Here is a 110,015-nt window from a genome sequence, read left to right as displayed (position 1 = left end):
TGAGAGTTGTAGAGACGTTGCGTCCCACCGGTACGTGGTCGGCCCGTCCCGACTGTTTTTTCACGCCTGCTTTGTAAACGGTTGCTAATGACAGCAGAAGCCTACGATGTGGTCGTCGTCGGCGGGGGGACCGCAGGAGCCTTCGCCGCCGCGACGGTCGCCCGCGAAGGGCTCGACGCGGTTATCCTCGAGCGCAAGTCGCCGGAGGAGGCAGGCCATATCGCTTGCGGCGACGCCATCAAGGGGAAGTCAACGTTCCCCGATGTGGTGGACCTCGACCGCCTACGCGAGGAGTCCTTCTCCAACCAGGGTATCGAGCGGGCGGTGTTCCTCAACCCCGGCGGCGACGAGGTAGAGGTCGGCTTCGACGACCCAGGCGCGGTTATCGACCGGAAGCGCTACGGCGAGGTGCTCCTCGAAGAGGCCGAGGAGGCAGGTGCGGACATCCACTACGACACCGTCGTGAAGGACATCCGCCAGAACGGCGCGGTTCACGGCGTTACCGCCGTATGCAAGGGAACCGCCAAAAAGTACGACGCCGAGGTAGTCATCGACGCAGCGGGCGCGCTATCGTTGTTGCAGGACAAAACCGACTTTGATGGGACGACCTTCGACACGAACGTCGACTACCGGCAGTTCTGCTCAGCGTACCGCGAGGTCATCGAGACGCGCGAGCCGGTCGATTACGACGACGCCATCGTGTTCAAACCTACCGAAGAACTCGGCTACCTATGGTACTTCCCGCGGACCGCCCGTGAGATCAACGTCGGGCTGGGATTCCAGATGAACAAAGAGCCGATGAAGCTGGTGCAGACGCTCCGCGAGGACGTCCAAGAGCGGCCCGAGTTCCGCGACGCGACGGTCCGTGACAAGTTGGGTGCCGCGCTCCCGACCCGCCGGCCGTACGACTCGGCGGTCGCACCCGGCTACATGGCCGTCGGCGACGCCGCCGCCCACGTCAACCCCTGCACTGGCGGGGGGATTCCGGGCGCGGCGAAAGCGGGCCACTGGGCCGCACAAGCCGCCGTTGAGGCCATCGACGAAGAGGTGACCGACGATGAGGCGGCGCTGTGGGCGTACAACCGAAAGGTGCAGACGGACTTCGGTAAGAAGTTTGCCGCGATGGATCTGTACAACATCTGGGGCGGCAGCTACGATGTCGACGAGTTGGTTGACATCGTCTCAGCTATCCCTGGCCAGCAGCTGGCGGACGCCATCGGCCGGGAGGGGACCACATCGATGGGATGGCGACTGAAGCTGAAGACCGCACTCGACACGTTCGGCCACTGGGGGACGCTGACGGAATTGGCACGGGTTAACCGTATCGCTGGCCGGCTGAAGGAGGTATACGAGTCGTACCCCGACTCGCCAGACGGGTTCGCGGAGTGGCGCAACCGCCGGGACGCGCTGATGGACGAGTTCCACGAACTGACCGGCGCCGCCCGCAAATACTGAGGACCGACGAGGCTTTGGGGCGGCCAGCACCAATGAAGGATATGGCACAGGGAGAGACAGAGGGGGTCGCAGCCAGCGATGCTTCGAAGGCGAGCCCGTGGCCGGTGTTCGTCGCGCTCGGGCTGGCAGTTGGCGAGCTGGGCGTGTTCATGGGGCTGTACCCGGTCGCCGTCGGCGGACTACTGCTATTCGTTGGGAGCGTCGCGGGCATCGTCCAAGAGGCCGGCTACAGTGAGCGGCCCTGGCGGCTGCTGGCCGGCCTCGGTGCGGTGCTCGTGCTCGTGGGCGCGTGGGTCGTCACCTCCCAGACGGGCGTCCGCGTCGATGCCGTGCTGGGGGCAGTTGCGGGCGCGGACGATATCGTGCTCCGCGGGTTTTCTATCGCGGCGGCGGGAGTCATCGCGCTGGCGGCCAGCGCGGCAGGTGCGGCCGTCGTCGACGGCGACCCGCTGGCGACCTGAGCCGGCCGTGACCCGTAACCTCTTAGACGCGGTAGCCTAAGCGTCGGGTATGGTCTCGACGTTCGACCGCGAAACGCTCCTCGATCTGATTGTCAACGCCATCCCGCTCGCGATGATGGCGTTCTTCATCGCTGTCTTTGCGCTGTTCAACCCATTTGGATCGGACCCGGCCAGCACCGCCATCCAGTTCGCAATCGTCGTGTTGACCTTCGGCGGACTGTTCGTGCTCACCTATTACTCTGGGAAAGCTATCTCCAACGCCGAGGAGGAACTGGAAGCGGAGCCGGCGGAGTTCGCTGAACCGGAGGCCGCGGCCGCAAACCCCGACGAGAACGCGGAGTACGCGGAGCTAGACGACGGGTCCGACTGAGGCTTCGCTGCCCGGGAACACAACCTTTCTTATCACCCAGACCCGAAGGCCGAGCATGGCTGGAGAACAGCTCGCGCTGACCGTTCTGATGGGGGTCTTCCTCGTGGGAATCGTCGCACTGCTCTCGCGCATGGAGAATCTCCGCACGTACTCCCCACTCGGAGGCGGTAGCGCCGGCTACGGCGACGAGACGGACCACGGGCACAAGCCTGCGGGACTGGTCCGGTGGCTCACGACGGTCGATCACAAAGACATCGGTATTCTCTACGGCGTCTACGCGACCATCGCGTTCGTCTGGGGCGGACTCGCGGTGATGCTGATGCGCGTCGAACTCGCGACGCCCGCGATGGACGCGCTCGCCGGACTTGGCGGCAACGCCTTCTATAATGGACTGTTGACGAGCCACGGGATCACGATGCTGTTCCTGTTCGGGACGCCGATCATCGCGGCGTTCTCCAACTACTTCGTGCCGCTGCTCATCGGCGCCGACGACATGGCGTTCCCCCGTATCAACGCCATCGCGTTCTGGCTGCTTCCACCGGCAGCGCTACTCATTTGGGCGGGCTTCTTCCTGAAGCCGCTGACCGGCGGCGAGGTGGCAGCCGCCCAGACGTCTTGGACGATGTACACGCCGCTGTCGGCAGAGCAAGCTAACGCAGGGGTCGACCTGATGCTGCTCGGGCTTCACCTGTCTGGCGTTTCCGCCACGATGGGGGCAATCAATTTCATCGCGACCATCTTCACCGAGCGCTCGGATAAGGTGAACTGGGCGAATCTTGATATCTTCTCGTGGACCATTCTCACCCAGTCGGCGCTCATCCTCTTTGCGTTCCCACTGCTTGGAAGCGCACTCATCATGTTGCTGCTCGATCGGAACTTTGCGACGCAGTTCTTTGCTGTCGAGGGCGGGTCGCCCATCCTCTGGCAGCACCTGTTCTGGTTCTTCGGCCACCCTGAGGTGTACATCCTCGTCCTGCCGCCGATGGGGCTGGTCTCTTGGATTCTGCCGAAATTCTCCGGCCGGAAGCTGTTCGGCTACAAATTCGTCATCTACTCGACGCTGGCCATCGGTGTCCTTTCGTTCGGCGTCTGGGCCCACCATATGTTCTCGACGGGCATCGACCCGCGCATCCGGGCGTCGTTCATGGCCGTCTCGCTAGCCATCGCCATCCCCTCCGCCGTGAAGACATTCAATTGGATCACGACGATGTGGAACGGGAAGATACGGTTGACGGCGCCGATGCTGTTCTGTATTGGCTTCGTCGCCAACTTCGTCATCGGCGGCATCACCGGTGTGTTCCTCGCGGCCATCCCAATCGACCTCGTCCTGCACGACACCTACTACGTGGTCGGCCACTTCCACTGGATTGTGATGGGGATGATTGCCTTCGCTGGCTTCGGAGCCATCTACTACTGGTTCCCACTCGTCACCGGGAAAATGTATCAGAAGACGCTCGCCAAGTGGCACTTCTGGCTCTCAGAGGTTGGCGTCGTCGTGACGTTCTTCGCGTTCCTGCTGCTGGGCTATCTTGGGATGCCGCGGCGGTACGCAACCTACGAGTTCAACGAGGCCATCGCGCCACTGACGCAGGTGACCACGCTCCACCAAGTCGCGACGGTCGGCGCGTTCATCATCCTGTTCGGCCAGATTATCTGGGTCTGGAACATGGCCCAATCGTACATCGAGGGGCCGGCCGTTGAGGACGGCGACCCGTGGAACCTCAAGGAAACCGGTCAGCACTCCCGTGAGTTCCAGTGGTTTGAGGACCAACTTACCGCAGATGAGGACTCGCTGGCACTGACGGACGGCGGCGATGAAGAGGTGCGGACCGACGGCGGGGACGTCGAGTCGGCGGTGCGGCGCGTCGACGACTGACCCCGCTTAACTCAGGCTCGTGAGCACGAGCACGATACCAGTGAGAAACATTAGGCTCGCAATGGCCGCGAGCACGCCCAACAGCGCCTCCTTCTCTTCCATGCCGGCTGTTCGCGCCTCGCGGTCAAAAGGCTAATCTTCCGACCGCTCCCGGGTCTACATGTGAGCGAGACGGAACCGGAGACCGGCGGTCGACGGCTCGTCGTGACGGTATACGTCGCCATCGTTCTACTGACGGCGTGTATCGGTTTCGTCATCGGCGCTATTGGCCCGCAGGGGCTCGACCCGGAACTGTTCGGACTCATCCAGCTGCCGCCGACGCCAGTCGGGATGGCCGTCTACGGCGGCACCACCATTGCGCTCCTGCTTGGCGTGCTGCTCGGTGGGGTGGTCTACGTGGCGGACCGCTACGACGACGCCGATGCCCGCGGCTAGTGGGTGGCTTTACGCGACGGCGGCCCATACACGGCGTATGCGAACCGCCGCCCTCGTGTGTCTGCTCGTCGTCCTCGCGGGCTGTAACGCGCCAGCCGGCGGCGGGAGCGTCGAGACGCCGGCCGAAACGGCAACACCCGCGCCTGTTCCGGCGGACGAGACGCTCGCACCTGGAGTGACTCGTGAGGGAGTTGTCTCACCTGAAAGTCTCGCGGAGGCACACACCGCGGCGCTCGAGAACGAATCATACACGCTCATCGCGAACCGGACGGAACGGTACGCGAACGGCACCGTCCGATCGGGTCTCGACCTCCGGGTGGAGCTTGCCACAGACCGGAGCTACGCCTCACAGGCGGCGACGACCGGTCCGGAGGGACCGGTGTTCCTGGGTCGGCCACCAGCAGGGGCTGGCTTCTGGTCGAATGGATCTGTCTACGTGCGTCGGCTTGCGCGTGGCAATTCGACGATCTACAACGAGTTCCGCCCGCTTGATGACGGCGCCGGCACGTGGGGCTACTGGGTGCGGACGGTGCCGTTCGGGGGTGAGCAGGCGGACCCCACCTCCTTTTACACCGGCGTATTCCGCTCAATTGCCATCGAGTCGATTGAGCAACGCGAGGCGAATGGGACCACAGCCTACCGACTCTCTGGGGGTAAGCTTCGACAGGCGTCGTTCACCAGTGAGTTCACCGATGTGAGGAATGTCTCGCTGACGGCGACGGTAACAGAGCAGGGAGTGGTGCGGTCGCTCGTGCTCCGGTTTTCCGGGACCACCGACGGCGCGACGGTCGATATCGAGTGGCGTGTCCGCTACCAGAACGTGTCGGCGACGACCGTTGAACGGCCGCCATGGTTTGACCGGGCTGTTCAGTAGGCTTCGTCGAACAGCTCGGCGAGTCGCTCGGGCTTTCGGCGACTCTCCAACGTCTCGTAGAGTTCGCCACCGACAAACGCCATTGTCGCCGGCGCTGCAGACACCTCAAACTCGCGACGGAACGCGTTGACCGATTCGCCATCGACGCCAGCGACCGCCACGCCGTCAGGGATGTGTGCACGCACCTGGTCAAGCTCCGTCTTCATTGCCTCGCACGGCTCGCAGTGGAGCTTCCAAACAAAGATGACCGTGTCCGGGTTGGACGCGAGGAACGACTCGTAGTCGTCGTCTGTTAGTTCGACCATCTCATCCGGAACAGGCGAGACGGGGGCCACATCAGCCACCATCCCCGCCATCACGACGAGATCGTTGCCATCGACCGTCACGTCCTGGTCGTCTAAGTACGACTGGAGCGTAAGGTAGGCAATCAGCTGCGAGCGGGTGATACCGAGCGAGTCGATGCGGTCGCGGGCCTGCGCGATCGACAGCTCGAACAAGTCTGCAATCGTCTCTTGGAACGTCGCGTCGTCGACCTCGGCGTAGGTGTCGTGGTAGACGCGCTTTGCGGCGTCGAACGATTCTGTTACGGCAACCTGGCCGTCATCCGTTTCTTCGAACACGCCGTGCTCAAGGAGGAAGTCGTACCGGTCGGTTGCATCGGTGAGTTCCTGCATCTTAGACACCCAGATACCGCTCGCGGGTTTCCTCATCTTCTCGGAGCTCTTCGGCTCCACCCTCGAAGACAATCCCCCCTTGGTCAATGATGTAACACTTGTCGGCGATGTTGATTGCCGCCGCAGCGTTCTGCTCAACGAGAAGAATGGTGGTGCCCTCGTCGTTGATACGTGCAATAGCGTCTTCGACGTCGTCGATGATCTGGGGCGCGAGCCCCTCGTACGGCTCGTCGAGCATCAGCAAATCCGGCGCCTGCCGAAGGGCTCGCGCGATGGCGAGCATCTGCTGTTCACCTCCAGAGAGGGTACCAGCCTTCTGATTCTGGCGCTCGTCGAGTCGGGGAAACGCGTTATAGAGCTCCGAGAGGGGCCGAACGTCTGGTAGGTCAGGCACCTCTCGGCCAACTGTGTTCGACGAGTTGCGAGACACCTCCGAGAGGTGGAGATTCTCTTCGACGGTGAGATTCGAGAAGACCCGTCGCTCCTCCGGAACGAGACCGATACCACGGATAGAGATGTCCTCAGTCGGTTCCGCCGTGATATCATCCCCACGGAAGGTGATAGAACCGGACTGGACCTCCGGTGGCCGCGCACCCGCGATTGACCGGAGCGTCGTTGTTTTGCCCGCACCATTGCGGCCGAGCAGTGCACAGATTTCGCCTTCGTCGACCTCCATCGAGAGATCACGGAGGATGTGGCTCTCACCATAGTACGCCTCCACGTGCTCGACGGTAAGCAGACTCACAGTTCGACACCCCCGAGGTATGCCTCCTGAACATCAGGATCGTCCTGCACCTCTTGGGGCGTAGCGTCGGCGATGATTGCCCCGCGATTGAGGACGGCGATACGGTCGGCGATGCGGAAAATAACTTCCATGTCGTGTTCCACGAGGACGATGGTGAGCCCGAGGTCCTCTTGCAGCTGTTCGATAAGGTCGACGGTCGCGTTCGTCTCCTCGGGCGACATGCCAGCCGTCGGCTCGTCCATAAACAGCAGGTCGGGTTCTGACGCCAGTGCAATAGCAATCTCCAGTCGGCGCTTGTCGCCGTACGGAAGGCTGGTCGCTTCGACGCCGCGATCCGCCCAGAGATCGACTGCCCGCAGCATCTCCTCGGTCACGTCATCTACCACATCGAACCGATCGCGTCGCTTGAGGAAGTCAAACCGGAAGGAGCCGCGCTCGGCGGCGATAGCCGCGAGCCGGACGTTCTCTTGGACAGTCATATCCGGGAAGATGGACGCCGTCTGGAACGACTTCGAGACACCCTGCTGGGTGATCTCGTGTGGTTCCTGACCAGTGATGTCATTTCCATCGAACCGGACGGCGCCCTCACTCGGCTCCAGCAGACCGGTGACAAGGTTGATGAACGTCGACTTGCCGGCTCCGTTCGGGCCGATGATGGCACGAGTCTCTCTTTGCTCGACCGTGAGGTTCACGTCGTCGACCGCTGTCAAGCCGCCGAAGCGCTTGGTGAGCCCGTCTGTCTCGAGGATAGCCATCTCAGTCACCTCCTCCGGTCTCCTCGACGTCCTCAACGGGTCTCGTCTCATCCGTGTCTCCGGCACCAGCAGTGCCAAACCGCTCGACGATACGATCGCCCAGCGAACTCAGCCCGCCGTAGATGCCGTCGGGGAACGATGCCACCACGATGACGAAGACGAGACCGAGCAGAAGCCGCCACAGCGAGCCAATCTGTGCCTCGATGATTGGGATGGTGATGCCCTGGACGACCAACGCGATGTACTCGAAGACGATGGCACCGATGAGCGGGCCGGCCAGCGATCCGACGCCGCCGACGGCCGTCATAATGACGAAGTCACCGGAGACAACCCAGTACAGGGTTGCGTTCGGATGGACGGTGAGTCCAGCTTTGTACAGCGCGTATAGCCCGCCGCCGGCGCCCGCGAAGACGCCGCTCAGGATGAACGCCATCAGTTTGTAGCGAAACACGTTCAGCCCGATAAACTCGACCCGCTGTTCGTTCTGGCCGATACCCCGGAGAATGAGCCCGTATGGCGACTTGATTATGCGGTGGGCCGCTACGATAGCAGCGATACCGACTACCGCCGCGAGGATGTAGCCGATAGTCATGTCAAGCCCTTCTGGCAGTCTCAGCGTCAGTCCCACGAACTCGCGGACCGTCTCCGAGACGGTTGCCTTCGTGTCGAAGACGCCGAACAGGCTTGCGCTGGTCTCAGCAAACGGGGTGTAGCCATCGTCGCCGTTGGTGAGCCATGCGCCCGGTCCAAACGCGTAAAAGTATAGCATTTGGCCGAATGTCAGCGTCAGCACGGCAAAGTAAACTCCCGACCGCCGGATAGAGAGGAAGCCAATCGGCCAAGCGAGTAGCGTCCCGACGACAATCCCAATAATAATCGCGAGTAGTGGGCTCGCGACTACCTCGTTGGAGAAGATCCCTGTGGCGTATGCGGCCGATCCGAACAGCGCCGCGTGTCCGAACGAGAGGAGTCCAGTGTAGCCAAGTAGCAGGTTGTAACCGACGGCAACAACACCGAACGCGAGGATGAGGTTCGGCAGGCCGCCGAAGCCGCCGAGACCGACGCCGAACAGCGTGTCAAACACGCCGAGGATGTCGATGAGGAACACGGGCAGCAGGAACAGGCCCACCGTCGCTGCGACAGCAACGAACCGTTCGCTGTCCTTTGCTTCGACTAATCGGTCTACGACGTTCGGTTCTTTTGTCGTGACATCGACCGTCGCCCCGCCATCAGTCTCCGGACCGGAGTCGGCGTCGCTCATTCGCCCACCTCCACACTGCCGAACAGGCCCTCAGGCCGGACGAGCAGGAAGATGGCCACAAACCCGAATAGGACGATTTGCGACCACTGTGGCGCTTGGAACTCAAAGATGGCCGTGACCATCCCGAGAATGATACCGCCAGTAATAGCGCCGATGACGCTACCAGCGCCGCCGATGACGACCGTCAAGAACGCCGGCACCAATGCATTGTTCGTGCCGACGCCGGGTGCCACGTCAATGATACTCCCACCGACCAGTCCCGCCAGTCCGGCCAAGGCCGCGCCGACGCCGAACACTATAGCGTACGAACGCGTAATATCGATACCAAGCATTCGGACCATCTCTGAGTCCTGAGTCCCCGCTTTTACCACCAGCCCGAAGTCGGTCTGCTCAATGATGACGTATGTGAGGACGATGAGCAGTGACGTCAGGCCGATGATGACGAACCGCCACCGCGGATACTGGCCAACAAGCGGTATGTTCGCCTGGCCCCCGACGGTGATGCCCAGCAGTTCTGCGGGGGCGTAGCTCGACTTCGGTGTCGACCCGAAGACGCGGCGGGCAATCTCCTCAACGATGAGCGCGAGCCCGAACGTCAGGAGTAGTTGCTCAACTTCGCTGCGATCATACAGCGGACGGGCAACGAACCGCTCCATAGCGACGCCGATGATGAACAGCGCGACTGGAACGATGAGCAGAGCGGCCAGGAAGCCAGCGTCTAGGCCGAACGCGCTCGGGTTCGAGACGAACCCGGCGATCGCCCCCTGTTCGACGGTCGTAGTCCCCGTGATGAAGACCCCGAGGTAGGCGCCGACGAGATACAGCGCCCCGTGTGCAAGGTTGAGGAACTCCATCGTCCCTAAGATGATCGTCAGCCCGATACCCAACAGTGCGAAGATAGCTCCCTGCTGGAGTCCCGTGAGGAGGATGCCTGCGATGTCTACCACGGCGTCGCCCTCCTGTTGAGAGTGTGTGTCATGATGTAATCCGTGCGAAGTTCCATGTGATTATCCATACCTAATGGTTTCGTATCTCATAAAATCGGAGAGAGGTCTGCGGCTATCGGTGCCTCACTCGTCGCCGTATTCGCCGAGGGAGCAGTTGGCCGCTGGGCCTGCGTCACAGGCATAGCCGGCGGTATCCTTATCGGTGCTGCCGACGATTTCCAGGATCTTGTCTTCGGTCTGCTCCTCAGGCGGCCGCCCCTGCACCACGAACACGTCGCGCATCGACTGGTGGTCACATTTACGCATGACCGCCTCGTTAATGCCGGTGTTCGCGTAGTTGATATCCTCAAGTTCACGGATAGCCTCAGGCGGGTAGAACGTCCCCGCGCGCTCAACGGCAGCGGCGTACCGCATCACCGCGGAGTAGGCCAGCCGGGCCGCGTACGACGGTTTCGCGTCGTATTCGCTGTCGTACGCTTGGGTGAACGCATTGCTGAACTCTTCATCGCGCTGCCAATTCCAGTCGACCGTCCCGAACACGCCGCCGATGTTGTCGCGGGCGCTCTGTGCGGCAATCTTGTCGTACAGCGGGACGACAATCTCCATGTCCTCGTCGAGCCCCGCGTCGAACGCTGCCGGAATGGAGTTCGCCGCGTCCGCGCCGAAGTGAATCAAAATCAGCACATCCGTCTCCTCGCGGGGGACGTCCTGCATGAACGAGGAGAAGTCGGAGGTCCCGAGCGGCGTTGGGACACTCTGGATTTTGCTCCACCCTTCCTCTTTCAGGAAGCGGGTCAGCGACTGATTGTTCGAGGAGCCCCAGGTATAGTCGGCGTACTGGATGTAGAAGTTGTTGTCCGAGCCGAACTCGTCGGCCAGGATGGGCGAGAGCGCCTTCGCGGTCATGAATGCGTTCATCATCTCCCGCTGGCCGTAGCGCACACAGTCCGCCCCCTGCGTGGCGTTCGAGTGGGTCAGACAGGACATGAACTGTACCTTCTCCTGCTGGCACAGCTTCTGAACCGAAATGGCGACCGACGAGGAGACGCCTCCGGTGACCATGATGGCGTTGTCGTTGCGAATCATCTGGGTCGCCGACTCCTCGGCCGTCGCCGGGTCCGTCGCGGTGTCACCCTCGACGGACGTCACGGTCTTGTCGAGGATGCCGCCCGACGAGAGGTCGTCCCACATGTCAACCCAGCCGCCGCCGTTGTTGAGATGCTTAACGGCAAGGTTGTACGCATTCAGTTCGTCTTGGCCCTCAGAGGCGTATGCACCCGACTGTGGGACGTTGAATCCGAGGGTCACCTCGTCACCCTCGACGGGGTAGTTACCGATCGCCGGGTATTCCGAGCTGCCGCCACCGCCCCCGACACAGCCTGCCAATCCTGCAATACCTGCCGCGCCGGCGCCCTTGAGTACGTCACGCCGGTTGATGTTCTGGCTCACGACAACAACATGCATGAACTATCGGTACATAAACGCCCCCTATAATTATACGAATTCAGCCGTGAGTGGGGCGAACGCGCCGAGACTTGGCCCCGTTCAGCTCGCGTCAGTCGGCTTGCACCTGTTCGCGAATCTGCTCGGGCACCGAAGGGTCACGCAGGGTGGTCGTGTTGCCTAGGTCCTCGTCGTTGGAGATGTTCTCGAGGATGCGCCGCATAATCTTCCCAGAACGGGTCTTCGGGAGGTCGTCAACGAAGAGAACGTTCGCCGGGCGCGCGAACTTCCCGATTTCCTCCTCGACAGCCGCCACGATTTCTTCGCGCACCTCCTCGCTCGGCTCGATTCCCTCCCGAAGGACGGCGTAGACATCGGGCACCTCGCCCTTGGCGGCATCCTCGCGGGCGGCAACGGCCGCCTCCGCGACCGACTCCACCTCGGCGACGGCGCTCTCGAGTTCCATCGTCCCCAGCCGGTGGCCGGCGACGTTCATCACGTCGTCAAGCCGGCCGAGCACGCGCCAGTAGCCGTCTTGGCCTTGGACGGCACCGTCGCCGGCCTTGTAGTTCCAGTCCCGCCAGTCGTCGGAGTCGGTGTCCGAGAAGTCCTCCCAGTAGGTAGAGATGAATCGCTCATCATTGCCGTACACCGTCTGGAGCATCGACGGCCACGGCCGCTCGATGATGAGATTGCCGGCCTGACCGCTCGCCTCGGGAATCTTGTTCCCCTCGTCATCGACCAGGGCTGGCTGGATACCGGGACACGCGCGGCCAGCGCTGCCTGGTTTCATATCATCCATTGCTGGGAGGTTTGTGATGAGGTGGCCGCCCGTCTCAGTCTGCCACCACGTGTCTACGATGACGGCATTTTCGTCGCCGATGTGCTTGTAGTACCACAGCCATGCCTCCGGCTGGATGGGCTCGCCGACTGTCGTCATGTGCCGGAAGTCGAAGTCGTACTGCTCGGGGTACTCCTCGCCCCACTTCATGAACATCCGCACGGCCGTCGGTGAGGTGTGGAAGATGTCCACATCGTACTTCTCAGCGATCTCCCAGATGCGGCCCTTGTGTGGGTAGTCAGGGGTGTCCTCGTACATCACCGAAGTTGTGCCGAGCGCCAACGGCCCGTAGACGATGTACGAATGGCCGGTGATCCAGCCGATATCCGCCGCACACCAGTAGGTATCCTCTGGCTTGATGTCGAGGACATTCTTGGAGGTGGCAGCGGCGTACGCGAGATAGCCGCCGGTGCGGTGCTGACACCCTTTTGGCTTTCCGGTCGTCCCAGACGTGTACATCAGGAACAGTGGGTCCTCAGCGTCACGCGACACTGGCTCGACTGTCTCCCGCTCGTGGTCGGCAAGCAGGTCGTCCACAAGCAGGTAGTCGTCACTTACGTCCGCGTTCGGCTCGTCGTGGCGGAGCCACGTCAGGACCTCGGGGTCGTTGTCCGCCTGCGCGACCCCTTCGTCGGCCTTCTCGATGTGCTCCAGGAACTCACCGCGCCTGTAGTAGCCGTCGATAGTGACGACGTATTCCGAGTCAGCGGAATCGACCCGCTCGGCCAGCGCTTGCGCCGAGAAGCCCGCAAACACGACCGAATGAGGCGCGCCGATGCGGGCACATGCCAGCATCGTAATTGGAAGCGCAGGCACCATCGGCATATGGATAGTAACGACATCGTCCTCCTCAACGCCGACATCACGGAGGACAGCGGCCATCTCGTTGACCCGCCGGTAGAGGTCTTGGTAGGTGATATTCTCCTGTTCGCCCTCCGATCCCTCCCACAGCAGGGCCGTCTGGTTTTTCCGCTCCTCAAGATGCCTGTCGACACAGTTGTACGAGGCATTGAGCTTCCCGCCAACGAACCACTCGAAGAAGGGTGGGTTCGAGCCATCGAACACCTCATCCCAGTGTTCGTCCCAATCAAGCAGTTCGGCGTATTGCTCGAACCCCTCGGGGAACTCCCCCACCTCGTCGTAGATGGCCGGATCCGTGGCGTTGGCCTGCCCGACGAACTCTGTCGGCGGCCGGAAGTATTCCTGTTCGCGCAGCCGCGACTCCAACTGGACGTCCGGTGTGTCCTCGTCCGACATACTAGTTTGGTATCCGCTGGACTGGCATATTAATGCCGCCGCTAACCTATACAATCCGGCAACGGCCCGCTGCGAGCAGGGCGGTCAGTCCCCGTCAAAGAAGGCCGCCAACAGCTTCCGCTGGGCCCGCCGGAGGTGGTTGTGGAGCGTCGGCGAAGAGACACCAATCGAATCGGCCAACTCCTCTGCAGTTGAGCCGCGGGGCCAGTCGAAGTAGCCGGCGTGGTAGGCCGCTTGGAGCACTGACCGCTGTTTGTCTGTAAGCCGTTCGGCCAGGGCCTGCTGGAATTCTGTCGGCGTGCGGACTGCACGCTCCACCTCGCGCTTGGCGAGGAGGCGCGTCCCAGGGTACGACTCGCGGACTCCCTCAACGAGCGCACGCACGTCCGCGCTGGGCGCTGTCTCGCAGGTGAGTTCGACGGTTCCGCCTGCCGCCCGCAGAGCTGTCACATTCGCCCCTTGGGCGATGAACGCCCCCGGGAAGGAATTGCCGTCGGCGGTCACCTCAAGCAGTGAGGCGTCGCTGGCGGCCGCAATCAGCCGCGCGGAGGCTGCCGCATCCTCAACGCGCGTCAGAGTCTCTTCCGTGGCGGCGTCTTCGACGGAGACGTAGTAAAGTAGCGACTCGCCGTCCAGCGGCACCAGGCCCTCGACCGTGAGCGTACAGTCCAGCGCCGCCGAGGCAGACGCAAACAGGGAGTCGACCTCCGAGACCTGCAGTTCCAACTCAAGCACGGCATCCGCGAGCAGCAGCCGCTTCCACTCGACGGCCGCGAGCGTCCCCGCCACGCGGCCGCCGAACGCGGCTAGCGCCCGCCGCTCATGGCCGTCCGTTGCCGTCGCAGGCACGATTACTAGGGCGCCGTGGTCGGTGCCGTCGTGCGTGAGCGGCACCGCCAGCGCAGCCGACTCCTCTGCGGTCTTCACTTCATCGTCGGCAACGGCAGCGGCCGCCAGCGCCGCTGCATCGGTCGGCTGGTCGGCCTCTCCCACCGTCGCTGCCGGCATCGCCCGCTCGAAGGGTGCCTCGAAAACCGATACACCCCGGTAAGCGTCGCCAGCCACGAGGGTCTCGCAGACGCGGTCAAACACCCCCTCGCGAGTGGATGCGCCCGCGAGCGCATCGCCGGCCGCGAGCAGCCGCGACTGTACCGACGGGAGCCGGTCGTGTGGATTAGGTGCAGAGGGAGTCGATCGCAGCGTCGCTACGAACCCGTCGGCGCCGCCGGCGGCGTCGACGGCCGCGAGCACGAGCGTCCCCTCGACAGCCTCACCACCTTTTGTCCGGCAGTCAACCGGCCCGCGCCACGTCCCTCCAGCGAGCGTCGTCTCCCACGCGGCCGTGTAGTCACGGCCGTCTGCTGGGGCTGCGACGTCGGCGAGTTCCCGGCCGACCGCGCCGACGCCGACCGTCTCCTCGAACTGGTCGTTTGCCCGCTCGACGACACCGGCCTCATCCAAGAGGAGCGTGGGTTGGTCGAGCCGGTCGAAGGCCGCGCGTACTCGGTCGTCCCCACCGTTAGCCGCCGCAAACGCGGCTGCCGCCGTCGTCCGGTCAATCGTCTCTGGCTGGGCTGCCAGCCCGTCGAGCCGCGACCAACCACCGGCCGACAGCACGGCCGCAGGCCGGACTCCCCGCGCGAGCCACGACCGCGCGCAGTGGCGCCTGAGGTCAGCCGTCGAGACGCCTGAGACGTCGGCTCCCTCCTCAGCGGCTGTCTCGACGGCCTCCCCGACGAGCATCTGCAACCGGCGCGCGCTCACCTCGAATGCCGGCGCTGAGTCGCTAATTCCGCGGTCTGCGACGTATCGGTCGAGTTCGCGCTTCAGCCCTCGCGGGAGGTGTGTCTCTCGAAGCGGCTCGCCGTCCTCGTCGCGGATGGTCACGAAGTAGTGGGCACGCCCCTCGTGGACCGTCGCAGCCACGTCGTCCGGCCGGAGTCTCGTGAGCTCCGCCGGCCGGAGCCCTGCCTCGCCGCAGAGCCGTACAAGCAACCGCTTGCGGGTGGTGCCAGCGGCCCGCCGGAGTCGTGCGTACGACTCTGCGTCGAGAGCCCCCGTCGCCGGTTGCCGTGTCATTGCTTCGCGTGGATGGCCTCACACGAAATAAACCTACGGATACCCGGGGTTATCTAGCGGCTGTGGGCTGTTTACCTGCCATAATTTTGCTACCGTGGCTCGATTTCGATTTGCCGAAAGGTATCGAAACTACTGGTCGTCGACGACGGTCTCCATCTCGCCGACCGTCTCTGGGTTGCGGAGCGCGGAGGTGTCGCCGTACTCCTCCCCGTCCGCGAGCGCGGCGAGCAATCGCCGCATTATTTTGCCGGAGTGGGTCTTCGGCAGTTCGGGCGTGAAAACGATGTCGCCGAACCGGGCCGTCGGACCGAGCCGGTCGGTGACGTGGTCGGCGATGCGACCACGGAGTCGGTCGTCACCGCCGCTACCTCGTTCGGTACAAACGTACGCGACGGCGGTCCCACCTCGCTCCTTCGACTCGACGACGGCTGCCTCCGCCACCGGCTCCACCTCAATGACGGCGCTTTCTAGCGTCGCCGGCCCGAAGGCGGTGTTGCCGACCGTGATGGTGTCGTCCTCGCGCCCGAGGAAGGTAACGTAGCCGTCTTCTATCACGGCGCGGTCGTTGGTGACGTAGAGCCACTCCCCGTCGCCGGAGCCGGCCTCACGGGCCAGTGACTGCGACATGCCGGGCCACGGTGTCGTCACTGCGAGGTGGCCTGGCTCTCCCTCCGGCACCGGCTCGCCTTCCCGGTTAACGACGGCCACCTCAACGCCCGGCACCGGCGGGCCGGCGCTGCCAGGCCGCATCGGGTCGATGCCTGGCAGCGTCGACACGAGGACACCGCCAGTCTCCGTTTGCCACCACGTATCGACAACCGGACACGTGCCACCACCAACGTGCTGGCGATACCAGTTCCACGCCTCCGGATCGATTGGTTCACCGACCATCCCCAACAGCCGCAGGCTGGAGAGGTCGTGGGCTGCCGGGTGCTGGTCACCCCACTTCATGAACGAGCGCACAGCCGTGGAAGCGGTGTAGAAGGTGTCGACGCGGTGGCGCTCGACCAGTTCCCACAGCCGGTCCTTCTCCGGCTGATCGGGTGCCCCCTCATACAGAAGGGTCGTCGCGCCCAGTGCCAGCGGCGCGTACACCATGTACGAGTGACCGGTGATCCACGCTGCGTCGGCTGCACACCAGTGAGTGTCGGTCGGCTTGATGTCGAGGACGGTGTGGCCCGTCCACGCGACGTGCGCGAGGTACCCACCCGTGGTGTGGGTGACTCGCGAGGGCTCGCCCGTCGTCCCTGAGGTGTAGATGACAAACAGCGGATCCGTCGCCGCCCGCGCCACGGGGTCTATTGTCGCACCTTCGTGGGCTGCGAGCAGCTCCGCGTAGCCGCGATGATCCTCTCCGAGGTAGACGTCATCCTCAAGTCGACAGACGACAATCGACTTGACATCGTGGTCAACGGCCATCCGCGCATTGTCGGCAGTCGTTAGCTGAGTGACGGCGTTGCCCCGCCGGTAGTAGCCGTCGCAGGTGAGCAGGTACGACGATTCCGTGCGGCGGAGCCGTTCGGCGAGTTCGTCCGCCGAGAAGCCCGCAAACACGACATTGTGGAGCGCGCCCAACCGGGTGCACGCCAGCATTGTCACGACCAACTCCGGGATGACGGGAGCATAACAGGTGACGACGTCGCCGGCCTCGACGCCCAGCGAGCGGAGCGCGGCAGCGGCCTCGTTCACCTCGCGGTGGAGGTCAAGGTACGTGTAGACGCGGGAGTCGCCGGTTGCCCCCTCCCAGCGGAGCGCGACCCGATTCTTCCGATCCGCAAGATGACGGTCGAGCAGGTTGTAGGAGGCATTGAGCTTCCCGCCAACGAACCATTCGAGCCCCTCATCGTCGCGCACAACCGTCTCGTAGGGCCGCTCCCAGTCGAGCAGGTCGGCCGCCCGTGTCCAAGCGCGCAGGCCCTCTCTCGCAAACGCCTCGCGGAGCTCGCCGGTCGCGTTGGCGTCCGCGACGAAGGAGCCGGGCGGAGACACCTCGTCGTCCCGGCCCGGGGCGTGGTCGCGTCTCATCCGAATATGCAGGGTATGGCGAAGCCGGCTATAAGCGTTCTGTCGAACGTCTGCAAGCTCGCCGTGGGATCGACCGCCGCTAGGCCAGTCCGATACGTTCGGAGTACTGGCCGTACTGCTCTTCGAACGTCTCCATGATTTCGCCCATCGTCGCGTATGCCTTCACGGCATCAACGATGTAGGGCATCACGTTTTCGTCGCGCTCGATGGCCGTCTCGAGGGCGTCGAGCCGGTCCTCGACGGCCGCGTCGTCGCGCTCGCGTTTGACCCGTTCGAGCCGCTCAAGCTGCTGGTCCTGCACTGACTCGTCGACGTGGAGTGTGTCGAGGTCCGGATCATTGTCCGTCTCGTAGGCGTTGACGCCGACAACTGTCTCTTCGCCAGCATCGACCCGCTTCTGGTACTCGTAGCTGGCCTCCTGTATCTCTCGGTGGAAGAACCCCGAGTCGAGCCCCGCCAGCACACCGTCGCGGACGGAGCCGTCCCCCAGCTCGCGTATCTCCTCGAGGTAGTCGAGTATCTCGGCTTCCATCTCGTCGGTGAGCGATTCGATGGCGTACGAGCCGCCCAGCGGATCGACGATGTCGCCGACGCCCGACTCCTCGGCGAGTATCTGCTGGGTGCGAAGCGCCACGCGGACGGCCTGCTCGCTGGGCAGCGCCAGCGCCTCGTCGTAGCTGTTGGTGTGCAGCGACTGCGTACCGCCCAATACGGCGGCCATCGCCTGCACCGTCGTCCGGACGACGTTGTTGAGCGGCTGCTGGGCCGTGAGCGACTGGCCGGCCGTCTGTGTGTGGAACTTCAGCCGCTTGGACTCCGGCAGCTCCGCGTCGTACCACTCGTCCATCAGCCGCGCCCACACCCGCCGGGAGGCGCGGAATTTCGCCACCTCCTCGAAGATGGAGTTGTGCGAGTTGAAAAAGAAGGACAGAAGCGGCGCGAACTCGTCGACGTCGAGCCCGCGCTCGAGGGTGTCCTCCACGTAGGCGAACCCGTCCGCGAGCGTGAACGCCGCCTCCTGGGCGGCCGTGGAGCCGGCCTCGCGGATGTGGTAGCCGGAGACGGAGACGGGGTGGAAGTTCGGCGTCTCCGCGACCGCGTACTCGATGGTGTCGGTCACCACGTCGAGCGACGGCTCCGGCGGGATGACCCACTCCTTCTGTGCGATGAACTCCTTGAGCATGTCGTTCTGGAGGGTGCCCCGAATCTGGTCGCGGTCAACGCCCTGCTGGTCGGCCAGCGCGACATACATCGCGTAGATGACGGCCGCGCTCGGGTTGATGGTGAAGCTGGTCGATACCTCGCCGATGTCGATGCCGTCGAACAGCACTTCCATGTCCGCGAGCGTGTCGACAGCGACCCCCTCTTTGCCTACCTCGCCGTCGGCCATCGGGTGGTCGGAGTCGATGCCCATCAGGGAGGGCATGTCGAAGGCGACGGACAGCCCCGTCTGGCCCTCGTCAGTGAGGTAGTGGAACCGCTCGTTCGTCTCCTCGGCTGTCCCGAAGCCGGCGAACTGTCGCATCGTCCATGTCCGGCCGCGGTACATTGTCGGGTACGCGCCACGCGTGTACGGTTCCTCGCCGGGGAAGCCGAGGTCCGCCTCGTAGTCGAGATCGGCGATGTCCTCAGGCGTGTAGAGCCGGTCGACCTCGTGATTCGAGACGGTAGCGAAGCGATCCTTCCGCTCGCCGTACTCGAGATACTCCGAGAGCGTCTCCTCTTCCCACTCCTCGCGGGCCTCGCGGATAGCCGCGAGTTCCTCCTCGTCGAACATGACACAGACTACGGGAACACGTGTAAAGAAGGTTGGCAGAGACTCAGCTCACTCGTCTTGGAGTCGCTCCGTCGTCTCCACTAGTGGGTGGTGGGCATAGTCGACCTCCTCGATATCATCGACAGTCTCGAGATCCTCCTTGCGTGCGGTCTCGGCCATCCCGAGTTCGACCCGTTCGGCGAGCACGATGACATATGCGTCCATCTCTTCGATGCCGAGCCGGTCGGCCGCCTTCACGCGGTGGTGACCGTCCGCGAGGAGCAGTTCGCCGCGGTTGTCGATGACGACCAGCGGCTCCGCGAGCCCGTTCTCAAGCTCGTAGCTCCGCCCCTCGAGTTCATCGGTATAGACGCGACTCTGGGTCGGAGTCAGTGCCGACAGCGAGACGGTGCGCCGCTCTTCTGCCGTATCCACGCCGTGGATGCTTGTCAACGTCTCCATCAGCTTGCGCACCTTGCTCGGGGTGGCCCGCTCTATTTGTGAGCGCACCACGTCTGCGTTGGAGATGATGCCGACGAGGTTGCCGGCATCGTCCACGACAGGGAGCCGCTGGATACCCGACCGGAGGATGACCCGGGCCGCTTCGGTGATTTTCATCTCCGGGTGGGCGACGATGATGTCCTCCACCATCACCTTGAACATCGGGTCGTTGTCGTCCGCCAGCAGCAGATCACGGGCAGTGACAAATCCCTCGACGCGGCGGCCGTTCGTCACCGGGAAGCCGGTGTGGGCGTCATCGCTCTCGCCGATGCGCCGGGCGACCTCCGCGACGGTGTCGTCGGGCGCGACCGTCGCCACGTCGCGGGTCATGTAATCACTGACACGCGGTTTCTCGTTGAGAGCGCCCGATGGCATACGCGAGATGAGACACGCCGCGACAAAAACCTCCCCGGTCAGGTACCGTCGCCTGCCTCCCGGCGCAGCGCCTCCGAGATGCCAACGTAGGAATCGCCCTCGTACACGGCGGCCGCCGCCCGATCCGGCCCAACGCCGAGCGTCTCGAAGAAGCGGTCGGTAATGACCTCTCGTAGCACATCGTCGAGCGACTCGCCAGGTTCTACGAGCGCACCGACAGGTATCTGTGCGCCCGCCATGTCGGCGTGTCCGCCCGCCGAGCCAATCTGGTCGAAGGCCTCACGGAGCGCTTCGCCGAGGTCAAGGTCCGCTCCTCGGGCGCGGGCAGAGGCGTACACCGTCTCGTCTGTCCGGCCAAAGACGAGCGTGGTTTCGACATCCTCCATCGCTAACAGCTGGTCGGCCGCCTGCGCAAGTGCGTCGCGATCGCCAACTGTGCCGACGTACGTCGTCAATACCCCTTCTCGGACGTCCCGCTCAGCGATGGCTCGCGCAAGTATCTCCACTGTCTCGACGCTAACGCTCGGCGACTCGATACGCTCGAGTGCCGCTGCGTCGGCGTGTTCGAGTAGGTGGGCACCGGCCTCGAAGTCGGCTGTCGATACCTCGCGCACGAAGTCATCGGTGTCGACCTGTATCCCGAACAGGAGGGCGGTCGCGAGTGCGGGCGAGGGGTCGACGCCCAGCCGCCGGAGGTAGTCGGTCAGCAGCGTCGAGGTAGCGCCCACGTCCGACCGAAGGTCAACGAACCGTGCCTCAACCGGCGCGCGCGGCGGGTGATGGTCGATGACGATATCCACCTCCGTGTTGGGGGGAAGCTGGTTGTTCACTCCCGGCTGGGAGTGGTCAACGAGCGCGACCGAGCCGAATCGCGAGAGGTCAGGGTCCCCCGACAGCGGTGTAAGGTCGATATCGAGTAAGTTCACCAGCGCACGGTTCTCTTGATGGGAGATTTCGCCGCAGTAACACGCCTCGGCGGGCGTACCGGCACGTTCTGCTAGCCGCCGCAGAGCAACGGCGCTTGCGATGGCGTCTGGGTCTGGATTGTCATGTGCGAAGACGGCAAGCGGCGGCTCTACATTCCGGAGGACACGCTTCAGCCGGCGACTGCGGAGCCCCTCGTCGCCAACCCGATCCATAAGAAACGACCGGACGGACTCGCGGGGGTCAACGACGCTGTCGGCGACCCGCTTGAGAGCTGACAGGTCCTCGTCGCTGGGAGCGTGGCCGGCGTACGCGAGCAAGTGTGCATTTGGATACCGCTCTGCAGCCAATCGGGCGACTACACGGTTTCGGGCTGGGTCGTCGCCGCCGATAACGACTGTGTCCGGGTCAACGTCGATATCGGCGAGTACGTCCGGGTCGGTTGGGTCGCCCCGGGTCGCGGAGACACCCTCCGCGCGTAGCGTCTCCACCCGGTGTTCGTCTGTCGTGACGACGTGGGTCGGGTGTCCCTCGACTGCGAGCCGGCGGCCGACCGACCCGCACCCCAACACGAGCCGGGATGGCATGTCTCGGACTCTGCCCGCGAGGCGCTAAAACCCATTGTTCGGCCAACGGTCAGTCGGCGCCGGCCGCGCGGGTCTGCTCGCGCACCCGGGCGACGGCATCGCCCACGTCGGCGCCTGCGTCGGCGGCTCGTTCGAGCACGACATCGGCCATCAGTGGCTCCGTCCCCACTGCCCCAGCATACCAGATACGCGTCTCCTCGACCGTCGCTGGCGTCTCCCAGCCAGTGCGGTAGTCGTCGGTTAGCCCCATGTCCTCAGGGATGTCCTCTTGAGTGTGGTAACCGTCGGCGATGAAGAGCGGGACGACCACCACGTCGTCACTCTCGAAGTAGTCGGTCACGTCGTCTACCTCAGGGTCCTCGTCCATGTAGAGATCCTGCACCTCGTCGAACCGGTCGCGCTCGCGGATGCGCTCGGTATGATAGCGGATGGCCTTCGCGGAGTTCTCGTTGCGCTCGGTGCCATGGCCCACGACGGCCAGCCCGAAGCCCTCCCCAACGTCGGGGTCACCGGTAACCGACTCCGCGCGCCGGACGATGACATCCGTCATCGCGTCGTGGGTACCGACCGGCCCACAGTAGTGGACGCGCTTGCCAGCGACGTCCGTCGCGGTGACCGTCGTGTAGTCGGCGCTGGTCCCGTCTGAGTCCCACTGGGCGACATCGAACCCCTCGAGTCGGAGTTCTCGCGGGATGACCTGTTCCGTGAAGTACCCCTCCGAGATGAACAGCGGGACGACATACACTTCCTCGCTGTCGACGGTGCGGAGCACCTCGCGGAAGTGGGGCTCTTCCTTCCAGAAGCCGGTCGCCACCTCATCGAAGACGCCCGCCTCGCGGATGGTGTCGGCGTGATGGTACGTCGGCGTCGACGAGTCCGGATTGAGGTGTGACCCGTGGGCGACGATGATGAGCGCTGGCATACCCGACGGGAGGGGCGGCGCGCGCTTAGGGGCTTCGGAGCGGTAGCCTTTCCTCGCCCTCCCGCGAACAATCTCCGTGACCCTCGCGAGCCAGACCCGCGATGCCGTCCGCCGAGAGCCGTTCCTTCGCGCCGCGCTCGCGGCGGGTGTGCTCAACTACACTGCCGCCGCTCGCTATCTTGATATTGGCGACGAGGAGGCCGTCGCCGCAGCATTGCGCCGGTACGCGGCTGATCTCGAACCCGCCGATAGCGAGCCAACTGACGCCCGTGTCGCGATGCAGAGCGGCGTCGGTCCAACAGCAGAGAAGGAGCCGCTGGTGGCCGTCGATGGGGAGAAACTCGCATCCAATGGGGGCAACGCCACCGCGCTGGTCGCGACTGGCGATATCGGCCCAACAGACCTCGGACGCGTGCTCGCTCGCCTCAACGTTGAGGGCGTCCCCGTCCGGGCGGCCGGCGCCCGGGAGAGTCATCTCGTCTGTGTCGTCAACCGGGCAGATGGTGTCGACGCGCTCCGCTACGTGGAGGAGACACTCGACGCGTAGGCACCTGGCGATGGGCGACAGACCCGCGTGGTGGCGGCGGTGCCGGTCCGGTCGCGATAGCCGGCGGCGAGCTGGGTGGCGACCGTCGCCGGGTTAGCGTTGCCCGCGAGCAGATGGACTGTCGCGCCCCCAAAGCCTGCGCCTGTCAGCCGCGACCCGACTACGCCCGCGGTCGCACGGCCTGCCGCCGCGGCTGCGTCCAGTTCCGCACAAGACACTTCGTAGTCGTCGCGCAGGCTCCGGTGAGAGGCATCCATCAGGGCGCCTGCCCGTTCAAGATTGCCCGCGCGGAGCGCCGCCGCTGCTACACGGACCCGCTTGTTTTCCGTGACGACGTGACGACACCGCGACCGCACCGATTCGGGCAGGTCGGCCGCGACCCGCTCGAAGGCATCGACGGAGACGTCCCGGAGCGACCGTACGTCCGCCGCGAGTAAGTCGTCCAGCAGGGAGACGCCCCGCTCGCAGGCGGCCACCCGGTCCGTATATGCGGATTCCGCGAGGTCATGGCGCACCCCCGTATCGAGCATAATGATGCTATCGACGGGTACTGGGTCGGCCGCGAGCGACCGACAGTCGAGTTCGAGCGCGCCAGTCTCGGGGGCACACGCCGCCGCGTACCCATCAAGCACTCCGCAGGGGACGCCGACGAAGTCATTCTCGGCGCGAGTACAGATTTGGGCGGCCGTCGGTCCATCGGCCCCGAGACCGGCGAGTCCATCCAGAGAACGGCAAGCAGCGACGGCGAGCGCCGCTGAGGAGGCGAGACCTGCGCCGACGGGTACCTCGGAGACGATGGAGACATCTGCGCCGCCGACGTCGTGACCGGCTTCGCGCAGCGCCCACCGGACACCGGCGACATAGTCCGTCCAGTCGCCCACGGGCTCCTCGCCGACGACAGTCTGAGTCTCGGCTACCGTCGCGGAGTGGATACGAAGCCGGTCGTCCTCTCGGGCGGCGACGGCGGCGGCAGTTCGACGGTCGACGCCCGTCGGCAGGACGAACCCGTCATTATAGTCGGTATGGCCGCCGACGAGGTTCACTCGGCCTGGCGCGCTCGCAATCGCCGCGGGATCGGCACCGAACCGCTGGCGGAACGTCGCTGCCGCATGGTCCTCGACGGAGTGCATCGTCACGGCGAAACGGCCGGTGGGACAAGACCCTTCGGCTCGGTTCCGACGCTTACTAGTTGCCCCCGCGGCAATCCCGAGTGATGACGCTGCGCGTGCTGAACACGCTCTCTGGCGAAAAGGAGCCGTTCGAGCCACAGGACCCCGACGACGTGCTTCTTTACTACTGTGGCTTGACGGTCTCTGACTTCGCTCACCTCGGGCACGCGCGGACATGGGTCCACGTCGACACCATCCACCGGTGGCTGGAACAGCTGGGCTACGGCGTTCGCCACGTCGAGAATATCACGGACCTCAACGAGAAGATTGTCGCCCGAGTCGGCGAAGGCGAACTGGGCGACTCGGAGCAGGAGGTTGCGGCGGGGTTCATCGACCAGTTGCTCGCGGACATGCGGGCACTCAATCTAAAACGTGCTGAGGTGTATCCCCGTGTCACCGAGCACATCCCAGAAATAATCGATTTGGTCGAGACCCTTGTCGAACGGGGGTACGCCTACGAATCCGGGGGGTCCGTCTACTTCGACGTGACTGCGTTTGGCGACTACGGGAAGCTATCGAACCAGCGACTTGACGACGTGGAGGCACAGGGGCCCGAGGAGGAACGGGCAGAGAAGCGTCACCCTGCCGACTTCGCGCTGTGGAAGGCTGGCGGCGTCGACGCCGAGGCGGTCGCTGAACACCGTCACGACGACCGCGAGTACGATATCGACACACCGTCCGGCGAAACGTTCGCGTCTCCGTGGGGTGAGGGCCGGCCCGGCTGGCACGTAGAGTGCTCGGCGATGAGCATGACCCACCTCGACACGACGCTAGATATACACATGGGCGGGCGCGATCTTGTGTTCCCGCACCACGAGAACGAGATTGCTCAGAGCGAGGCCGCAACCGGCGAGGAGTTCGCCCGCTACTGGCTCCACGCCGACCTGTTCCAGATGGACGACGAGAAGATGTCCTCCTCGCTAGGCAATTTTATCCCTGTCGCCGATGCGGTCCCCCGCTTCGGGGTAAATGCGCTTCGGACGTTCTTCCTGTCAGCCTCCTACAACTCCACGCAGACGTACTCGGAGGCAGCCATCCACGAGGCTGAACAGCGAGCCGAGCGTCTGGAGAACGCATATCGCCGTGCCGTCGAGGCCATCGACTCGCCGACGGCCCGGACGAAGCGCGAGGATACGGACCTTCGGGCGAGCGTCGAAGAGACCCGCGCATCGTTCACGACCGCGATGAACAATGACTTCAATACGCGAGAGGCACTGGCGGCGTTGTTGGATTTGGCGTCGGCGGTGAACGCCCACGTCGACTCAACCGACGAATACGATTACCGGGGGCTCCGGCAGGCTGTCGAGGCACTGGAAGAGTTGGGCGGCGACGTGCTCGGTCTCGTCTTCGGGGAGTCGGGCGAGGGCCACGCGCAGCTGGCCGATGAGCTCGTTGAACTCGTGCTGGAAATCCGAGAGCAGGAGCGGGCAGCCGGCAACTACGAGCGGGCCGACGAGCTCCGTGACCGACTCCAGGAGGTCGGGGTAACGGTCCAGGACACGGACGATGGGCCGAGCTACCGGCTGGAGTAATCCCGGGCCACGAGGTTTATGTCGGAGAGGCGAGTAAAATCGCCGTATGACTACACGACGGACGGTCGCGGCGCTTGCTCTCGCGGCAGTGCTCGTGACGAGTGGCTGTGTCGGTTTTCTCACCGGCGGCGAGTCGCTCACCTTCGAAGCGGAGCCGGTGCAGGTGAGCGACTCTGCTCGCCAAGATGCGGGGTACGAGCAGGAACGACGCACGACACAGACCATCAACCGGACGTTCACTGCGGCCGGTCAGGAGCGTGACGTATCGGTGACGAACCATCTTTCGGAGTACAGCCGGTCGGCAGACACAGTGTTGAGCGATCAGCAGGTCGCCCGGATGATCGTGCTCTCGACGCCACAGGTAAAGGTGGCCGGCCAGGGGCCGTTCAACCCCGTGGGTGAACTGTCGAACCGAGAACTTGTCAGCCGAGTAACTCAAAAGTACGACAGCATCCAAAACGTCCGCTTCGAGTCGAACCGGACGTTGACGATGCTTGGGGAGGAGACCACGGTATCGAAATTCCGGGCGGACGCGACTCTCCAGGGAGGACAGGAGGTTGAGGTGTTCCTCCACATCACGAAGATTCAACACGAAGGAGACTTCGTCGTCGCCGTCGCCGTCCACCCGACGCAGATAGACGAACAGGAGCGGGTTGACACGCTATTCCGCGGCGTTGACCACCCGGCACCGGCCCCCGAGTCGTAACGCGGACAACGCTTTTTATTGCCCGTGTCGACCCGCCGATATGGACCGAATCGCGGCCGTCGGCACCCTTTGTCTCTTATCGGCGGTCGCAGGCTACGCTGTTGGCACCGTTCAGCCGTACCCTGGACGCGAACTAGCGCTCGTCGGCATGATGGTCGGCCTGTCGCTGCTGTTCGTGGGTGACGCTACGTGACCGAGGCTGTTGTTTACTCGGCTGACCGGGGCGTCGAGTCGTTCGACGACCCTGCGGCGGCCCGCGACGCACCCGGGACGACGTGGGCACGAGCCCACAGCGACGAGGCGATGGCGGAAGTGGCCGACGCCTTCGATATCCATGCACTCGCCGTGGAAGACGTCCAGAACAATGTCCGCCCGAAGACGGAGGAGTTCGGTGGCTACACGTTCGTCCTCGTGAAGGCCGCTGAATTGACCGCGGGGGACACGCCGTTCGACGAGGAGGTACGCGAGGACCCCGTTGGTGTCTTCATTGGCGGCGACTGGGTGGTGACACTATCGCCTACTCGCGTGCCCGCTGTCGACCGAGTCTGGGACGCTGTCGGCCGGGGGGACGAGCGGCTCCTTCAGCGGGGGCCTGACTTCACCGCGTACCGCGTCATCGATGTCATCGTTGCAGGCTACTTCGACCTGCTTGACCGTGTGGAGACGACTATTGAGATAATCGAGGAAGAGGTGCTCGAATCAACGGACATCGACACGTTGGAGCGTATCAATGGGGTGCGTCGGGACCTGCTGTCGTTCCGAAAGGTAGCGTGGCCGGCCCGTGAGGCAGTCGGCTTGTTGGCACGAGGCGACCCCGAGCAGGTTGATCCCGCCACGGAGAAATACTACCGCGATGTCTACGACGATCTCGTGGGCGCGGTCGACTTGACGGAGACGTATCGCGACCTGACCACAGGTGCGCGCGATATCTACCTCAACACTGTCTCGCAGTCAACCAATGAGGTGATGAAGACGCTCACCGTCGTCGCGACCATTTTTCTGCCACTCACGTTCATCGCTGGTGTCTACGGAATGAATTTCGCCGACTCACCGTACAACATGCCAGAGTTGGCGTGGCGGTTCGGCTACCCCGCCGCGATGGTCGGGATGGCGCTCGTTGCCGTGCTCATGCTCGCGTATTTCTACCGGATGGACTACCTATGACGTGAGCAGCACGACCAGCACCCGTATCAGGCGGACGCACTGCGCGCCGAGCTAAGTCGGCACCAGACCGGCGAGTATCCAGCCCTGACCGAAGCGACGCCGGCTTCCTCCCGAACAGGTCGATAAGGCCCCTAGAAGAGTAACTATCGCGACGGAACTCAACTCCGTGAGCACAAGCAGGACCGCCATCCCGAGCAGGAGTGCGCCGAGGTGAGGCCGTCACGGCCGGGTACAGCACGGTGATAGCGCGGGACAACGGCACCGCAGACGAGACGGCGAGGCCCACGGTCAGCCCGGAGTCGGTGCCGGGCACAGCGTCAGTAGCGGCGAACCTGCGGACAGCGAGATCAGACCCGCTCTGGCTAAACACGGCATCTAATTTAGATTTCGACCAGTTTCGCCGTGGTGAGCGTGGCTTTTTGTCGCCAGAGCCGCCACGCCGGTACATGACCGATCTTGGGGACTTCGAGGAGTTCGACTCGGAGGAATCCCCCGGCGCAGATGCCGTGGAGAGAGAGGATTCCGCGTCGTCCGAAGAGGATGAGTTCAAACCCGTCCAGGCGACCCCTGCAGGGCAGGACCGCGGGCTAGGGACGCTCTCCGCGGCCGACGGTCTCTCGGTTGGGGAACATGAGGATGACACCCGTCTGCGAGCGTACGTCACCGTTGGAAACCGCTCACGGGTTCGGGTAGGCGCGTACGCCGTCGCGGAGTACCCCGATGGCGAAGCGCTGTTCTGCAAGGTGACTGCTCTGGAGTACGCTCAGGAATTCCGTTCGGACGACGCGACGGAGATTCATGCCCGCCGAGCGATGCGCTCAGAGGGTATCGACGAGGCCGATTACAAGTTCATGGCGACACTGGAACCGCTAGCTGTCCTCTACTCCGAGAACGACGAACTCCGGCGGCGGATGCCAGATCGCGTCCCCAAGCCGGAGACGGTGGTGCGGCAGGCGGCTGATGAGCAGGAGGTGAAGACGGGGCTGAAGGTGCCCGGGGAAGGGGTGTTCCTCGGGCACCTTGCGGTTGGTGGCGAAAAGATACGGACCGCGGGGGAGCCGCCCACCGTCGACTACCGGTTAAAGGACAACGACACGGATGGCGACCCGCTCGTGTTCAGGCACACGCTCGTCGCTGGCGGTACCGGCTCCGGGAAGACTCATGCATCGAAAAACATTCTCCGACAGTATCTCGGTCGCACCTACGAGATGGACGACGGTCGGACGCCAGGGGCGGCGGTCGTTCAGTTCGACCCGCAAGATGAGTACGCACAGATGCACGACGACGGCGACTACCCCGCGGAGTTCGGCCGACAGCTGGACATCGAGGGGGTCGCACATGGGGGCCATGAGGACACGATAGCGTTCGTCCCAGTCGTTGACGGGGCGACGTATGCTGCCGACCACCACCGCGCCGAGCAGGTGCGGTTCACGCTCCCATTCGCGATGGTACGCTCCCGGCCATGGCTAGTCTCCGGCGCCGGCCTCAACGACAATCAGTACCAAGGACTGCGGACACTGCTCGACCGATTCTTCCAGAGCCACGGCCGCGACGGCACGTATGAGGAATTCCGGACATTCCTCGCAGATTCCTCGCTGAAGGAGGAACTTGACCAAACGGGCGTCGTCCACGAGGCGACGTTTGACGCGGTGAAGCGGAAGACCCGTGGCTTCAACGCCGTCTTCGACGGAGATGCGCCTCCTATTACTGACCAAGTCCATGAGTTCGTCCGCCCCGGCGGGCTGACGACAGTGCCGACGTACCACATTAACGACTCCAGACAGACGACGACGGTGGTGCTAGCGGTGGCGTCGCTGCTCGTAGACGAGAAGTTGTCGAATGACCCGCGGTTCGACCGTATCAAGGAGACGCCACTAATTCTCGGGATGGATGAGGCGCACAACTTCCTGACAGACGCCGACAGCGTGCAGGCCAGACAGGTCATCCGGAAGTTCTCCGAGGCGGCAAAGCAGGGACGCAAAGAGCGGCTCGGACTGTTCCTGATTACTCAAGACCCACAGGACATCGCCGACCCCGTATTCAAACAGGTAAACACCACCGTCGTCCTGAACCTGGGTGACGAGGACGCCATCAAGTCGGTGAACATCCCAGCATCGCTGGAGGGGAAGGTGCCGTACTTTGAGAAGGGCCAGATGGCGGTGTACTCGCCAGATAACTCAGAACCGGTTGAGGTGGTCGGGCTCCCGCACTGTGTAACCCGCCACGGCCGCGACTGACCGTCGGCGAGTGGTTTTTTCAGCGGGGCCGGCCGAGATTCAGACATGGTCGAACGGAAGCACGTGCTCGTTCCGCTGGACGGCTCCGAGCAGGCCGAGGCGGCGCTGTCGTACGCATACGAGGAGTTCCCCGATGCGAGGGTGACCCTGCTGCACGTTATTAACCCGGCGCGGGCCGGCTACGGCGCCCAGGCTGGGCTCCCGAGCTTCTCAGAGGAGTGGTACGACGAGGCAGAGGCGGCCGCCGAGGAATTGTTCTCCGAGGCACGGGCGGATGCCCCAGAGAGTGTGACCGTCGAGACGGCGACGGAGGTTGGACAGCCCGCCCGCACTATCGTCGGATTCGCGGACGAACGGGAGGTGGACGAAATCGTCATTGGGAGCCATGGCCGCCAAGGCATCTCGCGGGTACTGCTCGGCTCGGTGGCCGAGAACGTCGTCAGGCGGGCGAGCGTGCCCGTCACCGTCGTCCGTTAGAGTTCGCCGAGCTTCCGGAGCAACTGGCCTTCGTACTCCTCATCGGCTTGGACACCCTTCAGCTCAACCACGTTCCGCTCCAGCTTGTCGAGAGCAACCCGGAACGCCGACTCTGCGCCGTACCCTTCGCCAGATCCGCCCACCTGACCGCGGTCGGTGCGCAGCCGAATCTGCGCGTAGATGAGCGGAGTACCCCGGAGCTTCTCTTTGTGCTTCTTGAACCGGACGTGAGCGTGCTGGACCTGCATATCGGCGTACTTATCAGCGACAGCCTCAACGCTGGCGACGATATCCTCGCGCGTGATGGCCTCCAGCAGGTCGACATTCGTTATTTGGACGTCCATGTGCTCCTCTTCAGTGTAGGTGAGCGCGCGGAGCACGTCCGTCTTGGTGACGATGCCGGCGACGAGTCGGTCGTCCTCGTCGTCAGTCACGACTAGTCCGCCGTAGTCGCCTTCAAGCATCCGCTCAACGGCTGCCTGCACTGTCTCGGTTCGGGAGACAGTGTCGACGGGGCTCACCATCACGTCGTACACCGGCAGGTCAAGTATCCGCTCAACGTCGCCGCTCCGGTCGCCACGGGTCGCCTTGTCCATGTCGCGGACGACGATGTCGGTAATGTCGAAGGTAGTGACCACGCCCGCGAGATAGCCGTTCTCGTTGGTGACTGGAAGCCGGGAGATGCCGTTCTCGCGCATCAGGTTAATTGCCTTGCCGACGGAGGCGTCCTCCGAGACAGAGATAACCTCGGCCGTGTAAATATCGTCGACAGTAAGCACGTCAAGGTTTTCCAGCACCGCCTTGAGAATGGCGTTCGCGGAGACGACACCGTACAGCGTCTCGCCGTCAAAGACGGGTGCCATCTTCACGCCGCCCTCAATGAGCATTCGAGCGACATCGCGGACATCGGCTCGGCGCTTCACGCGCGGTGCCGAGCGCATCATCGCGCCGGCCTTCGTGTCGTCCTCGACATGCGACTGGAGCAGCTGTTTCTCCGTGACGACGCCCGCGTAGTCGCCGTCGTCGGTGACGATGATGCCCTTCCGGTTCTCCCGCTCGAACGCCGAGCGGACCTTTCCGAGTCGCTCGTTGACGTCAACCTCGGTGAACTCCCGCGTGACGATGTCTTCAATATCCATCTAAATCCCTCCTTTCGGAGTTCCCGGCGCGGAGTCTTCAAAGTAATCCCGACGGCCCGGGACCGACGGAACGGTCACTTTGCCGGGCCGGTGAGAACCTCCGCACCCTCGAGGTCCGTCTCGTCGGTTTGGTCGTCGGTCGATGGCTCGGCGGTGGCCGCAAGACGGTCCGTCGGGACAGTCTCCTCTCGCTCGGTGAGTTGGCGTGCAATCTCGTCTTTGAGATACAGGTCACCGAACAGCGGGTCGTAGCACATCGCAACATCACTTGGGCTGCCAGCCACATCAACGCTCGGCCGGTCGCCGCGAAGAGGAGGTTTTTGTTCGCTCCGGCGGCAGGCGTCGACATGACAACATTCCTCATCGGAACGGATAGCCCGGAGACGAGCAGAATTCTGGCCGCGGAGGCAACTGCCTACATTGACAAGACTGACGAACTGTACGCGCTCAACTCGGTCGGAAGCGATGCCGATGAGGAGACGATTGCTACGGGCGAGCAGGCGCTAGCGGTGCTGGCCGAGGAACTTGGCGCCGAGACGACCCAACGAGTGAGGGCCACCACCCCACAGGAGGACCTGCTCGCGGCCGCCGACGAGTACGGCGCCGATGCGTTCGTCGTCGGCATCCGCAAGCGCACGCCTACTGGGAAGGTATTGTTCGGGTCAACAGCACACGACTTACTCTTGGAGACGGATCGACCAGTGTTGACTGTGCCCGTGGACAAGACCGCCTGACTGGAGAGTAATGCAACCGTGTCACGGAGAAATCATTCCGATACACCCGACAGAAACGCTAGAACTTCTATATGGGTTCGGGCAGATTTGAACTGCCGATCTCCTCCATGTCAAGGAGGTGTCATAACCGACCTAGACCACGAACCCTCGCTTGCGTCCACTCCTCGGTAACCCGGTGGCGTAATTGAAGGTTTCGACTCCGCCGCCGGCGGCCGGACGTGGTCGGCAGGCTTTTACCGATGGACAGACTTGTACATCACAACGCAAGAGCGTACATTGGTGTTCATAATGCAGGAACTCATTCAACGCGTGACAGATGGCGAGGACCTCACGCAAGCGGAGGCACGCGAAGCCGCACGCCTTGTCTTTGAGGAAGCTACAGAGGCACAGATTGGCGCGCTGCTGGCAGCGCTGCGCGCGAAAGGCGAGACAGAGGCTGAAATCGCGGGCTTTGCGGAGGGGATGCGCGAGGCCGCCCGAACCATCGATCCGGACCGGCGGCCGCTGGTCGACACCTGCGGGACCGGGGGTGACGACTACGACACTATTAATGTCTCGACGACAGCGACGATGGTGGCCGCCGGCGCGGGTGTCACTGTCGCAAAGCATGGCAACTACTCCGTCTCCTCCTCGTCGGGAAGTTCGGATGTGTTAGAGGAGGTAGGCGTCGATCTCGACTCCTCACCCGAGGCGGTCGAAGCGCGCATCGAGTCGGACGGCATCGGCTACATGCACGCGCCTGCCTTCCACCCAGCGATGAAGGCGGTCATCGGCCCGCGGCGTGAGCTCGGGATGCGGACAGTGTTTAATGTGCTCGGACCGCTAACGAACCCTGCGGGTGCGGATGCGCAGGTAGTTGGCGTCTACGACCCCGATCTCGTGCCGCTGCTTGCGCGGGCACTCTCACGGCTGGGTGTCAACCGCGCACTCGTCGTCCATGGCTCGGGACTCGACGAAATCGCACTTCACGACGAGACGACCGTTGCCGAACTCACGGATGGGAGCGTCGAGGAGTACACGCTGACGCCAGCAGACCTCGGGCTCGACTCGGCGCCAATCGAGGCCATCGCCGGAGGCACTCCTGAGGAGAACGCCGCTGACCTGCGAGCCATTGTTTCTGGGGATCTCAAGGGGCCTAAGCGGGATGTAATACTCGCGAACGCGGGCGCGGCAGTGTACGTTGCCGACGAGGTAGCAACCCTTCGTGAGGGCGTCGACCGGGCACGCGAGGCCATCGACTCGGGGGCAGCTGCCGAAACTCTCGCGGCGCTGGCGGACGGAGAGGGCGAGTGAGAATGGTGCGCGCGAAGGTGTGCGGGCTGACCAGCGAGGCAGACGTGCGGGCCGCCGTCGCGGCCGGCGCGGACGCGCTCGGGTTCATCGTCGACGTTGACGTGGACACGCCCCGCGAGATACCCCCCGCGAAGGCTGAACAGCTCATCAACACCGTGCCGCCGTTCGTGACGAGCGTGTTAGTGACGATGCCGGATGCCGCCGCGGACGCCGCGATGCTCGCCGAGCTGGTCGGCGCGGATGCAATCCAGACCCACGGGCTCGCACCCGGCGATGTCTCCGTGCTCATCACAAACTTTCACGGCCCGGTGGTGCCGGCTGTCGGCCCTGAGGAAGTGGCGGAGTTCCGCAACGTCGGCCATGCCCTGCTGGTGGACACGCCTACGGAGGACGGTGGCGGCGGTACCGGCGAAACTCACGATTGGGACCGCACCCGGGAGATGACAGCCAATCTCGATCGCCCGCTCATACTTGCGGGCGGACTAACGCCCGAGAACGTGCGCGAGGCTATCGCGGTCGTTGAACCGTACGCCGTCGACACCGCCTCCGGCGTGGAGCGAGAGGGCGGCGTGAAAGACCACGACGCGGTACGCGCGTTCGTCGAGCGCGCGCAGGGGGCGTGACCGTGCGGCTGGACGTCGACCGTCCGGGGTTCCGCGAACTGGCCGCCGACGCCCCCTGTGTCGTCCGGGTGGCTGCCCCCCTTGATGTCGATGCTGAGCCACTGGCGGCCTACGCCGCCCTCACCGGCCGGACGACCGATGCCACCCGGAGTGACTACGCCTTCCTGCTAGAGTCGGCAGGGAAAGTAGCCTCCTCAGACCCAGACGGCGCATTCTCGACGGACGACGCCGACCGGCACGCTCGCTACTCGTTCGTTGGCTACGACCCCGTGGCTGCCGTCACAGTCGCCCCCGAGGCGACGAGCGTCGAGACGTTCGACGAGCGGTACGCTGACCTGCTCACGCCGGAGACGGACGGCGACTGCGTCGACGCGCTCCGGGGTATTTTACCGGACGTGCCGCGGCGCGGCTTCGGCGCAAGCGAGCGGCGACACCTCGACGGCGGACTCGTCGGCTTCCTCGCGTACGACGCCGTCTACGACCTCTGGCTGGAGGAGGTAGGCGTCGAGCGGCCCGACTCTCGGTTCCCTGACGCACAGTTCGTCCTCAACACACGCACGCTCGTGTTCGACGACGAGGCCGAGACACCGTCGCTGGTGTTCACACCGGTTGTGCGCGAGACAGATGACCCCGACGCAGTATACGACGAGCTCGCGGCAGAGGTCGAGCGAGTCGAGCAACTGCTAGCGACGGCCGACGAGTTGTCACCGGGCGGCTTCGTCCGTGAGTCAGAGACAGCCGGCTCGCGGGGTGACTACGAACGGGCCGTCGAGCGCGCGAAGGAACACGTCCTTGACGGTGATATCTACCAAGGGGTGCTCTCGCGGACACGGGAGCTACGGGGCGAGGTAGACCCGCTCGGGCTCTATCGAGCGCTGCGGGATGTCAATCCGTCGCCGTACATGTACTTACTCGGCTACGGTGACCGCACCGTCGTCGGCGCGTCGCCAGAGACGCTTGTCTCCGTGCGCGGCCGCGAGGTGATGGCTAACCCCATCGCCGGTACCTGTCCCCGCGGCTCCTCGCCGGTCGAGGACCGCCGGTTGGCTGGCGAGATGCTCGCGGATGGGAAGGAGCGAGCCGAGCACACGATGCTGGTCGACCTCGCGCGCAACGATGTCCGGCGGGTGAGCGAGGCCGGTAGCGTCCGCGTCGACGAGTTCATGAACGTACTGAAGTACTCGCACGTCCAGCACATCGAATCGACTGTTACGGGCCGGCTGGCGGCCGAGGCTGACGCCTTCGACGCAACCCGGGCAGCATTCCCAGCCGGGACGCTCTCGGGAGCACCGAAGGTACGGGCCATGGAAATAATCGACGCGCTCGAGGAGACACCACGGGGCGTCTACGGCGGCGGCGTCGGCTATTACTCGTGGACGGGAGACGCCGACTTCGCCATCGTCATCCGGACAGCTACCGTTGAGGATGCAGACGACGGCCAGCGCGTTACCGTTCGGGCAGGCGCAGGTATCGTCGCCGACTCCGATCCGGAAAACGAGTACGAGGAGACGGAAAAGAAAATGGACGGTGTACTTGCTGCGCTCGAGGCAATCGAACAGACGGAGGGAGAAGAGGTGCTCGAGCAGTGAGTGTCCTCGTGGTCGACAACTACGACTCGTTCACCTACAACCTCGTCGAGTATGTCAGCCAGCACGGCACGGACGTAGACGTAGTAAAGAATACCGCGTCGCTGGCGGACGTGCGCGCCCACGACCCCGAGGGAATTATCGTCTCGCCAGGGCCGGGCCACCCACGAAACGACCGCGACGTCGGCGTCACAACAGACGTGCTCCGGACGGTGTCGCCCGAGGTGCCAACGTTGGGCGTCTGTCTTGGCTTAGAAGCAGCAGTGTACGAGTACGGCGGCAAAGTGGGCCGGGCCCCCGAGCCTGTCCACGGGAAGGCGTTCCCAGTCGAGCACGATAGCCAAGGTGTGTTTGCGGGCCTCGACCAGGGGTTCCAGGCGGGCCGCTACCACTCGCTGGTCGCGACGGCCGTGCCGGACTGCTTCGACGTGACCGCGCGGACGGCCGACGACGAACAGCTTGTGATGGGCGTTCGTCACGAGTCACACCCGATAACGGCGGTACAGTTCCATCCGGAGTCGGTGCTCACGGGCGTTGGCCACGATGTTATCGAGAACTTCATAGAGGGTCTATAGGAACGGCACCAGTCGGAGCAGGCCGAAGAACCACAGCACGCCTGCGACGATAGCGGCGACGATCGCTACCTTCAGCGCGATGGACAGCACCACCCGAGCCACGAGGATGACGACGACAATCAGTATCAGCGTGCTCAGGATACCCGGGACACCGAAGCTCGGGACCAACTGGAGCGGCGCGGCGAACGCGTGCATATCCGCCACCACAGCGGCCGACGGTTTAACTCCGCGGGCCGACGTGGAGTTCGCTACCGTGTGACACGCGTCGAACGCCCCCCCCCATCGCTTCCGGTGGCGAACCGCCAGACGACACCAGCGTTTCCGGTCGAGGTTTCCACTTCCGCCGCGGTCTGAGCACCCTTTTACCGTTCGCGGGGATAGCGGCAGACGTCCGAAGCGCCACCGCATGACGGCGCACCGTCAGAGCCAAGCAGTGCCGACAGCGTGGTGCCGCACCGACGACAACCACCCGGAGTGCCAAGGGTTATCTGGCCCGGTAGAGAAGCAAGCGCCGCTACGAATCACCATGAACTATCTCCACACGAACACCACCGTTGCCGACATCGGAACTGACCGGAGGGGAGAGTGATGTCCGGGATCGACCTCGCCGCGGACGAACTCGAACTGCCAATTAAACGAACCGAGGGAGACACCCTCGAGGAGCGACTCACCGCTAACGCCTATCACAACATCCTCCCCGCGCGGTATCTCCGCAAGGACCAGAACGGCGAACTTGTTGAGTCACAGGAAGACCTCTTCGAGCGCGTCGCTAAGAACATCGCCCTCGCAGAGGCCGTCTTCGAGGCCGATCGAGAAGACATCGAGGTAACGGTCACCCCAGACCAAGTGAAGCCGGAGCACCCGCGCCGCGACGAGCTCGCGAGCGAGGTGTTCGGCGCCGGAACTACCGTCGAGGACGATGTCGAGACGCCGCTGTCGGTCCACAATGTCAACAAGTTCGCCTACGACACCGTCGTTCCAGGGCTCCCTGACGAGGTACGCGAGCATGTGGAGACGAAGCAGGCGGAGTTCCAAGAGCTGATGGAGCGGCTCTCTTTCATCCCGAACTCGCCGACGCTGATGAACGCCGGCGACGAACTCCAGCAGCTCTCGGCGTGTTTCGTCGACAGCCCGGAGGACGACCTCACGGACATCCACCAGACGGCCAAGGAAGCTGCCGAGGTGTTCCAGTCCGGCGGCGGGATGGGCTATGCCTTCTGGCGGCTCCGCCCATACGGTGATGCAGTCGGCTCCACGGGCGGCATCGCCTCGGGACCCATCACGTTTATGCGGACGTTTGACCAGATGTGCGAAACTATCGCACAGGGAGGAACGCGACGGGGGGCCCAGATGGGCGTCATGCGTATCTCGCATCCCGACGTCATCGAGTTCATCCACGCAAAGAACAAAGACGTCTCGTTGGCCCACTGCCTCCGGCTGAACGACCCCGACGATTACACGTATACGACGTTCTCGGAAGCGCTTGAGGAAGCCCGCGGACTCATCGACGAAGACGGCAAGGTGCCGAAACACCTGCGGAACGCCGTCGAGGGACATCTCTCGAACTTCAACATTTCTGTGGGCGTCACCGACGACTTCATGGACGCACTGGAGGTTGGCGAGGAGTTCACCTTCACCAACCCGCGTACGGGCGAACCCCACATCGCCAGCGAGGAGACCAAGGAGATGTATTCGCGGTACGACCTCGGTGACGAGGTGGAGATCGGCGAGCCGCTATCGCTGGATCCCAACCTTATTTGGGACCGCATCGTCGACGGCGCCCACGAGAACGGTGAGCCGGGCGTCGTCTACCTCGAACGCATCAACAAGGAGCACTCCTTCGATGTTGAGGAGCATCCCGACCACCGCATCCTCGCGACGAACCCCTGTGGTGAGCAGCCGCTCGAGGAGTACGAGGCCTGTAACCTCGGACATATCAATCTCTCGACGCTAGCCGCACAAGACGCCCCGGACTGGCGTGTGTGGTCCCAGCAGCATGAGTTCAACAGCCTCGAGGAGGGGGTCGAGCGATTCCTTCAGGAAGCGCTCGACACCGAAGAGTTCGAGGAGCGCATCCGGCTCGGCACCCGCTTCCTCGAGAACGTCGTCACGATGTCGGATTTCCCTGTGCCCGAAATTGAGGAGAAGGTCCGCGAGATGCGGAAGATTGGCCTCGGCGTAATGGGGCTGGCACAGTTGTACATCCAGCTGGGTATCGAGTACGGCTCCGAAGAGGGCAACGAGGTGGCCCGCCAGGTGATGCAGACCATCAACCACGGCTCGAAGGCCGCCTCCCACCAGCTCGCGACTGAGCGGGGCGTTTTCTCGGAGTGGGACAACTCGAAGTACGCCGACCCAACTGAGTACGCCGAGTGGTTCGAGAAACAGACTGGCGAGCGTGCCGACGACTGGGCTGACGGCTATCCCATTCGCAACCACAACACAACGACTATCGCCCCCACCGGGACGACGTCGATGGTAGGGAACACGACGGGCGGGTGTGAGCCCATCTACAACGTTGCCTACTACAAGAACGTCTCTGATGACGTACAGGGCGACGAGATGCTCGTCGAGTTCGACGATTACTTCCTACGGACACTCGAGGCCAACGACATCGATGTCGAGGCGGTCAAGCGAGAGGCCCAAGAGCAGATGGCGAACAACGAATTCGACGGCGTCGATGGGCTCGACACCGTCCCAGACGCAATCGGTGAGTTGTTCGTTGTAACCGGCGATCTCTCGGGGAAGGATCACGCCGCGGTGCAGTGTGCCTGTCAGGTGGGCGTCGACTCGGCCATTTCGAAGACCTGTAACTTCCCCAACTCCGCCACCAAAGAGGATATGGACGAGGTGTACCGGTACATCTATGAGAACGGTGGGAAGGGAGTCACCGTCTACAGAGATGGCACCCGCTCGAAGCAGGTGCTCACCACCCGCGCCGATAACACGGAATTCTCCGAGGACATGGACGAGGAAGAGGCTGCCGCGTTCCTCTCGGAGAAAATCGAGGAGATCTTCGGTAGCTTCGATGAGTTCCTCGCCCACGAGTCGGTTCGGGCCAATATCGACGAGCCGGCCGACCTGTTGGGTGGCGACGAGGAGCGCGTCTACGCCGAAAAGAAACCACGGCCGGACCAGCTCCATGGCGTCACCCAGCGAATCGAGACAGGGTACGGGAAGCTGTACGTCACTATCAACGAGGACCCCGAGACGAGCGAACCATTCGAACTGTTCGCTAACACGGGCCACTCCGGCGGCTTCACCAACTCCTTCACGGATGCGCTGGCGAAGACCATCTCCGTCGCGCTCCGTTCAGGCGTCGATCCCAACGAAATTGTCGACAAGCTGAATGGTATTCGGTCACCGAAGGTTGCCTGGGACAAAGGCGAGCAAATCAACTCCATCCCAGACGCCTTCGGTGTCGCACTGCGCCGGTATCTTGACGACGAAATCGACCGGGTGTACCCACAGCAGCAGAGTCTCGCAGAGGCGGCCGGCACCGCCGATGATCCCAACCGCGAGTCTGATGCGGACCGCGACCGCACGCCGGTCGAACCAGAGACGGACGGTGGCGCTACTGCAGCCGAGCCAGACGATGCGACGGCAGACCTACTCGCGGCCGGCGAGTCGCCCGAGTGTCCCGACTGTGGAGCGATGTCACTGGCCATGAACGAGGGCTGCAAGACGTGTCAGTCCTGCGGCTGGTCTGAGTGCTGACGGCCGCCTGAACTACCCGATTTCTTTCGAGACCCACCCGCTTGGGCCGCTTGGATACGCACCTGTCTCTTCTCGCGGCTGAAGCGTGCCGTCAGCCTCGCGCGCACGCACCACCACCTCGTGGCGTCCGCCAGGTGCCTCGTACTCATGGGCCCACTGGCGCCACGCGTCTATGGCGCGGTCGGCCTCTGGTGAGGGGAGTGGCTCCGAGAGAGTTGCTTCCGTCCACGTCGCGCCGCCGTCTGTCGACACCTCGACGGCTGAGATGCCGCGGGTACCAGCGTAGGCGTGGCCGGCGACGGTAATTTGCCCGTCGGCGCGATCGACGGCATGGAGCTTTGCGACAGTGTTGACTGGTCCGGTGCCGTGCCACCCCTTCTTCTCCCAGTAGCCATCGACCTCTTCATCGAGTACCTCGATTTCGGTTACCCACTTCACGTTTATCTCGCCCCAATGGCCGGGGATGAGCGCACGAACCGGGTAACCGTGGCCGCGTGGAAGCGGGCGACCATTCATGCGGTATGCGAACAGCCCCTCCCGAAGCGCAGACAGCGGGAACTCCTCGTAGTAGCCATCAGCGGCGCGCAACATCACACAGCAGTTGCCCGACGCGCCCGCCCGGTCAACGAGTTCGGCCGCGGGTACCACCGTCCAGAGAGCGGTGTCCATCTTTTTACCGTTGAGGCTCTCGCCGACACACCGGAGCGTTGCAAACACCTCCCGTGACTCCATCCCCGTGAGCTCGTCGTAGTCAATCTCGACCTCCTGCTCCACGTTGCCGGTGACCGACAGCGTCCACTCGTCGGCCGTGATAGTGGGAGCCGCCGCCGCGATATCGACCGTGTAGAACTGGTCGCTCACCAGCGGCTCCAATCCCTCGACGGACAGTGATTTGGCAGTTGCATCGTCAAGCAGCGATCGCACCTCGGGATCGGTAACGGGCTCCCTGCTCGGCCCGTCGCCGCGGTTCCGGCCGACCGCGTAGCCGAGACCAACCGTGGCCAACGCGGTCCCGACGGTGCCGAGCGCGTGCCTGCGGCCCGGGGCAACGCCGGTGGTCGCCGGCAAGTACGCAAGTACCGGCCCAACCGCGAGTACCACCGCAGCCGCGAACCCACCAACCAGCGACGCAAAGAGAGTGTCAGTCAATAGCGCCGCAGCGGCGAAGACAGACACGCCGGCGAGCACGGGGGATGCGACGGCCATGTCAGTGCGACGGCCGACCGCGATGGCTATGGCCGTGAGCGCGCCGAACAGTCCGACCCCGAGGGCGAAACCCATCGCGATGTTTAGTAACTTGCCAAGGTCACCGAGCACGGTAATCGCGAATGTGACGAGGGCGCCCGGCGAGAGACGAGCAACGGCGCTTGCAAGCGCCGCAGGAACGAAAGCGGGGGTGAAGCCAGCGACGGCAAAGGAGCCGCCGACAGCAGCGAGCGCGGCCGCAAGCGCAGGCACGAGCGTCTGTGCGATTGTCGAGCGTACGGCGTCCGTGTCCATGTGCTCCCTGGGCGCTGACGGTGCAAAGGGATTCTCCGAATTCTGTTCAAAATTCGGGAGGTTGATGCCGGTCGGCTCGTTATCAAATACATGGGTAAACCGCCGTCGTGTCCATCCTGTGGGACCGCGCTATTCAAGCGCCACTGTAAGTACGTCTGCCCACAGCACGGCGTAGTGGTCGATTGCGGTGACCCGTTTACCTTCTGAGCGGCTCAGGGAGGAGTCCCCGCGTCCGCAAGAGCCGGTAGAGCGGCCCAGCGAGGACCAGCAGCGCCAGCGCCGCCGCGCCGATGAAGACGATTGGACTAGTCTCGCCGACCGTCAACCGGCCGGCGCCGGCGCCCACGAGTACCGCCGCGGTCACCCACGGGAGTTCGCCAAGCGCGGTCCCTAGCGCGTACGCCCCTGGCCGGACCCCTGCGAGGCCGGCAGTGTACGAGACAGGGTCTGCGGGCAGCGGCGCGAGCCGCGCGGCGACGGTGCCCCTGAGATCGCCGGTGGCGGTGAAGTAGCGGCGACCCTGCTCGCCGAGCGTACCGAGCGGTCCGTCTCTAACGCGGCCGGCCAACAGGTACGGCGGCAGACACGTGACCACAGCGCCCCCGAGCGCGATCGGGACGCCCGCCGGCCCGAGCGCGACGCCGACGGTCACAGACAGGATGCTGATTGGCCATGCGACGAGGAATCGGAGGAGGTAGCCGGTTCCGAGCAGGAGACCGAAGCGGAGCGGCCGGTCTGCGAGGGTAACGAGCTGTCGGGCGATATCGCTAGGCGAGCCGATTAGCGCGGCGGTCCCGGCGACGGCCACGAGTGTCCCGACGCCGACAGCCTGGCGGCGAGTCACCCGGTCCATCTTACGTCTCCGGGTCTGTGTGCGCGTGAAAACCTCTTGTGGTCCGGGTGTTGGCGACGTGGTGAACGCTTAAGCATCCGCGCGGCCGGGGTGAAAACGTGCGCGACGCGGGCGAGACGGACCCCGAAGCCGAAGAGAATCCTATCGAGGTCGGCGTGCAGTTGCTCGAACGACTCGAACACGAGTCGCTGCCGCTGTCGGATGTCGTCGACCGCATCGAGACGGTGACCTCAGACCCGGCAATTACTCGCGAAATACTGGACACTGCGGAGCGACGTGGGGTTATCGACCGCGAGGCGGGCCAGATTCGGCCGAACCGTTCGTCATTTCTCTCCTTCGAGGCGGATGTCGTTTCCAAGGAAGGAGAGTTCACCTGCCTGCGGTGCGGCGCTTCGCTGTCGACTGGCTACTTCATGCGCTTGGAGGCCGCTGAGCACGGCCCATTTGGCTCCTCGTGCATCCGGAAGGTGACCGGTCGGGAGTAGAAGCGACCGACGAGTTTTTGCCCATCGGTTGATACCACCTCGCATCGTGAGGGGCGACAGCAGCGACCCGGCGGGTGGCGAGCCGGTCAATGTGCTGCACGTTGACGACGAACCCGACTTCGCCCGGATGGCGGCCACGTTCGTCGAGCAGGAACACGAGCGACTCAACGTCGAGACAGCGACGAGCGCCTCGGAGGCTATCGAGCGGCTGGATACGGGCGGTGTTGACTGCATTGTTGCCGATTACGACATGCCCCAGATGGACGGACTCGCCCTGCTCGAGGCCGTCCGAGAATCCCACGGCGACCTTCCATTCATCCTCTTGACCGGCCGCGGCAACGAGGGAGTAGCGAGCGAGGCTATCTCCGCGGGCGTGACCGACTACTTCGAGAAGCGCGACGGCACCGAACAGTACACCGTGCTGGCGAACCGCATCCTCAACGCAGTGGACGCCAGCCGGATGCGAGGACGGCTTGACGAGCACAAGCGCCAGCAGGAGTCGACGGTCGCCCTTCTGAGCGAGCTATACGATGTAACGACGGATGCAGACGCAACTGCAGACGAGAAACTCTCTCGGCTACTGGCGATCGGTCGCGACTGGCTCGACATACCGTATGGGTTCCTGACCCGCATCGACGGCGAAGCAGGTGAGCGCCAACAGAGGATTGTCAAGTCGGTGGGGAGTCACGAACTGCTCCAACCAGGTGAAACCGCACCATTGTCAGAAGCGTACTGCCGGCACACCATCGAGACCGAGGGGCGGTTCGCCGTCGCCGACGCTGTCGCGGCCGGCTGGGAGAACGACCCTGCCTTCGAGCTGTTCGAGCTGGGTTGCTACGTTGGCGATGAGGTGCGGGTGAACGGCGAGCTGTACGGGACGCTCTGTTTCGCCGGGACGGAGCCGCGCCCAAAGCCGTTTAGCGACTGGGAGCGGACAGCGGTTCGGCTCATGGTAAAGCTGGCGAGCTACGAACTGGAGCGACGACGCACCCGCCGGGAGCTGCAGTCGAAGAACGAACGACTCGAGGAGTTCGCAAGCGTCGTCGCACACGACTTGCGCAACCCACTCACTGTCGCAGAAGGCCGGGTCGAACTCGCGCGTACGAATGGCGGTTCGGCGACGAAACATCTCGAAGAAGCTGCCGACGCGCTAGCGCGCAGCCAACAACTTATCGATGACTTGCTAACGCTGGCGCGTCATGCGGGCGAACTCGGCGAACTCGAGTCCGTGTCACTGGGCGCGGTGACGGAAGCCTGCTGGCAGAACCTCCCGACAGAGCGGGCGCGACTGGTCGTCGAGCGTGACCGCAAGCTGCTCGCCGACCGCCGACAGCTCCAACAGTTACTCACGAATCTTGTCCGCAACAGCGTAGAACACGGTGCCGGTGGTAGCGGACCGGATGGACGAGAATCCACGAGCGCAGACGGCACGGCCGGGGTGGCGCCCGGTTCTACAGACGGAGGAAGCGAGCCCATCGTTACCGTCCGCGTCGGGGGGACAGACGCCAGATTCTATGTCGCAGATGATGGCCCCGGGATACCCCCCGACGAGCGGGGGCGGGCTTTTGAGGCCGGCTACTCGACAAACGAGGACGGCACCGGCTTCGGGCTCCGCATCGTTGAGCGCATTGCGGACGCGCATGGCTGGTCGGTGTCGGTCATGGAGAGCGAGAATGGCGGAACCCGCGTCGACGTAACCGGCGTCGAGGGGTAGTCACCGGCCTCGGCGGAGTTCGTCGACGAGCGTCTCGATTGTCTCGCGCTGCTGTTCAAGCAAGTCGTTCTGTCGTTCGACAGCTGCCTCAAGTGCCTCGATTCGCTCGATGAGTTCCTCGCGGTTGCCGCGGTCGTCAGTCGACTCTTCCACGGCGTTGTCGGTGACACGGTCGATTGCGGGGTGGTTCTCTTCTGTATCGGGCTCGTCAACCAGCGGGTCGATGCCGGCGTCGTCGAAGTTATTGGTCCCACCTTTGGATCCCTTGTCGGCCACGTCCTCGTCGTCACGAAGGTCTGGGAGCGCATCGACGTCGTGGTACGCTAGTAGCGCGCTCTCGACAGCGTGGACGACGGCATCTGCCTCGTCGGAGGGGAGTTTCACTCGCTGGGGCCGGCCGTCGACAGTGATGACGAGCCCGGTGGCGACTTCACCCGCCTCCGTGTCGAGATCGGTCACGGCCGAGAACGGGAATGACTCGTAGTCGTCGTCCCAGACGGCACCGCCGACGTGTTTCAGCAGCCGGGCATCTGTGACGACGAGTGTCAGTTCGGAGAAACGAAACGCCCGCCGTACCGTCTCGGTTCTGTCGGTGACACCGGTGGCTGTAAGTACGCCCTCGAGCAACGGCACGAGTACGTCATCCGTCCGTTCATCGGGGACTGTGAACTTTCCAGCGGTATCGACATAGGTGAGTTCAACGGTAGTCTTTCGCCTACCGGACGTTACGTCGATTCGTTCGACATCATGCGGATACGCGGAGACGGACTCATCCGACAGTAGCCCCTCAGCCCGGTAGACAAGCGTCCGGGTCGGTGTGACGAAGACGGCATCTTCACCGCCGAGGTCGACCCGGGTGCGCACGTTCTCGCCGTCAAGCCGCTCGGTCACGAGCGGTGGGACGTCCATACCCCACAGTCCCCGCCGCTCGGCTTAAATCCGCTGGGAGCCGCCGCGGCCCGCCGTAGCCGGGCGATGCGTCCCGGATGGACAGGTTCAAGTCCGCCACCGGACTACCCCGACGCAGGCCGGGTGGCTTAGCTGGACATAGCGCCGCACTCATAGGGTTACGCGGCTGTCACGCAGTCCCTCCGGGCTGTCTCCCGGGACCTGGGACATGCGGAGATCGTGGGTTCGGAGCCCACCCCGGCCACTTACCATTTCGTTGAGGTGCGACAGGGAGTCCACGAGCGACATTGCCGGATTCGACCTATTGTAGTGACATCCTCAGAGAGACCGCCACTCGACTAACTCGAGATGCTGGTCACCACACCAGCGCGAGTGACATGGTGGTCACGTCGGGGCTCCAACGCCCCCCATCCGTTAGGTGGAAGCTTCGGGCGTCGCGAGCTCGTCTGGCACCGGCGACTGGTGGCCTTGTAATACAGTGGATTCGAACCCGCAGAACAACGCTTTCCTGCGTCCCGACCTGCCCTCCAGCAAATGACGACTATAGCCACACAATACGACCGGACGGCGCCATGACTGAGACTGGCCTTGGCCCGCGCGTCGGCGTTGACGTCGGCGGGACGTTCACCGACGTAGTGCTCATCGCCGACGACGAGTTGACAACGGCGAAGGTACCCTCGACTGCCGACCAGAGCGACGGCGTGCTCGCAGGCATCCGGAAGGCGTGTAACTCGGCTGACGTCGCGCCGGCCGAACTGGCGGAATTCGTCCACGCGATGACCGTCTCGGTCAACGCACTACTGGAGCGATCTGGCGCGGAGACGGCACTGGTCACCACCGAGGGGTTCCGGGACGTACTCGAGATTGGCCGCCAGACCCGGCCAGCGCTGTACGACCTCGACGCCGAGAAGCCGGCGCCGCTGGTTGCCCGCCGACACCGCTACGAACTCTCGGAGCGGGCAACGACAGATGGCATCGAGACAGGCGTTGACGAGACAGCCCTCCAGGAATTGACCGACGAGCTGCGCGCTGAGGGCGTCGAGAGTGTTGCCGTCGCGTTCCTACATGCCTATGCCCATCCGGCCAACGAGCAGCAGGTTGCGGCCTACCTCCGTGAGCACTTGGACGTGCCAGTGTCCGTCTCGCACGAGGTGCTCGCAGAGTTCCGCGAATTTGAGCGGACGGCGACGACCGTCGCAGACGCCTACGTCACCCCGGCCATCGATGTGTATATTGGCCGGCTAGCCGAGCGGGCCCGCGAAGCGGGCGTGCCAGCGCCGCGGGTGATGCAGTCGAACGGCGGCATTGCCAGTGCCGAGGCCGTCCGCAACCGGGCCGTGACAACTGTTCTCTCCGGACCGGCAGCGGGCGTTATCGGTGCACGCCGCGTTGCCGGTCCAGTCGCGGACGAGCGTGGACTGGATGGGCTAATAACGTTCGACATGGGTGGCACGTCCAGCGATGTGAGTCTCGTACGCGACGGCGAGGTTGAGCGGACAACCGACACTGTCGTTGACGGGGTGCCCGTGCGAACGCCGATGGTCGACGTGAACACTATCGGCTCAGGCGGTGGGAGTGTCGCATGGGTCGACACTGGAGACGCACTTCGGGTCGGTCCCGAGTCAGCTGGTGCTGACCCCGGTCCGGCCTGCTACGGGCGCGGCGGTGAGCAGGCAACGGTAACGGACGCTGCACTCCTGCTCGGCTATATTGGCTCCGATGCGCAACTCGGTGGCGAGCTGTCGCTCGACCTGGCGGCTGCCCGTGACGTACTCGGCCGCCTCGCCGCGGCCGCGGGCCTCGAGTCCCCCCGCGAGGCAGCCCGAGGGATTTATCGTGTCGCTAACGCGAAAATGACCCAGGCTGTCCGTGAGATGACCGTCGAACGAGGGTATGACCCCCGCGGGTTTGGACTCGTTGCGTTCGGCGGCGCGGGGCCGATGCATGCGGTCCCTGTGGCGTCCGAACTCGATATCGAGACGGTCGTTCTCCCGCTCGCGAGCGGCGTACTCTCGGCGTACGGGCTACTAGATGCCGACGAGCGCTACGACGCCGTCCGGACGCAGATGGGCGAACTCGCGTCTATCGACGAGACACAGCTGAGAGAGACGTTCGCCGAACTCGCGGCCGAGGTGCGCGCAGAGACGGAATTCGGCGACCCGACGGTCGATTTGTCGGCGGATTTACGATATGTCGGCCAGAGCTTCGAGTTGACGGTATCCGCTGACGCCGACCCATCCGTCGCCGACCTACGCGAGCGGTTCCATGCCGCCCACGAGCGTGCGTACGGCTATACGGCCGAGGAACCCGTTGAAGTGGTCAACCTCAGAGCGACGGCCCGCGTCGAGCGGGGCGTCACTGACGCCGCACACAAGGGAGACGGCACCCCCGAGCGCGGGGAACGCACTGTCGACTTTGGCAACGGCCCCGTCGAGACGCCAATATATGACCGTCGGGCACTCTCGACGGGACGGTATGTCGACGGGCCGGCGGTACTCGCCGGCCCTGAGAGCACAGCCGTCGTCCCGCCAAGATGGGGCGGGTGTGTCCGTGGGGACGGCACACTCGTAGTGACGCGAGGTGAGACGGCGTGAGTGACATCGACCCGGCGACCTTGGAGATACTCCGCAACCGACTCGAGGGGGTAGCCGAGGAGATGGGTCGCGTACTCGTGCGGGGTGCATACTCGCCGAACATCAAAGAGCGACGCGACTGCTCGACAGCACTGTTCGACGCCGACGGCCGAATGGTCGCGCAGGCCGAGCATATCCCCGTCCACCTCGGCGCGATGCCCGAGGCCGTCGCGGCGGTCCAGGACCGAGACCCTGCGCCTGGCGAGGCATACCTGCTGAACGATCCGTTCGCGGGCGGCACCCACCTCCCAGATGTCACGATTGTCTCGCCGCTGGCGCCCGACGGCGACGTGCTGGGCTACGCGGTCACGCGCGCCCACCACGCCGACGTCGGCGGCGGGACACCCGGGAGTATGCCAGCCGGCGCGACCGAAATTTACCAGGAGGGACTCCGTCTGCCGCCGGTCCGGCTGGCGGTCGACGGCGAACTCGTTGAGGATGTTCTCAACCTGCTGCTGGGAAACGTACGCGGGATTGACGAGCGGCGGGCTGATCTCCGGGCACAGCTTGCGGCTAACGAGCGGGCGGCCACCCGCATCGCCGAACTCGCGGATGGCGAGACAGATCTCACGTCGGCATTCGACGCCGTCATCGACTATTCTGCAACCCGGATGCACGGGGAACTGGCCGAGATACCCGACGGCCGCTACACAGCAACGGATGTATTGGAGGGCGACGGAGTCACCGATGAGGACGTGCCGGTTGAGGTGTGCGTCGAGGTAGACGGTCCGTCAGTCGAAGTCGACTTCACTGGCACCGCGGCACAGGTCGCGGGTAACATGAATGCCCCACTTGCGGTTGCGAAGAGCGCAGTCTACTTTGCCGTCCGTGCGGTAACTGACCCCGAGATACCGCCGAATCACGGCTGTTACGCCCCGGTCGAGGTCCACGCGCCCGAGGGGTCGCTGCTCAACCCACAGCCGCCGGCGGCCGTCGTGGGTGGCAACGTCGAGACGAGTCAGCGGATTACCGATGTCGTGCTCGCGGCGTTCGCCGAGGCGCTCCCAGGAGAACTTCCCGCCCAAGGTCAGGGGACGATGAACAACCTGGTCGTCGGCGACCGTGGCGCTGACGGATTCACATACTACGAGACAATCGCTGGTGGATTTGGTGCCCGGCCGTCAATGGACGGGATGGATGGTGTCCAAGTAGGAATGACCAACACGCTCAATACCCCCGTCGAGTCCATCGAGACGGAGTACCCGCTCCGGGTTGATCGGTATGCACTCCGCCCAGATTCGGGCGGGGACGGCCAGTTCCGAGGCGGGTTGGGCATCGAGCGAGCGATTACTGTGAAGACAGACGCTGTCGTGTCGCTGCTAACCGAGCGGCGCCGCCATCCTCCCGCTGGCGCCGACGGTGGCGAGGACGGCGCCCTTGGCGAGAATCTAATCAATGGGTCAACCGTCGGAGCCAAGACCACCCGCGAGGTGGCCGCTGGCACCACGGTGACGGTGCGAACGCCGGGCGGCGGCGGCTACGGTCCACCAGCCGATCGAAATCCTGCCGCCCGCGAGCGAGACCGCCGCGATGGGAAGACCACCGACAGCGATTCCCCACGATAATAACATTATTTATTATTATATCCAGCAGCTAGCGCGGCCGCCCTATGACGCCACCGCTCACACGCCGGTCCCTGCTCGGGACCGTCGGCAGCGCCAGTGCACTCGCGTTTGGTCCCCGACTGGCGACGGCGACGGCCGCCGACAAGCGATTCATCGTCGACACCCGCGAGAACGTCCGACTCGGTGACGCACGCGTCGTCCACGACCTCAATCCCGTCGACGCGTTAGTCGTCGAGACGAACGACCCCGCGACGCTTGACGGCCGGTATGCCCCAGATGTCGGACTCGCCCTCGATCTTCCCGTTGACGCCCAGTCGTACGGCGCCACAGCCGCCAGCGTCGACGCGCTCTCGGAGTTCCAGTGGGACAAGTCTAGCCAGCGGGTGTCCATGGTCCACGACCACACAACCGGTGGTGGCACCCGCGTCGCGGTAATCGATACGGGTATCGCCGCAGCCCACCCGGACCTCGGGGATGCCGTTGACAGACGTCGCTCTCGCAACTTTACTGACGACGGCGGCGATTTCACCGATGTCGGCTATCACGGCACCCATGTGAGCAGTATTATCGCCGGCGCAACGCGCGACGGCCGGGGCGTCCTCGGGACGGCTCCCGACACGGACCTTGTGGTGTGTCGCGTTTTCTCCGGGCGCGGCACGACCAGTTTCGGGACGATTCTCGCGGCGATGGTATACGCCGCGCGTGTCGGCTGTGACGCCGCCAACATGAGCCTCGGCGCTTACCCGATGCCGCTGGCCGACGACGATATCCAGGTGTTGCTTGACCTGTTTGATCGCGCAACGACGTTCGGCCGCGAGCGCGGGACGTTGTTCGTCGCTGCGGCGGGTAACGCCGGCGTCAACCTCGACGAGGATGGCCCACTCATCAGCCTCCCCGCCGAGGCTGACGACGTGGTGAGCGTGAGCGCCACCGGCCCAATCGGCTTCCGCTGGGACGACGACCCTGGCGAGGACGACCCGCTTGACGACCTCCGACGATCGACACACACCCCCGCCTTCTACACCAATTATGGCGAGCGGGCAATCGATCTGAGCGCGCCTGGCGGCAACGCCGACACCGATGCGATGGGAAGCGGCGAGGCGTGGTTCCTTGACCTCGTCTTCGGTGCTGTCCCCGGCGGCTACGCGTGGCTAGCCGGCACAAGCATGGCCGCTCCACAGGTGACCGGTACGGTTGCGTTGGTACGGAGCCGTCACCCAAATCTGTCGGCACCGGATGTCGCCCGGCACCTCACGGCAACCGCGGAGGGTGCCTCCGCACAGCAGTACCACGGAGCCGGCCATCTCGACACCCGGGCGGCTGCTACACAGGAGATAGAGTTCCGCGACGGCTGAGCTACAGCGACGGCTGTTCAACGTGGTGACGCCAGAATGCTGGGCGACGGTAGCGGTCGTGGGCAGCACGGTAACCGCGGGCGAGTCCGACCGGTGCGAGCAGTTTCGCTAGCGGCCGTGTCACGCGCGGGTCTCGCTCGGTGAACACCGTATCCCGGGAGAGTCGATCGGCGATGACCGCCTGCTGGAGCGGCGACTCTGCGTCGGCCGTCTCGTCGTGGGCCAACCCGCCAAGCGTTGGCAGAACGTGCCCGATACGGCCGGGCGGCTCAATGTCCGTGACGACCACGCCTAGCTCCGACCCAAGACACCGGAACGTGTGACGGACATCTGTGGGCACGTCGACGCGCTCGCCGGCAGCCACGCGGCGTCGCTCGCCGTCAAGTCGAAACTCGATTCGTCCCTGGCGCACGTCGAACGATTCTTGACTAGTCGCGTGGTAATGCTCAGGCGGACCGCTATACCCCGGCCCGAAGACACTGACCAGCCGAATCCGCTCGTCGTCGTCCACGAGCCGCGCCGCCCACGACGGCCGCGTTGGGTGGGAGGTGAGCGGGCCGACCCGCTCGCGCAGCAGTGCCGCGAGGTGGCCATCCGTCTCGAGTTCGAACCCCGTCCCCGGAACCGGCTCACCCGTCGAATCGAGCGTCCGGCCGGTTGTCACCGTCGTCATATCGGCATGTGGACTGCCAGCGTCGAAACGCTTCCCCTCTGGGAGCACACCGTAGTAGTACGCGTAGCGGTTACCAAGCTGTCTGACGGTTTCATTACGCCTCTTGGGGCGTGAAACACCGTCACATACGTTATGTATGTAGGGAGTTAGAACCGACCAATGGGCGCGCCAGCAGGGAGTATTACCGTCCTTCACGTCGAGGACGAGGCCGACTTCGCGGAGTTGACGGCGGCACACCTCCAACGCGAGGACGAGGGGCTCGCAGTCACGACAGCTACCACCGTCGACGAGGGGCTCGAACGGTTTCGCGAGGAGCCGGTTGATTGTATTGTAAGCGACTACGACATCCCGCCACGGGACGGCATCGATTTCCTCGAGTCCGTCCGCGAACTCGACCCGGACATCCCTTTTATGCTGCTCACAGGAAAGGGGAGCGAGGAGGTGGCCAGTGAGGCGATTTCTGCGGGCGTGACCGACTACCTCCAGAAGGGGACTGGTACCGGCCAATACGCGGTACTGGCGAACCGCATCCGCAACGCCGTTGAGGGATCACGTGCCGAGCGGGCTGCCGCCCGGACAGAGCGGCGGCTGACCGAACTAGCACGCAACAGCAACGACATCTTGTGGATGTTCTCCGCCGACTGGTCAGAGTTGCTCTTCATGAACGACGCCTACGAAACCATCTGGGGAGAGTCGGCCGAGGAACTACGGGCGGAGCCGACTGCCTTTCTTGACGGCGTCCATCCCGACGACCGCGAGCGAGTGCGGGCGGCGATGGAGGCACTCTCGGAGGGCCGCTCGATTGATATCGAATTCCGCGTCAACGCCAGTGAGTCGTACGGTCGGTGGGTGTGGGTGCAAGGCGAACCAATACGCGAAGACGGCGGAGTAGCCCGGGGGGCTGGCTTCGCGCGGGATGTCACCGCTCGGAAGCGCCGCGAGCAGGCGCTTGAGGAGCTGCACGCCGTCGCCACCGAGCTCCCCAGTTACGACACTGAGGAGGCAGTGTGTCGCCGAATCGTCGCGGCCGCCGAGAACATCCTTGAGTTCGATATGTGCGTCACCAATCTTGAGTCGGATGGTTGGCTCGATGTCGTTGCAACCTCCGAAGAACTGCCCGAGGGAGGCGCAGCCGGGATGGCGGTCGACGAGGGGATGGCAGGCAAAACATACCAGACAGGCGAGTCCTATCGCATCGACGATGTCGCCGAGGCGACGGCTGCGAATCCACAGGGCCCATACCGATCGGCGCTGTCCATCCCAATTGGTGAGCATGGCGTCTTCCAAACCGTCTCGGAGTCGACCGGGGCGTTCGACGACAACGACCGCGAACTGGCCGAACTGCTCGTCGCCCACGCCATCCGAGAGCTGGACCGTATCGCCTACGAGCGGAGCCTTGAGCAGTACGAGACCATCGTTGAAGCATCCGGCGATGGCATCTACGTCGCCGACGCTGAGGGCCAGTACACGCTGGTGAACGAGGCGTTCGCCGACCTCACCGGTTACGACCAAGCGGAGCTCGTCGGTACCCACGCCTCGTCGGTACTTAGCGACGACTCCTACGAGCAGGCGCTCGATAACATCCGAATGTTCCTCTCGGGGGAGACAGACACGACACAGACAACGCAAGAAGTGACTGTCGTCCGGGCCGACGGCGAGCGGGTACCCTGCGAGGACGGGCTTGCACTGCTTCCTCTCGAGGGCGGTGAGTACCGCGGCGTGGCGGGGGTTGTCCGCGATATCTCCGCGCGGAAAGCTCGGGAACGCGAGCTTGAGCAGTACGAGACCATGACGAACGCCATCGGTGACATGGTGTATATCCTTGACAACGACGGCCACTTTCAGTTCGTCAATGACGCCGCCGAGGACCTCACGGGCTACAGCCGCGACGAACTGCTCGACGCCCACGTCACCCTGCTCGCAGACCGCGACGATGTTAAGACGAGTACGGCCGTTCTTGAGGAGCTGCACGAGGGGAACAAGCGGGCGACGGCCGCGTTTACCTGGACGCTCACCGCCGCAGACGGTACGGAGCTGCCTGTCGAATCGCAAATATCGTTGCTGTATGACGGCGACGAGGTGGTCGGCTCCGTCGGCGTGGTCCGAGATGTCGCCGATCAGCTGGAACGCGAGCGGGAACTCGAACGGCGCAACGAGCGGTTAGAAGCGTTCACTAGCGTCGTCAGCCACGATCTGCGAAACCCGCTCAACGTCGCAGCAGGCCGACTGGAACTGGCACGCGAAGACTGTGAGAGCCCTCACCTCGGAGAGGTGGCCCACGCGCTCGACCGGATGGACGCACTCATCGACGACTTGCTTACGCTGGCGCGCAACGGCCAGCAGGTAGGCGAAACAGAACCGGTCGGGCTCGCGGCAGCGACGGAGCGAGCTTGGCGAACCGTCGCCGGCGAGGACGCGACCCTCTCCGTTGAGACGGATCAGCGGGTGCTCGCGGACCCCGGCCGGCTCGACGGTCTACTGGAGAACCTGCTGCACAACTGCGCCGAACACGGCCACTCAGACGGAGGCGCTCGCATCGTCGTTGGTGATCTACCGGACGGCTTCTACTCGCCGACGACGGACCCGGAATACCGCCCGACGAGCGCGAGCGGGTGTTCGAGCGAGGCTACTCCACCGGCGACAAGGGGACGGGATTCGGGCTGGCCATCGTTGAAGAGATCGCCGAGGCTCATAGCTGGTCGGTCTCAGTTACGGCGAGCGAGTCTGGCGGGGCACGCTTCGAGATAACTGGCGTAACCGCCGCCGAGTGACCGGCATAACCGTTATATTCTCGTTCGTATAGAGACGCGTGTGCCGCTGCTCACGCTCGAGACGACCTGCCGGCTCGGTCCAGCCGACAAGCGGGCCGTTACCGACCGGCTGACCGAGCTGTACGCCGACCACATGGAGACGGGGACCGGCCACGTGGCCGTAGTCATCCACACGCATCCGAACGGTGGGCTGGCACTGGGCCGACTCACCCCCGACGAGGACGCCGTGCTGCTGGACGCGGACGTGCGGCGGGGCCGCTCATTCGACCAACAGCGGGCGTTCGTTGAGGCGGCCTTCGAGGCGGTTGCGACTCACTGGGGCGTCCCGACTGAGAATGCCTATGCCGTCGTGACCGCTCACGATGGCGAGCAATTCCATGAGGCAGACCGCGTCCTCGCGTCGTGGGATGCAGACGAGGCAGGCGAGGGGCCCTGACTATAGCAGCGCGGTCCCGAGGTGGACGACAGGGACGAGCACGAACAGGTATGCGAGCGCCGACAGCGTCCAGTCCCGGGCGACCGGCGCACGCCGGGTGCTCCGGAGCCGCGAGCGCGGCAGGACGACACCGACGAAGAAGCCGATCATCAACACGAGCAGGACGACGCCGACGCTTAGCGTCGTCACAGGTGTAGGTCCGCCGACAAGGAACTCCCCGGCGTATAGCAGCCAGACGAATAGCGGGCCGGTGAGTCCGCCGGCGAGGTAATGGACGACAGTCGCCAACCGTTGGGGTGCGTCGTCGGGGTGGGCGCCGGTAAGGACGCCGCTCGCGACCTGTGGAGGAGTCTCTCCCTCCGGAAGCCGCGCCATCACGCGATCCATGACGAGCGTGGCGAGCACAGCACCAAGCAGGCCGACAGGGAACCGCAGCGCTGGCTCGGGCGCGGCCACGAAGTTGGGTTGCATACGCGCGCCGTCGGCTCCCCACCTCAAACCATTGTCGTTGCCGGACGCCGGGGGTTTTTGCGCCCGCCGCAGCGAGTGGGGATATGCGCGCCGCTCGATACCACGGTCCGGGCGATATCCGCGTTGAGGAAGTACCGAAGCCAGAGATTGAGGGACCGGACCACGCCATCGTCCGCGTCACCCACACCGCCATCTGCGGCTCCGACCTTTGGTTCTACCGGGGAGAGAGTGATCGCGAGGCCCCATCGCCTGTTGGTCACGAGCCGATGGGCATCGTCGAAGAGGTTGGGGAGGACGTCGTCTCTGTCGAGCCTGGCGACCGCGTGCTGGCACCCTTCGCCGTATCCTGTGGAGCGTGTGAGTTCTGTCGCAAAGGGCTCCACACCTCCTGTGTAAACGGCGACTCGTGGGGCGGTGACAACGGTGGTGGTCAGGGCGAGTACGTCCGGTGTACGCAGGCCGACGGGACGCTCGTGCGCGTCCCCGACCGTCACGCCGACGACCCGGAGACACTGCGTTCGCTCCTCCCGCTGACGGACGTGCTGTGCACGGGCCACCACGCCGCAGTCAGCGCGGGTGTCGACGAGGGGGCGACGTGTGCTGTCGTTGGCGACGGCGCTGTCGGATTGTGTGGCGTTCTCGCGGCCCGCCGGCTGGGCGCCGAGCGTATCGTCGCCGTCGGCCATCACGAGGACCGACTCGCCATCGCGGAGGAATTCGGTGCGACCGACCTCGTGAGCGCCCGCGGCGAGGCGGCCGTTGAGGCGGTGCGCGAGGTGACGAACGGCGGCGCCAACCACGTCCTCGAGTGCGTAGGCGCGGAGTCGGCGATGGAAACAGCGGTCAACGTCGCCCGTCCCGGCGCCACCGTCGGCTACGTCGGTGTTCCACACGGGATGGATGCCGGCGTCGATCTGTTCCCCTTCTTTGGCGACAACATCACTCTTCGGGGGGGCGTCGCGCCTGTCCGCGCGTATATCGAGGAGCTGATGGCCGACGTGCTACAGGGGACGCTTGACCCGTCACCGGTGTTCACAAAGACAGTGGATCTCGAAGGAGTGCCGGAAGGTTACCGCGCGATGGATGAGCGCGACGCGGTGAAGGTGCTAGTTGAACTTTAGCCCGTCCGACGGTCGTCGAACGCCGCCGCCACCGTCGCGAGCGTCTGTTCGTCGTGGAACGTTGGGTCGACATAGAAGACGGCGCGGGCGTCGACACCCGCTAACCGGCCAGTAATCGTATGGAAGAATTGGAACGCTGTCCGAGTGTCGACGTACTGGAGTAGGACAGACACAGAGTCGAACCGGACGAGCAGGTCATCGACACGCCCCCATGAGTCGAGCGCGCTGTTAAGCGCGATACCGATACCTGTGAGGTCGTCGGGCGCCCAACTGACTCGACAGGGACGTCAAGCGACTCGGCCGTGCTTGGACCAATCTCAACGAGGGCAAGCGACATCGGCGGAGGATCGCGATCGGCCCACAGCCCGCGGCGAGCGGCCGCGTCGGCTTCGGTAGTGAATTCGAGGACGTGGAGCCGCTCTGTCCCGTTGACTGAGGGCGGGGCTGGCGGTCCCTCGCCATCTGTCTCGACCAGCACTGCCTCTCCCCGGTGTAGGTCGGCCTCTTCGTGCACGTGGACTCCCTTCGGAGTCAGTAGTAGCCCACTCGGTATGGCTCTGCCGGCTCAACCCGAACCTACTTCATCCGCTCGGCCCCTTGAGAAGGTAATGCCAGAGTGCGCCAGCTGTGGGGAATCGGTCGGGGTCGCCGAGGAGCACATCCAACTGGAACACCACCACGAGCACATGCGCTTCGAGAGCACCTTTTGCGGCACTGACTGTGCGATGGCGTACCTCGACGATGGACTGAGCGGGTGAGGTGTGGCCGGCGACGACTGCTCGCGGCCGTCGGGACGCTCGTTCTCGGAGCCGGATGCGGGGAGCCGTCGGCGGCAACCCAGTTTCGCCGTCGGCTCCGTACTGGCGATATCGCAGTCCGCGCGCTCTCTGAGACGAAGGACGCGTGGGTGCTCGAATACCTGACGGCCGCGAGCAATACGGCTGACCTCCGCGGGGAAGCCCGGCGCGTCGCCGTTGCATATGCGGCGACAGTCCCCGCCGGTGACCACCGACTCGACGCGACGGCTGTCGCCGATGCGGCCGACGCGCTGTCTGCGGAGTGGTATGCAGAAGGGACGTGGGCGCGTGCACACGCCGCTGGTGACCTCTCGACGGCAGCCTACCTCGACCGTGTCGCCGGGACGACCGACGCGTTCTAAGAAACCGAAAACTCCGAGAGCGTCGGCGCCGGGGGCTGGCGTATGGACGACGCCTTCCGTTTCCGCGAGGAGATACCGCTTCGGCTCCGTGACCTGGATCAGATGAACCACGTCAACAACGCCGTCTACGCGACATTTCTTGAACAGACCCGGTCAGCGTACTTTCGGGAGGTGGTCGGCGCACCGCTGGAGGAGATCGGCGCCGTCATCGCGGACCTCGCAATCGAGTTCGAGCAGGCCATCACCTTGGATGCTGGCCACGTCACAGTCGGTGCGCGTGCGACCGATCTCGGCGATAGCAGCGTCCCATTGGTATATGAGGTGTGGGCCGACGGCGAACGGGCGGCGACGGGCGAGACGACGCTCGTGTATGTCGACCGCACCTCTGGCGAGGTGCGGTCGCTGCCCGATTCGTGGCGCGCGGCCATCACCGACTTCGAAGAGTTCGACGACAGGACGTGAGGCGGCTCGGTCCGGGGTTATAAACGGGCGACCGCCGAACGCCGGACACGATGCGTTCGGCCGAGGACACAGAGGCCACAGCGGGGCTTGACCCCGAGACGCTGCTCGGTGACGACCACGAGACGTTCACCGGGGTGACGAGCGGCGAGCGTGCCGGGCCACTTGCTGTTGTCGCCGCGCCATTCGCAGGCCGGCAGACAGTGGTTGCCGCCGCCGCCGACCGCCTCGGGGTCGAGGCTGTGTCGCTGTCGGCCGACCGGGCCTCTGTTCCCCAGGTGCCCGCCGAAGGCCCAGTCGTGGTCGACGGCTGTCACCACCTCTACCGGCGGGCAGTCGGTGGCTTCGACCGACTCGACGAGTTCCTCAACCGGCTGGCGGCCGCTGAGGGGCCGGTGGTGACCGGCTGGAACCGCTACGCGTGGACGTACCTCGCGGCCGTCAGGGGGCTTGATCGCGCGTTTGCTGACCGAGTTGATGTCGGCCCGGTGGCCGCGGAAGCAATCGCGGAGGTGGTACTCTCGCGGTACGGTGACCTACCGTCGTTCGCGGCCGACGAGTCGATGTCGAGGGAACGACGAGTGCGGTTTCGGCGGCGCCGGATAAGCGTCGGCGGCTACGGGCTGGAGGTACCGGTACCGACATTGCGGCCGCCGGCCGGCGAGGTGGCACCAGCCGACGTGGTGTTCGAGCGGTTGGCGGCTGTCACCGAGGGAAACGTCGGCGCGGCGACAGCTATCTGGACGAGCGCGCGCAGCGAGGAGATGCGTCCGAGCGACGTCGTCGGCGCCGGAACTGATCCGACGCTCGACCGGGAGGAGGCGTTCTGCTTGCGGCTCGTGCTCGCTAAAGGGCGGGTTGCCCGCTCGGAGCTGGAAGCGGTCATCGGCGAGGGCGTCGATCGTGTGGTCGGCCGTCTGGTCCGGGCCGGGCTACTCGTTCACGAGGGAGCCTTCGTCACGCTCGAGCCAGCGGCGTTGCCGACGGCGACGGCCGCAGCCGACCGGAGGCCGATACTGTGAGCCAGCCGGCCGTCGACCTCGGGTTTGATCTGGGTCTACTGGTCGACCTGCTTGTGGTCGTTATCGCTGCCTACCTGCTGGCGCGGGCGGTTCGGGCCGTCGTGAGCGCAGCCGCAGAGCGGCTTCCCCGTCGCCGGCTGTCGGTGAAGATACTCGTTCCAATCGTGAGCTTCCTCATCTATGGGGTCGCTGGCTACGTCATACTGGTGCCGGTCTTAGGCGTTTCCTCGACGCAACTGCTTGCCATCTCAGGGCTGCTTGCGGCCGCGCTTGGATTCGGGCTACGAGACCTATTTGCGGGGGTCATCGGTGGGCTGGTCATCATCACAGAGCAGCCGTACCGGGTTGGAGATAAGGTGACTATCGGCGACCACTACGGCGAGGTGGTGAGCATCGGGCTCCGATCAACGACGCTCCGCACGCCCGATGACACCGCCGTCACCGTCCCCAATGGGACGCTGTTCACTGCGAACGTGGCAAACGCCAACGACGGTAGCCCAGAGATGATGGTCGTCGTTGAGGTAGACATCGCCCCAGAGGCAGATCTCGGGCGAGCACGGACCATCCTCGAAGAGGCCATCGTCACCTCACGCTACGTTTTCGTTGACGATGACCACCCGGTTGCTGTGCTGGTCGATGACGAGACCTATTACCGGACGCTGCGCGGGAAGGCATACGTGGCTGACCTACGTGATGAATTCGCGTTTGCCTCCGACGTGACAGAGCGGGCGCTCGACGGCTTTGAGGCCGCAGGTGTCGAGACGCCAGAGTATCCGCCACACGAGCGGGGCCGCGGGGGGTAGCTCAGCCGTCCGCGCGCCACTCAGCTGCGAGCGCTGTCGCCTGCGCACGGTCGGACACCCGCTCGTGGCGGTAGGCCGATCCCTCGGGGGCCTGTTCAAGTCGGTCAAGGCTGACGACCCACTCGCCGCGTGCCGTCTCACGGGCGAGCAGGCGGGCGTGGCCATCACCCCGCTCCCACTCGACGCGCGTCGGTTCATTCTGGACACGCTGCCACTCCATACCGGGAGGTCGAGAGCCGGTGTCGTAAGTCGTTCGACGGCGAACCGAAGCGTTAAGACGAGTACGCCGTCACCCCAAGACAACGATGCTCGCCGTTCCGCTGCAGGTCGTCGACAACTTCTTGCTCCAGTATAACGCGGGGCAGGTGTTGCTGGCGCTCCTAATCCTCTCGACGCTGGCCGCACTCCCGCTGAAGTCGCTGAAGGTCATCGGAATCAACACTGTCGTGTTCGGTCTCATCTTTATGCTCACACCGGGATCGCTCGCCCCCGTCCAGTACCGCTTCCTCGGCGTCGCTTTATTGTTCGTTGGGCCGCTGCTCGTCGTCTCAGCGCGCCGCTAACGGTATAACGAGAGATAAATCGCGCCAAACCCGACGGAGAACGGCACCGTCCCAGCAATCTGCAGTAACATGAATGTCCGGCTCATCTCTGACGAGGAGAGCAGCAACTGGGTGTTTAGATTCGAGACGGCGACGCCCATACTAATGAACGCGAACCCGACGAACGCGAATTTTAGCCGCTCCGTGCGACGGTTTCGGTAAGCTCGGTAACTGATGACCGTCAGCCCAAGCGACAGGCCGAACAGGACCAACCGAAACAGCGCGAGCACGACGCCGGCGATGTCAAGGATCATCCGCGGTCACCCGCGAGTTCGTCCCATAACTGTTCGAACCGATCCGGCACGTTAGCTCGACGGTACACCCTGACTTCGTATTCGCCGTCATCGTCGAGCTTCACCACGGTCGACTCGAAGTTGCACTCGTAGACATTGTAATGGTTGCCGTCACCGGAGACCTCAGTCCGCTCGGTCACCAAGTCATGCCGCTCCAACAGCTCGAGCCGTCGGTAGATGGTTGGGAGGGACATGTCACACGCATCCGCAAGCTGTTTCGCCGGTCGCGGCTCTGTGGCGACGGCCGCGAGTACCTCACGGGCCCGCTCGTCGCCGATGGCGTCGAGTACCTCTTCGACCGGGCGAGACTCGTCCACGCCAACTCCATCGGGGGCGAGCCGATAAGCGTTGTTGCCGTGTTACACGACAGTCGTCCGGAGCGTCCCGATGCCCTCGTACTCAATGGCGACCGTCTCGCCTGGCTCAACGAGCCCCGGGTTGGCCGGGCTCCCGAACGCGATTACATCACCCGGTCGGAACGTGAACCGTTCGGAGAGGTAGCTCACTACCTCTCGGGGGGAAAAGAACATGTTCGTAGTGTTGTCCTCCTGTCTGAGCTCGCCGCCGACGTGCGCCTGCATGTCGAGCGCGCTCGGCTCCACGTCAGCGACGACTGGTCCGAGCGGTGCCGAGCCGTCGAACGCCTTCCGGGCAGTGCGGCCCTGCTGGTCAAGCGCGTCGAGGTCGTTCATAATCGTGTATCCTCGAACGACGTCGTCCACCTCCGACTCCGTGATATCGTGACACCGCTCGTCGATGACAGCCGCAAGCTCGCCAGCATAGGTAAGCTCCTCGGTGAACGACGGGTATGCGAGTTCGGTGTCCGGGTCGAGCAGCGAGGTCGGCCCCTTGAGGAAGAAGTCGGGCTCGTCCGGCACCTCATATCCCATCTGGTCGACTGTCTCGCCGTAGTTGCGACCCACACAGTAGAACGCTGACGGTTCGCAGGGTGCCAGCAGTTCCGCGTCGACGCCCACCTTGACGCTGCCCTCGTCTGTCTGGACGACGCCGTCCTCGTAGCGGCCAGCGACGATGCCCTCGTCGGTCCGGACACGCGCGTGTCTCGTCGTCATACGGGGAGCGCGTGCTGCGAGTACAAACGGCTGGCGGTCCCGCTACCCTTCAGCGTCGAGCGGCTCTACGACGCCCGGATCGTCGTTTGCGGGGCTGTTCACCCGCGTCGATACCGGGTATGCTCTCAGCGCACCCTCGTACGGCGAGAGCAGCTCCGGGTCAGGCGACTCAAGCCAGCGCCGCTCCGTCTCCGAGGTGAGCACGACCGGCATCCGGTCGTGGTATGCTGACTGGAACTCGTTTGCCTTCGTGGTGACAATGGTGAACGTCTCAACCGGTTCCGACTCGACTTTCGTGTTGGCATCGCCGGCGAAGGCGTCGAGACCCGTCTGTGTCGTCTCTGGCCGGCGTCGCTCCCAGAGACCGGCCATCGCGAACGGCGCCTCGTCGGCGCGGGTGATACGGTACGGCTGGCCGTCATCCCACTCGTAGTACCCGTCGGCGAGAACGAGACAGCGCCGCCGCTCGTACGCCTCGTTGAACGCAGGCTTCTCCGCAACCGTCTCCGCACGGGCGTTGATCAGCCCGGAGAAATCGTCACCGGCCCAAGCCGGCACTAGGCCCCACGTCTGGTGGGTTACCCGCTCCGGATTGTGGTTCGTGACGACAGGCAGCGACTGACCCGGCGCGGCGTTGTAGTGGGTGGTGTACGACTCGTCGACGGTCACGCCGAACCGATTAGCGAGCTGGTCCGGCGGGAGGAAGATGCTGTAACGCCCGCACATGGCGGCTGATTATAGCCGGCTCCTCAAAATGGTGCGGCTCGCTACGCCGAGTTGGGCGGAAATTCGAACAACGCCTATACCGGGCGACCGCGAACGATGGCTATGAACAGACGGCGGTTTCTGGTGGCAGCAGGCGCGGCGGGGCTGGCCGGCTGTGTCGGCTCGTCGGGCGGCGGGAGCAGCGATGACACTGGGGGAAGTACCGACGACGAACCGTCGGGGACACCCGTCAGCACCCACCCAGCAGGTGCAAACCTCGACGCCCAGCCAATGTTGGGCGAGACGACGGAAACGCTCATTATCGCTTTCGAGGATCCCTCCTGTACGCTGTGTCGTCGATTCGAGGAGAATACATATCCACGCATCGTCTCCGAGCTCGTCGATCCAGGCCGGGCCTCATTTGTCTACCGCGGCTACCCCATCATCTACCCGTGGGGCGAGCCGGCCACGCACGTGCTTGAGGCGACGTACGCTGCGGACGCTGATGCGTTCTGGGCGCTGAAGGACCACTATTACGCCGAACAGTCGACGTTCTCGACGGAGAACGTCTACGACGCGTCTAGGGAGTTCCTCGCAAGCGAGACAGACGTGGATGCCGAGGCAGTAGTGACAGCCGCACAGGAGGGGGAGGCCGACGACGCGGTGGCGCTCGACGTAGCGGCCGGTGAAGAACTCGGTATCGGACAGACGCCGGAGTTCCACCTCTTCGCGGATGGCGTCTTCCGGACGACAGTGCGGGGCGCACAAGGGTACAGCGTATTCGAAAGCGCGCTGGGGGTGTGACGGTGCGGCTCCCGACCCGCGTCCGTGACTGGCGGCTGATGGGCCGGACCGCCCGACTTGTGCTGTCGGCGCCCGGCTACGCGCTGCTGGCGCTCGTCGCGAGTGTGGCCGCGTTGTCGGCGTTCGTCTTCTCGCTGAACGCACCGCTAGTGTGGTTTGCGCTGACCGGTGACCTCGCGGCGGCTGCGCGGGTGCAGCTGCTCGCCGGCCAGTTCCCGTTCCTCGGGCCAGCGTTCGCTCTCGAGCAGGGGCTCCTGCTCGTCGTCGTCGCAGCGCTCACCGGCGTCGATATCGCGATGGCGACGTATCACTTCCGCGAGCACGGCGTCTCCCTCCGGAAGGGTGGAACGGGGGCGGCAGGCGTCCTGCTGGGGACGCTCGGGGCCGGCTGCGCCGCCTGTGGGTCAGCCGTGCTCGTGGGGCTGCTGTCGCTGGTGGGCGTGTCGGGGTCGATTCTGTTTCTCCCGCTTGAGGGGCTGGAGTTTGCGCTGGGCGCGGTGGTCGTCCTCCTGCTATCGGTGTTCTGGCTGGCCGACGGGATGCGCGGCGGCGAGGTGAACGGCTGTCCGGTCGACATCTGACCTGCCCCCGGACTTAACTGGAACCGCGGCGTACAGCCGCCGAACCGTGGACGACGACGAGAAGGCGGAGTTCAGTACGGCCCGGGAACTGCGCGACGAGGCCGACTCGACAGCCGCGTCCGTCAGCTTCGACGTCGACAACCCGGAGCGAACCCACTCGCGAGGGGGCGGAATGTGCTACGAGGGTGGCACTGTGCTCGCGCTGGCGCCGGCCCGCCCGGAGGGACTCGCCGAGGCCGTCGAGGCAGTGTTACAGGCGGGTCCATACCGCTACGGCGACTGGTTTGACCTACCGATGCCGCTCTTTCTAGTCCACGACGACGAGACGGACGATACGTTTCGGGTCGCCGTGCGTGACGGCCGCGTGGAGCTGCATGCACGCTCAGCAACGACAGCCTCGGGGCTTCGTGCTTTCTATGAGCGACTGGCCGACCAGGTCGAAGGCCGGGTGCGCGTTGAGCGCGAGGAACAAGCGACTTGACCAGGGACCTCCTGGCTTGAGTATGACAGTCTCGCGCGTGGTCGAACTGGAGGGTCACATCATCGACTCGGGGATGATGCAGTCGGCTTTCTCCATCGTGATGGACATGGGCGGCGACTTCGACGTCGAGGAGTTCGACATCGGCCGCCGCAAGGACGAGACATCGTATGCCCGGCTTCGCGTCAGCGCCGATGACGAGGAGCTGCTCCACGAGATTCTCCACGAACTTCATCAGAACGGTGCGAATCCGGCCGATCCACATGACGCCGAACTTACGCCCGCACCCGCCGACCAAGTGGTCCCAGAGGGGTTCTACTCGACGACCAACCATCCGACGCAGATACGCTACGGCGGCGAGTGGGTACCCGTCGAGAATATGGAGATGGATTGTGCGGTCGTGGTCGATCCGGACGCCGCCGGCGGCCCGCGCGCGTATACAAAGGTGCTCAACGCTGTGCGGGAGGGCGACCTCGTCGTTACCGACTCGGGCGGTATCCGCGTTCAACCGCCCGAGCGACCGCGCGACAGCGAGGGTGCCTTCGGCTTCATGCAGGGGGGTGTCTCTGCCGAGCGGCCCTCTGAAACGACCATCCGGCAGGTGGCAGAAGCACTTGAGGAGACGAAACGCGAGAATGGCAACGTGTTGGTGGTGGCTGGACCGGCGCTCATCCACAGCGGCGCCCGCGAGGCACTAGCCTCGCTCGTTGAGGCCGGATATGTCGACGGACTCTCAACGGGCAACGGCTTCGCAGTCCACGACATTGAGCGAGACTTGTTCGGTACGTCGCTTGGAGTCAACACGGAAACGGCAGATCACGCTCGCAAGGGGCACAAACACCACATCTACACCATCTCGGAGATCATCCGTGCGGGCTCTATCCGCGATGCAGTTGAGGACGGACTGGTGGATTCGGGCGTGATGTACCAGTGCATCGAGAATGATGTTCCGTACGTGCTTGCGGGTTCTATTCGCGACGACGGCCCTCTGCCCGATACAATCACAGACGCCGTTGAGGCGCAAAACGCCATCCGCGAACAGGCCCACGAGGCCGATATGGTGCTGATGCTGTCGACACTGCTCCACTCTGTCGCCGTTGGCAACTGCCTTCCGTCGACGACCCGGGTGGTGTGTGTCGACATCAACCCGGCGACAGTCACCCAGCTGCTTGACCGCGGAAGCGCACAGGCTGTCGGTATGGTTACTGACATCGGCACGTTCGTGCCGACGCTTGCGGACGAACTACTTTAGACGCCCTCAACCGTCTCGCGATACGCCTGTACGTGCTCAGTCGTCTCAGCAATCGCCTCGGTGGCCGCGCCATCAACGTCCTCGCCCAGTTCCGCAAGCGCCCGCTCGATGCGTGCCAACCGGCCATGATCGGGGCCGCGCTCACGCTCTGCCAGCGAGCGAAGCGTCTCTGCCAGTTCGCGCGCTCGCTCCGCGTCAGAGAGATTCTCGGCCGCCCGGTCCAGTGCCGTCGCCGCCTGCCGCAGGTGGTCACGACTCATGGCCGATAGTTTCGGGTCACCGCTAAAGAAGCTGGCTCAGTCCGGCGTCGCCAGCGGAATAGTGACGACGGGCCGGTCGGTCTCCAAGAGAAGGTCCTGTGCGGTGGAGCCGAACAGCATCTTCCCGGTTGGCGAGCGCTTGCGGATGCCGATAATTATCTCGTCAACGTCGTGGTCGCGGGCGAACTCGATGATATCGACCTGCGGGCTATTGCCACGGACCAGCTGGTGGGGTTCGGCGCCGATCGCCTCCTCGAGCACCTCAAGTGCAGCCTCGCCGGCGGCAATCTCCTCGTCGCTAGTCTGGTCGCCGCCGTACAGCGAGTTGACAGCGTAGGCAGTGTCGTCCGGGCCGATACGTTCTCGCGCGTACGGGACGAGCGCCTCGCTCGTCTCTGCGCCGTCAGTCCCGATGAGGAACGTGGTCATAGCCGGTGGTTGACGCGGGCGCCTATTAAAAGGGTCGGGGCAACCGGATGGCGAATTCTGGGCTGTGTCGGGCGACAGGTTTCAGCTCGAGTCGGCCGCTGGCGGGGGTTTCGCGTCGCCTCCGCGAACCTATAAGAAGGTCCCACCCGTAGCATCGGCAACCGAATGGTTGACGATTCCCAGCTCGCGGAGAGCAAGTCAATACATAAAGCGACGGGGAAGACGTTCTGGTACGCGACGCGGGTGCTGCCCACACGGGTCCGGGAGGCGACGTACGTGCTGTACGCGTTCTTCCGGGTGGCCGACGAGGTGGTGGATGACCCAGACGGGCGGAGCCCGGCCGAGCAGCGCGAGCGGCTAGAGGCAATTCGCGACGCGGCGCTGGGTGACGGCGACGACGACCCAGTGTTGACGGCCTTCTCGGAGCTGCGCGAGCGATACGACATCCCCGACGCCGAGGTGGATACGTTCGTCGACGCGATGGTGACCGACATCGAGAAGTCCCGCTACGAAACCTACGAAGAGGTGCGCGAGTATATGCGCGGCTCCGCTTCCGCCGTCGGCGTCATGATGACATACGTGATGGACCCCGACGAGCTCAAGGTGGCACTCCCGCACGCCCGCGCGCTCGGCGAGGCGTTCCAGATGACGAACTTCCTGCGGGACGTCGGCGAGGACATCGCCGAACGCGACCGCATCTACATGCCGATTGCAACTCTCGAAGAATTTGGCTCCGGCCCCGAAGACATCGAGGCGCGGGAGCCAACCCCCGGGTTTCGGCGGGCGGTGGAGGCCGAGCTCCACCGAACGGAAGAGCTGTACCGCGAAGGGGTCGCCGGCATCAAGTATCTCCCCCGAGACTGCCAGTTCGCCGTGCTGGTAGCCGCGGTGCTGTATGCCGATCATCACCGACTTATCCGCGAGCGCGACTACGACACGCTAACGGTGACGCCGAGTCTCTCGCGGCGCCGCAAACTGTCACTGCTCGTCCGCACACGGTGGCACTGGATATGGAACAAGGACCCTGAGGCGGTGTTCGCGAAGGTGGCAGCCGTGCCCACCGGCGAGACGACTGGGCGGGCAGAGCCGGGAACGGCCGCGCCGGCCCGCTAATCGGGCCACCACGGCGGCGGCGGCACGTCGAAGCGATCTGTCGAGTATAGCCCGAGTCCGAACAGTGCCGCGATGGCGACAGGTATCCACTGACCAAAGTATGCGTTGATGCTCCCCCACAGCAGAACGAACGAGACGAGGTCGTCAAGCATAAACGAACAGCCAGCTAGCCGGCGGCGCAGCGCCGTGGGGTCGAACGCTCGATCGAGGGTGATTACTGCCACGGTCGCCGACAGCGTCCACCCACCGTAGTTCGTCACCGGCACGCCATAGTAGGCGCCACCACTCGCGTATGACCAGAAGCCCAGCGCCACGGCCCCGGGATCGAGCACGAGGTCAACGAGTAGGACGGCTGCAATCACCGCAGGCACGCGAACGAACGGCGAGTCTGCCCGCCCGCGCAACAGGAGTAGACACAGTAAGTAAGCATTCACCACGAGCGGGAGGAAAAAAACGGGGAGCCCAAGCGGCACTTTTCCAAGTAGCATCGGTCCGAGGTCAACTCCGTAGGCAAATTCGCCGTATGGGATACCAGTAGTTGTGCCGACGTACTCGATGGCATAGGCGTACAGCGTGAGCAGGCCGAGTCCTGTGGCAAGACGGCGGTTGACCAGTGGGGCTAACCCTGCCACAAGTGGGAGTCGCATCACAAGCGTGCCGAGCAGGACGAGGAAAGGGTTGAAATTGAGCGGCGTTGGCAGCAGCCGCTCGGCACTTGCAAGGAGCAGTAACGCGCCGAACGCGGGGAAAACGACGGCAATGGTGAACCGGTTTGATGCGACGAGATGGTCGAGACGCGATTCAACCCGGGCACGAGAGACGACGGCGTTAGCCATACAACAACACCCACAGCGCCGCGTTCGTCAGGACCGTCCCTGCAAGCGTGTTAACGACCGGGAACCACCAGTATGCGCGGTCGACAGGAACGCCGGCGGCGAGGATAGCGGCGATGAAGAGAGGGTAGAAGCCGAATACCGCGCCCAGCCCAGGGTGGAGGAGCGCGAACGCGGCGGCCGCGAGCGTCCACAGCCCTGCACAGTACACGTAGGCCCCCCGCTCGCCGAGTCGGGTGGCCGTCGTCGCGATGCCTGCTCGGCGGTCGGGGTCGATGTCAGGGATAGCCGAGAACGTGTGCATCGCCATCGCCCATAGCCAGCCGCCGACCACTGAAAGCGCCGGCGGTGCCCGCCCGGCGAGCGCGGCATACGCGACAACTCCGGGCAGGACGTACAATCCGTTCGACAGTGAATCGAGCGCAGGTGTCGTCTTGAACCGGAATGGTGGTGCGGAGTAGCCCGCTCCGAGCAGCAGGAAGCCAACCATCGCGGCAGCGCCGGCAGTCGGCAGCAGCGGGAGGAAGGCGAGCCCGGCAAGGCCCGCGACGGCGACGGCCGTTGGCACTGCCCGGTCGCCCCGGTAGCGCACCTCTTGCTTCTGCTTCTTTGGGTTGGTCGCGTCAACATCACGGTCGAAGATGTCGTTGACGCCGTAGAGGAAGACGTTCGCGGGCACGAGGAAGTAGCCGAACAGAGCGACCGCGACAGGTGCGAACAGTTCGGCAGGTGTCTCAGCTGCGTAGGCGACGCCAACGACGACTGGGCCCGCGAGATAGAGCCAAAAGCGCGGTCGCGACAGCCGGATGAGGTAGCCGCTGGGCGTGTCGCGGGGCGGGAGCAGCCGGTCGAGCGGCGGCGCGTCCGACATCTACTGGTCAGCACGAACGGCATCGGCGGTGTGCTCGCCTGAGATGAGACACATCGGCACGCCGATCCCAGGCGTGGTATACGAGCCGGTGAAGTAGAGTCCGTCAAGTTCCTTCGAGCGGTGAGGCGGCCGGAACAACGCTGTCTGTCGGAGCGTGTGGGCCATCCCGAGGGCGGTTCCCTTCATCGAGTTGTACCGCTCCGCAAACTCCGAGACGGAAAACTGCTCCTCAAGGACGATGCGGTCACGCAGGTCGACGCCCGTGTTCGTCGCGAGGTCTTCGAGCACCGCCTCCCGGTAGCGCGAACGAGTGTCTGCGTCGTCGTCTAGACCGGGCGCGATGGGGACAAGCACGAACAGGTTTGAGTGACCCGCCGGCGCGACCGAGTCGTCGGTGACGGAGGGCGCACAGACGTAGTAGGCGGGATCGTCGGGCCAGGCCGGCTCGTCGAATATCTGCGCGAAGTGGTCATCCCACTCTTCGGGGAGCACCAGCGTGTGGTGTTCAAGCGGCTCGATGTCTCCTTCAACGCCCAAGTACATCAGGAACGCCGACGGCGCGTAAGTGCGCGATTCCCAGTAGTCAGCGTCGTAACCGCGAGCGTGCTCGGGGAGCAGGTCCTGCTCAGTATGGGCGTAGTCAGCGTCCGAGACGACAAGATCGAAGCCGGGGCGTGAGCCGTCCGCGAGTGCAAGTTCGAATCCCTCGCGGCGCGAGATGATTTCGGTCACCTCCGCGTCTACCTCGTAGTCGATACCGAGGGTCCGACCCAGTTCAGTCATCGCGGCGACGACGGCCGCCAGTCCACCCACTTCTCCTTCAGGATCGTTAAGCAGGCGCCGTGTCTCGACACTTGGGTCCGCCCCTTGGGGATAGTAGACGCCCATATTGAAATCAACGTGGCTCATCATATTGTAGAGCGCGGGCGTGTTGCCCGGCGAACCGCCGAGGAAGACAAGCGTATACTGCATTATCTGGCGAAGCTTGTGACTCTCGAAGTAGTCGGCCACATAGTCATCCATCGTCCCGAGCAGCTGCAGCCCGATGGGTGCCGCCCGCATTACATCGAGATCGATCCAGTCCCGCAGCCGAGGCCGATCCTCGTAGACGAAATGCTCCATGGCCGTCTCGTAGTGGGTCGCAGACGTATCCAGATACTCTCGGAGCGCGTCGCCAGCCCCAGGTTCGATGGCCTCGAAGGTAGCGACATTGTCCGCGAGGTCCGGCAGCATGTCAACGTAACGGGCGCCGTTGTGGCTACCGAAGCCAGGGGCCTCGCCTCGTTCGGTTGGCGCGACGGCGTCGGCGGCCGCCGATGCAACGGCTCCACCATCGGCAGCCGGGCGCTGGTCATCTTTGAAAAAGATGCGGTAGTGGGGGTCGAGCCGCTGGAGGTCGTAGTAATCCGCCGGTTCGCGATCGAAGTGACCGAAGAAGCGCTCGAATACATCCGGCATCAGGTACCACGACGGACCCATGTCGAACCGGAAGCCGTCGCGCCGGAGCGTGGATGCGCGGCCGCCGACCTGTTCGTTCTGCTCGAGGACGGTCACGTCGGCGCCGGTGTCAGCCAGGTAACAGGCCGTCGAGAGCCCCCCGAAGCCGCTGCCGACGACGGCGACCGAGGTCCCGTCAAGTGACATACCGGTTGATAGGGGACCACGCGTCGAAAACCCACCGGTAGCCACACCACCCCAGGGAAACGGCCTTGCAGTCCCCGCGTGTACCGCAAGTATGGAGACGGTGGTCATCACTGGCGCGAGTCGGGGTATCGGCGCGGCACTAGCACGGGAGTACGGCGAGGCGGGAGCGCGTGTCGTCGTCTGCGCCCGGTCGGAGTCGGCGCTTGAGTCGGTCGCCGCAGATGTAGAGGCGGCCGGCGGCGAGGCTGTCACCCAGCGGGCTGATGTCCGCGACGAGTATGACGTTGAACGGCTGCTGGAGACAGCCGCGCGGGCCGCGAGCCAAGACGGCGGCATCGACGCTGTGTTCGCCAACGCCGGCGTCTACCATGGCGTTCCCGGTGAGACACCGCTCGCTGAGGAGTCCTACTCGGCGTTTGACGAACACCTCCGCGTCAATGGCCGGGGTGTCTTCGCCACCGTTCGCGAGGCGGTACCGCATCTCGCAGCCGATGCACGCGTGGTCGTCCCATCGGGCCGCATTGCTCGCGAACCGAAGCCCGGATTCGGCTCGTACGCTGTCTCGAAGGCACTTGCTGAGGCAGTTGCTCAGCAATTCGCGGCCGAACTCGACAACCCGGTCGGCGTCGTTGACCCCGGACAGGTCTCCTCCGAGTTGACAAACGGCGCACAGGGCCGTGACCCGACTGACGTAGCGCCGATGTTCCGATGGGCTGCACAGGAGGCAGACCCCGAGGCGCTCGACGGGAACGTACTCTCGCTGCGCGACTGGAAGAAAGCGACTCGGTGAGCAGGGACCGGAGCCCTTATTAATAATCTCGTTAGTCGAATTAGTAATGGCGACACGGACACTCCCGGTACCGGGGCTGGGCGGCTTCTCCACGGCCGGTCTCGTCGGGACGCTGCTGCTGGTCGTGCTCACGGTTATCGGCCTCCGAGCTGGGACGTCGAAGGTGCTCGTCGTTTCGTGGGTGGCGTTCGCCGCAATGAGCGGCTTCGCTGTCGCCGGCGCGCGCGCCGCAGAGACACAGGACGCACACCGTCTTGTGTGGGGATACGGCCTCGCGGCGGGCGCGATGGTCACCTCCGCGGCGGTGTTCCTGCTGCCGCAGGCATTCAGCCTCGGCGGGCCAGTCGGCGGGTTCGGCGTCGCGGCGGGCATCCTCGCCGGCTACGCCGCCCACACCGTCGGCCACCGGCTCACCCATCTCGGTGCCGCCTTCGACAGTACTTCGCTTCGCATCACGGCTCACGCGCTGGCCGCGGGGCTAGTCATCGGCGTCATCTACGCCGCACTCCCGGGACTGGGGCTGCTGCTCGGGCTCGCTATCGTCTCGCACAAGGGGCCGGCGGGCTACGCCGCAGCCCGACGGCTCCGGCGGGCCGGCACACCCGTCTCCGTCCTCCTGTTGCCGGCCGCGGGCGTCGGGCTGACGGCCATCCCCGTAGCGGTCGTCGATCCGGTGTTCCCGACCGCCTCCCGAGCAGCCGTCTTCGGCTTTGGTGCGGGCGTGTTCCTCCATGTCGCGATGGATTTCCTCCCGGAGTGCGAGACAGGGACAGAAGTGGGCGAAGCCGCCGCACTCTCCGAAAACGCCCACGCGCTGCTTGACCGCCTCCGTATCCACGCGGTCGCGTCGACAGCGGCCGGCGGGCTGGCGGTTTTCACCGCGTGGCTGTTTGTCGCCTGAGTGAAACACCCGTTTGAGCCAACCGCCTGCTTAAGCCCGCTCGTGGCCACGCCCCCACGTGTACACGCGACGCGCCTATCTGTCCACTGGCGCTCTCGGCCTTATAAGCCTCGCGGGCTGCACCGATGCCCCCATCAGCGACCCCAAGACGGCGACGGACGCCGAGACGCCGCCGTCCGGCGCAGTCGGGCGGATTCAGGTCGTAGATAGTGAGGAATCGCCGACGCTCCCGGTCCGCCCGCGTGTGGCCGTCGCAGAGCCGTACGTCACCGCCGAGTCGACGTCGGTGCTCCGGGTTGACGTGGAAAACACGGGTGACGAGGCGGTAGCCGTCGGCGAGTACCGCGCGGTGGTGTTCTGGTACGTCCACGATGAGGACGGGGCGTACGTCCTGCTGCCACACTCCGAGCGGTCGACGACCGGGACGCCGCCACGGTCACCCCCGGATGTCGAAACGACGGACGGCAACGACTGCTGGCGGCTCGCCTCCGGGGTCGCCGTCACCGCCGAGTACGGCACCGTCGAGATTCCCGCTGGCGGGACGCTGACGGCGTTCGCGGGACTGTACACTGACCACGAGACGAGCGCGTGTCTCCCCACCGGCGAGTTCGACTTCCGAACGACGTACGCGGTCGACCCACTGGCCGAGGAGACGCCGAGTACCCGCGGTTCGTGGGGGTTCTCGCTGTCCGTCGAGCCGCTATAGCCCGGTCGGGTGCGGGAGATATGTCGTCTCGAGTCCCCACCCGTCGACCAGCTCACGCAGCGCGCGGACGCCGAACGTCTCCGTGGCATAATGGCCCGCAAGGAATACCGACACCCCCGCCTCGCGTGCCTCGTGGTAGGCCGGCTGTTTCCCCTCACCAGTGATGAGCGCGTCTACCCCCTTCGCGCGCGCCTCTGAGAGCCAGTCAGTCCCCGCGCCCGTGAGCACAGCGACATCCTTTATGCGGTCTGGTCCGAAGTCAAGCACCTGCACGTCGCCGCCGCCCTCAAGATCAGCGAGCGCGTCCCGCAGTCCGGCGGTCGTGTATGGCTCCCGGTCTGTGGTCCGGGCGCGCTGGCCGACATGACCGGGGCCCTCGCGGCCGAACGGCTCCGTCACCGTCAGACCGAGTTCCGCACAGAGCAGCGCCGCGTTGCCGTACTCTGGGTGGGCGTCAAGCGGCAGGTGGGCCGCGTACAGCGCCAGGTCGTTCTTGACGAGCGCCTGCACACGGTCGTACTCGGCACCGGTGACCCGGTCGATACCTCCCCACGAGATGCCGTGATGGACCACAAACACATCCGCGCCCGCATCAGCCGCCGCGACCGCCGTTGCCTCAACGCCGTCGACAGCGAACGCTGCCGTCTCAATGGTGGCCGTCTCCGGGCCGACCTGCAGGCCGTTTACTGCGTAGTCGGCGCCGCGCCACTCGTCAACCGCGAGTAACCCGTTTAGCCGGTCGGCGAACTCGGTAAGTTCCATACGCTCGCTCGGGCCGGCGGGAGGTTAGGCGCTTTCCTCGGGGATGTCCGCGCCAGTCGCGTTCGCGTAGACGAACTCGCGGAGGAGCTTTCCCGCGAGCGCGGCAGCCTGACCGTCGTCGCGGTCGTTCACCTCGACTGCGTCGAAGCCAACGCAGTCGGGCGCGACCGCCCGGACGACGTCACGTATCTCGCGGGCCGAAAGGCCGAACGGCTCCATTGTCCCCGTACCAGGCGCTACCGACGGGTCCGCGCCGTCGATGTCGACGGACAAATAGATGTCGCCCGCGAGGTCGGGTACCCATTCGCTAACCGCCTCTGGGGGGACGACAGTTACGTCTGGCCGGTCGGCGCGGTCCCACTCGGCACGCGAGCCGGTTCGGGCGCCGAGCACGATAGCTTCGTCGACGACCTCAAGTGCGTGACGGGTGGTCGTCGCGTGTGACAGCGGGTTGCCATCGTACGCCTCTCGGAGGTCAAGATGAGCGTCGATAGTGACGAAAACATCTGGGTCGGCCGCGCGAACGCCGGCAACGGAAACAGTGTGTTCACCCCCCAGAAGCAGTGGGATGGCGCCGCCGGCGTGGAAGTCACGTAACTCCCCCTCAAGGAATTCGAGGTACTCCCCGGCGTCATCCCACGCGCGGATATCGCCGGCGTCGTGAACGCCCAGCTTGGAGAATCGGCAATCTGTGCGGCGGTCGTAGTCGTCGAAGGTGCGGGCAAACCGACGGACGCGGTCGGGACCGAACCGCGTGCCGGGTTGGAAGGTCGTTGAGACGTCGAGGGGGGCGCCGACCACCGCGTAGGACGCATCTTCGCGCGGGACATTCGCGCCGGGAAACACGGTCAGACGACCTTGCGTTGGGATTCGTACTCCAGGAACTCGATTTCGTCGTCGGCCGAGGCGTCAAAGTCCTCTGGAATTCGCATCGTGAACGTGTCGTACGTCTCGAGGTCCATCACCTGCATCTCGCCGTCGCTCGTGGAGACGACCTGACCCTGCTTGCGGGTGATAATAGGTACCCAGACTTTCGCGTCGACAGGGTTGGTGAAGTTGCGCTTCTGGCCGCCGTCGAAGACTCCCTTCCCCTCGACGCGCGCCTTCGCGCTGCCGTGCTTGCCGGGCTTGGACGTACTGTAGGAGGTGATGACGCAGGGGGTATCCTCTATCATGACGTAGTTCCCCTCCTGCAGGTCGCGAACCTCGGTCTGCTCTCTCGCCATGTGGAGCGATTCCAGCGGTACCGGCATAAACGGCACGATACGGTACCCGTCGCTGGCTATCCGTGGCGCGCGAGAAACGCGTCGAGCCGCGAGAGCCCTTCCTCTAACTGGTCAGTCGCCAGCCCGAAGCCGATTCGAAACCGGTCAGGATGGCCGAAAGCGTCTCCCGGCCCTAAGAGGACGGATTCCTCGCGTACGAGCGTCTCGCAGAATGACCGCCCGGAAGCAAATCCATCGGGGATCGTCGGGAATCCGTTGACACCCGTCGGCTCGTGCCATGTGAGGCCGTGAGCCGCGAGGAACTCGCCGACCCGTTCGCGGTGGGCGGCCGCTTGTGCGCGGTGTTCGGCCAACAGTTCGGCCTCGCGCTCAATCGCCTGCCGGGCAACATGCTGGCCGAAGGACGACGGTGAGATGGTGGTGTAGTCTTTCCAGCCAGCTGCGGCGTCGATGACTTCCCGCGGCCCAGCGACCCATCCGAACCGACAGCCAGCCAGCCCGTGGGCCTTCGTCACCGACGAGGTGCTCACGCCGTACTCACCCATCGACGCGACGGGCGGCAGCGGTTCCTCCGCCAGCAGCCGGTATACCTCATCACACAGCAGGTATGTGCCGTTGTCCGCGGCAATGTCGTACAGCGCCTGTACCGTCTCCGCCGAGAGATACCGCCCGGTCGGGTTGTTCGGGTTGTTAACGACAAGTACGGCCGTCTCAGGCCGCAACGCCGACTGGACAGCGTCGATATCCAATTCCCACGTCGGTGGCTCAAGATCGACGGTCGTTACCTCGCCGAACGCATCGGGAACGGCCTGCAGCGACTGGTACGTCGGCGTCACTGTTACTGCATGCTCGCCCATTAGCGCCGCAAACGTCACGAAGTTCGCCTCCTGTGCACCGCAGGTGAATAGCACCTCCTCTCTTGACCGGTCGTAGCGGGCCCCAACCCGCTCGCGAAACGACGGGTCCCCTCCTGTTGGGATGACGTAGCCAAGGTCGCCGGGGTCAGTGTCGAACTCAGCGGTGTCGCGGGACTGGATACCCGACTCGGCGAGCATCACGTCGGCGTCGTGTTCGAAGCGGGCGAAGAACCGCTCCAGTTCGAACGGCTCGATTTCCATACCGGATGTTCGGCGCCGCCTGCAAAGCACTGCCGCTCTCGGCTCACTCCTCGCGACGCTGTCTGAGGTTCTGACGAGTAAACTGTGGCTGAGCCCGCACCCCCTGTTCCTGCTTGAACGAGCGGTACAGTAGCACGGCGAGCAGCGCCGCGAGCAACGCGGCTGCCACGGCCGTCTCCAGGGGCGCAAATGTGTACAGGAGTGCCGTAGACGGAAGCGCAAACGCGAGGAGAATGCCGTAGACGAGCCGGAGGGCTAGCTTCCGGAAAACAGGCGGATCATTTGGGAACTCGACGCCCACTTCAAGATCGCCGCGGTCGACGGTGTCGAGTACTCCCTCCAGCTTCGGTGGGACGCGGAACAGCGACTCTGTCGTCGCTGACAGTTGATCGCCGACGTCCTCGAGAGCGTCGCGCACCCCCGCTTCGATGTACCCCTCCTCACCGAGGTAGTCGGTCGCGACGGCGATAAAGTCGAAGTCAGGGTCGAGCGTCACGCAGACCCCTTCGACGACCGTCGCCACCCGTAACACCAGCGCGAGGTTCGCCGGGAGCCGCAAGGGGAACTCGTAGAGAGTATCCTCTATCTGGGCGACAATCTGTTGGACGCGGTACTGCTCGATGTCCTCGCCGCGAGCATCCGCGATGGCGAGCTCCATCACCTCGCTCATCACCTCGCGATCGGCCGCCGGACTGAGCGTCCCCATCTCGATTAGTGTGTCGAGGATGGCATCGGTATCTTGGCGGGCGACGGCCATGTAGAACTCGACAATCTTCTCTTGAATGAATGGGTCGACACGACCAGACATCCCGAAGTCGTAGAAGACAATGGTCCCGTCGTCCTGGACGGCGAGATTGCCGGGGTGGGGATCGGCGTGGAAGACACCATCCTCGACAATCATCTGGAGGTACACCCGCTGAAGCGTCTCTGCGAGCATCGTCCGGTCGAGGCCGAGATTGTCGAGATCGTCAAGATCGCTGATTTTCGTCCCAGGGACGTACTCCATCGTCAACACTCGCCCGGAGGAGTACGACTCCAGCACCTCAGGGATACGGACCCGTGGCTCGTCAGTAAAGTTGGCGCGAATCTCGCGGAGCATCTCCCGCTCGCGGGCATAGTCCATCTCCTCGCGGATGACCCGAGAGAACTCGTTGGCGAGCGTCTGCATCGAAAAGGAGCGGGCGTCGTCGACGAACCGCATCAGGACAGGCAGCGAGAATTTGATTACCCGCAGATCCGCCTCGACTAGCTCCTCGACGCCGGGTCGACGCACCTTCACGGCCACCTCGCGGCCGTCGAGTTCGCCTACGTACACCTGTCCGAGCGACGCGCCGCTGATGGCGTCGGTATCGAACTCGTCGAACGTCTCCTCAACGGGCCCAAGATCCGTCTCGAGGACGGTCCTGGCCTCGCTCCAGGGCGCCGGTGGTACCCGGTCTTGCAGTTCCTCGAACTCCTCGATGTACTCCGGCGGGAGCACGTCCGGTCGCGTTGACAGCAGTTGGCCCAGCTTGATGAATGTAGGACCGAGCGTCAACAGCGAGTCAAGCAACGATCGGGCGCGTCGCCGGCGCGTCTCCGAGGAGACGGACCGTGACCGGCCGAACAGCAGGAAGCGCCGGCGGTCGCGGGCGAACGCTACCAGCAGGGGGAGAAACTGGTAAGCAACGACGACGAACCGGCGATACGCGCGGAACAGCGCCACGTCAGGCGTCTTCCACCGGGACGTGAGTACCACCCGTCGCGGCCGTCTTCGGGAGTGTCAGTGTCAAGACACCCCGATCGACGGTCGCGCGGGCGTCCGTCGCGTCCACCGTTGGCGGCAGCGGTAGCTCAACATCGAGGAACAGCGACCGGTCCTCTGTCAGATAGCGGTACTCCGCCGGCAGTGACTTCTCGCGGCGTGCCTCGACGCTGAGCCGTCCGCCTTCGGCCGTGACATCAACCGTCTCGGCGGTGACACCAGGTAGGTCGAGCACGACCCGGTAGGCGTCGTCGCTCTCCAACAGGTCGGCGAACACCGCCTCGGGGAGGTCCCGTAACGCCTCGCGGAGCGTAGTCATGCGCTCGGATACGCTCCCGCGGGCGAAAAACCCCCCGATGACGGATGCTGCCGTGCAGCTTCGGGTAGCTTTATCCGCACACCACACTACCCCCGCTACATGGTACGCGTGCGGGCGCCGGCCACGAGCGCGAACCTCGGGAGCGGCTTCGACACTTTCGGCATCGCGTTCGACCGCCCCGCTGACGTGGTGCGCGTCGAGCGGGCCGACCACACCACCATCGAGGTGACCGGCGTCGGCGCGGAGTACATTCCAGAAGATCCCGAGGAGAACACCGTCGGCGCTGTCGCGGCAGCGCTGGACGCGCCTGCCCACATTCATATCGACAAGGGAGTCCGGCCTGCCTCGGGGTTGGGGTCGTCGGCTGCTAGCGCCGCTGCCGCAGCTGTCGCTCTCAACGAACTCTATGACCGCGGCAAGAGCCGTCAAGAACTTGTCCCGATTGCCGCCGAAGGGGAGGCTGTTGTCTCCGGCGACGCCCACTCGGACAACGTCGCCCCGGCCATCCTCGGCGGATTCACTATCGCCCGCGACGACGGCGTTACCCGGGTCGACGCGGACGTGCCGCTGGTCGCGTGTCTCCCCGAAATCGTCGTTTCTACCCGGGACGCCCGTCGGGTCGTCCCTGCGTCTGCGCAGATGGACGAGGTAGTCGAGACGGTTCGCAACGCCGCCACCCTCACCGCGGGGATGTGCCGTTCGGACCCAACGCTCGTCGGCCGGGGGATGGACGACCCTGTCGTGACGCCGGCCCGGGCGAAGCTCATCGACGGCTACGACGCTGTCCGGGTCGCCGCCTTCGAGGCCGGCGCTACCGGCGTCACCATCTCCGGGGCCGGCCCCGCCGTCTTGGCAGCCTGTCAGCCGGGGAAACGGCGGCCCGTCGCGTTAGCGATGCTGGAGGCATTCGCCGACAACGGCGTTAACGCACGTGCCTTCCAGACACAAATTGGCGAAGGAGCGACCTTGGTCTGAAGCATCAATCGCCTGAACGACTACTCGTCGCCGGCCGTGAGCCGCTCGAGGACCGACGCGGGCATCTCTTGTCGCACTGCGTCAGGGAGTTCATCGGGGTCAGCGTCGGCCAGCCCGCTCGGCGCGCCAACCGTCGTCGGGTCGAACAACTGCAGGGCAGTATGGATGGTCGACCAGTCGTCCTGTTCGGCGGCATCCCGGAGGCTCCGGGTCGGCGGCGCAAGCAACTGGGAGACGAGCGCGTCGGCCATCGACTCGACCACCTCGCGCTGCTCGTCGGTGAACTCTCCTTCCGACTCCAGCTTCGTGAGTGCCCGCTGGAGCTCGCTTTCTTTCATTCGCTCTGCGCCCTCGTACATCGAGGAGATGACTTGGTCGGCCCGCTGGCGTTTGTATTGGGCCATCAGCCGCTCCAGCTCCTCGTCTATTATCGACTCAACGACCGCGGCTGCCTCCCGGCGTGCTGACAGTGTCTCGTCAGTCACCGACTGGAGGTCGTCGAGGTCGAACACTTCGACGCCGTCGACGGTCGCGACACTTGGCGCAACATCTCGCGGCTGAGCAATGTCGACAACGAGCGTCCGACCGGCCGCTCGTAATGTTGACTCATCAATCACATGGTCAGAGGCACTCGTCGCGCTCACGAGTACGTCCGCCTCAGCGGCTGGCTCAGCCAGCGCGTCGAGACCGACTGCACTCGCGGCCGTCTCGCCGTCCAGCGTGGCCGCAACATGGTCGGCCCGCTCGCGTGTCCGGTTGGCGACGATGATACGCTCAACCCGGCCAGAGAACGCCTGTGCCGCGAGCGTCCCCATCTCGCCGGCACCAACGACCAGCGCCGTAGTGTCGGCGAGATTGCGTTCGTCCGCGGCCAGCCGCGCGGCCGCCGACCCCAGCGAGACAACTCCCTCGTTGATACCCGTCTCCGTGCGGGCCCGCTCGCCAACGTGCAGCGCCTTCAGCAGCGCATCGTCCAGCGTGTCGCCGATGCCCCCGGCCATTCGAGCCGTCTCGTATGCTGATCGGACCTGTCCGATTATCTGATCTTCGCCAACGACGAGCGACTCCAGCCCACAGGCGACCCGCAACAGGTGCCGGAGGGACGCCTCGTGGTCGAACCGCCGGAGTGCTGTCTCGCGAACATCGGCGAACTGCGCGTCCAGCGCCGCCCGGCCGTCATCGGCGTCGGCCGTGACGACGAACGCCTCCGAGCGATTGCACGTCTGGAGGGCATAAGCTTCCTCAACGCCCGGCCGCGCAAGGAGCGCCTCCACGGCGGCCCGCTCGCTGTCGGCCGCTGCGGCGTCGATATCCTCAATCGACCCGTCCTGATGTGAGACCCCCGCGCCAGAGATGATAGAAGCGTCAGTCACGTGTCGTCACCCACGATGCCGTTCACGACGGCATGCGCTTGTTGCTCTGACTTAGTATTTGCCATACCTAAATGCTTCCAAACCTGCCGGTCACGAACCACCGCTCGAATCGCCTCCCGGCGCGTCGACGGATTGACCTCCTCGGCTTGGAGTCGCTCGCGGATGTCGCCGGCCAGTTCCGCCATCGCGCCTGCGTTCGCGAGTTCGTCGTCCAGCCGCTCGCGGAGGTGTTTTGACAGCGCTGGCGCCGTCCCGCCCGTCGAGACGGCCACGACGACGTCGCCATCCCGTACCGTCGCCGGCACGACGACGCTGCCAGGATCGCGGTCACCGTGGGTATCTGTTCGGTTGACCAGCAGTCCCCGTTCACGGCTCTCGCTCTCAACGCGAGCATTGAGCGCGGCGTCGTTGGTGGCCGCGACGACGAGCGCTGGCGCCGCCTGGTCAAGCCACCTTGGGACATCCTCCGGTGCGGGCGCTGCTCGCACTCGATGAGCACCGCCGAAGTCAGCGTCTGCGAACTCGGGCGCGAGGACCATCACCCGCGCTTCGCGGGCAAATCGACGGGCCTTCCGGGCGCCGACCGGCCCGCCTCCGAACACGAGCACGGTTTCGTCGGTCAGGTCGTGGAGTAGGGGTATCACGTCAGGCTGTCTCCGGGCCGCCCGCCTCAGGGTCGGCACTCTCCTCCGTATTCGCGCGAGCACGCTCATCCAACCGGATACCTGTCTTCTTGAGGATGCGCGTCGAGAACAGTGTGTCCCAATCATCGTCCTCGACGTTCCAGTAATCGGCCATCACATCGCGCACTTGCCGGATACGCTTGCGGCTCTCAGCTTCGTCGCGCCCGTGGGTCATCGCGAAGAAGTTGTACGGCCACACGCCCTCGTGACGGGGCCGGCGGTAGCAATGGGTGACGAAGTCGAGTGCGGCGACGGCTGGTCCGACTTCGTTGACGACATTGTCGGGGATATCCCAAACGGTCATTCCGTTTTCCGTATAGCCAAGCGCGTAGTGATTCGGTATTACCCCAACTCGACGCACCTTCCCCTCGAGGTCAAACCGGCGTATCGTCTCGGTGACCCACTCCGTCGATTGGCCAAGTGCGTCGGCTACATCTGCGTATGGCGTCCGCGTCGTCGGCAGCCCGCCTTGGATTTCGGTGACGAGATCGTACTCTGCGGGTGTGAGTCGATCCCGGTCTGTTGGAGTTGGGTCCGGTCCTGGCGCCGACACGTCGATATCTCCCTCCGGAACCGGTCCATTCACGAGGAAGCGGGCGCCGACGTGGAACTCTCGCTGTTTCGGCATATTATACGTTGGCTGGCCGGTGGCAGCCTCAATCTCGGTCAGCACCCGCTCGACACCGTCGGGATCGGCGACGCTCACGACGAACCACATGTTGAGGTGGGGGTGCTCCCGCTCGTAGTTGTGGGCAACCTCACGGAACCCGTTGACCTGCTCGGCCACCTCGTCGAATCGGTCAGGGGGTGCGTGCATCGCTACCAGCGACGCTGCGCCACCAATCTCTTCAGCATTCACGAGCGCGCCGAATCGCGAGAGTGCGCCCGCCTCGACCATCTCGGCGACTCGCTCGCGGAGGACAGCGGCAGTCACGTCGACGCCGCGCTCGCGGAGCGCTGCTGCCGCTGGTTCGTACGGCTCCGCGACGACCGGGAAGCCGCCCTGAAACGCGTTCACGATCGCGCGGTCGACCCGGTCGAACTCATAGTCGATATCCCCGCGTGACATGACTCTGGGTCGGGGCCAGCGGCGTATAAGATGCTCGGGGTCAGGCGCCCAAAACGCTCGTCACTCGGTGGCCCGCTGCCTCCAAGTCGGCGACGAGCGCCGCTTGGTCGGCGTCTGCCTCGTAATAAAAGACGATGTCATGAGTGCCGTCGCGTAGCAGCTGCTGGCACTCCCAGATGAACTCATCATCCTCAAGCGTGCGCCCCTGATGCTGGTTGATGCCGAACTCGCTGTCGTCGTTGCCAGAGTAGACATACGTGTCTACAGGGTCGAACCCGGCGTGTTTGGCGATGTGCTCTCCTACCTCGAGGGTAAGTTGATGAAGTTGCGGCTCCTCGTCGCCCGTCAGGTCCGTGTGAACGATGAGCCCGTTCAGATCGATATCGCCCGGTTCAAGTAGCGCCTTCGTCCGCTCGTAAAGATCCTCGTCGATGACGTCGCTCATACCCGGGCTGGGCGTGGGGCAAATAAACAGCCTCCGGTCGCGGCCGGCGCCGCGGCTCTGGAGAGGTTATATCGACGCCGTAGGAACACGCCGCCGCAGTCTACTACCGTGCCGCCAGTGACATCGTGCCTTTACAGGCGCGTGACGTTGGTCGCGCGCGGGCCCTTGTCGGCCTGCTCGATGTCGAACTCGACTTCTTGCCCCTCCTCGAGGTCGGGGCCACCGACGTCCTCCATGTGGAAGAATACGTCCTCGTCGGACTCGTCAGTCTCGATGAAACCGTAGCCGCCGGTGTCGTTGAAGAAGTCAACCTTACCTTTCGCCATTGCACTTGGGGCAACGCTGTTTACAGATAAAAAGCCACCGGCACGGGACTGCGGGCGGTCAAAAGACTCATAGCCTGCGGTCCCGCACCTCGGAGTATGTTAGGGGGGCTCCGCCGTACGGGAGTTCGCGTCTACGAGCAACTGCTCGAACGCGAACTTGAGGGGGCGCCCGACCACGTTGCGGTTATCCAAGACGGCAACCGCCGGTACGCCGAGGCCCGTGGCGAAGAACGGACCGCCGGCCACCGCGCCGGTGCGGAGACGACCGAGGCGATGTTGCGGTGGTGTCGCGATCTCGGTGTCGAGGAATTGACGCTGTACGCCTTCTCGACGGAGAATTTCGAGCGACCACCGGAAGAGCGCGAAGCGCTGTTCGACCTAATCGAGTCCAAACTGCGGGACTTCGCCGACCGTGAGGAAGTCCACGAGAACGCTGTCCGTATTCGCGCAGTCGGCGAGACGGAGCGGCTTCCCGAGCGGGTCCAGGATGCAGTCGCCGACGCCGACCGCCGCACCCACGGCTACGACGGACTCTACCTGAACGTCGCGCTTGCCTACGGCGGTCGCGCGCAGTTGCTGAATGCCGCTCGGTCGGTCGCTCGTGATATTCACGCGGGGACGCTTGCGCCGGCTGATGTGGACGCGGCCGAACTAGACCGCCGGCTGACAACCCGCCCCAGCCGCGCGGTCGACCTCATCATCCGTACCGGCGGTGCTGAGCGCACCTCCAACTTTCTCCCGTGGCACGCCAACGGCAACGAGGCGGCAGTCTTTTTTTGTACTCCCTACTGGCCAGAATTCCGCCGCGTCGATTTCCTGCGTGCAATTCGCACGTACGAGGCCCGGCAGGAGTCGTGGCGGCGCACCCGGGCACGGCGCGCGCTTGCGCTCGTCTCCACCCTCCGAGACGCGGAGCTGTCGGAAGCGTGGGGCGTGCTCGGCCGGCTTCACGGGTCGCTCCGAGAGGAGGAACTCGCCGAGGCAGACGTTGACACGGCGGCCGGTGAACCAGCCGACTAACATCTACCGGCCGAACCGTCGCTGGCGCTGCTGGTAATCCCGCAGCGCACGCAGATAATCGCGCTTTCGAAAGTCCCGCCAGTTCACGTCCGTGAAGTACAGCTCTGAGTAGACGGACTGCCAGATCATGAAATCCGAGAGCCGTTCAGCGCCTGTCTTGATGAGCAGGTCGGGAGGCTTGGGAAAGAGGAGCCGTTCCTCGATGTCTGTGGCGTCGACGTCCTCGGGAGTGAGTTCGCCCGCCTCAACAGCCTCCGCGACACCGCGGACAGCGGCGGCGAATTCCTCGCGACCACCCAGACCGATGGCCACCTGTACGGGCGCGTCCGCGGGGACGTCGTCGTCAGGGTCGCGCACCGCCACCTCATGGGGCGTGTCGAGGTCCTCAAGCGCTCGCCGAAGCGTCGGCACCGCATTAGCATCGAGCACACTCACCGCGACAGTCACGCTGTCAGCGCCGTACTCGAGCGCCCAGTCGAAGAAGCTTGCGAGCGTGTCGTAGGCCCCTGGCTCCAACAGATCTCGCTCCGTGATGACGAGGGCGACCCGATTGGGGAGGCTCGCGTCGGCAAGCCGGATGCGTGCCGCGAGATAGCGGTCGTAGATGCCCACGTGAGCCGTGACACACCCGCGGGCGTAAGCCCCCCGATTTTGCCGGGCCAGAGCGTAGGAGCCAAGCACTGCGACCGACTATGGATGGTATGGTCGTGCTCGTTGACGCCGTCGGTCTGCTCGCCATCCTGGGGGTGAACAGTCTCGTCGCGGCGCTGCTCACGCGGCTGTTCCGCGTCCGGCTGAACACGGGATGGGGAGCAGTCCTCTATTCGGTGCTCCTGACTCCGCTGGTCCTGCTCGTCATCGTACTCGTGCTGGGCGGTGCCGGTCTTGGTCCGGACCTCGGCGGCCCGGCAACAGTGGTGGGTATCACTATACTCCTGCCGCTCGCAGTCGGTATGTCGTTCGACTACTTCTGGCAGCCCGCTCCCGAGGAGGTGGACCTGCCAGAACGTAGCGGCTCTAGTTAAAGTAGCCGCGTGAGCGTCCGCTCGGCGGTCGCGATGACCTCCTCTGGGGGCCGGGTCGCATCGATGCGCACGAACCGGTCAGGCTCTGCCTCAACAAGCCGCTCGTAGTTTGATCGGACGCCGGCGAGGAATTCTGCGTGCTCCATTTTGTTAGTCGCGCCCGCACGCTTAGCCCCCGTCTCAGGGTCGACATCGAGATACAACGTGGCGTCGGGCCACCGCGTGAACGGCTCGTGGACGCCGCGGATGTACTCCATCGGTCGCTTCAGCTCTTCGCGGAGTGACTCGCCCTGATACGCGAGCCGCGAGTCCACGTAACGATCCGCGAGAACGAGCCGGTCCGCTGCGAGCGCCGGCCGGATGACCCGGTCAAGATGGTCGGCGTGGTCAGCGATGAACAGGAAGAGTTCGGCAAGCGAGTCGGAGTCGTCGTCAGCAATCGACCGCTCGACGGCCTCTCCGTACCACGACTTCGTTGGTTCCCGGGTGACGACGGCCTCCGGGTGGGCGTCTGCGAGCGCCTCTAACACCGTCGTCTTTCCGGCGCCGTCGATACCCTCGAGCGTGACGAGCATACGGGCGGTCCGAGGGGCCCGCACGTAAACGCCGCGACTGTGTATCTGTACCGCGGTATCTTTACGGCGGCACCGGGCGAAGGCGAGCCTATGGACGTACTCGTAACCGGTGGGACGGGCTTTGTTGGGTCGTATCTGTGCGACGAACTCGCGGCGCGCGGTCACGACGTGACTGCGATGGCACGCGACCCGCGGTCGGCCGACTTCGACCGGGAGGTAGAGACAGTCCGGGGGGACGTCACCAGTTACGACTCCATCGAGGCTCATTTCGAAGAGATCGATTGTGTCGTCCAGTTGGTGGCGCTGTCGCCGCTGTTCAAGCCGGACGGCGGCGACGAGATGCACTTCCGGGTCCACCGCGACGGCACCAAGAACGCTGTCAAGGCTGCCGAGACACACAACGTCGACCGGTTCGTCCAGTTGTCAGCGCTGGGTGCGGACCCAGACGGTCCCACCGCCTACATCCGCGCAAAGGGGGAAGCTGAAGAGCTGGTTGAGGCAGCGAGCCTCGACTCGGTCATCTACCGGCCGTCGGTCGTTTTCGGCGATGGGGGCGAGTTCATCCCATTCACGCGGAAACTGGCGACACCATATCTCACCCCGCTACCCGGTGGCGGCAAGACCCGCTTCCAGCCCATCTATGTCGAGGAGTTGGTCCAGATGGTCGCCGATGGCGTTGAGGGGACCGTCACCGGACCGCGCGCCGAGACAGACGACGAGGCCGAAGAAGAGGAGGAGGCCGACCCCCACATCGGCAACACATACGAACTCGGTGGTCCGGAGAAGCTGACGCTTGCGGAGGTGGCGGAGTTGGCATGGGCGGCAAAACGCAAGCCCGTCTCGGTCGTGTCGGTGCCGATGTCGCTGGCTGGCCTCGGGCTATCGCTGCTGGATGCGGTGCCGGGGGCGCCGATGGGCAGCGACCAGTACCGATCGCTCCGGTTCGACAATACGACGTCCGACAATGCCATTGAGGTATTCGGCTGGACGAGCGAGGACCTGACGACGCTCCAATCGTATCTAAACGTTACCGACGCCCAGTTCGCGGAGGCCTGAGCCGGGAACGCCGCACTGCCCGCCCGGGTGATGTGCCGAAAGCTTATCATGCACGCAAGGCGGCGTATGCGGTAAGACGGATGAAGCTTGCAATGATCGGCTTCGGGCAGGCCGGCGGGAAAATCCTCGATAAGTTCCTTGAGTACGACCGACAGACCGGCAGCGAAATCGTTCGTGCGGCTATCGCGGTCAACAGCGCGAAGGCCGACCTGATGGGATTGGAAAACATCCCGGAGGAAAATCGAGTACTCATCGGCCAGGCCCGAGTCAAGGGTCACGGCGTCGGCGCGGACAACGAGCTTGGCGCCGAAATCGCCGAGGAAGACATGGACGAGGTGCAGGGCGCCATCGACTCTATCCCGGTCCATGAGGTTGATGCATTCCTCGTCATCGCTGGCTTAGGCGGCGGCACCGGCTCCGGCGGTGCACCCGTTCTCTCGAAGCATCTCAAGCGTATCTACACCGAACCCGTCTACGGGCTCGGCGTGCTCCCCAGTCAGGATGAGGGGGGTATCTACACGCTGAACGCTGCCCGTTCATTCCAGACATTCGTCCGCGAGGTGGACAACCTCATGGTGTTCGACAACGACGCGTGGCGTCAGACAGGCGAATCGATGGAGGGTGGCTACGATGAGATTAACGACGAGATTGTCAAGCGGTTCGGTATCATGTTTGGCGCCGGCGAAATCGAGCCTGGCGCCGAAGTGGGCGAGAGTGTCGTTGACTCCTCGGAGATTATCAACACACTATCCGGCGGCGGTGTCTCAACGGTTGGCTACGCCGCCGAAGAGATCCAGCGCGAGGAGAAGGGGCTGCTCTCGCGGTTCACCAGCGATGACGAGGGGAGCGACATGGATGCGGCAAACACAACGAACCGAATCACGTCGCTCGTGCGGAAGGCAGCATTAGGACGACTAACGCTTCCATGTGAGATCGACGGCACTGAGCGGGCGCTGCTCGTGATGTCTGGGCCGCCGAAGTACCTCAATCGAAAGGGGATTGAGCGCGGGCGGAAGTGGCTCGAAGAGCAGACTGGCTCGATGGAGGTGCGGGGTGGCGACTACCCCGTCTCGGACTCCAACTACGTAGCCAGCGTCATCTTGTTGTCGGGCGTGACGGACGTACCCCGCATCAAAGAGCTCCAGCAGGTCGCAATCGAAGCACAGGATAACATCGAGGAGATACGCGACCAGAGCGAAGAGAACTTACATGGGTTAATTGAAGATGACGAAGATGAGTTGGAGCCGCTGTTCTAAGGCGTTTATCACAGTTCTGTTCGTGCTCGCGGCCGCTGTGGGTCCAGTAGCGGCCGTCTCGACGAGCGCGGAGGGTGTTCCACAAGAAGCACAGGTCGGCGACGAGGTCACAGCCACGTACACGTTCACCGACCTCTACACTGACTACGAGTCGTGGACCCTTCACGGGAAAACTAACATGACGAATGTCACCTGGACGGTGACGAAGTTCGACCAAGCAGGCAACCAGCTGTCACAGCAGTCCTACGACGGCGCGGAATTCGGCGAGGCCGTCGACATCTCAGAGGACACCGCCGAGGTGCGGGTCCGGGTGCGCGGCACTGTGCCGACTATCGAGAATTTCAGCTACGACCCTGCCGAGGAGTTCACGCTTGCTCGGTTCGAACTCCGCCGTGAGGGCGGCGCACAGCAGGACATCACTGCCACGAGTGTCCACCACTACACGAACGAATCGGCTGAGGCCCGTACAACAATCGAGGAGGCCCAGAGTGCAATCGAGACCGCGAGCGGCGACGCAGAGGCCGAACAGACGCTGCGAAACGCGATTGAGGCGTACAACAGCGAGAGCTTCGGACTGGCCGTCGAGCTTGCGAACGAGGCGAAAACGCAGGCCGAACAGGCCCAAAACACCCGCAACCGGAACCAGCTCATCCTCTATGCAGTGGGCGGGCTGGTCGTGCTCGGGTTAGTCGTCGGCAGCGGCGTTTATCTTCGCTCCCGGGGCGACGACTACGACAAACTCCGGTAGATGCGCGTGCTCGTCCCGTTCGGGGCGCGCGACCCAAAGACCAGACTCGGTGCCGTGCTTGACGAGCAAGAGCGACACAGCTTCGCCGAGGCAATGCTCGCGGACGTGCTCAGGGCGCTGGCCGACCACGACCCGGTGGTGCTCGCGGACGCGCCCGTTGACGTCGACGCGCCCGTGACTGTCGACGAGCGGCCACTAACGGAGGCAGTCAATGCCGAACTGGCGTCCGGAGTGCCGACGGCCGTCATGATGGCTGACCTCCCGCTCGTCGGTCGCGAGACGGTCGAACGGCTGATTGCCCCTGACGCGGATGTCGTAATGGCGCCGGGACTCGGTGGGGGGACAAACGCGCTCGTCGTCCGTGACGAGACATTCCGGGTTGACTACCACGGTGCGTCCGTCCGCGACCACCGCCGAGCGGCCCGCGCCGAAGGACTGTCGCTCGCGACAGTCGACTCCTTCCAGCTCGCCGCGGACATCGACGAGCCGGATGACCTCGTGGAGGTGCTACTCCACGGTGATGGCGCCGCCGCGACGTGGCTGCGCGCCCACGGCGGCCGGGTAGCGACGACAGACGGCCGCGCCCAGTTCACCTGGGGCGACACAGAGGAGTGACCTGGCCAGGACAACGGTTTAGTTGCTCGCACGAGTATCATCAGGTGCGCGAGTGCTACTCGCGCCGGTCGTGCCGACCCGGAACTGCCGGTCGAGGGCACCCTGACTGACACTGGGTCGGCGCGTCCATCACTTATCCGTCATCCGTACCCTTTTGACCGGAGAGACGTAGCCATCGGTATGTTCCCCGGGGCCGACGAATACAGCGTTGACCTACGCGTCAACGAGGCCGCGGTCGACGAACTGCTCAGTGTCGGACCAGCAGACGTGACGGCAGCAGCAGAACTGACATTCGCGCGCAATGTGTTCATCCCGCTGACGACCGCCTGCCGATACACCTGCACATACTGCACCTACTACGATGTTCCCGGAGAGGCGACGCTGTTGTCCCCGTCGGAGGTCAGAAAAATCTGCGATCGTGGCGCCGACGCTGGCTGCACAGAAGCACTGTTCACCTTCGGCGACGACCCCGATGACCGCTACACAGCGGTCCATGATCAACTTGCAGAGTGGGGCCACGACTCTATCCACTCATATCTGCGGGAAGCTTGTGAGATTGCGCTCGACGCGGGCCTGCTCCCGCATGCGAACCCTGGCGACCAGACCCGCGAGCAAATGGCACAGGTCGCAGATCTAAACGCCTCAATGGGCGTGATGTTGGAGACGACGGCAGACCTGCAGGCCCATGGGGGGCCCCGCGGGAAGTCGCCGGGTCAACGGCTCCACACTATCCGGACGGCCGGCGAACTCGCCGTCCCGTTCACCACGGGCATCCTCGTCGGTATCGGCGAGACGCGCCGCGACCGCGCGGAGAGTCTGCTCGCAATCCGGGACCTCCATGAGCGATACGGCCACATTCAGGAGGTCATCGTCCAGCCGGTGAGCCCGAACGAGCGGTGGAAGGAGCCAGGACCAGCACTGGAGACGCTCCGCGAGACGACAGCGATGGCGCGGCACTGTCTTCCCGAGACGGTGAGCGTCCAGTCACCGCCGAACCTCGCGCCAGTGCGGGACCTGCTTGACTGCGGCGTCGACGACCTGGGCGGCGTCTCGCCGGTAACTGACGACCACGTCAACCCCGACTACGCGTGGCCGGCGCTGCGTGAACTCGAGAGTATCGCTGCTGAGGCAGGCGTTCCGCTCTCCGAGCGACTCCCCGTCTACGAGCGATTCCTCACTGAACCAGGCTGGGTGTCAGAGCGGGTGCACAAGGCTATCGATGCCGACACGGAGGCAGGCGCCCGCTACCGGGCTGTGCTGGCAGACTAAGAGCGACGGATTCTCTAGTATAGCCTGCAAGGGGCGTCACACTGCCTCAACCACGGGTCATCGAGAACCATCGCAGCTGACGGCACTCGCGTACCGGAAAGTCAGTCGTCAGCGCTAGCCGTCTGCCCGCCGGCCCGCTCGCCCGGCGCCAATAACGGCGTCCCGTCCGCACACGGGCCAAGTTGCGGACCGTGTGGCCCATCACCGGTGAGTACGCGCCGCTGTTCGTAGTCGGTCGACCGCTCAACGGGCGTGCGGCCGAGTGCGCGTATCATCTCAGCGTAGTCGTCAAACGAGCGGAACTCGCCGTGGCTGCCGCCCGCACGCTTGGTTATCTCCTCTGAAAGGATGGTGCCCATGAAATCGTCGGCGCCACACGAGAGCATCTTCAACCCCTGTGTATCGCCGTACTTCACCCACGACGACTGAATGTGTGTGATGTTATCGAGGAAGAGCCGCGAGACAGCAATCATCAGCTCATCCTCTGCAGGCGTCGCGCCGCCGGTCACCAGCCCGCGCTCGTACAACGGGGTCGTCTCGTGGACAAAAGAGAGCGGGACGAATTCCGTGATGTTCCCAGTCCTGTCTTGTAGGTTGCGGACACGTCGGAGGTGGACTGCGCGGTGCATCGCGTTCTCGACGTGACCGTACATGATGGTGGCCGTCGTCGGAAGCCCTGCCTCCGCGGCTGCCTCCATCGCGGCCAGCCACTCGCCGGTATCCATTTTCCCCGGGCAGATAACTTCGCGCACCTCGTCGACCAGAATCTCAGCGGCCGTCCCCGGAACGGATGCGAGCCCTGCGTCGCGGAGCCGGCGGTACGCGTCGACGTACGACCAGTCTGTGCCACGAACGGCGTGGTGAGCCTCTTCGGGCGTCATGGAGTGGAGGTGAGCGCCGTCGGCGCTCATCGCCCGCATCTGCTCGACGTAGGTGCCAGGGTCGGTGTCGTACCGTTCGGGTGGCTTGTAGTTTACCTCACTCGCTGGGTCGTCGTAGGCAGCGAGCATCTCATGATGTTCGGCATCGAGCGCGAACGCTGGGTGAAGTCCCGAGACAGAGGTGACCTCGTAGATACCTCGCTCGAGAGCATCCCGGACTGCCGCCCGTGACTCGGCTGGCGTCTTCGTGAAGCCAGCATGGGCAGGTTCGACCGCGTCGGCGTCACTCTCGAAGGCCGCGGCAGTAGCCTTGAAATTACAGAAGAGACAGCCTGTATTGCAGGCCGTCGTGACATTGTTGTTGAGGTTGGCGACAAAGGTCACCTCGTCGCCGACGACGGCCGCGCGCCGGCGGTCGGCTGCCTCGAGCACTTGCTCCTTCCGGCGGGAGTCAATACCGTCGGTCTCGGATCCGGTCGTCAGCAGCTCCACCGCGTCGTCGACCGTCAGCCGAATCCCGTCGCGCGCCTTGGCGAGCGCATTCTCGAACGACTGGTCCGTGACGGGGGCATGCTCGAAGCCAAACGCGTCGTCGGACTGCACGTTTTTGCCTTCCCCTCCGGGCACAAAACCGTGCCGGGTAGCGGACATGCCCGCCAATGCTGAAGCCCGTGTGGGACTAAGACATAATATGTTTGGCTGCGACGCGCCGCTTCAGTCGGTTGCCATGAGTATCGCCGCAGGCGGGGTCGCCGGGGTCCTCGGCATGCTCGCCGGCCTCGGACCCATTTCGGTCGCGACGCTGGCGGGCATGTGTGCACTCTGTGGCGAAGTCGCGGCGGGCGTTGGTCGCGGCAATCAGGGGTGGCGTGCGGTCGTTGTGGCACTCTCAGGCAGGTTAGGGTGACCCGATGGATGTTCCCACCTGCCGTCGACCTCGCGCTATCGCTCGCACTCTCGGTCGTTCCTGCGCTCTTGTTTCTCGGGCTCTATCGGGGGCTCGAGCGGCTACGCGACGATGACCTTGTGAACCGGTGGCTCGATGGGCCCACCGGCAGGCTCAACGAGCGGACCCCTACCCCCGAGCCCAGTGATAGTGGGGCCGTGCGGTGTCACCGCTGCGGGACGGTAAACCCGCCGTACGCGGCGTACTGCGCGCGCTGTCTTGACCAGCTCTGACCGGTCAGAACCGGGAGACGTACCAGTCACCGGCCCTCACGGCCGGTATGAGCGAGATCGACGTCGAGGCGGTCGACGAGCTGTCACCAATCGTCGACGCGCCCGAGTACGTCCTCTACGGAGGGAAGGGCGGCGTCGGAAAGACGACAATGGCGGCCGCGACCGCGCTGGCATCGGCCCGTGAGGGAACTGCGACGCTGTGCGTGTCGACTGACCCGGCCCACTCGCTGTCGGACGCCCTTGAGCGGGACGTCCCCGCCTCGCCGGGCCGCATTGACGAGGAACATCCGCTGTACGGCGCCGAAATCGATCCTGAGGAGGTTGACGCTGGGCCGTTCGCCGGCGACGGCGACCTCGAGCTCGGCGGGGTGGGCGACCTGCTCGGCGGCGACGTCGCTGGGGCGATGCCCGGGGCCGATGAGGCTGCGGCGTTCCAGCTCCTCCTGCGGTACATGGACGACGACCGGTTCGACCGGGTGGTGGTCGACACCGCGCCGACAGGCCACACGCTGCGGCTGCTGGAACTACCGGATGTGATGGACTCGATGGCGGGGAAGCTGCTGGCGATGCGCGAGCGGCTCTCGGGGATGGTGGGGAGTCTCGGCGGGCTCTTCGGCGAGAACGGACCCGACGAGGCAACCGTCGAGTCGGGAATGGACGACCTGCGGTCGCTCTCCGAGCGGGTCGAGCGGCTCCGAGCCGTGCTCACCGACCCGGCCCGCACCGACTTCCGGGTGGTGATGGTGCCCGAGTCGATGAGCGTGAGCGAATCCAGACGGCTGGTCGACCGGCTCGGGGAGTTTGGCGTCCCCGTTGGCACCGTCGTCGTCAACCGGGTGATGCAGCCGCTGGCAGAGGTGGCCGACGTCGACCCCTCGTGGTTCGTCGCGCCGGACCTCGAGGACTGTGCGTTCTGCCAGCGACGCTGGGAAGTCCAGCGAAGCGCACTCGGCGAGGCACAGGAGCTGTTCCGCGGCCACGAGGTGCTCCGGGTGCCGCTATTCGCCGAAGAGGTCCACGGCGAGGCCGCGCTGCGGGTCGTTGCGGCCTGTCTCGACTAGCGGCGCCCCACGACGCGGGCGACCGTCCAGCCGAGCCCGACAATCATCGCGGCGATGACGAGCGGCGCGAGCGCCGACAGCGGTTCGCCGGTGTTAGTGTAGTTACCCACCGCAAGTCCGACGAGTAGGACGGCGACGAGCCCGTGAAGGCCGAACGTCGCCAACTGGAGGTTGTCCATACCAGATGAGATGACGTCCGGGTACCTAAATTCAGAGCTTCTCGGCCAGCCGGAACAGCCGGTCGCGGAGCCGGTCGGGAAGGAACCGCGAGAGCGCCACCGTCTTCGCGAAGCCGCCGACGACATACCGTGGGTCGGGGTTCGTCGAGACCCCCGCCTCCAGTATCACGTCGGCTACCTCCTCGGGAGTGGACGCGAACGGCGAGTCTTCCCCGGAGATGAGCGAGCCGTCCTCTTGGGTGTCGTACACCGACTCGTAAGCGGCCGTCCGCTCGAGCGTGTCGAGTTCGTCATCGACTCGGTCGCGGAATGGTGTCTCGACGGGACCCGGCTCCACCAGCGACACGTCGACGCCGAATCGGGCCACTTCGGTCCGGAGCGCGTCAGAGTAACCCTCGAGCGCGAACTTCGAGGCCGCGTACGCGCTCATGCCCGGCGGCGCAACCCGGCCGGCGACCGACGAGACGTTGACGACAGTCCCCGACTCGGCCTCGCGCATGTGCGGGAGAACGGTCCGGACGAGCCGGTGTGGGCCGACGACGTTCACGTCCAGCTGTCGCTCGAACAGCTCGGCGGGCAGGTCTTCGGCGGGGCCGTACTGGCCGTAGCCGGCGTTGTTGACCAGACAGTCGAGTCGGCCCGTCTCCTCGAGCACACGGTCGACAACCATTTCGACCTGGTTAGGGTCGGTGACGTCAAGGGCGGCCGTCTTACAGCCGTCGAGGTCCACATCCGCAGGGTCGCGGGCTGTCGCGTACGTCGTCCACTCCTCCTCGCGGAAGGCGCGGGCGGCCGCGCGGCCGATGCCCGACGAGCAACCGGTGATGAGGACGGTGCGGTCCATACGGCCGTCTCGCCCGCCCGGGTGTTAGCTCTGGCCTTCGACTTGCGCCTTCGCCTCGTCAGCGTACGCGTCTGCCAGCCGCGTCGGTTCGGGGAGCTTGTAGTCGCCCCCACAGGCGGCGACGAACTCGACGGCCGTCTGCGCGCTCATACGGTGGCCTGGCGAGACGTACAGCGGATTGATTCGCCCGGAATCGAACTGCCGGCTCTGGTAAGCATAGCCGAGCACGGTGCCATCGGGCGCCGTCACATCCGCGTCGGCGACTATCGGCACCCGCTCGCCGGCCGCGAGTCCCTCAACCGACTGCCGCGGCTCGCCACACAGCAGTGACTTGGCGACGCCGACGCTGGGCCGGTCGCGCAGCACGCCCACGTGGGTCGCAAGCCCGGCCTGTCTGAAGTGGATGCGCCCGGAACCGTCGAACAGATACAGGTCCGGCTCGACGGTGAACTCCCCGAGTGCCGCAAGAATCGGCCCACCTTCCCGGAATGCGAGCAGTCCCGGCACGTACGGCACCTCAAGCTCTGTGACAGCGTAGACCCGTTCGAGAACCTCCTCTCCACGAAGTGCGACGGCGGCCGAGACGGCGAGCGCGGGGTCGGCGTCGGTAAGAAACGCTTGGTCGACGCCCGCGACAACGGCCTTGCCCGCTCGGACGTCTGCAGGCGTGACCTCAAGGGCGTCCTCGAACGTCGCCGCCTTGGCGATCTCCCGCTGGAGCCGCTTCATCTCAGTGCGGGACAGTGACGGGTCCGGACGGAACCGCTCGCGGTTGCTCGCCATCAGCGCCGTCGGCCGGGGCCGCCTGGCCCGCCGGGACCGCCCGGGCCGCCGGGACCGCCCATCCCGCCGCCGAGCCGGAGCTGGTTCGGGGCGCTCACCTCGTCGCGGACGTAGCTGCCGTACAGCAGTCCCAGTCCGAGCCCGGTGAGGTGCGCGAGGTGGGCGATATTGCTGCCGACGCCGGCCGTCGCGCCGAAGATGCCAAACACGGATAGCAGTGCGTAGCCGATGGTGAGCAGCCAGATTGGCACCGGGAGCACGAAGTAGAGGTACACCTTCAACCCCGGATTGAGCACGGTGAGCACGGCGAGGATAGCCATGATTGCGCCGCTGGCCCCGAGGACGGCCGTCGTGTTGCCGACGAGCAGCCCCAAGCCGACCTGTGCCAGCCCCGCGAGCGCGCCCGTGAGAAGGAACAGCGCTGCGAACCGCCGCGAGCCGATGTACCGCTCAACGACCGGGCCGAAAAAGAACAGGACGATGCCGTTGCCGAACAGGTGGCCGATACCGCCGTGTGAAAAGACGGACGTCACCCATGTCCAGACGTACAGCGGGTGGGCAGACGAGAGGGTGAACGTCGCGGCCCACAGCGGGTCCCGTAGACCGATGCCGACGAGCGGGTAGACGAGGAACTGGAGCGCGAAGACAGCAACCATGATAGCGAGGAACAGATACGAGACGTTCCCCTTGAAGTACGACAGCGGGCCGCCAGGCCGTGAGAGCCGGTCGAGCGGCGAGGAGTCGTCGCTCGTTACACGGTCGTCGAACCCGGAGTCGAAGACACCGTCGGGGTCGTTCCAGTCGCCGAGCCCTGCGCAGGCGTGGTTCTCCGGAAGACGGTGCTCAGAGCAGTAGTCGCCCCCGCAGCGCCGGCAGTTGTACGGCATATCCACCTCCTTGCCGCACACCTCACACTTCGCCATTACCCGCGGTACGGGGGTGGCTCGCAAATGGGTTGGGGTACAGCCGTGGGGATCAGTCGCTTGTGCGGGCGACCTCCGTCGTCCCAAGCGCGCTCCGGGCAGTAGTCGCCAGCCGACCGAACAGCACAGTGAGGGCCTGCCGGCGCGCCACCAGCAGCCCCGCGCCGATAGCGAGGTAGATGACCGTGAAAGCGATAAGCAGTTCGTAGCTCGACAGTGGGAGCGCGACCACGTCCCGGACGATAAGGAACTCAAGGAACACCTGCGTCGAGAACAACACGAGCAGGACGAGCGCCTCCCGAATGCTGATGTTGAAGTTGACGAGAACGGCGATGGCGAAGAATGACTGGGCGGCAGTAATCCAGATTTCAGCCGCCTGCTTCTGGTCAAACGGGAGCGTCCCGTAGCGGCCCAGCGCGATGGAGTAGACGACCACGAGCGTTCCGATGAGCAGCGTCCACTGGTTCAGCTTCGAGGAGATGAGCGCATTGAACCCGGCAGTAGAACGGGCCTTGTTGACCAGGTAGGCAACGACGATGAGTTCGGGTGACTCCGAGGCAAGCGGTGCAATCCACTGTATCATAAAGAAGGCAGGGATTCCGAAGTCTTGGCCGAGCACCTCCAGCCCGTGGGCAAACGGCTCGACAGCCCAGAAAATCATCAGCCCCGAGTAAGCGAACAGCGCGAGGACGATGGGCACCCGAACACCCCGGCGTTTCTTTTGGAAATAAGCGGGGACGCCAACATGCTCCTCACCGGCCTCAACATCGCCCTTCAGGATAATGAGGATGTAGAGGATGTAGAGACCGACGAGCACGAACATATCGAGAGCGTCGATGCCGCCGCCGAGCGGGACGAGGAAGGCCCACATTGTTGCGAGAAAGAGGAAGGCAATCTCCGTCGAGATATCTGGATCGAGGTTGACCCGAGAGGCGAGGAAGCCGGGCCGCTTCTCGACGGCAGCGTCGTCGTCGCTGCCGGCCCGGAAGATGGTAAATAGCGCGATTCCCGACCAGCCGAGACCGATAAGAATCCGGTTGGCGCCAGTCATGTTCGCCACTGCGAGGTTCGCTGCTTCCGCACCACGTGGAGTGCCGGCGAACTGGCCAGCGTTGAACGCGTACAGCGCGTCAACGGCGTACTCTGGCGCGACGGCCAGCACCGCGAGCACAGCGATAGCGAACGCCCGCGGGACGTCTTTTTCTGCCGTCTCGGCGCCCCAAGCAAGCAGGAACGACGCCCCCAGCACAGCTAACCCAGCCAGGAGAACAGTCGTCCCCTCGCCGTACCCTTCAACGAGGCCACCCAATGCCGACGCAACCCACGGGACTGTCAGCAGGACGGCGCCGGCGACGGCGACCAGTGGATGGCGGAGACGGTCTGAGACGCCCATTTTGTTGGAGCGGGGAGAGGCACCTACCTAACTCCTTTGTTCTTGACGTCGGCGGGGCCATTTATCCCCAGCCGGCGATTGCCGTCGGTATGGATGTGTACGGACTGGTCGGTAATCCAGTCGGCCACTCGCTGTCGCCACCGATGCATGAGGCGGCCTACGATCGACTTGGCGTAGACGCCCGCTACGTTACCTTCGAGCCGGCAGAGGATGACCTCGCGCGGGCGTTCGAGGGAGCTGACGCGCTCGGAGTGGCCGGGCTGAACGTCACCATCCCGTTCAAACAATGCGCGCTTGAACTCGTTGAACCGGACGACCTGGCGGCGCGCATCGGTGCGGTCAACACCGTCGACTTCACGGGAGCGGCACCAACCGGCCACAACACGGACGCTGTTGGGGCAACGCGAGCGCTCACCCACCACGACATTCCGCTTGAGGGGCAGGCTGTCGTCGTCGGGGCCGGCGGCGCAGGGCGGGCTGTCGCGTTCGGGCTCGCGGACGCGGGAATGGACGTTGCTATCGCCAACCGGACGGTCTCCCGGGCACGCGAACTCGCGGCGGAGGTGCCCGGGGCCACCGGCCACCCGCTTGGGGCAGTCGCCAACCTCGTGACCGACGCTGACGTGCTCGTGAACTGCACGAGCGTCGGGATGCACGAAGAGGACGACCGCACCGAGGGAACGGGCGCACACGACGAGGACGACGCCGACGAGGAAACACCGGTGCCGGCCGACGCGCTTCACGCCGACCTCGCGGTGCTGGACGCAGTGTACACACCTCTGGAAACCCGGCTGCTCGCAGACGCCCGCCGGGCCGGCGCGACGACCATCGACGGTGGGTGGATGCTACTCTACCAGGGGGTGGCTGCTTTCGAGCGGTGGACCGGGCTGGAGGCGCCCGTCGCGGCGATGAACGAGGCGCTTCGGGCACGACTTTAATAGTAGGGGGGCGTCTACCGCCGCGCATGGGAATACTCGACACCATCAAGTCGGCGCTCGGCATCGGCTCGTCGCGCGACAAAGAGCTGGATCCGGCGAGCGAGCGCGCCGTGAAGGAACCGGCCGCGGCCGGTACGGATGCGAGCGGCTCGACCGGGTCGGTCGTCGAGGAGTCATCGAGCGCGGCGGCCGCAGAGGCCGCAGAGGCCGCCGGACCGGGAGCCGCCGATCCCGATGAAGCCGGCGAAAAACGGGATGTCGAGGCAGTCAGTGGCATCGGCCCGGCGTACGCGAGCCGGCTCGCCGACGCCGGCGTCGACTCCGTTGCGGACCTGCTGGAGGCCGACGCAGACACGCTCGCCGAGGAAACGGGTATTTCTGCCAAGCGCATCGGCCGCTGGCAGGACGACGCTGCAGAACTGTAGAATCGAAAGCGCATTATCGACGGCCCCTAACTGTTCTGTATGACACGGGTCGTCACCAGTCGAGACGACTTCGTCACGACGGCGGCTGCAGCGCCGTCGGGAGCTCGCATCCCCGTCGAGGTGCGCATAACTGTCGACGATCCGTTCGACGCCTACCGACGAGCTCGCGCCGACGGCGGCGTTTTCTACGAGACGACCGGTGGCCAAGACGGCTGGGGCTACTTTGCTGTCGACGCGAGCGAGCAGATAACCGTCGGCGAGGACAATCGAGTCTTCGAAACGCTCCATAATCTACTGGCCGATGAGACGCTCGTCCGCGGGGACTGTTCGGTGCCGTACCCGTGCGGTGCGTTCGGCTGGCTTTCCTACGACGCGGTTCGAGAACTGGAGCGCCTACCCGACAATGCAGACCGCGACCGGGACCTCCCTCGGCTCCAACTAGGCGTGTTTCCCACCGTCGCGGCCTGGACCGCTGCTGACGCCCGCGAGGGCCGGGTGACGCTCCGGATCTGTTCGTGTCCTCGGGTCGGCGAGCCGGATGCAGCATACGAGCAGGGCCGGAAGCAGGCGCGGGCGCTCGCAGCAGCCGCAACCACCGGCTCGACGGTCGTTGGGTCACCGCAGGTGGCCGCTGATGAGGTCCGTTTCGAGTCCGACTGTGGCGAGGAAGCGTTCGCGGAGCGAGTTCGGCGCGTGAAGACGTACATCCGCGAGGGCGACACTTTCCAGGCGAACATTTCCCACCGTCTCACCGCCCCTGCGGCCGTCCATCCCGTCGAAGCGTACGACGCCCTCCGGGAGGTGAATCCCGCGCCGTACTCGGGGCTCGTCGAGTTCCCCGGCGTCGACTTGGTGAGCGCTTCACCCGAACTTCTGCTCAATGTCGAGGACGACCGTCTGCGGACCGAACCCATCGCCGGCACCCGTCCACGAGGAGCGACACCTGACGAGGACTCCACCCTCGAGGCGGAGTTGACCAACGACGAGAAGGAGCAGGCCGAACACGCGATGCTTGTCGATCTGGAACGCAACGACCTCGGGAAGGTGAGCGCATATGGGAGCGTTGACGTCACCGAGTACAGGCGAGTGGACCGATACGCAGAGGTAATGCATCTGGTCTCACTGGTCGAAGGCCAGCTCCGTTCCGAGTATGACGTCGCGGATGCGGTGGCGGCGACGTTCCCCGGCGGCACCATTACCGGGGCGCCTAAGCCACGGACGATGGAGATTATCGATGAACTCGAACAGACCCGCCGAGGCCCTTATACCGGGTCGATGGCTGCCTTCGGCTTTGACGGCCGCGCCACGCTCAACATCATCATTCGCACCCTCGTCCGCCACAGCGACGAGTACGGTCTGCGCGTCGGCGCGGGCATCGTACACGACTCGGAACCGGCGGCGGAGTACGCTGAGACGCTCGATAAGGCCCGCGCGCTCGTGACTGCCGTGGACGACGCGCTGGAGACGACAATGGCCGTGGGGAGCGATGGCGACTGACGCGGCGACCGTCCTCGTGGTGGACAATTACGACTCGTTCGTGTACAACCTTGTCCAGTACGTCGGCGAGGCGCTACTGGAGCTGGGGTACGGAGCAGCCGAGACGCGCTCCGCGGTAGTTGTCGAGCGCAACGACGCGGTGACAGTCGCCGACATCCGGAGGCTGGACCCGGACGCTGTCGTCGTCTCGCCGGGGCCAGGCACTCCAAGCGAGGCGGGTGTCTCCGTGCCGCTGTTCCGCGAACTTACGTATCCGACGCTCGGCGTCTGTCTGGGCCACCAGGCGCTGTGTGCGGCCAACGGCGCTCCTGTCGGCCACGCTCCCAGCGTCGTCCACGGGAAGCCGTCGACAGTGACCCACGACGGCCGGGGCGTGTTCCGAGACCTGCCGGAGGAAATGTCGGTGGGTCGCTACCACTCACTTGCGGTCGACCGGGGGAACCTGCCTGAGGGACTCGTGGAGACAGCCCACACCGACGACGAGGCGAGCGTCGTGATGGGGGTGCGGCACGCCGATTACCCCCATATTGGCGTCCAGTTCCACCCCGAGTCCATCCTCACCGAACACGGGCTGGCGATGGTGGCGACGTTCGTGGGCGACGCACTGTCGTGAGCGCCGCGGCTTTACCGGAGGCACCCGTCTGCGGCCGTATGGACCACGAGGCCATCGGGGCGGAGACGGAGGCAGTCCCGGATGTCAACCTAGCACAGATGGCGGCCGGCGAAGAGATGAGCGTCCAGCACTTCCACATCGAACCGGGCGCGACCGTGCCGGCCCACGATCACCACTACGAGCAGGCGGGGTTCATTTACCAGGGCGAACTGACGTTCTTACTCGCGGACAGCGAGGTGATCGTCTCCGCCGGCGAGTCATACGTGCTGGCGGGCGACGAACGCCACGGCGCCGAGAACCGCGGTGACGTGCCCGTTCACGGGGTCGACATCTTTGCGCCGCCGCGAACTGACCCCGACTGGGCCGACGACTGATGACACACCGGCGGGCGGCCGTGGCGCTCGCGCTGCTGTGTCTCGCGGCTGGCTGTGGCGAAACGGCCACCGGCGGTGGCGTTGACGAGACGTTGACCCCGGCGACCGTCCCCGAGCCGACGCCAGCGCCGGTTGACCGCGTGCCAGGGCTCGGGAAGGCAAGCATAGTCGACGAGCGGGCCCTCGTCACTGCCCACCGGGCGGGACTAGCTGAGACGAGCTACCAGCTGAACCGCGAGCGGCGGGTCGTCGGTCCGAACGGGACGCTCGATGTCGTCACTGTGAACGCGAGCGTCGCCGGGGGGGACGCCTACCGGGTCAGCCGAGTCGAGCGGTCAGCCGCTGAGTGGTACACCGCCGCCTCGTCCGTACGCCGGGATGTATGGTACCGGAACGGCCACCTGCGCAACCGCTACGTGGACGCCGATCGCGAGGCGACTTACTGGGGCAGCAATGGCGTCGAGAACGGCCCCGTCTCTGACCCAACGCGGGCGCGGCTGGTGATGAACGCACTCGGGGCCGTCCGATTCCGGGTGACGGACGCAACCCGGGTGAACGGAACAGTCCGCTACCGGCTCGCCGGGACCGGTCGGACTGACCGGGAGCTGACAGGTGCGCCGTCGCTACTCATTGATATCCGGAATCGCTCGCTGACCGCGACCATCCGAGCGGACGGCGTCGTGCTCGCGTACACGCTCCGCTATGAGGCGACTTTCAAGCAGCGCGCGGTTTGGGTGGAGGAACGGTATACTGTCTCGCGACTCGGCCGAGTGCGCATCACCCGGCCGTCGTGGCTTGCGGCGGCAAACGAAACGGTGACTGGCTGATGTGGCGGCCTCTCCTACTGGTACTCGCGTGCGTGCTCGCTGGTTGCGGCGGGCCAGCGGCGACGGCGCCGACCACGCAAACGGAGACATTGACGCCAGTCCCAGTGCCTGCAGAGTCGACACCACCGGGAATCGAATCGAAGAGGCTGGTCGACGGAGACGCGCTGGCTGCTGCCCACGAGCGAGCCGTCGCGAACCGCTCGTATACCGTCCGGTCGCGATTCCGGGTGGTCGACGAAAACGGAACACTCCGACGGCTGAACACGACCCGGTGGGTCGTCGCGGGGGGTGAGACGTACCGCGGGCTGCAGGTCGGCGAGTCCAGCGACCGCTACCCTGTCAGCTCCGCTGCGACCAAGGTCGACGTGTTCTACACGAATGGGACAAGCCTGATTCGAATCGAGGACGAGCGGGTCCGCTACGGCCGTGCCGATACACCCGGCGGCGTGCTGGAAGACCTCTCAGCGGCCGACCGGCTCCGAGAACTGTACCTTGCGGGCGACAACTGGACTGTAACCCCGGCAGACGGCCGGTACGTCCTCGAATCACGGTCGGTTGCGACGGGAGCGCTCCGGCAGCCGCTGCTCGTCGAGTCGCTGCGGGGCGTACGACTTCGGGTCGTCGTGACGGAGACCGGTCGGCTGGTCGGGTGGCGGCTCACCTACGAGGGAGAGTTCGAGGGGCAGAAGGTTCGGGTGCGTCGAACCACGACCCTGACCGCGGTCGGGAATACGAGCGTGCCACGGCCGTCTTGGTTGGGGACCGCCCGCAACGCGACCGGTTAGTCCAGGATGCGCTCGACGATCTCGGCAGCGAACTCGCTGGTCGCCAGCTTCTCGCCGCCCTCGATCTGGCGCTCGATGTCGTAGGTGACCCGCTTCGAGGAGATCTGAGCCTCGACGGCGTCACGGACGAGGTCGGCAGCGTCGTCCCAGCCCAGCTGCTCGAGCATGATGCGCCCGGAAAGAATCATGGCTGAGGGATTCACCTTGTCCTCGTCGGCGTACTTTGGCGCCGAGCCGTGGACCGGCTCGGCGAGTACCCGTCCATCGCCGATATTGGCGCCCGGCGCGATGCCGAGCCCCCCAATCTGTGCGCCGGCAGCGTCGGAGAGGTAATCGCCGTTGAGGTTCGGCATCGCCAGCACGTCGTACTGGCCAGTGCGGGTGAGAATCTGCTGGAGCATGTTGTCCGCAATACGATCTTTGACGACGACGACGTTCTCGGGGGCGTCGCCGTCGTGCTCCTCCCAAAGCTCATCCTCGGTAATGGTGCGCTCGGGGTACTCCTCCTCGGCGAGTTCGTAGCCCCAGTCGCGGAACGCCCCCTCGGTGAACTTCATGATGTTCCCCTTGTGGACGAGCGTAACGGAGTCGCGGTCGTTCTTGATGGCGTAGTCGATGGCCTGTCGGACGAGCCGCTTGGTGCCGAATTCCGTGATGGGCTTGATACCAATACCGACCGGCCCATCGTGGATGGTGGCGTCAAACCCCATCTCGTCCTCAATGAACTCGCGGACCTGTTCGACGCCGTCAGTGCCGGCCTCCCACTCAATGCCGGCGTAGACGTCCTCAGTGTTCTCCCGGAAATTAACCATGTCCATCTCGCCCGGATTTTTCACTGGTGAGGGAACTCCCTCAAGATGGTAGGTGGGCCGCATGTTCGTGTACAGATCGAGCTTCTTGCGGAGTGCAACGTTCAGCGAGCGGAAGCCAGCGCCGACGGGCGTCGTGAGCGGCCCTTTGATAGAGACGCGGAACTCTCGGAGCGCATCGACGGTGTCGTCGGGGAGGTTCTCGTCGTAGCGGTCGCGGGCAGACTCGCCGGCGTACACCCGCATCCAGTTAATCTCGCGGCCGGTGGCCTCGGCGGCCGCGTCAAGTACCGACTGGGCGGCCGGCCCAACATCGGTCCCAATGCCATCTCCGTGGATGATGGGGACGATGGGGTCGTCTGGGACGACGAGTTCGTCGTCCTCGTAGGTGATTTTCGACCCATCGTCGGGAACCTCGACTTGCTCGTACTCGGAAGACATTACGTCCGAATTCCGAGTGGGCACAGAAAGGCGTACCGTTATCTGCCGGTACCCGAATCGTGAACCTCGAAGACCGGACGACGAACTTTAGCCGCGGGGCCGGCGACGAATAGGCGTGCAACTCATCGTCCACGGCGGCGCCGGGAGCCCGCCAGACGAACCGCCGGAGCGACAGGCAGTGCTGGACGAGGCCGCTGAGACGGGTGCTGCGGCCGCAAGTGTCACCGATGCCGTCTGCGAGGCGGTTCGGGTCCTTGAGGCGAGTCCACGGTTCAATGCCGGCGTCGGAGGGGCCGTCCAGTCGGATGGTATTATCCGCACAGACGCCGGGCTGATGACCGACGACCGCGCGGTCGGCGCGGTCGCGTCGATGCCGGGCGTTGAGCGGGCCGTCGACGTCGCACGCGTTGTCAAAGAGGAGACGCCTCATGTGCTCGTCTCGGGGGTCCACGCTGTCGATCTCGCGGCCGCCTTCGACATCGAGACGGGTGTCGATCTACGGACACCTGACCGAGACGAGCAGTTTGCGGCCCTTGAGGACCGCCCGGCAGTCGAGGATGTGCGTGGGCAGCTCAAGTGGCTGCGCGAGCAATTCGGCGGCTCAGACACGGTGGGCGCAGTCGCCCGCGACGGCGACCGGCTGGCCGCAGCGACATCGACGGGCGGCCGGTGGCTCGCGCTTGCAGGCCGTGTGGGCGACGTGCCGCAGGTGGGGGCAGGGTTCTACTGTACCCCAGCCGGTGGCGTGAGTACCACCGGTGCAGGCGAGGATATCGCCCGAGTGACGCTGGCGCGTCAAGCCGTCGACCATCTTGAGGCTGGACTGTCGGCGCCAGCCGCGGCTGACCGTGCCATTGAGGAGTTCGCAGAGATCACCGACGCGACGGCCGGCCTCATCCTCATCGACTCGAACGGACAGACCGGTGAGGCGTACAACTCTGACGCGATGCAGACGAGCGTCGCCGGGCAATAAACGCTTATCGGGCAGTGACCGCTGTGTACGTGCGATGGCGACCGATGCGAGCGGCTACGGGACGCGGTCGATACCGGACGCAGCGCGGCTGGTCAAGCAGACGGAGCCGTGGCTCCTGCTCGTCGGGTACGTCTTCACGGGAGCGCTCGCCTCGCTCGCGACGATGACCATCGTTCTGACGATTGCAGCGCGGCTCCCTGGCGTGGCCGGCTTCATCGCATTCATGCCATTTGGCGTAACGGCTGTGATGGGGACTCTGTCTGCGACCCGTCGGTGCTTTGCGAACCTCGCCGACCGGACCGGCGTCCGGACGCTGCCACCGCTGGAGCGACCGGAGTAGCCGCCATGCGGGGACGGAAAGCCCTTGAACGCCGCCCCCGGAGTCGGGGTATGAGCGATAAACTCGACGCCGAGAAGTACGAGAAACACCGGCAGGCGGGCGAGATACTCGCCCAGGTGCGCGACGAGGCGGCCGAGCGTACCGAGGTTGGCACCGGCTATCTCGAAATTTCCGAGTGGGCCGAGGAGCGTATCCGCGAACTGGGCGACGATCGGGGGGTCCCCGCCGAACCCGCCTTCCCTGTGAATGTTAGCGTGGATAACGAGGCGGCCCATGGCGCGGCCGCGCCCGGCGACGACCGTACCATCGGCGAGGAGATGGTGAAACTCGACATTGGAGTCCACATCGACGGCTGGCTAGCCGACACGGCTGTCACTGTCGACTTCACCGGGACCGCCGACCTCGTCGAGGCTGCAGAGGAGGCGCTCGACGCCGCGCTCGAGCAGGTCGAACCGGGCGTTCACACGGGTGAAATCGGGGCAGCCATCGAGTCGACCATCGATGGCTACGGCTACAACCCAGTCGTCAATCTCACAGGCCACGGGCTTGGTCGCTGGGACCAGCATACAGCGCCGAACATCCCCAATCGCGGCGTCGACAGTGGTACCGAACTTGCGGTCGGTGACGTAGTCGCTATCGAGCCGTTCGCGACTGATGGCGGCGGCAAGGTAACGGAGGGTGCGCAGGAAGAGATATACGCACTTGAGGAAGAAGCGTCTGTCCGGAATCGACAGGCGAGACAGGCACTCGAGCAGATTGTCGAGGAGTTCAAGACACTCCCGTTTGCCCGCCGATGGCTCGACACCCGGCGGGCAAAGATGGCACTGCGACGACTCGAACAGCAGGGAGTCGTCCACGGTTACCCAGTGTTACAGGAGTCGGAGGGGACGCTGGTCGCACAGCGTGAACATACGGTTATCGTCACAGAGGACGGTTGTGAGGTAACGACCCGGTAGTCCGGGCCGGCCGCCCTCGCGTTGGGTGGGGATGCCTCGGGACACGTCGGCGCAACGCGACGATGGCCCGTGCCGCCGGACGCGGCGGTGCGCCCGGCGGTGTCACGGTCACGCGTTGTTCATCCGGACGCGCTCTTCGCGGCCGCAGGCGCGACAGACGCTCACCCGATACGGCTCTCGCGAGTACGCGGCGTTCTCCGCGTCTGTACTCTCCGTGAGTATCTGGACAGAGACGTCGTGAATCGTCGTCGTCTCACAGGCCGGGCACTCCTCGGAGATGCCGTCGTCGGTGGGTGTCGTCGTTGCCATCGCGTCCTGACGTACACGAGATGGGTAGATAAACCGAGAACTCCGTTCGGCCGGTTTACCAAGAAAACCGCCAGACTGAGCGGCGTCTGACGGTTGAGACGCCATTAGCGACGCCGAGAGCGTTCAGCAGCTGCTCTCTGGACGTTTCGGCGCCTGAACGGCCGATAGATTGAAATGGTTGCAGAAATCGGCCCGCGTGGCTTGTCGCTGGCCGAGAGGATTTACGCGCCACGCCACTACCTGTTCGTGTGGACGACCCGTTCGACGTGCTTGGCATTGACCCCGGCGCAGACGAAGAGACGGTCGAGCGGGCGTACCGCCGGCGGGCCAAGGAGACCCACCCAGACCGCGGCGGCTCTCGGGAGGCGTTCAAGCGGGTACGGCGGGCCTACGACCTCATCCTCGCAGGCGAGGTGGAGACGGAGACGCAAGACAACTCCGCGTCGGCGGCCGGCGAACGGCGCGGTCCACGGCGGCGTCCCAGCCCGAACAGCGAGACAAACGAGACATCGTCCGAGGATGGGTGTCGCGTCGAGTATCTTAATTTCGAGGTACTTGAGGACCACGGCTGGGAACTGACCGACGAGGACCTGTTCGCAAAGGCGGCGAATGCAGATCTCGACCCAGACGATCACGGCCGACTGCTGGTTGAGCCGGGAGAGACACTCTTAGAGGCCGCGGAAAACCGCGGCTTCGCATGGCCGTACGCCTGCCGGGGTGGCGCCTGCTCGAACTGCGCCGTCGCGTTGCTCGAAGGAGAAATGCCCACTCCTGCGGGCCACATCCTCACCGATGAGTGGCTCGACCGCGGAGTTCGACTGTCGTGTATCAGCTCACCCGTCTCCGAGGATGCGAAGGTGGTGTATAACGTGAAACATCTGCCCGGGCTTGAGGAGTTGCGGCTCCGGCCGAGCCGGTTCTCCGGCGTCACCGGCGAGTGAGCGTCACTTATCCCAGCGGCGGCCCCAGCCGGGGTATGGACCGGATGTTCGCCCCGTGGCGCATCGAGTGGGTCGAACGCGAGGACGATCCCATCGACGGCTGTCCGTTCTGCGTGTTACCTGACCGCCCTGATGCCCGCGACGCGCTGGTGCTCGCGCGCAACGACCACGCGTTCGTCGTCCTCAACAACTACCCATACAACCCAGGCCACGCGATGGTGGTTCCTCATCATCACACCGGTAAGTACCGCAACCTCGAGACGGAGACACTGACAGGCCTCGCACGACTGAAACAGCGAACGTTCGACGCGCTGGAGACGGCGCTCCACCCCGACGCGTTCAATACGGGGATGAACCTCGGTGGCCCGGCCGGCGGCTCTATCACCGACCACGTCCACGTCCACGTCGTGCCGCGATGGGATGGCGACACAAACTTCATGCCGGTCATTTCCGACACGAAGGTCATCGTGGAGGCCGTCAACGAGACGTACGACCGGGTTCGGGCGGCCTTCGCGGAACTCGAAGGGGCACGCGATCCGGGCGATGAGGCGGCCGTGGAATTCTGAGCACAACCGAGCGACGATTATTAGTCGCTAGCGCGGCTCCCGCCGAGCATGAGTCTCCGGGTCGCTGTCGCCGCACCGTTCCGTGCCGCCGGAGACCGCCGGCTGGCCGAGAGCAGCTTTGTCGTCGCCCTCTCCTTGGACCGCGACTGGTTCTCCCCCGACCAAGCAAAGCGGCTGGTTGACGTGGCCGCGAGCGAGGGGTTGCTCAACCGAGAGGGCGAGGAGCTGGTCGTCAGCTTCAATCCCGAGGAGGTGACCGTCCCCGACGACTTTCGACCCGACGAATCGCTGCTGCGAGAGCGCTCTACGTTCGAGCGGGTGCTCGACGCCTGTACCGACGCCGGCATCGACAAACAGACTGCTGTCGCCGGCATCAACGAGCTCCAGGCGGAGTTTGCGGTCACCGTCGAGGCCGCGGCGATAGTGTTCGCGCGTCGTCAAGGGCTCGACGTGGACGACGCAGCCGCTGACGTGTTGGAGGAGCTCTAATGGTCCGCGACAGGACGACTGATGGCGAGCGGCTGGCGGAACTACTTGCCTCCGAGGTGCACGGCCGGTCGTCAGGACCGATGGGCCGAATCGCCGTTGTCGACGCCGTCGAAGGGGTGGAGCCAACCGAGGACGGCGCATTCGCCTATGGACTGGACCGCGCGGGAGAGCGGCTGGCCGACGTCTACATTCATCCGGACCGGGCGCACATCGAGTTCGAACAGGGAGTCGACGCCGCGGCCGCGGTCGGCCAAGAGGCGGGCCTGCGGGTGCGCCCGAAGGCAGTCCGACCGCCACGGACACTGGTGTTCGTCGAGGACGGCGCCGAGGTGAAACGGGCGACGGACGTGCTGGCGACAGTGGTCGAGTCGCTCGCTGCCGAGGGACCAGACCAAGACGCCAACATGAACGGGTAGTCACGCGAACACGGGCGCGCGGGCGCGCTGTCCGGCGGTTTCGTGGCGAAGCGTTTAATTCCGGCTCTGGCCTACCGGGAGGTAGATGGAACTGATCGTCACCGAGAAGGACAACGCGGCCCGCCGCATCGCGGACATCCTCT

General features: G+C 64.8%; 120 protein-coding genes, 2 tRNA genes and 1 pseudogene. 68 read left to right on the top strand and 55 right to left on the bottom strand.

Annotated elements, in window-relative coordinates; genetic code table 11:
• The first annotated feature begins 87 nt into the window (after positions 1 to 87).
• The 6 genes from ABEJ63_RS00615 to ABEJ63_RS00590 all read left to right on the top strand — a co-directional run bounded on the left by ABEJ63_RS00615 (position 88) and on the right by ABEJ63_RS00590 (position 5,471).
• Positions 88 to 1,455, top strand: coding sequence for a geranylgeranyl reductase family protein (locus ABEJ63_RS00615; protein WP_375794395.1), 1,368 nt, complete (start codon positions 88 to 90; stop codon positions 1,453 to 1,455).
• 41 nt (positions 1,456 to 1,496) lie between these two features.
• A complete protein-coding gene (locus ABEJ63_RS00610) occupies positions 1,497 to 1,916 on the top strand; it encodes a cox cluster protein (protein ID WP_375794394.1) in 420 nt (139 codons plus the stop codon).
• Between the two features lie 49 nt (positions 1,917 to 1,965).
• Positions 1,966 to 2,286: a DUF6684 family protein gene (locus ABEJ63_RS00605; protein WP_375794393.1), complete on the top strand. Its 321-nt coding sequence runs from the start codon at positions 1,966 to 1,968 to the stop codon at positions 2,284 to 2,286.
• Positions 2,287 to 2,341: 55 nt separating this feature from the next.
• Complete coding sequence (locus ABEJ63_RS00600; RefSeq protein WP_375794392.1) at positions 2,342 to 4,162, top strand: cbb3-type cytochrome c oxidase subunit I; 1,821 nt, start codon at positions 2,342 to 2,344, stop codon at positions 4,160 to 4,162.
• 162 nt (positions 4,163 to 4,324) lie between these two features.
• Positions 4,325 to 4,597, top strand: coding sequence for a cox cluster protein (locus tag ABEJ63_RS00595; protein ID WP_375794391.1), 273 nt, complete (start codon positions 4,325 to 4,327; stop codon positions 4,595 to 4,597).
• Positions 4,598 to 4,634: 37 nt separating this feature from the next.
• On the top strand, positions 4,635 to 5,471 hold the full coding sequence (locus ABEJ63_RS00590) for a hypothetical protein (protein ID WP_375794390.1): 837 nt from the start codon (positions 4,635 to 4,637) through the stop codon (positions 5,469 to 5,471).
• Here the strand turns inward: ABEJ63_RS00590 and ABEJ63_RS00585 are convergent.
• The 13 genes from ABEJ63_RS00585 to ABEJ63_RS00525 all read right to left on the bottom strand — a co-directional run bounded on the left by ABEJ63_RS00585 (position 5,465) and on the right by ABEJ63_RS00525 (position 22,563).
• Positions 5,465 to 6,145, bottom strand: a complete 681-nt coding sequence (locus tag ABEJ63_RS00585) for a thioredoxin family protein (RefSeq protein WP_375794389.1) — start codon at positions 6,143 to 6,145, stop codon at positions 5,465 to 5,467. The genes ABEJ63_RS00590 and ABEJ63_RS00585 overlap by 7 nt on opposite strands.
• 1 nt (position 6,146) lies before the next feature.
• The gene (locus ABEJ63_RS00580) at positions 6,147 to 6,890 is read right to left on the bottom strand and encodes an ABC transporter ATP-binding protein (RefSeq protein WP_375794388.1); all 744 of its coding nucleotides are present in this window, start codon (positions 6,888 to 6,890) and stop codon (positions 6,147 to 6,149) included.
• A complete protein-coding gene (locus ABEJ63_RS00575) occupies positions 6,887 to 7,645 on the bottom strand; it encodes an ABC transporter ATP-binding protein (protein ID WP_375794387.1) in 759 nt (252 codons plus the stop codon). The genes ABEJ63_RS00580 and ABEJ63_RS00575 overlap by 4 nt, the downstream gene beginning before the upstream one ends.
• A 1-nt stretch (position 7,646) precedes the next feature.
• Complete coding sequence (locus ABEJ63_RS00570) at positions 7,647 to 8,906, bottom strand: branched-chain amino acid ABC transporter permease (RefSeq protein WP_375794386.1); 1,260 nt, start codon at positions 8,904 to 8,906, stop codon at positions 7,647 to 7,649.
• Positions 8,903 to 9,853 carry a branched-chain amino acid ABC transporter permease gene (locus tag ABEJ63_RS00565; protein ID WP_375794385.1) on the bottom strand — a complete coding sequence of 317 codons (951 nt, stop codon included), beginning with the start codon at positions 9,851 to 9,853 and terminating at the stop codon, positions 8,903 to 8,905. The genes ABEJ63_RS00570 and ABEJ63_RS00565 overlap by 4 nt, the downstream gene beginning before the upstream one ends.
• A gap of 123 nt (positions 9,854 to 9,976) precedes the next feature.
• Positions 9,977 to 11,317, bottom strand: coding sequence for a substrate-binding protein (locus ABEJ63_RS00560; RefSeq protein ID WP_375794384.1), 1,341 nt, complete (start codon positions 11,315 to 11,317; stop codon positions 9,977 to 9,979).
• Positions 11,318 to 11,408: 91 nt separating this feature from the next.
• On the bottom strand, positions 11,409 to 13,394 hold the full coding sequence (gene acs, locus ABEJ63_RS00555) for an acetate--CoA ligase (RefSeq protein ID WP_375794383.1): 1,986 nt from the start codon (positions 13,392 to 13,394) through the stop codon (positions 11,409 to 11,411).
• An 84-nt stretch (positions 13,395 to 13,478) separates the two neighbouring features.
• On the bottom strand, positions 13,479 to 15,473 hold the full coding sequence (locus tag ABEJ63_RS00550; RefSeq protein ID WP_375794382.1) for a bacterio-opsin activator domain-containing protein: 1,995 nt from the start codon (positions 15,471 to 15,473) through the stop codon (positions 13,479 to 13,481).
• Positions 15,474 to 15,602: 129 nt separating this feature from the next.
• Positions 15,603 to 17,498: an acetate--CoA ligase gene (locus ABEJ63_RS00545; RefSeq protein ID WP_375794381.1), complete on the bottom strand. Its 1,896-nt coding sequence runs from the start codon at positions 17,496 to 17,498 to the stop codon at positions 15,603 to 15,605.
• A gap of 79 nt (positions 17,499 to 17,577) precedes the next feature.
• Positions 17,578 to 19,275, bottom strand: a complete 1,698-nt coding sequence (locus ABEJ63_RS00540) for a methylmalonyl-CoA mutase (RefSeq protein WP_375794380.1) — start codon at positions 19,273 to 19,275, stop codon at positions 17,578 to 17,580.
• A gap of 48 nt (positions 19,276 to 19,323) precedes the next feature.
• Positions 19,324 to 20,130 carry a CBS pair associated ParBc domain-containing protein gene (locus tag ABEJ63_RS00535; protein ID WP_375794379.1) on the bottom strand — a complete coding sequence of 269 codons (807 nt, stop codon included), beginning with the start codon at positions 20,128 to 20,130 and terminating at the stop codon, positions 19,324 to 19,326.
• Positions 20,131 to 20,168: 38 nt separating this feature from the next.
• Entirely contained in the window at positions 20,169 to 21,641 is a 1,473-nt protein-coding gene (locus ABEJ63_RS00530; protein ID WP_375794378.1) for a DHH family phosphoesterase, read from the bottom strand.
• Positions 21,642 to 21,690: 49 nt separating this feature from the next.
• Complete coding sequence (locus ABEJ63_RS00525; RefSeq protein WP_375794377.1) at positions 21,691 to 22,563, bottom strand: CbiX/SirB N-terminal domain-containing protein; 873 nt, start codon at positions 22,561 to 22,563, stop codon at positions 21,691 to 21,693.
• Between the two features lie 76 nt (positions 22,564 to 22,639).
• Between ABEJ63_RS00525 and ABEJ63_RS00520 the strand changes: the two genes are divergently transcribed.
• Positions 22,640 to 23,110, top strand: coding sequence for a hypothetical protein (locus ABEJ63_RS00520; RefSeq protein ID WP_375794376.1), 471 nt, complete (start codon positions 22,640 to 22,642; stop codon positions 23,108 to 23,110).
• Here ABEJ63_RS00520 and galK read toward each other — a convergent pair.
• Positions 23,083 to 24,240: a galactokinase gene (gene galK, locus ABEJ63_RS00515; protein ID WP_375794375.1), complete on the bottom strand. Its 1,158-nt coding sequence runs from the start codon at positions 24,238 to 24,240 to the stop codon at positions 23,083 to 23,085. The genes ABEJ63_RS00520 and galK overlap by 28 nt on opposite strands.
• 83 nt (positions 24,241 to 24,323) lie before the next feature.
• Here galK and cysS point away from each other — a divergent pair, with 83 nt between their 5' ends.
• The 6 genes from cysS to ABEJ63_RS00485 all read left to right on the top strand — a co-directional run bounded on the left by cysS (position 24,324) and on the right by ABEJ63_RS00485 (position 30,395).
• Positions 24,324 to 25,811: a cysteine--tRNA ligase gene (gene cysS, locus ABEJ63_RS00510; protein ID WP_375794374.1), complete on the top strand. Its 1,488-nt coding sequence runs from the start codon at positions 24,324 to 24,326 to the stop codon at positions 25,809 to 25,811.
• Positions 25,812 to 25,857: 46 nt separating this feature from the next.
• Positions 25,858 to 26,517: a DUF6517 family protein gene (locus ABEJ63_RS00505; protein WP_375794373.1), complete on the top strand. Its 660-nt coding sequence runs from the start codon at positions 25,858 to 25,860 to the stop codon at positions 26,515 to 26,517.
• A gap of 40 nt (positions 26,518 to 26,557) precedes the next feature.
• A complete protein-coding gene (locus ABEJ63_RS00500) occupies positions 26,558 to 26,710 on the top strand; it encodes a hypothetical protein (RefSeq protein ID WP_375794372.1) in 153 nt (50 codons plus the stop codon).
• The gene (gene corA / locus ABEJ63_RS00495) at positions 26,707 to 27,681 is read left to right on the top strand and encodes a magnesium/cobalt transporter CorA (protein ID WP_375794371.1); all 975 of its coding nucleotides are present in this window, start codon (positions 26,707 to 26,709) and stop codon (positions 27,679 to 27,681) included. The genes ABEJ63_RS00500 and corA overlap by 4 nt, the downstream gene beginning before the upstream one ends.
• Before the next feature lie 446 nt (positions 27,682 to 28,127).
• The gene (locus ABEJ63_RS00490) at positions 28,128 to 29,918 is read left to right on the top strand and encodes an ATP-binding protein (RefSeq protein ID WP_375794370.1); all 1,791 of its coding nucleotides are present in this window, start codon (positions 28,128 to 28,130) and stop codon (positions 29,916 to 29,918) included.
• 45 nt (positions 29,919 to 29,963) lie between these two features.
• Entirely contained in the window at positions 29,964 to 30,395 is a 432-nt protein-coding gene (locus tag ABEJ63_RS00485; protein WP_375794369.1) for a universal stress protein, read from the top strand.
• Here ABEJ63_RS00485 and ABEJ63_RS00480 read toward each other — a convergent pair.
• Together ABEJ63_RS00480 and ABEJ63_RS00475 are read right to left on the bottom strand one after the other, a co-directional pair.
• Positions 30,392 to 31,534: a CBS domain-containing protein gene (locus ABEJ63_RS00480; protein ID WP_375794368.1), complete on the bottom strand. Its 1,143-nt coding sequence runs from the start codon at positions 31,532 to 31,534 to the stop codon at positions 30,392 to 30,394. The genes ABEJ63_RS00485 and ABEJ63_RS00480 overlap by 4 nt on opposite strands.
• Before the next feature lie 74 nt (positions 31,535 to 31,608).
• Complete coding sequence (locus ABEJ63_RS00475) at positions 31,609 to 31,818, bottom strand: hypothetical protein (RefSeq protein ID WP_375794367.1); 210 nt, start codon at positions 31,816 to 31,818, stop codon at positions 31,609 to 31,611.
• A 63-nt stretch (positions 31,819 to 31,881) separates the two neighbouring features.
• Here ABEJ63_RS00475 and ABEJ63_RS00470 point away from each other — a divergent pair, with 63 nt between their 5' ends.
• Positions 31,882 to 32,268: a universal stress protein gene (locus ABEJ63_RS00470; protein ID WP_375794366.1), complete on the top strand. Its 387-nt coding sequence runs from the start codon at positions 31,882 to 31,884 to the stop codon at positions 32,266 to 32,268.
• A gap of 72 nt (positions 32,269 to 32,340) precedes the next feature.
• On the opposite strand, the gene ABEJ63_RS00465 is transcribed toward ABEJ63_RS00470, so the two are convergent.
• A tRNA-Val gene (locus ABEJ63_RS00465) sits at positions 32,341 to 32,415 on the bottom strand.
• Between the two features lie 141 nt (positions 32,416 to 32,556).
• On the opposite strand from ABEJ63_RS00465, the gene trpD reads away from it, so the two are divergent.
• Genes trpD through trpG form a run of 4 tightly spaced genes read left to right on the top strand, consistent with a single transcriptional unit; the run spans position 32,557 to position 36,345 of the window.
• A complete protein-coding gene (gene trpD, locus ABEJ63_RS00460; protein ID WP_375794365.1) occupies positions 32,557 to 33,561 on the top strand; it encodes an anthranilate phosphoribosyltransferase in 1,005 nt (334 codons plus the stop codon).
• 2 nt (positions 33,562 to 33,563) lie between these two features.
• Positions 33,564 to 34,184: a phosphoribosylanthranilate isomerase gene (locus tag ABEJ63_RS00455; protein WP_375794364.1), complete on the top strand. Its 621-nt coding sequence runs from the start codon at positions 33,564 to 33,566 to the stop codon at positions 34,182 to 34,184.
• Positions 34,185 to 34,186: 2 nt separating this feature from the next.
• Positions 34,187 to 35,773, top strand: coding sequence for an anthranilate synthase component I (trpE, locus tag ABEJ63_RS00450; RefSeq protein WP_375794406.1), 1,587 nt, complete (start codon positions 34,187 to 34,189; stop codon positions 35,771 to 35,773).
• Positions 35,770 to 36,345, top strand: coding sequence for an anthranilate synthase component II (gene trpG / locus ABEJ63_RS00445; RefSeq protein ID WP_375794363.1), 576 nt, complete (start codon positions 35,770 to 35,772; stop codon positions 36,343 to 36,345). Before trpE ends, trpG begins: the two co-directional genes overlap by 4 nt.
• On the opposite strand, the gene ABEJ63_RS00440 is transcribed toward trpG, so the two are convergent.
• Entirely contained in the window at positions 36,340 to 36,540 is a 201-nt protein-coding gene (locus tag ABEJ63_RS00440) for a hypothetical protein (protein WP_375794362.1), read from the bottom strand. The genes trpG and ABEJ63_RS00440 overlap by 6 nt on opposite strands.
• 393 nt (positions 36,541 to 36,933) lie before the next feature.
• Between ABEJ63_RS00440 and ABEJ63_RS00435 the strand changes: the two genes are divergently transcribed.
• The gene (locus ABEJ63_RS00435; protein WP_375794361.1) at positions 36,934 to 40,062 is read left to right on the top strand and encodes an adenosylcobalamin-dependent ribonucleoside-diphosphate reductase; all 3,129 of its coding nucleotides are present in this window, start codon (positions 36,934 to 36,936) and stop codon (positions 40,060 to 40,062) included.
• Between the two features lie 12 nt (positions 40,063 to 40,074).
• On the opposite strand, the gene ABEJ63_RS00430 is transcribed toward ABEJ63_RS00435, so the two are convergent.
• Complete coding sequence (locus ABEJ63_RS00430) at positions 40,075 to 41,562, bottom strand: molybdopterin-dependent oxidoreductase (protein ID WP_375794360.1); 1,488 nt, start codon at positions 41,560 to 41,562, stop codon at positions 40,075 to 40,077.
• Positions 41,563 to 41,652: 90 nt separating this feature from the next.
• Here ABEJ63_RS00430 and ABEJ63_RS00425 point away from each other — a divergent pair, with 90 nt between their 5' ends.
• Complete coding sequence (locus ABEJ63_RS00425; protein ID WP_375794359.1) at positions 41,653 to 41,769, top strand: HVO_2523 family zinc finger protein; 117 nt, start codon at positions 41,653 to 41,655, stop codon at positions 41,767 to 41,769.
• Here ABEJ63_RS00425 and ABEJ63_RS00420 read toward each other — a convergent pair.
• Complete coding sequence (locus ABEJ63_RS00420) at positions 41,759 to 42,415, bottom strand: VTT domain-containing protein (protein WP_375794358.1); 657 nt, start codon at positions 42,413 to 42,415, stop codon at positions 41,759 to 41,761. The two genes, ABEJ63_RS00425 and ABEJ63_RS00420, sit on opposite strands and share 11 nt — an antisense overlap.
• 98 nt (positions 42,416 to 42,513) lie before the next feature.
• Here ABEJ63_RS00420 and ABEJ63_RS00415 point away from each other — a divergent pair, with 98 nt between their 5' ends.
• Complete coding sequence (locus tag ABEJ63_RS00415; RefSeq protein WP_375794357.1) at positions 42,514 to 42,900, top strand: DUF5830 family protein; 387 nt, start codon at positions 42,514 to 42,516, stop codon at positions 42,898 to 42,900.
• Between the two features lie 46 nt (positions 42,901 to 42,946).
• Positions 42,947 to 44,614, top strand: coding sequence for a response regulator (locus tag ABEJ63_RS00410; RefSeq protein ID WP_375794356.1), 1,668 nt, complete (start codon positions 42,947 to 42,949; stop codon positions 44,612 to 44,614).
• Here the strand turns inward: ABEJ63_RS00410 and ABEJ63_RS00405 are convergent, their stop codons facing one another.
• Complete coding sequence (locus ABEJ63_RS00405) at positions 44,615 to 45,523, bottom strand: hypothetical protein (RefSeq protein WP_375794355.1); 909 nt, start codon at positions 45,521 to 45,523, stop codon at positions 44,615 to 44,617. It lies immediately after the preceding gene.
• A 117-nt stretch (positions 45,524 to 45,640) separates the two neighbouring features.
• Between ABEJ63_RS00405 and ABEJ63_RS00400 the strand changes: the two genes are divergently transcribed.
• From ABEJ63_RS00400 to ABEJ63_RS00385, 4 genes are all read left to right on the top strand, one after another.
• Positions 45,641 to 45,767, top strand: a tRNA-Met gene (locus ABEJ63_RS00400).
• A gap of 328 nt (positions 45,768 to 46,095) precedes the next feature.
• Positions 46,096 to 48,117: a hydantoinase/oxoprolinase family protein gene (locus tag ABEJ63_RS00395; protein WP_375794354.1), complete on the top strand. Its 2,022-nt coding sequence runs from the start codon at positions 46,096 to 46,098 to the stop codon at positions 48,115 to 48,117.
• Positions 48,114 to 49,721: a hydantoinase B/oxoprolinase family protein gene (locus ABEJ63_RS00390; RefSeq protein ID WP_375794353.1), complete on the top strand. Its 1,608-nt coding sequence runs from the start codon at positions 48,114 to 48,116 to the stop codon at positions 49,719 to 49,721. The genes ABEJ63_RS00395 and ABEJ63_RS00390 overlap by 4 nt, the downstream gene beginning before the upstream one ends.
• A 44-nt stretch (positions 49,722 to 49,765) precedes the next feature.
• Positions 49,766 to 51,076, top strand: coding sequence for a S8 family serine peptidase (locus ABEJ63_RS00385; protein WP_375794352.1), 1,311 nt, complete (start codon positions 49,766 to 49,768; stop codon positions 51,074 to 51,076).
• A gap of 1 nt (position 51,077) precedes the next feature.
• On the opposite strand, the gene ABEJ63_RS00380 is transcribed toward ABEJ63_RS00385, so the two are convergent.
• A complete protein-coding gene (locus tag ABEJ63_RS00380; RefSeq protein ID WP_375794351.1) occupies positions 51,078 to 51,749 on the bottom strand; it encodes a cupin domain-containing protein in 672 nt (223 codons plus the stop codon).
• A gap of 159 nt (positions 51,750 to 51,908) precedes the next feature.
• Between ABEJ63_RS00380 and ABEJ63_RS00375 the strand changes: the two are divergent.
• The 3 genes and pseudogenes from ABEJ63_RS00375 to ABEJ63_RS00365 form a co-directional block, all read left to right on the top strand.
• Positions 51,909 to 54,077 (top strand): annotated as a pseudogene (locus ABEJ63_RS00375) (PAS domain S-box protein); the annotation flags it as partial.
• A gap of 284 nt (positions 54,078 to 54,361) precedes the next feature.
• Positions 54,362 to 54,520: an ATP-binding protein gene (locus ABEJ63_RS00370; RefSeq protein ID WP_375794350.1), complete on the top strand. Its 159-nt coding sequence runs from the start codon at positions 54,362 to 54,364 to the stop codon at positions 54,518 to 54,520.
• Positions 54,521 to 54,560: 40 nt separating this feature from the next.
• Positions 54,561 to 54,956: a tautomerase gene (locus ABEJ63_RS00365; protein WP_375794349.1), complete on the top strand. Its 396-nt coding sequence runs from the start codon at positions 54,561 to 54,563 to the stop codon at positions 54,954 to 54,956.
• Here ABEJ63_RS00365 and ABEJ63_RS00360 read toward each other — a convergent pair whose 3' ends face one another.
• Entirely contained in the window at positions 54,957 to 55,427 is a 471-nt protein-coding gene (locus ABEJ63_RS00360; RefSeq protein ID WP_375794348.1) for a hypothetical protein, read from the bottom strand. It abuts the gene before it with no gap.
• Between the two features lie 83 nt (positions 55,428 to 55,510).
• Here ABEJ63_RS00360 and ABEJ63_RS00355 point away from each other — a divergent pair, with 83 nt between their 5' ends.
• A complete protein-coding gene (locus ABEJ63_RS00355; protein ID WP_375794347.1) occupies positions 55,511 to 56,548 on the top strand; it encodes a zinc-dependent alcohol dehydrogenase family protein in 1,038 nt (345 codons plus the stop codon).
• On the opposite strand, the gene ABEJ63_RS00350 is transcribed toward ABEJ63_RS00355, so the two are convergent.
• Positions 56,545 to 56,721, bottom strand: coding sequence for a hypothetical protein (locus ABEJ63_RS00350; RefSeq protein ID WP_375794346.1), 177 nt, complete (start codon positions 56,719 to 56,721; stop codon positions 56,545 to 56,547). The genes ABEJ63_RS00355 and ABEJ63_RS00350 overlap by 4 nt on opposite strands.
• A 435-nt stretch (positions 56,722 to 57,156) precedes the next feature.
• Between ABEJ63_RS00350 and ABEJ63_RS00345 the strand changes: the two genes are divergently transcribed.
• From ABEJ63_RS00345 to ABEJ63_RS00325, 5 genes are read left to right on the top strand one after another with little or no spacing between them, the layout of a single operon-like run.
• Entirely contained in the window at positions 57,157 to 57,306 is a 150-nt protein-coding gene (locus ABEJ63_RS00345; RefSeq protein WP_375794345.1) for a hypothetical protein, read from the top strand.
• Positions 57,303 to 57,707: a hypothetical protein gene (locus ABEJ63_RS00340; RefSeq protein WP_375794344.1), complete on the top strand. Its 405-nt coding sequence runs from the start codon at positions 57,303 to 57,305 to the stop codon at positions 57,705 to 57,707. The genes ABEJ63_RS00345 and ABEJ63_RS00340 overlap by 4 nt, the downstream gene beginning before the upstream one ends.
• A 42-nt stretch (positions 57,708 to 57,749) precedes the next feature.
• Entirely contained in the window at positions 57,750 to 58,169 is a 420-nt protein-coding gene (locus ABEJ63_RS00335; protein WP_375794343.1) for an acyl-CoA thioesterase, read from the top strand.
• Between the two features lie 50 nt (positions 58,170 to 58,219).
• Positions 58,220 to 59,188, top strand: a complete 969-nt coding sequence (locus ABEJ63_RS00330; RefSeq protein ID WP_375794342.1) for a hypothetical protein — start codon at positions 58,220 to 58,222, stop codon at positions 59,186 to 59,188.
• Entirely contained in the window at positions 59,185 to 59,991 is an 807-nt protein-coding gene (locus ABEJ63_RS00325; protein WP_375794341.1) for a mechanosensitive ion channel family protein, read from the top strand. Before ABEJ63_RS00330 ends, ABEJ63_RS00325 begins: the two co-directional genes overlap by 4 nt.
• A 1-nt stretch (position 59,992) precedes the next feature.
• Here ABEJ63_RS00325 and ABEJ63_RS00320 read toward each other — a convergent pair whose 3' ends face one another.
• Entirely contained in the window at positions 59,993 to 60,211 is a 219-nt protein-coding gene (locus ABEJ63_RS00320; protein ID WP_375794340.1) for a hypothetical protein, read from the bottom strand.
• An 85-nt stretch (positions 60,212 to 60,296) separates the two neighbouring features.
• On the opposite strand from ABEJ63_RS00320, the gene ABEJ63_RS00315 reads away from it, so the two are divergent.
• Entirely contained in the window at positions 60,297 to 60,554 is a 258-nt protein-coding gene (locus tag ABEJ63_RS00315) for a hypothetical protein (protein WP_375794339.1), read from the top strand.
• On the opposite strand, the gene ABEJ63_RS00310 is transcribed toward ABEJ63_RS00315, so the two are convergent.
• The 4 genes from ABEJ63_RS00310 to ABEJ63_RS00295 are packed head-to-tail and all read right to left on the bottom strand — an operon-like array spanning position 60,551 to position 62,685.
• Positions 60,551 to 60,847: a hypothetical protein gene (locus ABEJ63_RS00310; RefSeq protein WP_375794338.1), complete on the bottom strand. Its 297-nt coding sequence runs from the start codon at positions 60,845 to 60,847 to the stop codon at positions 60,551 to 60,553. The two genes, ABEJ63_RS00315 and ABEJ63_RS00310, sit on opposite strands and share 4 nt — an antisense overlap.
• Positions 60,844 to 61,203, bottom strand: a complete 360-nt coding sequence (locus ABEJ63_RS00305) for an ArsR/SmtB family transcription factor (protein ID WP_375794337.1) — start codon at positions 61,201 to 61,203, stop codon at positions 60,844 to 60,846. Before ABEJ63_RS00305 ends, ABEJ63_RS00310 begins: the two co-directional genes overlap by 4 nt.
• A gap of 42 nt (positions 61,204 to 61,245) precedes the next feature.
• Positions 61,246 to 61,959 carry a fumarylacetoacetate hydrolase family protein gene (locus ABEJ63_RS00300; RefSeq protein ID WP_375794336.1) on the bottom strand — a complete coding sequence of 238 codons (714 nt, stop codon included), beginning with the start codon at positions 61,957 to 61,959 and terminating at the stop codon, positions 61,246 to 61,248.
• A 42-nt stretch (positions 61,960 to 62,001) separates the two neighbouring features.
• On the bottom strand, positions 62,002 to 62,685 hold the full coding sequence (locus ABEJ63_RS00295) for an SOS response-associated peptidase (protein ID WP_375794335.1): 684 nt from the start codon (positions 62,683 to 62,685) through the stop codon (positions 62,002 to 62,004).
• A 102-nt stretch (positions 62,686 to 62,787) separates the two neighbouring features.
• On the opposite strand from ABEJ63_RS00295, the gene ABEJ63_RS00290 reads away from it, so the two are divergent.
• The 4 genes from ABEJ63_RS00290 to ABEJ63_RS00275 all read left to right on the top strand — a co-directional run bounded on the left by ABEJ63_RS00290 (position 62,788) and on the right by ABEJ63_RS00275 (position 65,779).
• On the top strand, positions 62,788 to 63,468 hold the full coding sequence (locus tag ABEJ63_RS00290) for a DsbA family protein (protein WP_375794334.1): 681 nt from the start codon (positions 62,788 to 62,790) through the stop codon (positions 63,466 to 63,468).
• A gap of 38 nt (positions 63,469 to 63,506) precedes the next feature.
• A complete protein-coding gene (locus tag ABEJ63_RS00285; RefSeq protein WP_375794405.1) occupies positions 63,507 to 64,049 on the top strand; it encodes a hypothetical protein in 543 nt (180 codons plus the stop codon).
• Positions 64,050 to 64,137: 88 nt separating this feature from the next.
• Positions 64,138 to 64,530 carry a hypothetical protein gene (locus ABEJ63_RS00280; protein WP_375794404.1) on the top strand — a complete coding sequence of 131 codons (393 nt, stop codon included), beginning with the start codon at positions 64,138 to 64,140 and terminating at the stop codon, positions 64,528 to 64,530.
• A gap of 22 nt (positions 64,531 to 64,552) precedes the next feature.
• Positions 64,553 to 65,779, top strand: coding sequence for a TIGR00300 family protein (locus ABEJ63_RS00275; RefSeq protein WP_375794333.1), 1,227 nt, complete (start codon positions 64,553 to 64,555; stop codon positions 65,777 to 65,779).
• Here ABEJ63_RS00275 and ABEJ63_RS00270 read toward each other — a convergent pair.
• On the bottom strand, positions 65,776 to 66,039 hold the full coding sequence (locus tag ABEJ63_RS00270) for a hypothetical protein (RefSeq protein WP_375794332.1): 264 nt from the start codon (positions 66,037 to 66,039) through the stop codon (positions 65,776 to 65,778). The two genes, ABEJ63_RS00275 and ABEJ63_RS00270, sit on opposite strands and share 4 nt — an antisense overlap.
• A 36-nt stretch (positions 66,040 to 66,075) precedes the next feature.
• Positions 66,076 to 66,468 (bottom strand): universal stress protein, encoded by a 393-nt coding sequence (locus ABEJ63_RS00265; protein ID WP_375794331.1) that lies wholly within the window; start codon positions 66,466 to 66,468, stop codon positions 66,076 to 66,078.
• Positions 66,469 to 66,633: 165 nt separating this feature from the next.
• Here ABEJ63_RS00265 and ABEJ63_RS00260 point away from each other — a divergent pair, with 165 nt between their 5' ends.
• Positions 66,634 to 67,581, top strand: coding sequence for a phytoene/squalene synthase family protein (locus tag ABEJ63_RS00260; protein ID WP_375794330.1), 948 nt, complete (start codon positions 66,634 to 66,636; stop codon positions 67,579 to 67,581).
• On the opposite strand, the gene cruF is transcribed toward ABEJ63_RS00260, so the two are convergent.
• From cruF to ABEJ63_RS00245, 3 genes are read right to left on the bottom strand one after another with little or no spacing between them, the layout of a single operon-like run.
• Entirely contained in the window at positions 67,578 to 68,417 is an 840-nt protein-coding gene (gene cruF / locus ABEJ63_RS00255; protein ID WP_375794329.1) for a bisanhydrobacterioruberin hydratase, read from the bottom strand. The two genes, ABEJ63_RS00260 and cruF, sit on opposite strands and share 4 nt — an antisense overlap.
• Complete coding sequence (locus tag ABEJ63_RS00250; RefSeq protein ID WP_375794328.1) at positions 68,410 to 69,285, bottom strand: prenyltransferase; 876 nt, start codon at positions 69,283 to 69,285, stop codon at positions 68,410 to 68,412. The genes cruF and ABEJ63_RS00250 overlap by 8 nt, the downstream gene beginning before the upstream one ends.
• Positions 69,286 to 70,929, bottom strand: a complete 1,644-nt coding sequence (locus ABEJ63_RS00245) for a phytoene desaturase family protein (RefSeq protein ID WP_375794327.1) — start codon at positions 70,927 to 70,929, stop codon at positions 69,286 to 69,288. It lies immediately after the preceding gene.
• Positions 70,930 to 71,020: 91 nt separating this feature from the next.
• Here ABEJ63_RS00245 and ABEJ63_RS00240 point away from each other — a divergent pair, with 91 nt between their 5' ends.
• Genes ABEJ63_RS00240 through ABEJ63_RS00230 form a run of 3 tightly spaced genes read left to right on the top strand, consistent with a single transcriptional unit; the run spans position 71,021 to position 73,326 of the window.
• Entirely contained in the window at positions 71,021 to 71,719 is a 699-nt protein-coding gene (locus ABEJ63_RS00240) for an SDR family NAD(P)-dependent oxidoreductase (protein WP_375794326.1), read from the top strand.
• Positions 71,720 to 71,765: 46 nt separating this feature from the next.
• Positions 71,766 to 72,620, top strand: coding sequence for a ZIP family metal transporter (locus ABEJ63_RS00235; protein WP_375794325.1), 855 nt, complete (start codon positions 71,766 to 71,768; stop codon positions 72,618 to 72,620).
• 58 nt (positions 72,621 to 72,678) lie between these two features.
• Positions 72,679 to 73,326 (top strand): hypothetical protein, encoded by a 648-nt coding sequence (locus tag ABEJ63_RS00230; protein ID WP_375794324.1) that lies wholly within the window; start codon positions 72,679 to 72,681, stop codon positions 73,324 to 73,326.
• Here the strand turns inward: ABEJ63_RS00230 and ABEJ63_RS00225 are convergent.
• The 6 genes from ABEJ63_RS00225 to ABEJ63_RS00200 are packed head-to-tail and all read right to left on the bottom strand — an operon-like array spanning position 73,321 to position 78,495.
• A complete protein-coding gene (locus ABEJ63_RS00225; protein ID WP_375794323.1) occupies positions 73,321 to 74,088 on the bottom strand; it encodes a Nif3-like dinuclear metal center hexameric protein in 768 nt (255 codons plus the stop codon). The genes ABEJ63_RS00230 and ABEJ63_RS00225 overlap by 6 nt on opposite strands.
• Before the next feature lie 24 nt (positions 74,089 to 74,112).
• Entirely contained in the window at positions 74,113 to 74,934 is an 822-nt protein-coding gene (locus ABEJ63_RS00220; protein ID WP_375794322.1) for an arginase family protein, read from the bottom strand.
• Between the two features lie 2 nt (positions 74,935 to 74,936).
• A complete protein-coding gene (locus ABEJ63_RS00215) occupies positions 74,937 to 75,314 on the bottom strand; it encodes a translation initiation factor IF-5A (protein WP_375794321.1) in 378 nt (125 codons plus the stop codon).
• 56 nt (positions 75,315 to 75,370) lie between these two features.
• Positions 75,371 to 76,432 (bottom strand): aminotransferase class I/II-fold pyridoxal phosphate-dependent enzyme, encoded by a 1,062-nt coding sequence (locus ABEJ63_RS00210; RefSeq protein ID WP_375794320.1) that lies wholly within the window; start codon positions 76,430 to 76,432, stop codon positions 75,371 to 75,373.
• Between the two features lie 43 nt (positions 76,433 to 76,475).
• Positions 76,476 to 78,137 (bottom strand): ABC1 kinase family protein, encoded by a 1,662-nt coding sequence (locus tag ABEJ63_RS00205; protein WP_375794403.1) that lies wholly within the window; start codon positions 78,135 to 78,137, stop codon positions 76,476 to 76,478.
• A gap of 1 nt (position 78,138) precedes the next feature.
• Positions 78,139 to 78,495, bottom strand: coding sequence for an Hsp20/alpha crystallin family protein (locus tag ABEJ63_RS00200; protein ID WP_375794319.1), 357 nt, complete (start codon positions 78,493 to 78,495; stop codon positions 78,139 to 78,141).
• Between the two features lie 99 nt (positions 78,496 to 78,594).
• Between ABEJ63_RS00200 and ABEJ63_RS00195 the strand changes: the two genes are divergently transcribed.
• Positions 78,595 to 79,470 carry a homoserine kinase gene (locus ABEJ63_RS00195; RefSeq protein ID WP_375794318.1) on the top strand — a complete coding sequence of 292 codons (876 nt, stop codon included), beginning with the start codon at positions 78,595 to 78,597 and terminating at the stop codon, positions 79,468 to 79,470.
• A 20-nt stretch (positions 79,471 to 79,490) separates the two neighbouring features.
• Here ABEJ63_RS00195 and hemA read toward each other — a convergent pair whose 3' ends face one another.
• From hemA to ABEJ63_RS00170, 5 genes are all read right to left on the bottom strand, one after another.
• Positions 79,491 to 80,843, bottom strand: a complete 1,353-nt coding sequence (gene hemA, locus ABEJ63_RS00190; RefSeq protein ID WP_375794317.1) for a glutamyl-tRNA reductase — start codon at positions 80,841 to 80,843, stop codon at positions 79,491 to 79,493.
• On the bottom strand, positions 80,840 to 81,487 hold the full coding sequence (locus ABEJ63_RS00185) for a bifunctional precorrin-2 dehydrogenase/sirohydrochlorin ferrochelatase (protein WP_375794316.1): 648 nt from the start codon (positions 81,485 to 81,487) through the stop codon (positions 80,840 to 80,842). Before ABEJ63_RS00185 ends, hemA begins: the two co-directional genes overlap by 4 nt.
• A gap of 1 nt (position 81,488) precedes the next feature.
• Positions 81,489 to 82,595, bottom strand: a complete 1,107-nt coding sequence (locus ABEJ63_RS00180) for an Lrp/AsnC family transcriptional regulator (protein ID WP_375794315.1) — start codon at positions 82,593 to 82,595, stop codon at positions 81,489 to 81,491.
• A gap of 40 nt (positions 82,596 to 82,635) precedes the next feature.
• Positions 82,636 to 83,040 carry a DUF5778 family protein gene (locus ABEJ63_RS00175; RefSeq protein ID WP_375794314.1) on the bottom strand — a complete coding sequence of 135 codons (405 nt, stop codon included), beginning with the start codon at positions 83,038 to 83,040 and terminating at the stop codon, positions 82,636 to 82,638.
• Positions 83,041 to 83,171: 131 nt separating this feature from the next.
• Entirely contained in the window at positions 83,172 to 83,366 is a 195-nt protein-coding gene (locus ABEJ63_RS00170; protein ID WP_375794313.1) for a cold-shock protein, read from the bottom strand.
• Between the two features lie 96 nt (positions 83,367 to 83,462).
• Here ABEJ63_RS00170 and uppS point away from each other — a divergent pair, with 96 nt between their 5' ends.
• Positions 83,463 to 84,386, top strand: a complete 924-nt coding sequence (uppS, locus tag ABEJ63_RS00165) for a polyprenyl diphosphate synthase (protein WP_375794312.1) — start codon at positions 83,463 to 83,465, stop codon at positions 84,384 to 84,386.
• Between the two features lie 3 nt (positions 84,387 to 84,389).
• On the opposite strand, the gene ABEJ63_RS00160 is transcribed toward uppS, so the two are convergent.
• A complete protein-coding gene (locus tag ABEJ63_RS00160) occupies positions 84,390 to 84,998 on the bottom strand; it encodes an undecaprenyl diphosphate synthase family protein (protein WP_375794311.1) in 609 nt (202 codons plus the stop codon).
• Between the two features lie 89 nt (positions 84,999 to 85,087).
• Between ABEJ63_RS00160 and ABEJ63_RS00155 the strand changes: the two genes are divergently transcribed.
• Positions 85,088 to 85,411 carry a hypothetical protein gene (locus tag ABEJ63_RS00155; protein ID WP_375794310.1) on the top strand — a complete coding sequence of 108 codons (324 nt, stop codon included), beginning with the start codon at positions 85,088 to 85,090 and terminating at the stop codon, positions 85,409 to 85,411.
• Here the strand turns inward: ABEJ63_RS00155 and tmk are convergent.
• Positions 85,408 to 85,986 carry a dTMP kinase gene (tmk, locus tag ABEJ63_RS00150; protein ID WP_375794309.1) on the bottom strand — a complete coding sequence of 193 codons (579 nt, stop codon included), beginning with the start codon at positions 85,984 to 85,986 and terminating at the stop codon, positions 85,408 to 85,410. The two genes, ABEJ63_RS00155 and tmk, sit on opposite strands and share 4 nt — an antisense overlap.
• 90 nt (positions 85,987 to 86,076) lie before the next feature.
• Between tmk and ABEJ63_RS00145 the strand changes: the two genes are divergently transcribed.
• The 5 genes from ABEJ63_RS00145 to cofG all read left to right on the top strand — a co-directional run bounded on the left by ABEJ63_RS00145 (position 86,077) and on the right by cofG (position 90,930).
• Positions 86,077 to 87,042 (top strand): complex I NDUFA9 subunit family protein, encoded by a 966-nt coding sequence (locus ABEJ63_RS00145; RefSeq protein WP_375794308.1) that lies wholly within the window; start codon positions 86,077 to 86,079, stop codon positions 87,040 to 87,042.
• 80 nt (positions 87,043 to 87,122) lie between these two features.
• Positions 87,123 to 88,298 carry a tubulin/FtsZ family protein gene (locus ABEJ63_RS00140; protein ID WP_375794307.1) on the top strand — a complete coding sequence of 392 codons (1,176 nt, stop codon included), beginning with the start codon at positions 87,123 to 87,125 and terminating at the stop codon, positions 88,296 to 88,298.
• Positions 88,276 to 89,046 (top strand): hypothetical protein, encoded by a 771-nt coding sequence (locus ABEJ63_RS00135; RefSeq protein WP_375794306.1) that lies wholly within the window; start codon positions 88,276 to 88,278, stop codon positions 89,044 to 89,046. The genes ABEJ63_RS00140 and ABEJ63_RS00135 overlap by 23 nt, the downstream gene beginning before the upstream one ends.
• Positions 89,047 to 89,661 carry a 2-phospho-L-lactate guanylyltransferase gene (gene cofC / locus ABEJ63_RS00130; RefSeq protein WP_375794305.1) on the top strand — a complete coding sequence of 205 codons (615 nt, stop codon included), beginning with the start codon at positions 89,047 to 89,049 and terminating at the stop codon, positions 89,659 to 89,661.
• Between the two features lie 180 nt (positions 89,662 to 89,841).
• Positions 89,842 to 90,930 carry a 7,8-didemethyl-8-hydroxy-5-deazariboflavin synthase subunit CofG gene (cofG, locus tag ABEJ63_RS00125; protein ID WP_375794304.1) on the top strand — a complete coding sequence of 363 codons (1,089 nt, stop codon included), beginning with the start codon at positions 89,842 to 89,844 and terminating at the stop codon, positions 90,928 to 90,930.
• A gap of 101 nt (positions 90,931 to 91,031) precedes the next feature.
• Here cofG and cofH read toward each other — a convergent pair whose 3' ends face one another.
• Positions 91,032 to 92,462, bottom strand: a complete 1,431-nt coding sequence (cofH, locus tag ABEJ63_RS00120) for a 7,8-didemethyl-8-hydroxy-5-deazariboflavin synthase subunit CofH (RefSeq protein WP_375794303.1) — start codon at positions 92,460 to 92,462, stop codon at positions 91,032 to 91,034.
• A 264-nt stretch (positions 92,463 to 92,726) separates the two neighbouring features.
• Here cofH and ABEJ63_RS00115 point away from each other — a divergent pair, with 264 nt between their 5' ends.
• Together ABEJ63_RS00115 and ABEJ63_RS00110 are read left to right on the top strand one after the other, a co-directional pair.
• On the top strand, positions 92,727 to 92,990 hold the full coding sequence (locus tag ABEJ63_RS00115; RefSeq protein WP_375794302.1) for a hypothetical protein: 264 nt from the start codon (positions 92,727 to 92,729) through the stop codon (positions 92,988 to 92,990).
• Between the two features lie 47 nt (positions 92,991 to 93,037).
• A complete protein-coding gene (locus ABEJ63_RS00110; protein ID WP_375794301.1) occupies positions 93,038 to 94,051 on the top strand; it encodes an ArsA family ATPase in 1,014 nt (337 codons plus the stop codon).
• Here the strand turns inward: ABEJ63_RS00110 and ABEJ63_RS00105 are convergent.
• Genes ABEJ63_RS00105 through ABEJ63_RS00085 form a run of 5 tightly spaced genes read right to left on the bottom strand, consistent with a single transcriptional unit; the run spans position 94,048 to position 98,173 of the window.
• Positions 94,048 to 94,230: a hypothetical protein gene (locus ABEJ63_RS00105; protein WP_375794300.1), complete on the bottom strand. Its 183-nt coding sequence runs from the start codon at positions 94,228 to 94,230 to the stop codon at positions 94,048 to 94,050. The genes ABEJ63_RS00110 and ABEJ63_RS00105 overlap by 4 nt on opposite strands.
• A gap of 31 nt (positions 94,231 to 94,261) precedes the next feature.
• Complete coding sequence (locus ABEJ63_RS00100) at positions 94,262 to 95,074, bottom strand: SDR family oxidoreductase (protein WP_375794299.1); 813 nt, start codon at positions 95,072 to 95,074, stop codon at positions 94,262 to 94,264.
• A gap of 24 nt (positions 95,075 to 95,098) precedes the next feature.
• Positions 95,099 to 95,857, bottom strand: coding sequence for an endonuclease V (locus ABEJ63_RS00095; RefSeq protein WP_375794298.1), 759 nt, complete (start codon positions 95,855 to 95,857; stop codon positions 95,099 to 95,101).
• Entirely contained in the window at positions 95,857 to 96,780 is a 924-nt protein-coding gene (locus ABEJ63_RS00090) for a rhomboid family intramembrane serine protease (protein ID WP_375794297.1), read from the bottom strand. The genes ABEJ63_RS00095 and ABEJ63_RS00090 overlap by 1 nt, the downstream gene beginning before the upstream one ends.
• 52 nt (positions 96,781 to 96,832) lie before the next feature.
• Positions 96,833 to 98,173 carry a sodium/calcium exchanger protein gene (locus ABEJ63_RS00085; RefSeq protein ID WP_375794296.1) on the bottom strand — a complete coding sequence of 447 codons (1,341 nt, stop codon included), beginning with the start codon at positions 98,171 to 98,173 and terminating at the stop codon, positions 96,833 to 96,835.
• 89 nt (positions 98,174 to 98,262) lie between these two features.
• Between ABEJ63_RS00085 and aroE the strand changes: the two genes are divergently transcribed.
• From aroE to ABEJ63_RS00050, 7 genes are read left to right on the top strand one after another with little or no spacing between them, the layout of a single operon-like run.
• A complete protein-coding gene (gene aroE, locus ABEJ63_RS00080) occupies positions 98,263 to 99,111 on the top strand; it encodes a shikimate dehydrogenase (RefSeq protein ID WP_375794295.1) in 849 nt (282 codons plus the stop codon).
• Positions 99,112 to 99,137: 26 nt separating this feature from the next.
• Entirely contained in the window at positions 99,138 to 99,536 is a 399-nt protein-coding gene (locus ABEJ63_RS00075) for a helix-hairpin-helix domain-containing protein (protein WP_375794294.1), read from the top strand.
• A gap of 39 nt (positions 99,537 to 99,575) precedes the next feature.
• On the top strand, positions 99,576 to 101,033 hold the full coding sequence (gene pabB, locus ABEJ63_RS00070; RefSeq protein WP_375794293.1) for an aminodeoxychorismate synthase, component I: 1,458 nt from the start codon (positions 99,576 to 99,578) through the stop codon (positions 101,031 to 101,033).
• On the top strand, positions 101,023 to 101,646 hold the full coding sequence (locus ABEJ63_RS00065) for an anthranilate synthase component II (RefSeq protein ID WP_375794292.1): 624 nt from the start codon (positions 101,023 to 101,025) through the stop codon (positions 101,644 to 101,646). Before pabB ends, ABEJ63_RS00065 begins: the two co-directional genes overlap by 11 nt.
• Positions 101,647 to 101,684: 38 nt before the next feature.
• Complete coding sequence (locus ABEJ63_RS00060) at positions 101,685 to 102,020, top strand: cupin domain-containing protein (RefSeq protein WP_375794291.1); 336 nt, start codon at positions 101,685 to 101,687, stop codon at positions 102,018 to 102,020.
• Positions 102,020 to 102,847 (top strand): hypothetical protein, encoded by an 828-nt coding sequence (locus ABEJ63_RS00055; protein WP_375794290.1) that lies wholly within the window; start codon positions 102,020 to 102,022, stop codon positions 102,845 to 102,847. The genes ABEJ63_RS00060 and ABEJ63_RS00055 overlap by 1 nt, the downstream gene beginning before the upstream one ends.
• The gene (locus ABEJ63_RS00050) at positions 102,847 to 103,632 is read left to right on the top strand and encodes a hypothetical protein (protein WP_375794289.1); all 786 of its coding nucleotides are present in this window, start codon (positions 102,847 to 102,849) and stop codon (positions 103,630 to 103,632) included. The genes ABEJ63_RS00055 and ABEJ63_RS00050 overlap by 1 nt, the downstream gene beginning before the upstream one ends.
• Here the strand turns inward: ABEJ63_RS00050 and icd are convergent.
• Positions 103,629 to 104,882 (bottom strand): isocitrate dehydrogenase (NADP(+)), encoded by a 1,254-nt coding sequence (gene icd, locus ABEJ63_RS00045; RefSeq protein WP_375794288.1) that lies wholly within the window; start codon positions 104,880 to 104,882, stop codon positions 103,629 to 103,631. The two genes, ABEJ63_RS00050 and icd, sit on opposite strands and share 4 nt — an antisense overlap.
• Before the next feature lie 115 nt (positions 104,883 to 104,997).
• Between icd and ABEJ63_RS00040 the strand changes: the two genes are divergently transcribed.
• From ABEJ63_RS00040 to map, 3 genes are read left to right on the top strand one after another with little or no spacing between them, the layout of a single operon-like run.
• Positions 104,998 to 105,855, top strand: a complete 858-nt coding sequence (locus ABEJ63_RS00040; protein WP_375794287.1) for an isoaspartyl peptidase/L-asparaginase — start codon at positions 104,998 to 105,000, stop codon at positions 105,853 to 105,855.
• 34 nt (positions 105,856 to 105,889) lie between these two features.
• Positions 105,890 to 106,195, top strand: a complete 306-nt coding sequence (locus tag ABEJ63_RS00035) for a hypothetical protein (RefSeq protein ID WP_375794286.1) — start codon at positions 105,890 to 105,892, stop codon at positions 106,193 to 106,195.
• 50 nt (positions 106,196 to 106,245) lie between these two features.
• The gene (gene map, locus ABEJ63_RS00030) at positions 106,246 to 107,151 is read left to right on the top strand and encodes a type II methionyl aminopeptidase (protein WP_375794285.1); all 906 of its coding nucleotides are present in this window, start codon (positions 106,246 to 106,248) and stop codon (positions 107,149 to 107,151) included.
• A 108-nt stretch (positions 107,152 to 107,259) separates the two neighbouring features.
• On the opposite strand, the gene ABEJ63_RS00025 is transcribed toward map, so the two are convergent.
• Complete coding sequence (locus ABEJ63_RS00025; RefSeq protein WP_375794284.1) at positions 107,260 to 107,460, bottom strand: hypothetical protein; 201 nt, start codon at positions 107,458 to 107,460, stop codon at positions 107,260 to 107,262.
• A gap of 248 nt (positions 107,461 to 107,708) precedes the next feature.
• Between ABEJ63_RS00025 and fer the strand changes: the two genes are divergently transcribed.
• From fer to ABEJ63_RS00005, 4 genes are read left to right on the top strand one after another with little or no spacing between them, the layout of a single operon-like run.
• Positions 107,709 to 108,401: a ferredoxin Fer gene (gene fer, locus ABEJ63_RS00020; protein ID WP_375794283.1), complete on the top strand. Its 693-nt coding sequence runs from the start codon at positions 107,709 to 107,711 to the stop codon at positions 108,399 to 108,401.
• Between the two features lie 35 nt (positions 108,402 to 108,436).
• The gene (locus ABEJ63_RS00015; protein WP_375794282.1) at positions 108,437 to 108,967 is read left to right on the top strand and encodes an HIT domain-containing protein; all 531 of its coding nucleotides are present in this window, start codon (positions 108,437 to 108,439) and stop codon (positions 108,965 to 108,967) included.
• A gap of 48 nt (positions 108,968 to 109,015) precedes the next feature.
• Complete coding sequence (locus ABEJ63_RS00010) at positions 109,016 to 109,456, top strand: DUF2240 family protein (protein ID WP_375794281.1); 441 nt, start codon at positions 109,016 to 109,018, stop codon at positions 109,454 to 109,456.
• Positions 109,456 to 109,872, top strand: coding sequence for a hypothetical protein (locus ABEJ63_RS00005; protein WP_375794280.1), 417 nt, complete (start codon positions 109,456 to 109,458; stop codon positions 109,870 to 109,872). Before ABEJ63_RS00010 ends, ABEJ63_RS00005 begins: the two co-directional genes overlap by 1 nt.
• The last annotated feature ends 143 nt before the right edge of the window (positions 109,873 to 110,015 follow it).

The sequence above is a fragment of the Halosegnis sp. genome (assembly GCF_042216475.1).
GTDB lineage: Archaea > Halobacteriota > Halobacteria > Halobacteriales > Haloarculaceae > Halosegnis.
The sequence above is the reverse complement of the archived record's forward strand: the minus strand, read 5'-3'. Positions and strand labels throughout refer to the sequence as shown.

Bases quoted from the DNA above. Each gene is read 5' to 3' on its own strand.
- ABEJ63_RS00490 (WP_375794370.1), top strand. From the start codon at position 28,128: ATGACCGATCTTGGGGACTTCGAGGAGTTCGACTCGGAGGAATCCCCC.
- ABEJ63_RS00025 (WP_375794284.1), bottom strand. From the start codon at position 107,460: ATGGCAACGACGACACCCACCGACGACGGCATCTCCGAGGAGTGCCCG.
- ABEJ63_RS00015 (WP_375794282.1), top strand. From the start codon at position 108,437: ATGGACCGGATGTTCGCCCCGTGGCGCATCGAGTGGGTCGAACGCGAG.
- cofC (WP_375794305.1), top strand. From the start codon at position 89,047: ATGCGCGTGCTCGTCCCGTTCGGGGCGCGCGACCCAAAGACCAGACTC.
- ABEJ63_RS00440 (WP_375794362.1), bottom strand. From the start codon at position 36,540: ATGCACGCGTTCGCCGCGCCGCTCCAGTTGGTCCCGAGCTTCGGTGTC.
- ABEJ63_RS00360 (WP_375794348.1), bottom strand. From the start codon at position 55,427: ATGCAACCCAACTTCGTGGCCGCGCCCGAGCCAGCGCTGCGGTTCCCT.
- ABEJ63_RS00320 (WP_375794340.1), bottom strand. From the start codon at position 60,211: ATGGAGTGGCAGCGTGTCCAGAATGAACCGACGCGCGTCGAGTGGGAG.
- ABEJ63_RS00420 (WP_375794358.1), bottom strand. From the start codon at position 42,415: ATGGACCGGGTGACTCGCCGCCAGGCTGTCGGCGTCGGGACACTCGTG.
- cofH (WP_375794303.1), bottom strand. From the start codon at position 92,462: ATGTCCGCTACCCGGCACGGTTTTGTGCCCGGAGGGGAAGGCAAAAAC.
- cofG (WP_375794304.1), top strand. From the start codon at position 89,842: ATGTTCCCCGGGGCCGACGAATACAGCGTTGACCTACGCGTCAACGAG.
- ABEJ63_RS00485 (WP_375794369.1), top strand. From the start codon at position 29,964: ATGGTCGAACGGAAGCACGTGCTCGTTCCGCTGGACGGCTCCGAGCAG.
- ABEJ63_RS00285 (WP_375794405.1), top strand. From the start codon at position 63,507: ATGGGCCGGACCGCCCGACTTGTGCTGTCGGCGCCCGGCTACGCGCTG.
- ABEJ63_RS00010 (WP_375794281.1), top strand. From the start codon at position 109,016: ATGAGTCTCCGGGTCGCTGTCGCCGCACCGTTCCGTGCCGCCGGAGAC.
- ABEJ63_RS00590 (WP_375794390.1), top strand. From the start codon at position 4,635: ATGCGAACCGCCGCCCTCGTGTGTCTGCTCGTCGTCCTCGCGGGCTGT.
- map (WP_375794285.1), top strand. From the start codon at position 106,246: ATGAGCGATAAACTCGACGCCGAGAAGTACGAGAAACACCGGCAGGCG.
- ABEJ63_RS00085 (WP_375794296.1), bottom strand. From the start codon at position 98,173: ATGGGCGTCTCAGACCGTCTCCGCCATCCACTGGTCGCCGTCGCCGGC.
- ABEJ63_RS00425 (WP_375794359.1), top strand. From the start codon at position 41,653: ATGGGTAAACCGCCGTCGTGTCCATCCTGTGGGACCGCGCTATTCAAG.
- ABEJ63_RS00380 (WP_375794351.1), bottom strand. From the start codon at position 51,749: ATGACGACGGTGACAACCGGCCGGACGCTCGATTCGACGGGTGAGCCG.
- ABEJ63_RS00235 (WP_375794325.1), top strand. From the start codon at position 71,766: ATGGCGACACGGACACTCCCGGTACCGGGGCTGGGCGGCTTCTCCACG.
- ABEJ63_RS00560 (WP_375794384.1), bottom strand. From the start codon at position 11,317: ATGCATGTTGTTGTCGTGAGCCAGAACATCAACCGGCGTGACGTACTC.
- ABEJ63_RS00315 (WP_375794339.1), top strand. From the start codon at position 60,297: ATGCTCGCCGTTCCGCTGCAGGTCGTCGACAACTTCTTGCTCCAGTAT.
- ABEJ63_RS00055 (WP_375794290.1), top strand. From the start codon at position 102,020: ATGACACACCGGCGGGCGGCCGTGGCGCTCGCGCTGCTGTGTCTCGCG.
- ABEJ63_RS00095 (WP_375794298.1), bottom strand. From the start codon at position 95,857: ATGGCGAGCAACCGCGAGCGGTTCCGTCCGGACCCGTCACTGTCCCGC.
- ABEJ63_RS00175 (WP_375794314.1), bottom strand. From the start codon at position 83,040: ATGAGCGACGTCATCGACGAGGATCTTTACGAGCGGACGAAGGCGCTA.
- ABEJ63_RS00195 (WP_375794318.1), top strand. From the start codon at position 78,595: ATGGTACGCGTGCGGGCGCCGGCCACGAGCGCGAACCTCGGGAGCGGC.
- trpD (WP_375794365.1), top strand. From the start codon at position 32,557: ATGCAGGAACTCATTCAACGCGTGACAGATGGCGAGGACCTCACGCAA.
- ABEJ63_RS00135 (WP_375794306.1), top strand. From the start codon at position 88,276: ATGAGTTGGAGCCGCTGTTCTAAGGCGTTTATCACAGTTCTGTTCGTG.
- ABEJ63_RS00575 (WP_375794387.1), bottom strand. From the start codon at position 7,645: ATGGCTATCCTCGAGACAGACGGGCTCACCAAGCGCTTCGGCGGCTTG.
- tmk (WP_375794309.1), bottom strand. From the start codon at position 85,986: ATGCTCGTCACGCTCGAGGGTATCGACGGCGCCGGAAAGACGACGGTG.
- pabB (WP_375794293.1), top strand. From the start codon at position 99,576: ATGACACGGGTCGTCACCAGTCGAGACGACTTCGTCACGACGGCGGCT.
- ABEJ63_RS00600 (WP_375794392.1), top strand. From the start codon at position 2,342: ATGGCTGGAGAACAGCTCGCGCTGACCGTTCTGATGGGGGTCTTCCTC.
- ABEJ63_RS00115 (WP_375794302.1), top strand. From the start codon at position 92,727: ATGTTCCCACCTGCCGTCGACCTCGCGCTATCGCTCGCACTCTCGGTC.
- ABEJ63_RS00310 (WP_375794338.1), bottom strand. From the start codon at position 60,847: ATGATCCTTGACATCGCCGGCGTCGTGCTCGCGCTGTTTCGGTTGGTC.
- ABEJ63_RS00535 (WP_375794379.1), bottom strand. From the start codon at position 20,130: ATGCCATCGGGCGCTCTCAACGAGAAACCGCGTGTCAGTGATTACATG.
- ABEJ63_RS00525 (WP_375794377.1), bottom strand. From the start codon at position 22,563: ATGCCAGCGCTCATCATCGTCGCCCACGGGTCACACCTCAATCCGGAC.
- ABEJ63_RS00355 (WP_375794347.1), top strand. From the start codon at position 55,511: ATGCGCGCCGCTCGATACCACGGTCCGGGCGATATCCGCGTTGAGGAA.
- ABEJ63_RS00240 (WP_375794326.1), top strand. From the start codon at position 71,021: ATGGAGACGGTGGTCATCACTGGCGCGAGTCGGGGTATCGGCGCGGCA.
- ABEJ63_RS00395 (WP_375794354.1), top strand. From the start codon at position 46,096: ATGACTGAGACTGGCCTTGGCCCGCGCGTCGGCGTTGACGTCGGCGGG.
- ABEJ63_RS00075 (WP_375794294.1), top strand. From the start codon at position 99,138: ATGGGAATACTCGACACCATCAAGTCGGCGCTCGGCATCGGCTCGTCG.
- ABEJ63_RS00470 (WP_375794366.1), top strand. From the start codon at position 31,882: ATGACAACATTCCTCATCGGAACGGATAGCCCGGAGACGAGCAGAATT.
- ABEJ63_RS00090 (WP_375794297.1), bottom strand. From the start codon at position 96,780: ATGGCGAAGTGTGAGGTGTGCGGCAAGGAGGTGGATATGCCGTACAAC.
- ABEJ63_RS00050 (WP_375794289.1), top strand. From the start codon at position 102,847: ATGTGGCGGCCTCTCCTACTGGTACTCGCGTGCGTGCTCGCTGGTTGC.
- ABEJ63_RS00225 (WP_375794323.1), bottom strand. From the start codon at position 74,088: ATGGAACTTACCGAGTTCGCCGACCGGCTAAACGGGTTACTCGCGGTT.
- ABEJ63_RS00100 (WP_375794299.1), bottom strand. From the start codon at position 95,074: ATGGACCGCACCGTCCTCATCACCGGTTGCTCGTCGGGCATCGGCCGC.
- ABEJ63_RS00330 (WP_375794342.1), top strand. From the start codon at position 58,220: ATGCGTTCGGCCGAGGACACAGAGGCCACAGCGGGGCTTGACCCCGAG.
- ABEJ63_RS00265 (WP_375794331.1), bottom strand. From the start codon at position 66,468: ATGACCACGTTCCTCATCGGGACTGACGGCGCAGAGACGAGCGAGGCG.
- ABEJ63_RS00290 (WP_375794334.1), top strand. From the start codon at position 62,788: ATGAACAGACGGCGGTTTCTGGTGGCAGCAGGCGCGGCGGGGCTGGCC.
- ABEJ63_RS00060 (WP_375794291.1), top strand. From the start codon at position 101,685: ATGGACCACGAGGCCATCGGGGCGGAGACGGAGGCAGTCCCGGATGTC.
- ABEJ63_RS00180 (WP_375794315.1), bottom strand. From the start codon at position 82,595: ATGTCACGCGGGGATATCGACTATGAGTTCGACCGGGTCGACCGCGCG.
- ABEJ63_RS00145 (WP_375794308.1), top strand. From the start codon at position 86,077: ATGGACGTACTCGTAACCGGTGGGACGGGCTTTGTTGGGTCGTATCTG.
- ABEJ63_RS00005 (WP_375794280.1), top strand. From the start codon at position 109,456: ATGGTCCGCGACAGGACGACTGATGGCGAGCGGCTGGCGGAACTACTT.
- cruF (WP_375794329.1), bottom strand. From the start codon at position 68,417: ATGGCTAACGCCGTCGTCTCTCGTGCCCGGGTTGAATCGCGTCTCGAC.
- ABEJ63_RS00615 (WP_375794395.1), top strand. From the start codon at position 88: ATGACAGCAGAAGCCTACGATGTGGTCGTCGTCGGCGGGGGGACCGCA.
- ABEJ63_RS00405 (WP_375794355.1), bottom strand. From the start codon at position 45,523: ATGGACGTCCCACCGCTCGTGACCGAGCGGCTTGACGGCGAGAACGTG.
- uppS (WP_375794312.1), top strand. From the start codon at position 83,463: ATGTTAGGGGGGCTCCGCCGTACGGGAGTTCGCGTCTACGAGCAACTG.
- ABEJ63_RS00585 (WP_375794389.1), bottom strand. From the start codon at position 6,145: ATGCAGGAACTCACCGATGCAACCGACCGGTACGACTTCCTCCTTGAG.
- ABEJ63_RS00550 (WP_375794382.1), bottom strand. From the start codon at position 15,473: ATGACACGGCAACCGGCGACGGGGGCTCTCGACGCAGAGTCGTACGCA.
- ABEJ63_RS00385 (WP_375794352.1), top strand. From the start codon at position 49,766: ATGACGCCACCGCTCACACGCCGGTCCCTGCTCGGGACCGTCGGCAGC.
- ABEJ63_RS00250 (WP_375794328.1), bottom strand. From the start codon at position 69,285: ATGTCGGACGCGCCGCCGCTCGACCGGCTGCTCCCGCCCCGCGACACG.
- ABEJ63_RS00155 (WP_375794310.1), top strand. From the start codon at position 85,088: ATGGTCGTGCTCGTTGACGCCGTCGGTCTGCTCGCCATCCTGGGGGTG.
- ABEJ63_RS00215 (WP_375794321.1), bottom strand. From the start codon at position 75,314: ATGGCGAGAGAGCAGACCGAGGTTCGCGACCTGCAGGAGGGGAACTAC.
- acs (WP_375794383.1), bottom strand. From the start codon at position 13,394: ATGTCGGACGAGGACACACCGGACGTCCAGTTGGAGTCGCGGCTGCGC.
- aroE (WP_375794295.1), top strand. From the start codon at position 98,263: ATGGATGTGTACGGACTGGTCGGTAATCCAGTCGGCCACTCGCTGTCG.
- ABEJ63_RS00035 (WP_375794286.1), top strand. From the start codon at position 105,890: ATGGCGACCGATGCGAGCGGCTACGGGACGCGGTCGATACCGGACGCA.
- ABEJ63_RS00245 (WP_375794327.1), bottom strand. From the start codon at position 70,929: ATGTCACTTGACGGGACCTCGGTCGCCGTCGTCGGCAGCGGCTTCGGG.
- ABEJ63_RS00570 (WP_375794386.1), bottom strand. From the start codon at position 8,906: ATGAGCGACGCCGACTCCGGTCCGGAGACTGATGGCGGGGCGACGGTC.
- ABEJ63_RS00170 (WP_375794313.1), bottom strand. From the start codon at position 83,366: ATGGCGAAAGGTAAGGTTGACTTCTTCAACGACACCGGCGGCTACGGT.
- ABEJ63_RS00455 (WP_375794364.1), top strand. From the start codon at position 33,564: ATGGTGCGCGCGAAGGTGTGCGGGCTGACCAGCGAGGCAGACGTGCGG.
- ABEJ63_RS00605 (WP_375794393.1), top strand. From the start codon at position 1,966: ATGGTCTCGACGTTCGACCGCGAAACGCTCCTCGATCTGATTGTCAAC.
- ABEJ63_RS00140 (WP_375794307.1), top strand. From the start codon at position 87,123: ATGAAGCTTGCAATGATCGGCTTCGGGCAGGCCGGCGGGAAAATCCTC.
- icd (WP_375794288.1), bottom strand. From the start codon at position 104,882: ATGTCTTCCGAGTACGAGCAAGTCGAGGTTCCCGACGATGGGTCGAAA.
- ABEJ63_RS00610 (WP_375794394.1), top strand. From the start codon at position 1,497: ATGGCACAGGGAGAGACAGAGGGGGTCGCAGCCAGCGATGCTTCGAAG.
- ABEJ63_RS00540 (WP_375794380.1), bottom strand. From the start codon at position 19,275: ATGTTCGACGAGGAGGAACTCGCGGCTATCCGCGAGGCCCGCGAGGAG.
- ABEJ63_RS00335 (WP_375794343.1), top strand. From the start codon at position 57,750: ATGGACGACGCCTTCCGTTTCCGCGAGGAGATACCGCTTCGGCTCCGT.
- ABEJ63_RS00065 (WP_375794292.1), top strand. From the start codon at position 101,023: ATGGCGACTGACGCGGCGACCGTCCTCGTGGTGGACAATTACGACTCG.
- ABEJ63_RS00210 (WP_375794320.1), bottom strand. From the start codon at position 76,432: ATGGAAATCGAGCCGTTCGAACTGGAGCGGTTCTTCGCCCGCTTCGAA.
- ABEJ63_RS00300 (WP_375794336.1), bottom strand. From the start codon at position 61,959: ATGACGACGAGACACGCGCGTGTCCGGACCGACGAGGGCATCGTCGCT.
- ABEJ63_RS00545 (WP_375794381.1), bottom strand. From the start codon at position 17,498: ATGAGACGCGACCACGCCCCGGGCCGGGACGACGAGGTGTCTCCGCCC.
- ABEJ63_RS00260 (WP_375794330.1), top strand. From the start codon at position 66,634: ATGGTTGACGATTCCCAGCTCGCGGAGAGCAAGTCAATACATAAAGCG.
- galK (WP_375794375.1), bottom strand. From the start codon at position 24,240: ATGCACTCCGTCGAGGACCATGCGGCAGCGACGTTCCGCCAGCGGTTC.
- ABEJ63_RS00500 (WP_375794372.1), top strand. From the start codon at position 26,558: ATGGACCGAATCGCGGCCGTCGGCACCCTTTGTCTCTTATCGGCGGTC.
- ABEJ63_RS00345 (WP_375794345.1), top strand. From the start codon at position 57,157: ATGCCAGAGTGCGCCAGCTGTGGGGAATCGGTCGGGGTCGCCGAGGAG.
- ABEJ63_RS00200 (WP_375794319.1), bottom strand. From the start codon at position 78,495: ATGACTACGCTCCGCGAGGCGTTACGGGACCTCCCCGAGGCGGTGTTC.
- ABEJ63_RS00480 (WP_375794368.1), bottom strand. From the start codon at position 31,534: ATGGATATTGAAGACATCGTCACGCGGGAGTTCACCGAGGTTGACGTC.
- ABEJ63_RS00110 (WP_375794301.1), top strand. From the start codon at position 93,038: ATGAGCGAGATCGACGTCGAGGCGGTCGACGAGCTGTCACCAATCGTC.
- ABEJ63_RS00435 (WP_375794361.1), top strand. From the start codon at position 36,934: ATGTCCGGGATCGACCTCGCCGCGGACGAACTCGAACTGCCAATTAAA.
- ABEJ63_RS00530 (WP_375794378.1), bottom strand. From the start codon at position 21,641: ATGCCATCCCGGCTCGTGTTGGGGTGCGGGTCGGTCGGCCGCCGGCTC.
- ABEJ63_RS00270 (WP_375794332.1), bottom strand. From the start codon at position 66,039: ATGAGTCGTGACCACCTGCGGCAGGCGGCGACGGCACTGGACCGGGCG.
- cysS (WP_375794374.1), top strand. From the start codon at position 24,324: ATGACGCTGCGCGTGCTGAACACGCTCTCTGGCGAAAAGGAGCCGTTC.
- ABEJ63_RS00430 (WP_375794360.1), bottom strand. From the start codon at position 41,562: ATGGACACGGACGCCGTACGCTCGACAATCGCACAGACGCTCGTGCCT.
- ABEJ63_RS00275 (WP_375794333.1), top strand. From the start codon at position 64,553: ATGACAGTCTCGCGCGTGGTCGAACTGGAGGGTCACATCATCGACTCG.
- ABEJ63_RS00505 (WP_375794373.1), top strand. From the start codon at position 25,858: ATGACTACACGACGGACGGTCGCGGCGCTTGCTCTCGCGGCAGTGCTC.
- ABEJ63_RS00105 (WP_375794300.1), bottom strand. From the start codon at position 94,230: ATGGACAACCTCCAGTTGGCGACGTTCGGCCTTCACGGGCTCGTCGCC.
- ABEJ63_RS00295 (WP_375794335.1), bottom strand. From the start codon at position 62,685: ATGTGCGGGCGTTACAGCATCTTCCTCCCGCCGGACCAGCTCGCTAAT.